The 109,357-nt window shown below is 71.1% G+C and carries 106 protein-coding genes and 5 pseudogenes (2 of these 111 cut by a window edge); 54 read left to right on the forward strand and 57 right to left on the reverse strand.

Annotated elements, in window-relative coordinates; genetic code table 11:
* The 4 genes from G5B31_RS11140 to G5B31_RS11155 form a co-directional block, all read right to left on the reverse strand.
* Positions 1-525, reverse strand: the 5' end (the start) of a protein-coding gene (locus G5B31_RS11140; protein ID WP_346763908.1) for a coniferyl aldehyde dehydrogenase. The gene continues 906 nt to the left of window position 1, outside the view; 525 of the gene's 1,431 nt are visible here — the first part of the coding sequence; its start codon is at positions 523-525; its stop codon lies beyond the left edge, outside the window.
* Between the two features lie 77 nt (positions 526-602).
* A complete protein-coding gene (locus G5B31_RS11145) occupies positions 603-1,154 on the reverse strand; it encodes a DUF924 family protein (protein WP_165017446.1) in 552 nt (183 codons plus the stop codon).
* Positions 1,151-2,932, reverse strand: coding sequence for a monovalent cation:proton antiporter-2 (CPA2) family protein (locus tag G5B31_RS11150; protein ID WP_165017449.1), 1,782 nt, complete (start codon positions 2,930-2,932; stop codon positions 1,151-1,153). Before G5B31_RS11150 ends, G5B31_RS11145 begins: the two co-directional genes overlap by 4 nt.
* Positions 2,933-3,063: 131 nt before the next feature.
* Positions 3,064-3,837 (reverse strand): SDR family oxidoreductase, encoded by a 774-nt coding sequence (locus G5B31_RS11155; RefSeq protein WP_165017452.1) that lies wholly within the window; start codon positions 3,835-3,837, stop codon positions 3,064-3,066.
* Between the two features lie 98 nt (positions 3,838-3,935).
* Here G5B31_RS11155 and G5B31_RS11160 point away from each other — a divergent pair, with 98 nt between their 5' ends.
* The gene (locus G5B31_RS11160; RefSeq protein WP_165017455.1) at positions 3,936-4,859 is read left to right on the forward strand and encodes a LysR family transcriptional regulator; all 924 of its coding nucleotides are present in this window, start codon (positions 3,936-3,938) and stop codon (positions 4,857-4,859) included.
* Positions 4,860-4,988: 129 nt separating this feature from the next.
* On the opposite strand, the pseudogene G5B31_RS21505 reads toward G5B31_RS11160, so the two are convergent.
* A pseudogene (locus tag G5B31_RS21505) lies at positions 4,989-5,216 on the reverse strand (hypothetical protein); the annotation flags it as partial.
* A 118-nt stretch (positions 5,217-5,334) separates the two neighbouring features.
* Here G5B31_RS21505 and G5B31_RS11170 point away from each other — a divergent pair.
* The 4 genes from G5B31_RS11170 (at position 5,335) to G5B31_RS11185 (ending at position 8,922) form a co-directional block, all read left to right on the forward strand.
* Positions 5,335-6,240, forward strand: coding sequence for a metal ABC transporter substrate-binding protein (locus tag G5B31_RS11170; protein WP_165017457.1), 906 nt, complete (start codon positions 5,335-5,337; stop codon positions 6,238-6,240).
* A gap of 98 nt (positions 6,241-6,338) precedes the next feature.
* Positions 6,339-7,235, forward strand: coding sequence for a manganese/iron ABC transporter ATP-binding protein (locus G5B31_RS11175; RefSeq protein WP_165018026.1), 897 nt, complete (start codon positions 6,339-6,341; stop codon positions 7,233-7,235).
* Between the two features lie 29 nt (positions 7,236-7,264).
* The gene (locus G5B31_RS11180; RefSeq protein ID WP_165018029.1) at positions 7,265-8,092 is read left to right on the forward strand and encodes a metal ABC transporter permease; all 828 of its coding nucleotides are present in this window, start codon (positions 7,265-7,267) and stop codon (positions 8,090-8,092) included.
* Positions 8,089-8,922 carry a metal ABC transporter permease gene (locus G5B31_RS11185; protein WP_165017460.1) on the forward strand — a complete coding sequence of 278 codons (834 nt, stop codon included), beginning with the start codon at positions 8,089-8,091 and terminating at the stop codon, positions 8,920-8,922. The genes G5B31_RS11180 and G5B31_RS11185 overlap by 4 nt, the downstream gene beginning before the upstream one ends.
* A gap of 9 nt (positions 8,923-8,931) precedes the next feature.
* Here G5B31_RS11185 and G5B31_RS11190 read toward each other — a convergent pair whose 3' ends face one another.
* Genes G5B31_RS11190 through G5B31_RS11215 form a run of 6 tightly spaced genes read right to left on the reverse strand, consistent with a single transcriptional unit; the run spans position 8,932 to position 18,761 of the window.
* Positions 8,932-9,702, reverse strand: a complete 771-nt coding sequence (locus G5B31_RS11190) for a crotonase/enoyl-CoA hydratase family protein (RefSeq protein WP_165017463.1) — start codon at positions 9,700-9,702, stop codon at positions 8,932-8,934.
* Positions 9,699-10,556 carry a hydroxymethylglutaryl-CoA lyase gene (locus tag G5B31_RS11195; protein ID WP_165017466.1) on the reverse strand — a complete coding sequence of 286 codons (858 nt, stop codon included), beginning with the start codon at positions 10,554-10,556 and terminating at the stop codon, positions 9,699-9,701. The genes G5B31_RS11190 and G5B31_RS11195 overlap by 4 nt, the downstream gene beginning before the upstream one ends.
* Positions 10,549-12,543, reverse strand: coding sequence for an acetyl/propionyl/methylcrotonyl-CoA carboxylase subunit alpha (locus tag G5B31_RS11200; protein WP_165017469.1), 1,995 nt, complete (start codon positions 12,541-12,543; stop codon positions 10,549-10,551). Before G5B31_RS11200 ends, G5B31_RS11195 begins: the two co-directional genes overlap by 8 nt.
* Positions 12,544-12,551: 8 nt before the next feature.
* Complete coding sequence (locus tag G5B31_RS11205) at positions 12,552-14,159, reverse strand: carboxyl transferase domain-containing protein (protein WP_165017471.1); 1,608 nt, start codon at positions 14,157-14,159, stop codon at positions 12,552-12,554.
* Positions 14,156-15,322, reverse strand: a complete 1,167-nt coding sequence (locus tag G5B31_RS11210; RefSeq protein WP_165017472.1) for an isovaleryl-CoA dehydrogenase — start codon at positions 15,320-15,322, stop codon at positions 14,156-14,158. Before G5B31_RS11210 ends, G5B31_RS11205 begins: the two co-directional genes overlap by 4 nt.
* Before the next feature lie 10 nt (positions 15,323-15,332).
* A complete protein-coding gene (locus tag G5B31_RS11215; RefSeq protein WP_165017473.1) occupies positions 15,333-18,761 on the reverse strand; it encodes an indolepyruvate ferredoxin oxidoreductase family protein in 3,429 nt (1,142 codons plus the stop codon).
* A 192-nt stretch (positions 18,762-18,953) separates the two neighbouring features.
* On the opposite strand from G5B31_RS11215, the gene G5B31_RS11220 reads away from it, so the two are divergent.
* Positions 18,954-19,412: an Lrp/AsnC family transcriptional regulator gene (locus G5B31_RS11220; protein WP_165017474.1), complete on the forward strand. Its 459-nt coding sequence runs from the start codon at positions 18,954-18,956 to the stop codon at positions 19,410-19,412.
* A 14-nt stretch (positions 19,413-19,426) separates the two neighbouring features.
* Here the strand turns inward: G5B31_RS11220 and G5B31_RS11225 are convergent, their stop codons facing one another.
* Positions 19,427-20,110, reverse strand: a complete 684-nt coding sequence (locus tag G5B31_RS11225) for a type 1 glutamine amidotransferase domain-containing protein (RefSeq protein ID WP_165017476.1) — start codon at positions 20,108-20,110, stop codon at positions 19,427-19,429.
* A 304-nt stretch (positions 20,111-20,414) separates the two neighbouring features.
* Here G5B31_RS11225 and G5B31_RS11230 point away from each other — a divergent pair, with 304 nt between their 5' ends.
* From G5B31_RS11230 to G5B31_RS11245, 4 genes are read left to right on the forward strand one after another with little or no spacing between them, the layout of a single operon-like run.
* Complete coding sequence (locus G5B31_RS11230) at positions 20,415-21,989, forward strand: peptide ABC transporter substrate-binding protein (RefSeq protein ID WP_165017478.1); 1,575 nt, start codon at positions 20,415-20,417, stop codon at positions 21,987-21,989.
* A gap of 55 nt (positions 21,990-22,044) precedes the next feature.
* On the forward strand, positions 22,045-22,968 hold the full coding sequence (locus G5B31_RS11235) for an ABC transporter permease subunit (RefSeq protein WP_165017480.1): 924 nt from the start codon (positions 22,045-22,047) through the stop codon (positions 22,966-22,968).
* The gene (locus G5B31_RS11240) at positions 22,961-24,073 is read left to right on the forward strand and encodes an ABC transporter permease (protein WP_165017482.1); all 1,113 of its coding nucleotides are present in this window, start codon (positions 22,961-22,963) and stop codon (positions 24,071-24,073) included. Before G5B31_RS11235 ends, G5B31_RS11240 begins: the two co-directional genes overlap by 8 nt.
* Complete coding sequence (locus tag G5B31_RS11245) at positions 24,074-25,708, forward strand: ABC transporter ATP-binding protein (RefSeq protein ID WP_165017485.1); 1,635 nt, start codon at positions 24,074-24,076, stop codon at positions 25,706-25,708.
* Between the two features lie 4 nt (positions 25,709-25,712).
* On the opposite strand, the gene G5B31_RS11250 is transcribed toward G5B31_RS11245, so the two are convergent.
* From G5B31_RS11250 to G5B31_RS11290, 9 genes are all read right to left on the reverse strand, one after another.
* Positions 25,713-26,657 carry a formylglycine-generating enzyme family protein gene (locus G5B31_RS11250; protein ID WP_165017487.1) on the reverse strand — a complete coding sequence of 315 codons (945 nt, stop codon included), beginning with the start codon at positions 26,655-26,657 and terminating at the stop codon, positions 25,713-25,715.
* A complete protein-coding gene (locus G5B31_RS11255; RefSeq protein WP_165017490.1) occupies positions 26,654-28,003 on the reverse strand; it encodes a sulfatase-like hydrolase/transferase in 1,350 nt (449 codons plus the stop codon). The genes G5B31_RS11250 and G5B31_RS11255 overlap by 4 nt, the downstream gene beginning before the upstream one ends.
* A 433-nt stretch (positions 28,004-28,436) precedes the next feature.
* On the reverse strand, positions 28,437-29,609 hold the full coding sequence (locus tag G5B31_RS11260) for a DUF1501 domain-containing protein (RefSeq protein WP_165017493.1): 1,173 nt from the start codon (positions 29,607-29,609) through the stop codon (positions 28,437-28,439).
* Between the two features lies 1 nt (position 29,610).
* Positions 29,611-30,957, reverse strand: coding sequence for a DUF1800 family protein (locus G5B31_RS11265; RefSeq protein WP_165017495.1), 1,347 nt, complete (start codon positions 30,955-30,957; stop codon positions 29,611-29,613).
* A 27-nt stretch (positions 30,958-30,984) separates the two neighbouring features.
* On the reverse strand, positions 30,985-31,860 hold the full coding sequence (locus G5B31_RS11270; protein ID WP_165017498.1) for a hypothetical protein: 876 nt from the start codon (positions 31,858-31,860) through the stop codon (positions 30,985-30,987).
* On the reverse strand, positions 31,845-33,983 hold the full coding sequence (locus G5B31_RS11275; protein WP_165017501.1) for a DUF563 domain-containing protein: 2,139 nt from the start codon (positions 33,981-33,983) through the stop codon (positions 31,845-31,847). The genes G5B31_RS11270 and G5B31_RS11275 overlap by 16 nt, the downstream gene beginning before the upstream one ends.
* Positions 33,964-34,647 carry an FkbM family methyltransferase gene (locus G5B31_RS11280; protein WP_165017504.1) on the reverse strand — a complete coding sequence of 228 codons (684 nt, stop codon included), beginning with the start codon at positions 34,645-34,647 and terminating at the stop codon, positions 33,964-33,966. The genes G5B31_RS11275 and G5B31_RS11280 overlap by 20 nt, the downstream gene beginning before the upstream one ends.
* Before the next feature lie 105 nt (positions 34,648-34,752).
* Positions 34,753-35,454: a class I SAM-dependent methyltransferase gene (locus G5B31_RS11285; RefSeq protein WP_165017507.1), complete on the reverse strand. Its 702-nt coding sequence runs from the start codon at positions 35,452-35,454 to the stop codon at positions 34,753-34,755.
* Between the two features lie 23 nt (positions 35,455-35,477).
* Entirely contained in the window at positions 35,478-36,293 is an 816-nt protein-coding gene (locus G5B31_RS11290) for a hypothetical protein (protein WP_165017510.1), read from the reverse strand.
* A gap of 179 nt (positions 36,294-36,472) precedes the next feature.
* Between G5B31_RS11290 and G5B31_RS11295 the strand changes: the two genes are divergently transcribed.
* The 5 genes and pseudogenes from G5B31_RS11295 to G5B31_RS21515 all read left to right on the forward strand — a co-directional run.
* The gene (locus tag G5B31_RS11295; RefSeq protein WP_346763909.1) at positions 36,473-38,350 is read left to right on the forward strand and encodes a glycosyltransferase family 2 protein; all 1,878 of its coding nucleotides are present in this window, start codon (positions 36,473-36,475) and stop codon (positions 38,348-38,350) included.
* A gap of 153 nt (positions 38,351-38,503) precedes the next feature.
* Positions 38,504-40,051: a trimethylamine methyltransferase family protein gene (locus G5B31_RS11300; protein WP_165017513.1), complete on the forward strand. Its 1,548-nt coding sequence runs from the start codon at positions 38,504-38,506 to the stop codon at positions 40,049-40,051.
* Positions 40,052-40,210: 159 nt separating this feature from the next.
* Positions 40,211-40,285: pseudogene (locus G5B31_RS21510) on the forward strand (twin-arginine translocation signal domain-containing protein); the annotation flags it as partial.
* A gap of 11 nt (positions 40,286-40,296) precedes the next feature.
* A complete protein-coding gene (locus G5B31_RS21180; protein WP_240904374.1) occupies positions 40,297-40,500 on the forward strand; it encodes a hypothetical protein in 204 nt (67 codons plus the stop codon).
* A 42-nt stretch (positions 40,501-40,542) separates the two neighbouring features.
* Positions 40,543-40,740: pseudogene (locus G5B31_RS21515) on the forward strand (hypothetical protein); the annotation flags it as partial.
* 23 nt (positions 40,741-40,763) lie between these two features.
* Here G5B31_RS21515 and G5B31_RS21185 read toward each other — a convergent pair.
* Positions 40,764-40,913 carry a hypothetical protein gene (locus tag G5B31_RS21185; protein ID WP_240904375.1) on the reverse strand — a complete coding sequence of 50 codons (150 nt, stop codon included), beginning with the start codon at positions 40,911-40,913 and terminating at the stop codon, positions 40,764-40,766.
* 58 nt (positions 40,914-40,971) lie between these two features.
* Between G5B31_RS21185 and G5B31_RS21520 the strand changes: the two are divergent.
* The 11 genes and pseudogenes from G5B31_RS21520 to G5B31_RS11345 form a co-directional block, all read left to right on the forward strand.
* Positions 40,972-41,199 (forward strand): annotated as a pseudogene (locus G5B31_RS21520) (ABC transporter permease); the annotation flags it as partial.
* 79 nt (positions 41,200-41,278) lie between these two features.
* Entirely contained in the window at positions 41,279-41,956 is a 678-nt protein-coding gene (locus G5B31_RS21190; protein ID WP_165018034.1) for an ABC transporter ATP-binding protein, read from the forward strand.
* Positions 41,957-42,040: 84 nt separating this feature from the next.
* Positions 42,041-44,449, forward strand: coding sequence for an FAD-dependent oxidoreductase (locus tag G5B31_RS11320; RefSeq protein ID WP_165017520.1), 2,409 nt, complete (start codon positions 42,041-42,043; stop codon positions 44,447-44,449).
* A 7-nt stretch (positions 44,450-44,456) separates the two neighbouring features.
* Positions 44,457-45,707, forward strand: a pseudogene (locus tag G5B31_RS11325) (sarcosine oxidase subunit beta family protein).
* 12 nt (positions 45,708-45,719) lie between these two features.
* Positions 45,720-45,983, forward strand: a complete 264-nt coding sequence (locus G5B31_RS11330; RefSeq protein ID WP_165017523.1) for a sarcosine oxidase subunit delta — start codon at positions 45,720-45,722, stop codon at positions 45,981-45,983.
* Complete coding sequence (locus G5B31_RS21045; protein WP_205911901.1) at positions 45,980-46,234, forward strand: 2Fe-2S iron-sulfur cluster-binding protein; 255 nt, start codon at positions 45,980-45,982, stop codon at positions 46,232-46,234. Before G5B31_RS11330 ends, G5B31_RS21045 begins: the two co-directional genes overlap by 4 nt.
* Positions 46,231-46,857 carry an FAD-dependent oxidoreductase gene (locus G5B31_RS21050; protein WP_205911902.1) on the forward strand — a complete coding sequence of 209 codons (627 nt, stop codon included), beginning with the start codon at positions 46,231-46,233 and terminating at the stop codon, positions 46,855-46,857. Before G5B31_RS21045 ends, G5B31_RS21050 begins: the two co-directional genes overlap by 4 nt.
* An 8-nt stretch (positions 46,858-46,865) precedes the next feature.
* The gene (locus G5B31_RS21055; RefSeq protein WP_205911903.1) at positions 46,866-47,414 is read left to right on the forward strand and encodes a hypothetical protein; all 549 of its coding nucleotides are present in this window, start codon (positions 46,866-46,868) and stop codon (positions 47,412-47,414) included.
* 54 nt (positions 47,415-47,468) lie between these two features.
* Complete coding sequence (locus G5B31_RS21060; protein WP_276616164.1) at positions 47,469-47,738, forward strand: glycine cleavage T C-terminal barrel domain-containing protein; 270 nt, start codon at positions 47,469-47,471, stop codon at positions 47,736-47,738.
* Positions 47,731-48,255, forward strand: a complete 525-nt coding sequence (locus G5B31_RS11340) for a hypothetical protein (RefSeq protein WP_165017526.1) — start codon at positions 47,731-47,733, stop codon at positions 48,253-48,255. Before G5B31_RS21060 ends, G5B31_RS11340 begins: the two co-directional genes overlap by 8 nt.
* A gap of 87 nt (positions 48,256-48,342) precedes the next feature.
* The gene (locus G5B31_RS11345; protein ID WP_240904376.1) at positions 48,343-49,404 is read left to right on the forward strand and encodes a glucose 1-dehydrogenase; all 1,062 of its coding nucleotides are present in this window, start codon (positions 48,343-48,345) and stop codon (positions 49,402-49,404) included.
* 189 nt (positions 49,405-49,593) lie between these two features.
* Here G5B31_RS11345 and G5B31_RS11350 read toward each other — a convergent pair whose 3' ends face one another.
* The 5 genes from G5B31_RS11350 to G5B31_RS11370 all read right to left on the reverse strand — a co-directional run bounded on the left by G5B31_RS11350 (position 49,594) and on the right by G5B31_RS11370 (position 53,448).
* Complete coding sequence (locus G5B31_RS11350; protein WP_165017530.1) at positions 49,594-49,911, reverse strand: hypothetical protein; 318 nt, start codon at positions 49,909-49,911, stop codon at positions 49,594-49,596.
* A gap of 64 nt (positions 49,912-49,975) precedes the next feature.
* Complete coding sequence (locus G5B31_RS11355) at positions 49,976-50,923, reverse strand: hypothetical protein (RefSeq protein ID WP_165017533.1); 948 nt, start codon at positions 50,921-50,923, stop codon at positions 49,976-49,978.
* 358 nt (positions 50,924-51,281) lie between these two features.
* Positions 51,282-51,548, reverse strand: coding sequence for a hypothetical protein (locus G5B31_RS11360; protein ID WP_165017536.1), 267 nt, complete (start codon positions 51,546-51,548; stop codon positions 51,282-51,284).
* A 13-nt stretch (positions 51,549-51,561) separates the two neighbouring features.
* Positions 51,562-52,584 (reverse strand): sugar phosphate nucleotidyltransferase, encoded by a 1,023-nt coding sequence (locus tag G5B31_RS11365; protein ID WP_165017539.1) that lies wholly within the window; start codon positions 52,582-52,584, stop codon positions 51,562-51,564.
* Between the two features lie 243 nt (positions 52,585-52,827).
* Entirely contained in the window at positions 52,828-53,448 is a 621-nt protein-coding gene (locus tag G5B31_RS11370; protein ID WP_165017542.1) for a sigma-70 family RNA polymerase sigma factor, read from the reverse strand.
* Positions 53,449-53,916: 468 nt separating this feature from the next.
* Between G5B31_RS11370 and G5B31_RS11375 the strand changes: the two genes are divergently transcribed.
* Complete coding sequence (locus G5B31_RS11375; protein ID WP_165017545.1) at positions 53,917-54,981, forward strand: NAD(P)-dependent oxidoreductase; 1,065 nt, start codon at positions 53,917-53,919, stop codon at positions 54,979-54,981.
* Here G5B31_RS11375 and G5B31_RS11380 read toward each other — a convergent pair.
* The gene (locus tag G5B31_RS11380; protein ID WP_165017548.1) at positions 54,972-55,187 is read right to left on the reverse strand and encodes a DUF2934 domain-containing protein; all 216 of its coding nucleotides are present in this window, start codon (positions 55,185-55,187) and stop codon (positions 54,972-54,974) included. The two genes, G5B31_RS11375 and G5B31_RS11380, sit on opposite strands and share 10 nt — an antisense overlap.
* A gap of 556 nt (positions 55,188-55,743) precedes the next feature.
* Here G5B31_RS11380 and G5B31_RS11385 point away from each other — a divergent pair.
* On the forward strand, positions 55,744-57,525 hold the full coding sequence (locus tag G5B31_RS11385) for a mechanosensitive ion channel domain-containing protein (RefSeq protein ID WP_165017551.1): 1,782 nt from the start codon (positions 55,744-55,746) through the stop codon (positions 57,523-57,525).
* A gap of 230 nt (positions 57,526-57,755) precedes the next feature.
* On the opposite strand, the gene G5B31_RS11390 is transcribed toward G5B31_RS11385, so the two are convergent.
* The 3 genes from G5B31_RS11390 to G5B31_RS11400 are packed head-to-tail and all read right to left on the reverse strand — an operon-like array spanning position 57,756 to position 60,267.
* Entirely contained in the window at positions 57,756-57,857 is a 102-nt protein-coding gene (locus tag G5B31_RS11390) for a DUF2474 domain-containing protein (protein WP_165017554.1), read from the reverse strand.
* Positions 57,857-58,864, reverse strand: coding sequence for a cytochrome d ubiquinol oxidase subunit II (cydB, locus tag G5B31_RS11395; RefSeq protein ID WP_165017557.1), 1,008 nt, complete (start codon positions 58,862-58,864; stop codon positions 57,857-57,859). Before cydB ends, G5B31_RS11390 begins: the two co-directional genes overlap by 1 nt.
* Positions 58,865-58,866: 2 nt before the next feature.
* Entirely contained in the window at positions 58,867-60,267 is a 1,401-nt protein-coding gene (locus tag G5B31_RS11400; protein WP_165017560.1) for a cytochrome ubiquinol oxidase subunit I, read from the reverse strand.
* A gap of 118 nt (positions 60,268-60,385) precedes the next feature.
* On the opposite strand from G5B31_RS11400, the gene G5B31_RS11405 reads away from it, so the two are divergent.
* The 6 genes from G5B31_RS11405 to treZ all read left to right on the forward strand — a co-directional run bounded on the left by G5B31_RS11405 (position 60,386) and on the right by treZ (position 67,485).
* On the forward strand, positions 60,386-60,892 hold the full coding sequence (locus G5B31_RS11405; protein ID WP_165017562.1) for a ferritin-like domain-containing protein: 507 nt from the start codon (positions 60,386-60,388) through the stop codon (positions 60,890-60,892).
* Positions 60,893-61,206: 314 nt separating this feature from the next.
* The gene (locus G5B31_RS11410; RefSeq protein ID WP_165017565.1) at positions 61,207-61,764 is read left to right on the forward strand and encodes a DNA-3-methyladenine glycosylase; all 558 of its coding nucleotides are present in this window, start codon (positions 61,207-61,209) and stop codon (positions 61,762-61,764) included.
* 87 nt (positions 61,765-61,851) lie between these two features.
* Positions 61,852-62,967, forward strand: a complete 1,116-nt coding sequence (locus G5B31_RS11415; RefSeq protein WP_165017568.1) for a sugar phosphate nucleotidyltransferase — start codon at positions 61,852-61,854, stop codon at positions 62,965-62,967.
* 1 nt (position 62,968) lies between these two features.
* Positions 62,969-65,014: a glycogen debranching protein GlgX gene (glgX, locus tag G5B31_RS11420; RefSeq protein WP_165017571.1), complete on the forward strand. Its 2,046-nt coding sequence runs from the start codon at positions 62,969-62,971 to the stop codon at positions 65,012-65,014.
* A 21-nt stretch (positions 65,015-65,035) separates the two neighbouring features.
* Complete coding sequence (locus G5B31_RS11425) at positions 65,036-65,650, forward strand: cysteine hydrolase family protein (RefSeq protein ID WP_165017573.1); 615 nt, start codon at positions 65,036-65,038, stop codon at positions 65,648-65,650.
* Positions 65,647-67,485, forward strand: a complete 1,839-nt coding sequence (treZ, locus tag G5B31_RS11430) for a malto-oligosyltrehalose trehalohydrolase (protein ID WP_240904377.1) — start codon at positions 65,647-65,649, stop codon at positions 67,483-67,485. Before G5B31_RS11425 ends, treZ begins: the two co-directional genes overlap by 4 nt.
* Here treZ and G5B31_RS11435 read toward each other — a convergent pair whose 3' ends face one another.
* Positions 67,486-68,442, reverse strand: coding sequence for a TIGR03885 family FMN-dependent LLM class oxidoreductase (locus G5B31_RS11435; protein ID WP_165017576.1), 957 nt, complete (start codon positions 68,440-68,442; stop codon positions 67,486-67,488).
* Between the two features lie 107 nt (positions 68,443-68,549).
* Here G5B31_RS11435 and G5B31_RS11440 point away from each other — a divergent pair, with 107 nt between their 5' ends.
* Positions 68,550-69,047, forward strand: a complete 498-nt coding sequence (locus G5B31_RS11440; RefSeq protein WP_165017579.1) for a ferritin-like domain-containing protein — start codon at positions 68,550-68,552, stop codon at positions 69,045-69,047.
* 250 nt (positions 69,048-69,297) lie between these two features.
* Here G5B31_RS11440 and G5B31_RS11445 read toward each other — a convergent pair whose 3' ends face one another.
* The gene (locus G5B31_RS11445) at positions 69,298-69,978 is read right to left on the reverse strand and encodes a DUF421 domain-containing protein (protein ID WP_165017582.1); all 681 of its coding nucleotides are present in this window, start codon (positions 69,976-69,978) and stop codon (positions 69,298-69,300) included.
* Positions 69,979-70,101: 123 nt separating this feature from the next.
* Here G5B31_RS11445 and G5B31_RS11450 point away from each other — a divergent pair, with 123 nt between their 5' ends.
* Both G5B31_RS11450 and G5B31_RS11455 read left to right on the forward strand, forming a co-directional pair.
* Positions 70,102-70,425 carry a hypothetical protein gene (locus G5B31_RS11450; RefSeq protein WP_165017585.1) on the forward strand — a complete coding sequence of 108 codons (324 nt, stop codon included), beginning with the start codon at positions 70,102-70,104 and terminating at the stop codon, positions 70,423-70,425.
* Positions 70,426-70,429: 4 nt separating this feature from the next.
* Positions 70,430-70,915 (forward strand): hypothetical protein, encoded by a 486-nt coding sequence (locus G5B31_RS11455; RefSeq protein ID WP_165017588.1) that lies wholly within the window; start codon positions 70,430-70,432, stop codon positions 70,913-70,915.
* On the opposite strand, the gene G5B31_RS11460 is transcribed toward G5B31_RS11455, so the two are convergent.
* The 10 genes from G5B31_RS11460 to G5B31_RS11505 form a co-directional block, all read right to left on the reverse strand.
* Complete coding sequence (locus G5B31_RS11460; protein WP_165017590.1) at positions 70,916-71,434, reverse strand: sigma-70 family RNA polymerase sigma factor; 519 nt, start codon at positions 71,432-71,434, stop codon at positions 70,916-70,918. It lies immediately after the preceding gene.
* A 98-nt stretch (positions 71,435-71,532) separates the two neighbouring features.
* Positions 71,533-71,760, reverse strand: a complete 228-nt coding sequence (locus G5B31_RS11465) for a hypothetical protein (protein ID WP_165017592.1) — start codon at positions 71,758-71,760, stop codon at positions 71,533-71,535.
* A 139-nt stretch (positions 71,761-71,899) separates the two neighbouring features.
* A complete protein-coding gene (locus tag G5B31_RS11470; RefSeq protein WP_165017594.1) occupies positions 71,900-72,418 on the reverse strand; it encodes a BON domain-containing protein in 519 nt (172 codons plus the stop codon).
* An 85-nt stretch (positions 72,419-72,503) separates the two neighbouring features.
* The gene (locus G5B31_RS11475; RefSeq protein WP_165017597.1) at positions 72,504-73,178 is read right to left on the reverse strand and encodes a histidine kinase; all 675 of its coding nucleotides are present in this window, start codon (positions 73,176-73,178) and stop codon (positions 72,504-72,506) included.
* A 175-nt stretch (positions 73,179-73,353) separates the two neighbouring features.
* Positions 73,354-73,635 (reverse strand): hypothetical protein, encoded by a 282-nt coding sequence (locus G5B31_RS11480; protein ID WP_165017599.1) that lies wholly within the window; start codon positions 73,633-73,635, stop codon positions 73,354-73,356.
* A gap of 15 nt (positions 73,636-73,650) precedes the next feature.
* Positions 73,651-74,097, reverse strand: coding sequence for an NUDIX hydrolase (locus tag G5B31_RS11485; protein WP_165017602.1), 447 nt, complete (start codon positions 74,095-74,097; stop codon positions 73,651-73,653).
* A 26-nt stretch (positions 74,098-74,123) separates the two neighbouring features.
* Positions 74,124-74,630, reverse strand: coding sequence for a ferritin-like domain-containing protein (locus G5B31_RS11490; RefSeq protein ID WP_165017605.1), 507 nt, complete (start codon positions 74,628-74,630; stop codon positions 74,124-74,126).
* A gap of 66 nt (positions 74,631-74,696) precedes the next feature.
* On the reverse strand, positions 74,697-75,428 hold the full coding sequence (locus G5B31_RS11495; protein WP_165017607.1) for a hypothetical protein: 732 nt from the start codon (positions 75,426-75,428) through the stop codon (positions 74,697-74,699).
* A 113-nt stretch (positions 75,429-75,541) separates the two neighbouring features.
* Positions 75,542-75,679, reverse strand: coding sequence for a hypothetical protein (locus tag G5B31_RS11500; protein ID WP_165017611.1), 138 nt, complete (start codon positions 75,677-75,679; stop codon positions 75,542-75,544).
* A 190-nt stretch (positions 75,680-75,869) separates the two neighbouring features.
* Positions 75,870-76,166 (reverse strand): PRC-barrel domain-containing protein, encoded by a 297-nt coding sequence (locus G5B31_RS11505; RefSeq protein ID WP_165017614.1) that lies wholly within the window; start codon positions 76,164-76,166, stop codon positions 75,870-75,872.
* Between the two features lie 329 nt (positions 76,167-76,495).
* On the opposite strand from G5B31_RS11505, the gene G5B31_RS11510 reads away from it, so the two are divergent.
* Together G5B31_RS11510 and G5B31_RS11515 are read left to right on the forward strand one after the other, a co-directional pair.
* Positions 76,496-77,038, forward strand: coding sequence for an MgtC/SapB family protein (locus G5B31_RS11510; protein ID WP_240904378.1), 543 nt, complete (start codon positions 76,496-76,498; stop codon positions 77,036-77,038).
* 23 nt (positions 77,039-77,061) lie between these two features.
* Positions 77,062-77,250, forward strand: a complete 189-nt coding sequence (locus G5B31_RS11515; protein WP_165017617.1) for a DUF3008 family protein — start codon at positions 77,062-77,064, stop codon at positions 77,248-77,250.
* 57 nt (positions 77,251-77,307) lie between these two features.
* Here G5B31_RS11515 and G5B31_RS11520 read toward each other — a convergent pair whose 3' ends face one another.
* Complete coding sequence (locus G5B31_RS11520) at positions 77,308-77,865, reverse strand: hypothetical protein (protein WP_165017620.1); 558 nt, start codon at positions 77,863-77,865, stop codon at positions 77,308-77,310.
* A 31-nt stretch (positions 77,866-77,896) separates the two neighbouring features.
* On the reverse strand, positions 77,897-78,400 hold the full coding sequence (locus tag G5B31_RS11525; protein ID WP_165017623.1) for a hypothetical protein: 504 nt from the start codon (positions 78,398-78,400) through the stop codon (positions 77,897-77,899).
* Between the two features lie 213 nt (positions 78,401-78,613).
* Between G5B31_RS11525 and G5B31_RS11530 the strand changes: the two genes are divergently transcribed.
* From G5B31_RS11530 to G5B31_RS21195, 4 genes are all read left to right on the forward strand, one after another.
* Positions 78,614-78,847 (forward strand): hypothetical protein, encoded by a 234-nt coding sequence (locus G5B31_RS11530; protein WP_165017627.1) that lies wholly within the window; start codon positions 78,614-78,616, stop codon positions 78,845-78,847.
* Positions 78,848-78,881: 34 nt separating this feature from the next.
* Positions 78,882-79,649 (forward strand): peptidoglycan-binding protein, encoded by a 768-nt coding sequence (locus G5B31_RS11535; RefSeq protein ID WP_165017630.1) that lies wholly within the window; start codon positions 78,882-78,884, stop codon positions 79,647-79,649.
* 27 nt (positions 79,650-79,676) lie between these two features.
* On the forward strand, positions 79,677-79,919 hold the full coding sequence (locus tag G5B31_RS11540) for a hypothetical protein (RefSeq protein WP_165017193.1): 243 nt from the start codon (positions 79,677-79,679) through the stop codon (positions 79,917-79,919).
* A gap of 99 nt (positions 79,920-80,018) precedes the next feature.
* The gene (locus G5B31_RS21195) at positions 80,019-80,909 is read left to right on the forward strand and encodes a BON domain-containing protein (RefSeq protein ID WP_240904379.1); all 891 of its coding nucleotides are present in this window, start codon (positions 80,019-80,021) and stop codon (positions 80,907-80,909) included.
* Between the two features lie 55 nt (positions 80,910-80,964).
* On the opposite strand, the gene G5B31_RS11550 is transcribed toward G5B31_RS21195, so the two are convergent.
* From G5B31_RS11550 to G5B31_RS11560, 3 genes are read right to left on the reverse strand one after another with little or no spacing between them, the layout of a single operon-like run.
* The gene (locus tag G5B31_RS11550; protein ID WP_165018049.1) at positions 80,965-81,852 is read right to left on the reverse strand and encodes a U32 family peptidase; all 888 of its coding nucleotides are present in this window, start codon (positions 81,850-81,852) and stop codon (positions 80,965-80,967) included.
* Positions 81,853-81,854: 2 nt separating this feature from the next.
* On the reverse strand, positions 81,855-82,847 hold the full coding sequence (locus tag G5B31_RS11555; protein ID WP_165018052.1) for a peptidase U32 family protein: 993 nt from the start codon (positions 82,845-82,847) through the stop codon (positions 81,855-81,857).
* Complete coding sequence (locus tag G5B31_RS11560) at positions 82,847-83,374, reverse strand: SCP2 domain-containing protein (RefSeq protein ID WP_165017633.1); 528 nt, start codon at positions 83,372-83,374, stop codon at positions 82,847-82,849. The genes G5B31_RS11555 and G5B31_RS11560 overlap by 1 nt, the downstream gene beginning before the upstream one ends.
* Before the next feature lie 129 nt (positions 83,375-83,503).
* Here G5B31_RS11560 and G5B31_RS11565 point away from each other — a divergent pair, with 129 nt between their 5' ends.
* From G5B31_RS11565 to G5B31_RS11575, 3 genes are read left to right on the forward strand one after another with little or no spacing between them, the layout of a single operon-like run.
* Entirely contained in the window at positions 83,504-84,973 is a 1,470-nt protein-coding gene (locus tag G5B31_RS11565) for a UbiD family decarboxylase (RefSeq protein WP_165017636.1), read from the forward strand.
* The gene (locus G5B31_RS11570; protein ID WP_165017639.1) at positions 84,970-85,527 is read left to right on the forward strand and encodes a UbiX family flavin prenyltransferase; all 558 of its coding nucleotides are present in this window, start codon (positions 84,970-84,972) and stop codon (positions 85,525-85,527) included. The genes G5B31_RS11565 and G5B31_RS11570 overlap by 4 nt, the downstream gene beginning before the upstream one ends.
* 54 nt (positions 85,528-85,581) lie before the next feature.
* A complete protein-coding gene (locus tag G5B31_RS11575) occupies positions 85,582-86,580 on the forward strand; it encodes a hypothetical protein (protein WP_165017642.1) in 999 nt (332 codons plus the stop codon).
* Here the strand turns inward: G5B31_RS11575 and G5B31_RS11580 are convergent.
* Positions 86,558-87,526: a radical SAM protein gene (locus G5B31_RS11580; RefSeq protein WP_165017645.1), complete on the reverse strand. Its 969-nt coding sequence runs from the start codon at positions 87,524-87,526 to the stop codon at positions 86,558-86,560. The genes G5B31_RS11575 and G5B31_RS11580 overlap by 23 nt on opposite strands.
* Before the next feature lie 127 nt (positions 87,527-87,653).
* Here G5B31_RS11580 and G5B31_RS11585 point away from each other — a divergent pair, with 127 nt between their 5' ends.
* Together G5B31_RS11585 and G5B31_RS11590 are read left to right on the forward strand one after the other, a co-directional pair.
* On the forward strand, positions 87,654-89,729 hold the full coding sequence (locus tag G5B31_RS11585) for a caspase family protein (protein ID WP_165017648.1): 2,076 nt from the start codon (positions 87,654-87,656) through the stop codon (positions 89,727-89,729).
* Entirely contained in the window at positions 89,716-91,692 is a 1,977-nt protein-coding gene (locus G5B31_RS11590; protein ID WP_165017651.1) for a hypothetical protein, read from the forward strand. Before G5B31_RS11585 ends, G5B31_RS11590 begins: the two co-directional genes overlap by 14 nt.
* On the opposite strand, the gene G5B31_RS11595 is transcribed toward G5B31_RS11590, so the two are convergent.
* From G5B31_RS11595 to G5B31_RS11605, 3 genes are all read right to left on the reverse strand, one after another.
* Positions 91,670-92,251: a hypothetical protein gene (locus G5B31_RS11595; RefSeq protein WP_165017654.1), complete on the reverse strand. Its 582-nt coding sequence runs from the start codon at positions 92,249-92,251 to the stop codon at positions 91,670-91,672. The two genes, G5B31_RS11590 and G5B31_RS11595, sit on opposite strands and share 23 nt — an antisense overlap.
* Complete coding sequence (locus G5B31_RS11600; RefSeq protein WP_165017656.1) at positions 92,251-92,568, reverse strand: hypothetical protein; 318 nt, start codon at positions 92,566-92,568, stop codon at positions 92,251-92,253. Before G5B31_RS11600 ends, G5B31_RS11595 begins: the two co-directional genes overlap by 1 nt.
* Before the next feature lie 69 nt (positions 92,569-92,637).
* On the reverse strand, positions 92,638-93,099 hold the full coding sequence (locus tag G5B31_RS11605; RefSeq protein WP_165017659.1) for a hypothetical protein: 462 nt from the start codon (positions 93,097-93,099) through the stop codon (positions 92,638-92,640).
* A gap of 78 nt (positions 93,100-93,177) precedes the next feature.
* On the opposite strand from G5B31_RS11605, the gene G5B31_RS11610 reads away from it, so the two are divergent.
* Together G5B31_RS11610 and G5B31_RS11615 are read left to right on the forward strand one after the other, a co-directional pair.
* Positions 93,178-95,391 carry a glycosyltransferase gene (locus G5B31_RS11610; protein WP_165017662.1) on the forward strand — a complete coding sequence of 738 codons (2,214 nt, stop codon included), beginning with the start codon at positions 93,178-93,180 and terminating at the stop codon, positions 95,389-95,391.
* Positions 95,388-97,517, forward strand: coding sequence for a glycosyltransferase (locus G5B31_RS11615; protein ID WP_165017665.1), 2,130 nt, complete (start codon positions 95,388-95,390; stop codon positions 97,515-97,517). The genes G5B31_RS11610 and G5B31_RS11615 overlap by 4 nt, the downstream gene beginning before the upstream one ends.
* 42 nt (positions 97,518-97,559) lie before the next feature.
* On the opposite strand, the gene G5B31_RS11620 is transcribed toward G5B31_RS11615, so the two are convergent.
* The 5 genes from G5B31_RS11620 to G5B31_RS11640 form a co-directional block, all read right to left on the reverse strand.
* Positions 97,560-98,522 carry an ABC transporter substrate-binding protein gene (locus tag G5B31_RS11620; RefSeq protein WP_165017668.1) on the reverse strand — a complete coding sequence of 321 codons (963 nt, stop codon included), beginning with the start codon at positions 98,520-98,522 and terminating at the stop codon, positions 97,560-97,562.
* A gap of 82 nt (positions 98,523-98,604) precedes the next feature.
* Positions 98,605-99,576 (reverse strand): ABC transporter permease, encoded by a 972-nt coding sequence (locus G5B31_RS11625; protein ID WP_165017671.1) that lies wholly within the window; start codon positions 99,574-99,576, stop codon positions 98,605-98,607.
* Positions 99,569-101,071: a sugar ABC transporter ATP-binding protein gene (locus G5B31_RS11630; protein ID WP_165017676.1), complete on the reverse strand. Its 1,503-nt coding sequence runs from the start codon at positions 101,069-101,071 to the stop codon at positions 99,569-99,571. The genes G5B31_RS11625 and G5B31_RS11630 overlap by 8 nt, the downstream gene beginning before the upstream one ends.
* Entirely contained in the window at positions 101,068-102,207 is a 1,140-nt protein-coding gene (locus G5B31_RS11635; protein WP_205911905.1) for a Gfo/Idh/MocA family protein, read from the reverse strand. Before G5B31_RS11635 ends, G5B31_RS11630 begins: the two co-directional genes overlap by 4 nt.
* Positions 102,208-103,266 (reverse strand): sugar phosphate isomerase/epimerase, encoded by a 1,059-nt coding sequence (locus G5B31_RS11640; protein ID WP_165017679.1) that lies wholly within the window; start codon positions 103,264-103,266, stop codon positions 102,208-102,210.
* A gap of 127 nt (positions 103,267-103,393) precedes the next feature.
* Here G5B31_RS11640 and G5B31_RS11645 point away from each other — a divergent pair, with 127 nt between their 5' ends.
* The 4 genes from G5B31_RS11645 to G5B31_RS11660 form a co-directional block, all read left to right on the forward strand.
* Positions 103,394-104,407 (forward strand): LacI family DNA-binding transcriptional regulator, encoded by a 1,014-nt coding sequence (locus G5B31_RS11645; RefSeq protein ID WP_165017682.1) that lies wholly within the window; start codon positions 103,394-103,396, stop codon positions 104,405-104,407.
* Positions 104,408-104,615: 208 nt separating this feature from the next.
* Positions 104,616-107,534: a monovalent cation/H+ antiporter subunit A gene (locus tag G5B31_RS11650; protein WP_165017685.1), complete on the forward strand. Its 2,919-nt coding sequence runs from the start codon at positions 104,616-104,618 to the stop codon at positions 107,532-107,534.
* Positions 107,534-107,878: a Na+/H+ antiporter subunit C gene (locus tag G5B31_RS11655; protein ID WP_165017688.1), complete on the forward strand. Its 345-nt coding sequence runs from the start codon at positions 107,534-107,536 to the stop codon at positions 107,876-107,878. The genes G5B31_RS11650 and G5B31_RS11655 overlap by 1 nt, the downstream gene beginning before the upstream one ends.
* Positions 107,875-109,357: the 5' portion of a monovalent cation/H+ antiporter subunit D gene (locus tag G5B31_RS11660; RefSeq protein WP_165017691.1), read on the forward strand. It continues 164 nt past the right edge of the window; only the first 1,483 of its 1,647 coding nucleotides appear in the window; its start codon is at positions 107,875-107,877; its stop codon lies off the right edge, out of view. Before G5B31_RS11655 ends, G5B31_RS11660 begins: the two co-directional genes overlap by 4 nt.

Below are 109,357 nucleotides of genomic sequence, written 5' to 3' on the forward strand. Positions count from 1 at the left end.
GCCGAGGATGGTGGCGACCTCCTCGGGCGGAAAGGCCGCGGCCAGCAGGTCGCGAAGCGCCGCGCCGGTGCGCGGGGTGAATTCCGAGGGCTTCAGCATCGCCCGGTTGCCGGCGGCCAGCGCGGTGGCCAGCGGAATCAGGGTCAGCGCGACGGGATAGTTCCAGGGCGCCATCACGCCGATCACGCCCTTGGGCTGGTATTCCACCCAGGCCCGGCCGCTGCGGTAGGTCAGCGCCACATGCCGGCGGTCCGGCCGCATGAAGCGGCGCAGCCTGCGGGTCAGGTAGTCGATGGCCTGCACCACGACGACCAGTTCCAGGATGTCGGTCTCGTGCCGCGAGCGGTGGCCGAAATCCGCGTCGACCGCCTGCTGCAGGGTGCGCCGATGCGCCAGCACCGCGGCGCGCAGCCGTTTCAGCCGCTGCCGGCGCAGGGCCAGGCCGGGCGGCCCGTCGCGGAGGAAGGCGCTGCGCTGGCGGTCGAGCAGCGCCGCCATGGCGGGGGTCTGGTCTTCGGTGGTCACGTCGCATCTCCGGCAAGCTCCGGCCATCATCTCACCCCTCGGCCCGGCCGGACAGCCCCCGCTTGTCCCGGGGTTTCTTACCCGCGGAACCCGCCCTCCTTCAGGAACCGCGCCTCCTCGGGCGTGGTCTCGCGGCCGAGGATCGGGTTGCGGTGCGGGAAGCGGCCGAAGCGGCGGATGATGTCGCGGTGGCCCTCGGCATGGGACAGCCAGGGCTGGCCGAGGCGGCGGTTCAGGCGGACGGCGGTGTCCTGATCGGCCATGTCCTCGGAATGCGAGAAGGGCAGGGCGAGGAACAGCCGCAAGCCCGGGTCGAGGCGGTCCATGTGGCCGCGCGCCTCGGCCTCGCGGGCCAGCGCCCGGGCCTGCGGGTCGGTGGCATACATCCGCGCCGTGCCGCGGAAGGCGTTGCGGGGGAACTGGTCCAGAAGGATCATCAGCGCCAGCGCCCCCTCCGGCGTGGCGATCCAGCCGTCGCAATCCCCCGCCGCCGCCCGGTCGTGCAGCGGCAGGAAGCGGTCGCGGAAGGCGCGGTCGAAGGCGGGACGCTGGGCGAACCAGTCGCCGGTCCCGCCCGCCGCGCGCCACCAGTCCACCACCTCGGCCGGCTGCGCCAGAAGCGCGGTCAATGCCCGCCCTCCGCCCGCCCGGCATTGCCGATCAAGAGGCCCGCCCCGGCCTCGACAGTGCCGGCCACGGTCTCCAGCGCGAACCGCTCGCGGTCGCGCTCGCGGACCTGGCGCATCAGCCCGGCAGCCTCCTCGGGGCCGTCGCCGAGTCGCTCCAGCGCCTCGCGGCCCATCTCCAGCGCGCTCTCGAAGGTTTCGCGGACCTGCCAGTCGGCCCCGGCAGCGACCAGTTCCAGCGCGTGCTCGCGGTCGAAGGCGCGGGCCAGCACCGGCACCAGCGGGTATTCGTGCTTGATCAGCTCCACCATCCGCGTCACCGCCGCGCGGTCGTCGGCGGCGGCGACGATCAGGCTGGCATTGCCTGCCCCCGCGGCGTGCAGGATGTCCATCCGCGCGCCGTCGCCATACCAGACCTTGAAGCCGAAGTCCTGCGCGTCGCGGATCGCCTGCGGGTCGCTGTCGATGATCGAGACCGAATGCCCGCGCGCCAGCAGCGGCTGGCTGACGATCTGCCCCACCCGGCCGAAGCCGATCAGCAGCACCCGGCCCGACAGGCCCGCGGCGGCCTCCACCCCTTCCATCGAGGCGGCGGGCTTCGGCGCCAGCCGCCCGTGCAGAAGGATCATCAGCGGCGTCAGCACCATCGACAGGATGATGATCGCGGTCAGGTTGGCGTTCCATTCCGGGGTCAGGATGCCGGACTGCGTGGCGGCGGCGTAGAGGACGAAGGCGAATTCGCCGCCCTGCGCCATCAGCACCGCGCGCTCCAGCGCCTCGTCGCCGGGGGCCTTGGCGAGGCGGGCGACGACATAGATCACCAGCATCTTCAGCGCCATGAAGGCAGGGACCGAGATCGCGATCACCGCCCAGTTGGCGGCGATGATGCGCAGGTCCAGCGCCATGCCGACGCCCAGGAAGAACAGGCCGAGGAGAAGGCCCCGGAACGGCTCCACATCCGCCTCCAGCTGGTGGCGGAACGAGGATTCCGACAGCAGCACCCCGGCGAGGAAGGCCCCCATCGCCATCGACAGCCCGCCCGCCTGCATCAGCACAGCGGCGCCGAGCACCACCAGCAGCGCCGCCGCCGTCATCACCTCGCGCGCGCCGAAGCGGGCCAGCAGCCGGAACATCGGGTCCAGCAGCCAGCGCCCGGCGGCGACCAGCGCCGCGATGGCGGCAAGGCCGATGGCCACGCCCTGCAGCCGGTCGGAGAGCGTGGCCTCCGCCCCGCCGGGGGCGAGGAAGGCGACGATGGCCAGCAGGGGCACGATGGCCAGGTCCTCGAACAGCAGGATGGCGATCATCCGCCGGCCCCTGGGCTGTGCCATCTCGCCCCGTTCCTGCAGCATCTGCATGACGATGGCGGTGGAGGTCAGCACGAAGCCGGTGCCGGCGACGAAGCTCGCCTCCACCGGATAGCCGAGCGCGATGCCGACCCAGATCAGGGTGAAGATCGCCAGGCAGACCTGAAGCGCGCCCAGTCCGAAGATCTCTCCCCGCATCGACCACAGACGGGAAGGCTGCATCTCCAGTCCGATGATGAACAGGAACAGCACCACGCCCAGTTCGGCGACATGGATGACCGACTGCGCGTCGTGGAAGAAGCCGAGTCCCCAAGGGCCGATCGCCAGCCCCGCCGCCAGATAGCCCAGGACGGACCCCAGCCCGATGCGCCGGAACAGCGGCACGGCCACGACCGCCGCGGCCAGCAGGACGACGACGGGGCCAAGGTCGAAGGCGTGATGCGCGCTCTCGGCGGCGGCAAGCGGGTCGGACATGGATCGGCCTTTCGGGGACGGTGGCGAAGACAGGAATATCGCGGATCGGCCCCGCCACGAGGGGGAAATCGGGGGCCGCCGCGGAAAGGAAAGCGGCCCGGCCTCTGGGGATGGCCGGGCCAGTCGGGCGGCTACTTGGTGGTGTAGCCGCCGTTGACGAGGATCGTCTGGCCCGTCATCCACCAACCCTCGGTGACGAGGAAGCGGATCCAGGGCGCGATGTCCTCGATGTCGGTGAGGCCGGTCTTCGAGAAGGGCGACAGCGCGGCGGCGGTCTTGTGGTAGGCTTGGGCCTCGGGCGTCTCCTGCCCGTAGAAGAAGGGCGTATCCATCGGGCCGGGGCCGATGGCGGTGACGGAAATCCCGCGCTCGCCGAATTCCTTCGAGGCCGCGCGGGTGAAATGCTCCACCGGCGCCTTGGTGCCGGCATAGCTGGAATAGAACGGCGTGTAGGCCCCCAGCAGCGAGGTGACCAGCGTGCAGATCGCGCCGTTGTCGTTCACCGCCTTGCCGGCCTCCTTCAGGAAGAAGAAGGCGGATTTGGCGTTGACCGCGCTCATCTCGTCGTATTCGGCCTCGGTGATCTCGGCCATCGGCTTCTTCAGCACCTTGCCGACGGTATTGACGGCGATGTCGGGACGGCCGACGGCGACCACGGCATCGGCGAGCAGCTTCTCTACCGCGCCCGCCGTGGTCAGGTCGGCCCGGATCGCCACCGCCTGCGCCCCCGCCGCCCGCACCGCCGCGACGGTCGCCTCGGCCTCGGCGGCGCTGGCCGGGCTGTTGTAATGGATCGCCACCGCCTTCGCGCCCTGCGCCGCGAAATCCCGCGCCAGCAGGCCGCCCAGGTTCTTGGCCCCGCCGGCGATCAGGACGGTCTTGTCCTTGAGGGTTCTGCTCGTCATGGCACTCTCCTTTGTCTTGCGTTGCCGGGGCAATTTATGTTCTGGAGATTCCCAATAAATCCGGCGATCCTGACTTCACCTGTCGGGGATTGCGAACAATGGACCGGATCGAGCTTTACCGCATCTTCACCCGGGTGGTCGAAACCCGCAGCTTCACCCGGGCGGCGGACAGCCTGCAGATGCCGCGCTCCAGCGTCTCCACCGCCATCGCCGGGCTGGAGGCACGGCTGGGGGTGCGGCTCCTGCACCGGACGACGCGGGCGGTCGCCGCCACCGACGAGGGCGAGGAATTCTACGACCGCTGCCTCGGCTTCCTGGCCGAGAGCGAGGAGATGGAAACCATGTTCCGCGCCGCCGCGCGCCGGATCGAGGGGCGCATCCGCGTCGACGTGCCGGGCCGGATCGGCCGGCTGATCCTGGCGCCGGCGCTGCCGGAGTTCCTGGCGCTGTGGCCCGGCCTCCGGGTGGAACTGGGGATGACCGACCGCGCCGTCGATCTGGTGGGCGAGCGGGTGGACATCGCCCTGCGCGTCGGCCCGCTGCCCGATTCCGGCCTGCGCGCCCGCCGCCTGGGCGAGATCGCCCAGATCAACGTGGCCAGCCCGGCCTATCTGGCGCAGCAGGGCACGCCGCTTGCGCCCGCCGACCTGGACCGGCACCGGCAGGTCGCCTATGCCTCGCCCTCGACCGGGCGGGTGGCGGACTGGGAATGGCTGGAGGGCGGCCGGGTGCAGACCCGCCCGGTGCCCTGGCGGGTCAGCGCCAACAGTGCCGAGGGCTATATCGCCTGCGCGCTGGCCGGGATGGGGCTGATCCAGATCCCGGCCTATGACGTGGCCCACCACCTTGCCGCCGGGGACCTGGTGGAGGTCCTGCCCGATCACCGGCCCGGCCCGATGCCGATGCACCTGCTGTTCCCCGGCTCCCCCCGCAGCCCGCGCCGCCTGACGGCCTTCGCGGACTGGATGGAGGAGGTGCTGCGCCGCAGCCTGCACCGGAGCGCGGTGCCGCGGCGGCCGTGAGCCTGCGCCGCCCCCGGGTTCAGCTTCTTGCGCGGTTGCGCCCGGGGTCGTGGACGGGCAGGGCGACCACCGCGCCAGGGGAGCCTGCCGCCGAGACCATGGTTCCGGGGCGGGGCCCTCCCGGATCAGCGCCTGCAACAGCGCCCGCGACTTCGGGCCCTGCACCGAGACCTGCGCGAATTCGGTCCGGCATTCCCGCACCCGCACCCCCGGCCCGGCGGCGGCCGCAAGATCTTCGCCCAGCTGCGGGTTGGCGCCCATCACCATCACCCGTCCGGGGCCGTGGAAGAACACCGTGCAATCGTCGATCATGCAGCCGTCGGCGCCGGCCGGGCCGGGCCGATCATCCGCCACCATTTTGCGAATGATTTGCAGTTGCACTATCCGCCGGACCCGCTATAGATGTTGCAACTCATTCGCAACTGCCGGGTTGAACCCGGTGGCGATCTTGCCGGAAAACAGGAAAGGACTGCCCATGTCTTCCACAATGTCGTGCCTCTTCGGCGCCGTGACGGCCGCGGCCCTGATGGCGGGCGCCGCCCTGGCCGACGAGGACCGCATGAAGGTGGTGACGACCTTCACCGTTCTGGCCGACATGGCCGGCCGGGTGGCGGGGGAGGCCGCGGATGTGGTGTCGATCACCGTGCCGGGCGCCGAGATCCACGGCTACGAACCGACGCCGCAGGATATCGTGCGGGCGCAGGGGGCCGACCTGATCCTGTGGAACGGCATGAACCTGGAATTGTGGTTCGAGCAGTTCCTGCGCAACCTCGGCGACGTGCCCTCGGTGACGCTGACCGACGGGATCGACCCGATCTCGATCTCGGGCGGGGAATACGACGGCAAGCCGAACCCCCATGCCTGGATGGGCCTCGCCAACGCAGAAATCTACATCGACAACATCCTTGCCGCCTTCGTCGCGCAGGACCCGGAGAACGCCGAGACCTACAGGGCCAACGCCACCGCCTACAAGGAGGAGCTGCGCGCCACGCTGGAGCCGCTGCGCCAGCGGATCGCCGAGGTGCCCGAGGCGCAGCGCTGGCTGGTGACCTGCGAGGGCGCCTTCAGCTACCTGGCCCGCGACTTCGGGATGAAGGAGCTTTACCTCTGGCCGATGAACTCGGACGCGATGGGAACGCCGAAACAGGTGCGGGCGGTGATCGACGGGGTGCGGGCCAATGCCATCCCGGTGGTGTTTTGCGAAAGCACCGTCAACACCGCGCCGGCCGAGCAGGTGGCGCGCGAGACCGGGGCGCGCTACGGCGGCGTCCTCTACGTGGACAGCCTGTCGGGGCCGGACGGCCCGGTGCCGAACTACCTCGACCTGATGCGGGTGACCTCGGAGACCATCGCCGAGGGCCTGGCGCCGGCCGCGGAGTGACCGCGGCGGCCGAAGATTCCGGCCCGCCGCGCCCTTTCGCGCGGCGGGTTTCGCGATTAGATCGGTGTGACCGCCCTTCGGCAGAAAGACGACAGATGATGCGTGACGCCTCGATCCGTGCCGAAACCGGAGAAGACGCGGGCATCTCCGCCCGCGACGTGACGGTGACCTACCGCAACGGCCTCACCGCCCTGCGCGGCGCCAGTTTCCGCATCCCGAAGGGCACGGTGACGGCGCTGGTCGGCGTCAACGGTTCCGGCAAGTCCACCCTGTTCAAGGCGATCATGGGCTTCGTCCCGGTGGCGAGGGGCGAGATCAGGCTTCTCGGCCTGACGGTGGCCGAGGCGCTGAAGCGCAACCTCGTCGCCTATGTGCCGCAGAGCGAAGAGGTCGACTGGTCCTTCCCGGTGCTGGTCGAGGACGTGGTGATGATGGGCCGCTACGGCCACATGGGCTTTCTGCGCCGCCCGTCGAAGGCCGACCACGACGCGGTCGGCACCGCGCTGGCGCGGGTGAACATGCAGGACTACCGCCACCGCCAGATCGGCGAGCTGTCGGGCGGCCAGAAGAAGCGCGTCTTCCTGGCCCGCGCGCTGGCGCAGGACGGGCAGGTGATCCTCCTGGACGAGCCCTTCACCGGCGTCGACGTGAAGACCGAGGAGCAGATCATCGCCCTCCTGCGCGAGTTGCGCGACGAGGGGCGGGTGATGCTGGTCTCGACCCACAACCTCGGCTCGGTGCCGGAATTCTGCGACCGGGTGGTGCTGGTGAAGGGCACGGTTCTGGCCTTCGGCCCGACCGAGACCACCTTCACCCGCGAGAACCTGGAGGCGGCCTTCGGCGGCGTGCTGCGCCACTTCACCCTGGGCGGCGAGGCGCTGCACGACGACGACGACAGCCGCCACGTCTCGATCCTGACCGACGACGAGCGGCCGCTGGTGCAATATGCCGGCCGCACCCGCACCCGGGCCGGGGATGCGGAGGGCCGCAAGTGACCCTGCTGGAGCCCTTCTCCTACGGCTACATGACCAATGCCATGTGGGTCTCGGCGCTGGTCGGCGGGGTCTGCGCCTTCCTCTCGGCCTATCTGATGCTGAAGGGCTGGTCGCTGATCGGCGATGCGCTCTCGCATTCGGTGGTGCCCGGGGTGGCAGGGGCCTATATCCTCGGGCTGCCCTTCGCCCTGGGCGCCTTCCTGTCGGGCGGGCTGGCCGCCGCGGCGATGCTGTTCCTCTCCGACCGCTCCGGCCTCAAGGCCGATGTGGTGATCGGGCTGATCTTCACCGGCTTCTTCGGACTGGGGCTGTTCATGGTCTCGGTCAATCCGATGTCGGTGTCGATCCAGACCATCACCATGGGCAACATCCTGGCGATCTCGCCCGAGGACACGCTGCAGCTGGCGATCATCGGCTTCGTCTCGCTGGCGGTGCTGCTCTTGAAATGGAAGGACCTGATGGTGGTCTTCTTCGACGAAAGCCATGCCCGCACCATCGGCCTGCGCCCCGGGCTGCTGAAGGCGGTGTTCTTCATCCTGCTGTCGGCCTGCGTGGTGGCGGCGATGCAGACCGTCGGCGCTTTCCTGGTCATCGCCATGGTGGTGACGCCGGGGGCGACGGCCTATCTGCTCTGCGACCGCTTCCCGCGGCTGATCGCGCTGTCGGTGGCCATCGGCACGGCGACCAGCTTCGCCGGCGCCTATATCAGCTATTTCCTCGACGGGGCGACCGGCGGCGTCATCGTCTGCCTGCAGACCCTGATCTTCCTGGCCGCCTTCGTCTGGGCGCCCAAGCACGGGCTGCGCGCCGCCCGCGCCAAGGCCCGCGCCGCCCTGCGCGAGGAGGCGGCGCGATGATCGACCAGCTGCTGCTGCCGTTCCAGTTCGCCTTCATGCAGAACGCCTTTCTCATCGCCGTCCTGGTTGCGGTGCCGACCGCGCTGCTGTCCTGCTTCCTCGTCCTCAAGGGCTGGGCGCTGATGGGCGATGCGGTCAGCCATGCGGTGCTGCCCGGGATCGTGCTGGCCTATATCCTCGGCTTCCCGCTGATCCTCGGCGCCTTCGCCGCCGGGCTGTTCACCGCCGTCGCCACCGGCTACCTGGCCCAGAACAGCCGGGTGAAGCAGGATACGGTGATGGGCGTGGTCTTCTCCGGCATGTTCGGGCTGGGGATCGTGCTCTACACCTCGATCACCTCGGACGCCCATCTCGACCATATCCTGTTCGGCAACATGCTGGGCGTCGGGCCCGAGGATCTGTGGACCGCAGGGCTGATCGGGCTGGCCGTCTCGGCCCTGCTGCTGGTGAAGTGGAAGGACCTGATGCTGCACGCCTTCGACCCGGCGCAGGCGCGGGTCTCCGGCCTGGCCGTCGGGCTTCTGCACTACGGCCTGCTGACGGTGCTGTCGCTGACCATCGTCGCCACCATGTCGGCGACCGGGCTGATCCTCGCCGTCGCGCTCTTGATCGCGCCGGGGGCCATCGCCTTCCTCCTCACCCGCAGCTTCGGCCGGATGCTGGCGGTCTCGGTCGCCGTCTGCCTCGTGTCGATGCTGGGCGGGGTCTATGCCAGCTTCTTTCTCGACTCCGCGCCGGCGCCGACCGTGGTGCTGGTGCTGACCGGGCTTTTCATCGCCGCCTTCCTGCGCAGGACCTGGCGGCAGCGCCGGATCACGGCGGCGGTCTGAGGCCCAGCCTCACCCCCAGTCCGGCTTCCGTTTCTCCAGGAAGGCGGAAATCCCGTGCCGGGCCTCCTCGCCCTCCCAGATGTCGGCCAGGCGGCGGACGCTGTCCTCGATCACCCCGGCGTCGATCCGGGGGCCGAGCGCGCGGGCGAGCCGCTTGGCCTCGGCCACCGCGCCGGGGGCGGTGGAGAGGTAGGGCGCCACCTCCGCCTCCACCGCCGCATCGAGGGCATCGGCGGGGAGCACCCGGGCGACGAGCCCCAGCCGCTCGGCCTCGGCCGCCTCGAAGACCCGGGCCGACATGAAGACGCGGCGGGCGTTGCCCTCGCCCATCCGGGCCAGCACATAGGGGCCGATGGTGGCGGGGATGATGCCCAGCCGGGTTTCGGAGAAGCAGAACTTGGTGCCTTCCGCGGCGATGGCCACGTCGCAGACGCAGGCCAGTCCGATGCCGCCGCCGAAGGCGCCGCCGTGCAGCCGGCCGATCAGCGGCGCGGGCAGGGTGTTCAGCGCGTGCAGCATGTCGGCCAGCTTGCGCGCCTCGGCCAGCCGCTGCGCCCGACCGGCCTGCATCTGCGCCCGCATCCAGTCGAGGTCGCCGCCGGCGCAGAACACCGGCCCCGCGCCGGACAGCACCACTGCGCGGGCCTGCTGGCCGATGCCCCGCGCCAGATCGGTCAGTTCGGCGATCATCGCGGGCGACAGGACGTTGCGCTTTTCCGGGGTGTTCAGGGCGACGTGGACCACCCCGCGCGGGTCGGTCCTGACATCGAGGGTCTTCATTGCGCGCTCCTCAGCGAAAGGGCGAAGGTGGCGGCCTCGTTCAGGCGGGCGGGGTCGAGGCCGGTGTCGAAGCCCATGCCGTGCAGCATCTCCACCACCGCCTCGGTCGCCACGTTGCCCTTGGCGCCCGGCGCGAAGGGGCAGCCGCCGAGCCCGCCGGCGGAACTGTCGAAGGCGCGCAGGCCGTGGGCGAGGCTGGTGCGGATGTTCTCCAGCGCCTGGCCGCGGGTGTCGTGATAATGCCCGGCGAGGCTGGCGGCGGGCAGGCGGTCCAGCACCGCCTCCAGCATCCGGGCGATGGTCTCCGGCGTGCCCGCGCCGATGGTGTCGCCAAGGCTGACCTGCCGGCAGCCGAGGTCCATCAGCGCCTGCGCCACCTGCGCCACCGAGGCGGGCGCCACCGGCCCGTCATAGGGGCAGTCGGTGACGCAGGAGACATAGCCGCGGACCGGAACCTTGGCCGCGCGGGCGGCGGCGAGGACGGGGCGGAAACGGTCCAGGCTTTCGGCGATGGAACAGTTGATGTTGCGCTGCGAGAACCCCTCCGAGGCCGAGGCGAAGACCGCCACCTCGTCCGCCCCGGCCTCCAGTGCGCTTTGGAAACCTTGCAGGTTGGGGGTGAGGGCGGCGTAGGAGGTGCCCCTGGCGCGGCGGATGCCGGCCAGCACTTCGGCGGCGTCGGCCATCTGCGGCACCCGTTTCGGGCTGACGAAGCTGGTCACCTCGATATGCGAAAAGCCGCAGGCGGAAAGCAGGTCCACCAGCCGGATCTTGTCGGCGGTGGGGATCGCGCGCGGCTCGTTCTGCAACCCGTCGCGGGGGGAGACCTCGTGGAGGGTGACGCGCTCAGCCATCCCCGGCCTCCAGCCGCAGAAGCAGGCTGCCGTCCGCGACCTGATCGCGCTCGGCCACCAGCAGTTCGGCCACGATGCCGTCGCGCGGGGCGGTCAGGATGTGTTCCATCTTCATCGCCTCCAGCACCAGCAGCGGATCGCCCCTGCGGACCGCCGCGCCGACTTCCGTCCGGACGGCGGAGACGAGGCCGGGCATCGGCGCGACGATGCTGTCGCCGCTGGCCGCCTCGCCCGCCGCGCCCGCCAGAGGGTCGGGCAGGGCGAAGTCGTGGCGGAGGCCGTCGTGCCAGACCAGCACCTTTCCGGCCTCGACCAGCGTCTCGGCCCGGAAGCGCCGGTCCTCCGCTGCGACCTGCAAGCCCTCGCCGTCCCGCGTGACGGTCAGCTCACAGGAGCGGTCCCCCTCCACCCGGAAGCCGCCGCCGCCGAGATGCTCCACCCGCAGCGACAGGCGGTCGCCGCCGCTCTCCAGCGTGACGAACTCCTCCGCCGGGCCCCAGGCCCGCCAGCCGGCTAGCCGGTCCCAGGGATCGGCTCCCGGCTCTTTCGGCAGGCCGAGCGCCGCCAGCGCGGCCAGCGCCGGGACATGCGGCGGCATCTCCGGCCGGGCCGTCAGCAGCGCAAGGTCCCGGGCGATCAGCCCGGTGTCCACCTCCCCGGCGCGGAAGCCGGGATGGCGGGCGAGGGCGGAGAGGAACTCCAGGTTGGTGGTGACGCCTGCCACCCGGCACCCGGCCAGCGCCGAGGCCAGCAGGTTCAGCGCCTCGGCCCGGCTGGGCGCATGGGTGACGATCTTGGCGATCATCGGGTCATACCAAGGGGCGATGGCATCGCCTTGCCGCACCCCGCTGTCGATGCGGATGCCGCCGCGGGTAAATTCGGTTATGCCGGGCAGGGCAAGGCGGGTCAGCGTGCCGGTGGCGGGGAGAAACCCCTTCGCCACATCCTCGGCATAGAGCCGGGCCTCGAAGGCGTGGCCGTCGATGCGCAGATCCTGCTGGCGGAAGGGCAGGGGCTCGCCCGCCGCCACCCGCAGTTGCAGTTCCACGAAGTCCAGGCCGGTGATGGCTTCAGAGACCGGATGTTCCACCTGCAGCCGCGTGTTCATCTCCATGAACCAGAAGCCGTCCGCGCGCAGCGGGCCGGAGCCGTCGGCGATGAACTCCACCGTGCCGGCGCCCCGGTAGCCGATGGCTTTCGCCGCCTCCACCGCCGCCCGCCCCATCGCGGCGCGGACATCCTCCGGCATCCCGGGGGCGGGGGCCTCCTCGATCACCTTCTGGTGGCGGCGTTGCAGGGAGCAGTCGCGCTCGAACAGGTGGACCGCATTGCCATGGGCATCGGCGAAGACCTGGATCTCGATGTGGCGGGGCCGGGCGACGTATTTCTCGACCAGGCAGGCCGGGTCGCCGAAGGCGGCTTGCGCCTCGCGCCGGGCACTGTCCAGCGCCTCGCGGAAGTCTTCGGGCCGCTCGACCCGCCGCATCCCCTTGCCGCCGCCGCCGGCGCGGGCCTTGATCAGCACCGGCCAGCCGATGGCTTCGGCCTCGGAGGCCAGCCGCTCCGGGTCCTGATCCGCGCCGTGATAGCCCGGCACCACCGGCACGCCGGCCTGTTCCATCAGCGCCTTGGCCGCGTCCTTCAGCCCCATGGCGCGGATGGCGCCGGCGGGCGGGCCGATGAAGACCAGCCCCGCCGCCTGAACCGCCTCGGCGAAACCGGCGTTCTCGGACAGGAAGCCATAGCCGGGGTGGATGGCTTCCGCTCCGGTGCGCAGGGCGGCCTCGATGATCGCCTCGCCGCGCAAGTAGCTCTCGGCCGCCGGGGCGGGGCCGATCCGCACCGCCTCGTCGGCCAGCGCGACGTGACGGGCCTGCGCATCGGCGTCCGAGAAGACGGCGACGCTGCGGAGGCCCATCCGGCGGGCGGTGGCGATGATCCGGCAGGCGATCTCACCACGGTTGGCGATAAGGATCTTGGTGAACATCCGGGTCCTCACATCCTGAACAGGCCGAAGCTGGTCTCTTCCACCGGCGCGTTCAGCGCGGCGGACAAGGACAGCGCCAGCACCTGCCGGCTGTGGCGCGGGTCGATGGTGCCGTCGTCCCAGAGCCGGGCCGAGGCGTAAAGCGGATGCGACTGCCGCTCGAACATCTCGACCGTGGGGCGCTTGAATGCGGCCTCCTCCTCGGCCGACCACTGGCCGCCCTTGCGCTCGATCGCCTCGCGCCGCACGGTGGCCAGCACCCCGGCCGCCTGTTCGCCGCCCATCACCGAAATCCGCGCATTAGGCCAGGTCCACAGGAACCGCGGCCCGTAGGCGCGGCCGCACATGCCGTAGTTGCCGGCCCCGAAGGAACCGCCGACGATCATGGTGACCTTCGGCACGCGGGTGGTGGCGACGGCGGTCACCAGCTTGGCCCCGTCCTTGGCGATGCCGCGGTTCTCGGCCGTGCGCCCGACCATGAAGCCCGAGATGTTTTGCAGGAACACCAAGGGGATATTCCGCTGCGAACAGAGTTCGACGAAATGCGCGGCCTTCAGGGCGCTTTCCGAAAAGATCACCCCGTTGTTGCCGATGATCCCGACCGGCATCCCCATCACATGGGCGAAGCCGCAGGCGATGGTGGCGCCGTAGCGCGGCTTGAACTCGTCGAAGCGCGAGCCGTCGGTGATGCGGGCGATGACCTCGCGGATGTCGTAGGGCGTCTTCACCTCGGGCGGCACGATCCCCAGGATGTCCTCGGGGTCGTAGAGCGGCTCTTCCGGCGCCTGCAGGGCCAGCTGCGGCCGCTTCTGCCGGTTCAGGTTGGCCACCGCCCGCCGCGCCAGCGCCAGCGCCTGCAGGTCGTCCTCGGCCAGCAGGTCCGCCACGCCGGAGAGCCGCGTATGCACATCGCCGCCGCCCAGGTCCTCGGCGCTGACCACCTCGCCGGTCGCCGCCTTCACCAAGGGCGGGCCGGCCAGGAAGATCGTGCCCTGATCGCGCACGATGATGGTCACGTCCGACATCGCGGGCACATAGGCGCCGCCGGCGGTGCAGGAACCCATGACGACCGCGATCTGCGCGATCCCCGCCGCCGACATGTTGGCCTGGTTGTAGAAGATGCGGCCGAAATGGTCGCGGTCGGGGAAGACTTCGTCCTGGTTGGGCAGGTTGGCGCCGCCGGAATCGACCAGATAGACGCAGGGCAGCCGGTTCTCCGCGGCGATCTCCTGCGCGCGCAGGTGCTTCTTCACCGTCATCGGGAAATAGGTGCCGCCCTTCACGGTGGCGTCGTTGCAGAGGATCATCACCTCCTGCCCCTCGACCCGGCCGATGCCGGCGATCAGGCCCGCGGAAGGGCTGGCGCCGTCATAGAGGCCATGCGCGGCGAAAAGCCCGACCTCCAGGAAAGGGGAGCCGGGGTCCAGGAGCCGCGCGATCCTCTCGCGCGGCAAGAGCTTGCCACGGCTGCGGTGCAAGTCGCGCGCCCTGTCGCCGCCGCCGGCCATGGCGAGGGCGGCGGCTTCGCGCACGGTCTCCAGCGCCGCCAGATTGGCAGCGCGGTTGGCGCGGTAGGTCTCCGAGCGGGGGGAGATGGCGGAAGTCAGGACACTCATGCCCGCATCGCCCCCATCAGTTCCCGCCCGATCAGCATCCGGCGGATTTCGCTGGTGCCGGCGCCGATCTCCATCAGCTTGGCGTCGCGGAAGATGCGGCTGACCGGACTCTCGTTCATGAACCCCGCGCCGCCCATGGCCTGCACCGCCTGATGCGCCACCTGCATCGCGGCCTCCGAGGCATAAAGCACACAGCCCGCCGCATCGGCCCGCGTCACCTGCCCGCGGTCGCAGGCCTTCGCCACTTCGTAGACATAGGCGCGGGCCGAGTTCAGCCTTGTGTAGATGTCGGCGATCTTGCCCTGCATCAGCTGGAAATCCCCGATGGCCTGGCCGAACTGCTTGCGCTCCGCCAGGTAGGGCATGATCTCGTCCAGGCAGGCGGCCATGATGCCGGTGCCGATGCCGGACAGCACCACCCGCTCGTAGTCGAGGCCGGACATCAGGACGCGGACGCCCTTGCCTTCGGCCCCCAGCACGTTCTCCGCCGGCACCTCCACGTTGTCGAACACCAGTTCGGCGGTGTTCGAGCCGCGCATCCCCAGCTTGTCGAAATGCGGGCTGGTGGAGAAGCCCGCCATGGTCTTCTCGACCAGAAAGGCGGTGATGCCCTTCGATCCCGCGGCGGGGTCGGTCTTGGCATAGACCACCAGCACATCGGCGTCGGGGCCGTTGGTGATCCAGAACTTGGTGCCGTTCAGGATGTAGCCATCGCCCCGCTTCTCGGCCCGCAGCCCCATCGACACCACGTCCGACCCCGCTCCGGCTTCGGACATCGCCAGCGCGCCGACATGGGTGCCGGCGATCAGGCCCGGCAGGTATCTGCGCTTTTGCGCCTCGGTGCCGTTCAGGGCGATCTGGTTGACGCAGAGGTTGGAATGGGCGCCGTAGCTGAGCGAGACCGAGGCCGAGGCGCGGGCGATCTCTTCCACCGCGACGACATGGGCGAGGTAGCCCATCCCGGCGCCGCCGTATTCCTCCGGCACGGTGATGCCGAGCAGGCCGAGGCGGCCCATCTCGGGCCAGAGCTCGGCGGGGAATGCGTTCCGCCGGTCGATCTCCGCGGCCATCGGCTTCACCCGCTCCTGCGCCCAGCGGTGCACGGTGTCGCGTAGCGCGTCGATCTCGTCGCCGAGGTCGAACCTCATGGATGCGTTGAACATTTCTTCTCCCTCACTCCGCCGCGATGCGGGGCGCGTCGCCCTGCGCCAGGGCCGCGCGGATTTCGGCCCGCCGTTCCATCTGCTTTTCGTAAGCCGCCTCCTTCACCGGACCGTAGCCGCGAATCTGCTGCGGCAGCATCAGCAATTCGCGGATCAGCGGCAGGTTTTCCGGGGTCAGCGCGGTGCAGGCCAGCGCGAGGTCGTCCTCGTAGAGCCCGATCAACTGCCGCTCCAGCTTGCGGTCGGCGCTGTGGCGGAACGGATCGGCCCAGGTGCCGCGCAGGCCCTTCAGCCGGGCAAGCAGGCGCAGTGCGGGCAGGACCCAAGGCCCGAATTCGCGCTTCCTCGGCCGCCCGTCCGCCGCCTTGCCGGGCAGGAAGGGCGGGGCGAGGTTCAGGGAGAGACGGACATCGCCCTCGAAGGTCTCCTCCAGCGACCGGCGGACCTCGGGCGCGGAGAACAGCCGGGCGACCTCGTATTCGTCCTTGTAGGCCAGCACCCTGGCATAGCCGATCGCCACCTGCCGGGGCAGGTCGGTGTCGCCGGCCACAGCGCCGATCCGCTCCACCCAGCCGCGGTAGCGGTCGGCCAGCCTCTGGCCCTGATACGCCCGCAGATGCGCGGCACGGTGGGCGACGATCTCCTCCGTGGTCATCTCCTCCAGCCCGCGCGGGGGCGCAGCGGCCTGCCACCGCGCGGGGTCGTGCGCCAGCACCCGGCCCCAGTTGAAGGCATCGGTGTTGGCGGCGACCGCCACCCCGTTCAGCGCGATGGCCTGCAGGATCGCCTCGCGGCCGAGCGGCACCAGCCCGCATTGCCAGGCGTAGCCCAGCATCATCAGGTTGGCGCCGATCTCGTCGCCGGTCAGCCGGGCGGCGAGGGTGGAGAAGTCGCGGAAATGCCGGGCGGAGCGGACCGATCCGGCGACCGCCCGCTCCACGGTGCCGGTGCGGAAGTCGAAGTCGCGGTTGCGCACGAAGTCGGAGACCGGGGTCAGGCGGGTGTTCAGCACCGCCTCGGTGCGGTCCGGGTCGCAGAGCACGATGCTGTCCTTCGAGGCCGCCACCACCGCATCCGCCGCGATCAGCAGGTCGGCGCCGCCTGCGGCGATGCGGGGGGCGGCGACGGGGCGGTCGGGGCGCGAGATGCGGACATGGCTCATCACCGCGCCGCCCTTCTGCGCCAGCCCGGCCATGTCCAGCACCATCGGCACCTTGCCCTCGACATGCGCCGCCATGCCGAGGATGGCGCTGATCGTCAGCACGCCCGTCCCCCCGACCCCGGCCAGCGCCAGGTTCCAGGCGCGCTCGATCCGGGGCAGGGCGGGGTCGGGCAGGGCGGCGATGTCGGGGGCCTCGGCCCGGGGCTTGCGCAGGCGGCCGCCGCGGACGGTGACGAAGGAGGGGCAGAAGCCCTTCAGGCAGGAATAATCCTTGTTGCAGGAGGACTGGTTGATCCGCCGCTTGCGGCCCATCGGAGTTTCCTCGGGCTCCACCGCGATGCAGTTCGACTTCTCGGAACAGTCGCCGCAGCCTTCGCAGACTTCCGGGTTGATCCAGAGCCGCAGGTCGGGGTCTTCCAGCGTGCCGCGCTTGCGCCGCCGCCGCCTTTCGGCCGCGCAGGTCTGCTCGTAGACGATGACGGTGACGCCCTGCACCTCGCGCAGCTCCAGCATCACCGCGTCGATGTCGTCGCGGTGGCGGATTTCGGTCCCCGGCGCCAGGTCGGCGGCGCGGTAGAGGTCGGGCCGGTCCGACATCAGCACGATCCGCGCCACCCGCTCGTGATGCATCAGATGGGTGATCTGCTGCGGCGTCAGCACCCCGTCGATGGGCTGGCCGCCGGTCATCGCCACCGCGTCGTTCACCAGGATCTTGTAGGTGATGTTCGCCCCCGCCGCGACCGCCTGGCGGATCGCCAGATGGCCGGAGTGGAAGAAGGTGCCGTCGCCCAGGTTGACGAAACGGTGCTTCTCGTCGGTGAAGCGGGAAATCGCCGTCCAGGGCACGCCTTCGGCGCCCATATGGGTGAAGGTCTCGGTCCGCCGGTCCATCCATTGCGCCATGAAATGGCAGCCGATCCCGGCCATGGCCTTCGATCCCTCCGGCACCCGGGTCGAGGTGTTGTGCGGGCAGCCGGCACAGTAATGCGGCAGGCGGATCACCGGGGCGACATGGGCGGCGCCGCGGGCTTCGGCGGCATGAAGATGCTCGGCGCGGCGGCGCAGGCGGTCGGCCAGCCCTTCCGGCAGGTCCAGCCGCAACAGCCGCTCGGCGATGGCGCCGGCGACGCGGGCAACGGTCAGCCCGGCGGAAAGGCTGAGGAAGGGGCGGTCGCTTTCGTCGAATTTCCCCACGATGCGGGGGCGGACATCGGCGCGCCAGTTGAACAGCTGCTCCTTGATCTGGTTCTCGATGATCTCGCGGCGTTCCTCGACGACCAGCACCTCCTCCAGCCCTTCGGAGAAATGTCGGATGCCTTCCGGCTCCAGCGGCCAGGGCATCCGCACCTTGTAGAAGCGCAGGCCGAGGACGGCCCGTTCCTCGGGGCCGATCCCCAACTCGGCCAGCGCCTGCCGCACGTCCTCGTAAGCCTTGCCCGAGGCGACGATGCCGAAACGGGCGCGGGGGGTGTCGGAGACCACCATGTCCACCCCGTTGGCGCGGGCGAAGGCGATGGCGGCATAGCCCTTGTGTTCCTGCAACCTTTCGTCCTGCACCAGCGGCGGGTCGGGCCAGCGCAGATTCAGCCCGCCGGGCGGCAGGTCGAAATCCTGCGGCAGCACGAACTGCCGCTGTTCCTGTGCGAGGTCCACAACCGTGCTGATCTCGACGGTCTCGGAAATCACCTTGTAGCCGACCCAGCAGCCGGAAAATCGCGACATGGCAATGCCCAGAAGGCCCATCTCCAGGAATTCATGCACCGAGGACGGATACAGCATCGGCATCAGCGCCGAGATGAAGGCGTGGTCGGACTGGTGCGGGATCGAGGAGGACTTGCAGGTGTGGTCGTCGCCGGCGATGGCCAGCACCCCGCCATAGGGCGCGGTCCCGGCGGCATTGGCGTGCTTGAACACGTCGCCGGACCGGTCCACCCCCGGTCCCTTGCCATACCAGATGCCGAGCATGCCCTGCTTGCGCGCGCCCGGCGACAGGTGCAGCTGCTGGCTGCCCCAAACGGCGGTGGCGGCCAGATCCTCGTTCAGCCCGGGCTGGAACACCACGTCATGGCGGTCGAGGAACTTCCTCGCCTTCACCAGTTGCTGGTCGTAGGCCCCGAGCGGCGACCCCCGGTAGCCCGAGATGAAGGCGCCTGTGTCCAGCCCCGCCGCCCGGTCGCGGCGGACCTGCGTCATCGGCAGCCGCACCAGCGCCTGGGTTCCGGTCAGATAGACCGCGCCCTGCTCGGCAGTGTATTTGTCGTCGAGGGTGAGAACCATTGCCGCGTCTCCTCCCCAGGGCCGCGCCTTCCCGCTGTGTGCGATCATAGCCCGGCAAGGCGGAAACAAGGTCTCTATTGCTGACCTGCTTGCAGCCGTGCGGGGCACAGCATACCCTTGCAGATGGAAATTCCCGCGCTTTGTTGCAAGGGCTTTCCCCATGCCGCGCCGCTGTAACCCAAGGAGGCTCCGATGGAGCTGGACGATTCGGACCGCCGCATCCTGCGGGCCATCCAGGCCCGGCCCGAGATCACCATGCGCGAACTGGGCGAGGCCGCGGGCCTCAGCCATTCGCCCTGCTGGCGGCGGCTGCAAAGGCTGCAGGAGGAAGGCGCGGTCAGCCCCCGCCGCTTCGTCATCGACCCCGAGGCGGTGGGGTTCGAGATTCTGGTGCTGTGCTTCGTCAAGATCGCCCATCACCAGCGCGACCGGCTGCGCGCCTTCGAGGAGGCGGTTCAGGACGTGCCCGAGATCATGCAGTGCCATTCGCTGTCCGGCGAATACGACTATGTGCTGCAGGTCATCGCCACCAGCGTCCGCCACTACGAGGCGGTGGTTAAGAACGCCATCGTCGAGCTGCCGAACGTCCAGTCCGTCAACACCAGCTTCACCCTGAAGCGGGTGAAGCACAGCCTCAACGTCCCGGTCTGAGGCGAGCGGCGGCCCTACAGCAGCGCCGCCACCTTCTCCGCCGCCGCCCGGGCCGAGAACGGATTCTGCCCGGTCACCAGCCGGCCGTCGGCCACCATATGGGGGGCGAAGGGCAGCAGGGCCTTGGCGTAAAGCGCGCCGCGGCGTTTCATCTCGGCCTCGGCGTTGTAGGGCATCTTGCGGGCGCCCCCGGCCAGCACTTCCTCGGCCCAGGAAAACCCGGTCAGCCGCTTGCCCTCCACCAGCAGCCGCCCGTCCGACAGCCGCGTGTTCAGCAGCCCGCAGTAGCCGTGGCAGACCGCCGCCACGATGCCGCCGCGGTCCCAGATCGCCCGGGTGATCGCCTGGAGACCCGCGCTGTCGGGGAAGTCCCACATCACCGCATGGCCGCCGGTGAACCAGATCGCATCGTAGTCCGCCGGGTCGATGCCCTCGGGCGGCGCGGTCGAGGACAGCAGCGCCATCCGCGCGGGGTCCTCCAGCCAGGCCCTGGCCGAGCCGTCCAGCAGCGGCCATTTCAGCGCCCGCGGCTCCAGCGGCGCGGGGCCGCCCTTCGGGCTGACGATGCGCTGCCCGAACCCCCTGGCCGCGAACAGGTCCCAGGCATGGGTCAGTTCCGACAGCCACAGACCCGTGGGCGTGGACCCGTCGGCATATTGGCCGACATTGCTGACGACATGAAGGATACGTCTGGCCATCCGCCGAACCTCCAGCCCCGCCTCCGGTCGCAGCGTAACCTTTGCGCGGGGGGCGGAGTCAACCGGGGCATCGGCTGCGCCGGGCGGGGGCTGCTGCAACTTGCCGCACGGCGGGGCCGGCCGCCGCATCCCGGCCGGGCAAATCCGCGGGAATTGCCGTTCCGCCGCCTGCCGCCGTTCAGCCGGAGGTTGCGAAGTGACGCAAGGCGCCATTTGACAGTTGTTCCGCCCGCGCTAGGCTGCCTGTCAGTAACCCGGTCCGGGCGTGCCTGCGCGCCGCCCGGCCAGCCACAGGGAGATCACCATGACCAAGCATCTTCTGCTGTCCACCACGGCGCTGCTGTTCAGCGCGGGGCTCGCCTCGGCCGAGGTGGTGCTGAACCGCGGCAACGACACCGATCCGGCGACGCTGGACCATCACCGCACCTCCACGGTGGCCGAGGGCAATGTCCTGCGCGACCTCTACGAAGGGCTGACGGTGCAGAACGGCAAGGGCGAGGCGGTTCCCGGCGCGGCGGAAAGCTGGACGGTCTCGGACGACGGGCTGGTCTATACCTTCAAGCTGCGCGACGATGCGAAATGGTCGAACGGCGATCCGGTCACCGCCGAGGACTTCGCCTTCGCCTTCACCCGGATCATGGACCCGGCCACGGCCGCGGGCTATGCCTCGATCCTCTATGCGATCAAGAACGCCGAAGAGGTGAACACCGGCAAGCTGCCGCTGGACCAGCTGGGCGTGAAGGCGGTCGATGCGCAGACGCTGGAGATCACGCTGCACACGCCGACGCCCTATTTCCTGGAACTGCTGACGCACCAGACCGGCTATCCGCTGCACAAGGCCAGCGTGGAGGCGAACGGCGACAAGTATACCCAGGCCGGCACCATGGTGACGAACGGCGCCTACAAGCTGGTCTCGTTCCAGCCCAACGACAAGATCGTCATGGCGAAGAACGAGCATTTCCATGACGCCGCGAACGTGAAGATCGACACGGTGAACTGGATCCCCTTCGAGGACCGCGCCGCCTGCCTGCGCCGCTTCGAGGCGGGCGAGGTGCAGATCTGCTCCGACGTGCCGGGCGAGCAGATGGACTATGTGAAGGAGAAGCTGCCCGACGCGCTGCGGATCGCGCCCTACCTCGGCACCTATTATCTGCCGGTCAAGGGCAAGGAGGGCTCGCCCCTGAAGGACCCGAAGGTGCGGCAGGCGATTTCCATGGTGATCGACCGCGAGTTCCTTGCCTCCGAGGTCTGGCAGGACACCATGCTGCCCGGCTGGTCGCTGGTGCCGCCCGGCATCGTGAACTACGTCGATGACGCGCCGATGCTGCCCTACAAGGACCAGGACCCGCTGGACCGCGAGGATGCGGCGAAGAAGCTTCTGGAAGAGGCGGGGGTGGCCGAGGGCAGCCTGTCGGTGGAACTGCTGTTCAACACCTCGGAGAACAACAAGAACACCATGGCGGCGGTGGCCGACGCGGTTTCCGCCATCGGCATCAAGGCCACGCTGAACGAGACCGAGGGCGCGACCTATTTCAACTACCTGCGCGAGGACGGCCCCTACGACATCGCCCGCGCCGGCTGGATCGGCGACTACAACGACCCGCAGAACTTCCTCTTCCTGATGCAGAGCGGGGTCAGCTTCAACTATCCGAAATGGTCGAATGCCGATTACGACGCGCTGATGGACAAGGCCGCCGTCACCGCCGACCTGACGGAACGGGCCAGGATCATGGCCGAGGCCGAGCAGATCTTCCTGAACGAGGTGCCGGCGATCCCGATCCTCTACTATTCCTCGCGCGCGCTGGTCGCGCCGCAGGTGGGGGGCTACGAGGACAACCTGATGGATGCCCACGGCACCCGCTGGCTGTCGCTGAACTGATCCTTCGGGAGAGGCGGGCGGGCTGCGCAGGCCCGCCCGTTCGGGGGATACATCCATGCTGAGCTACACCCTGCGACGGCTGGCCGGGGCGATCCCGACCATCTTCATCATCGTCACGCTGACCTTCTTCATGATCCGGCTGGCGCCGGGCGGGCCCTTCGACCTGGAGCGCCCGATCGACCCCCTGATCATGCTGAACCTGCAGCGCGCCTACGGGCTGGACCAGCCGCTGTGGCAGCAATATCTGACCTATCTGGGCAACCTGCTGCAGGGCGACCTCGGCCCCAGCTTCGCCCGGCGCGACTTCACCGTGAACGATCTCTTCGCCGCCGGCCTGCCGGTCTCGGTGATGCTGGGCGGACTGGCCCTGGGGCTGGCGGCGGTGCTGGGAACCTTCTTCGGCACCATCGCGGCGCTGCGGCAGAATTCCTGGCTGGATTACACCATCGTCGCGCTGGCCACCTTCGGCATCACCACGCCGAATTTCGTGGTGGCGCCGCTCTTGTCGCTGATCTTCGGGGTGATCCTGGGCGTCCTGCCCGCCGGCGGCTGGTCGGATGCCGATCCGCGCTACTGGGTGCTGCCCATCGTCACCCTGGCGCTGCCGCAGGTGGCGGTGATCGCCCGTCTGGTGCGCGGCGCCACGGTCGAGGCGCTGCGGGCGAACCACGTCCGCACCGCCCGCGCCTACGGCCTGCCCGCAAGGGTGGTGGTCGGCGTCCACGCGCTGCGGGCGGCGCTGTTGCCGGCGGTCTCCTACCTCGGCCCCACCGCGGCGGCGCTGATGACCGGCTCGGTGGTGGTGGAGACGATCTTCGGCATCCCCGGCATCGGCCGCTATTTCGTGCAGGGCGCGCTTGGCCGCGACTACACGCTGGTGATGGGCACGGTGGTGGTGATCGCCATCTTCGTGGTGGTGTTCAACCTGCTGGTGGACCTCGCCTATGCCTGGCTGGACCCGAGGGTGCGCTATGACTGATGCAACGCTTCCCGCCGTCAGCCGCTCGCTCTGGCAGGACGCCTGGCTTCGGTTGCGCAAGAACCGCGCCGCGGTCGCCAGCGCGGTGGTGCTGGCGGTGCTGGCGCTGGTCGGCATCTTCGGCCCGATGCTGTCGCCGCACAGCCATGCCACCATCTACCAGCAATATGTCCGCGTCGCCCCCAGCTTCGAGGCCTATCCCAAGGCCGAGGACATCCTGCCCGGCTTCGAGCGCGAGATGAAGCGCGCCCGGCTGACCGGGGCCGAGCCGGTGCTGGAGGGCAGCCGCCTCTCGGTCGCCCTGACCGCGGGGGAAAAGCCCATCGACCCGCGGGTGACCCGCTATTTCGAGCGGTCGGAACTGTTCTCGGCCCCGCAGCTGGACCTCGCCGAGGACGGGATGACCGGCACGCTGACCGTCAGCGTGAACCGGCAGTATTTCATCCTCGGCACCGACAACCTCGGCCGAGACATGCTGACCCGGATCATGATCGGCATCCGCATCTCGCTGGCGATCGGCCTCCTCGCCTCGGTCATGGCGCTGATCATCGGCGTGGCCTGGGGGGCGACGGCGGGTTATCTGGGCGGGCGGATCGACAACGTGATGATGCGGATCGTCGACATCCTCTATTCGCTGCCCTTCATCTTCTTCGTCATCCTGCTGCTGGTGTTCTTCGGCCGAAGTCTGGTGATCATCTTCATCGCCATCGGCGCCACCGAATGGCTGGACATGGCCCGCATCGTCCGCGGCCAGACACTTTCCCTGAAGCGCCGCGAATTCGTGCAGGCGGCCGAGGCCCTGGGCGCCACCCGCCGCGGCATCCTGACCCGCCATATCGTGCCCAACCTCTTGGGCCCGGTGGTGGTCTTCGTCACGCTGCTGGTGCCGAAGGCGATCCTCCTGGAGAGCCTGCTCTCCTTCCTGGGCCTCGGCGTCCAAGACCCGATGACCTCGCTTGGCCTCCTGATCTCGGAAGGCGCGCAGAACATGCGCGGCGCGGCCTGGCAGCTGATCGGCCCGGCGCTGACGCTGACCGCGATCCTGTTCGCGCTGAATTTCCTGGGCGACGGGTTGCGCGACAGCCTCGACCCGAAGGAGCGCTAGATGACCGACCCGGTGCTTTCGGTGCGCGACCTGCGCGTCACCTTCCAGACCAACGACGGCCCGGTTCAGGCGGTGCGCGGCATAGGCTTCGACCTGGGCCGGGGCGAGACGCTGGCCATCGTCGGCGAAAGCGGCTCGGGCAAGAGCCAGGCGATGATGGCGGTGATGGGCCTGCTGGCGGCGAACGGGAAGGCCACCGGCCAGGCGGTCTATCGCGACGCGCAGGCGGGCGGGCGGCCGGTCGATCTGCTGGCGCTGAGCGACCGGCAGTTGAACAAGGTGCGCGGCGCCCGGATCACCATGATCTTCCAGGAGCCGATGACCTCGCTCGACCCGCTCTACCGCATCGGCGACCAGTTGGCGGAACCCCTGCGCTATCACCGCGGCCTGTCCAAGGCAGCGGCGCGGCCCCGCATTCTCGACCTGTTGCGGCTGGTCGGCATCCCCGAGCCGGAGCGGCGGATCGACAGCTATCCGCATGAACTCTCCGGCGGGCAGCGGCAGCGGGTGATGATCGCCATGGCGCTGGCCAACGACCCCGACATCCTGATCGCCGACGAGCCGACCACCGCGCTGGACGTGACCATCCAGGCGCAGATCCTGACCCTGCTGGCCGATCTGCAAAAACGGCTGGGCATGGCCATCGTCTTCATTACCCACGACCTGGGCATCGTGCGCCGCTTCGCCGACCGGGTGGCGGTGATGCGCGCCGGCGAGATGGTGGAGACCGGCCCGGCCGAGCGGCTGTTCACCGCGCCGGAGCATCCCTATACCAGGATGCTGCTGGATGCCGAACCCGAGGGCCGCAAGGAGCCGCCGCCCGCCGGGGCGCCGGAACTGCTGACCGGGCGCGATGTCCGGGTGACCTTCCGCATCGGCGGCGGGCTGCTGAAACGCGGACGGGATTTCCACGCCGTCGACGGCATTTCCATGCGGCTGGTGCAGGGCCAGACCATCGGCGTCGTGGGCGAAAGCGGCTCGGGCAAGTCCACCCTGGGCCGGGCGCTGCTGCGGCTTCTGCCCTCCACCGGCCGCGTCGCCTGGCTGGGGCGCGAGCTGCCGCAGGGCGCGCAGGAGATGCGGCCCCTGCGCCGCGAGTTGCAACTGGTGTTCCAGGACCCGTTCGGCTCGCTCTCGCCCCGGATGACGGTGGGGCGCATCCTGGGCGAAGGGCTCTTGATCCACGAACCCGACCTCTCCCCCGCCGACCGTGCCCGCAGGGCCGAGGCGGCGCTAGTCGAGGTCGGGCTCGACCCGGCGATGCGCAACCGCTATCCGCACGAATTCTCCGGCGGCCAGCGCCAGCGCATCGCCATCGCCCGCACCATGATCCTGCGGCCGAAGCTGATCGTGCTGGACGAGCCGACCTCGGCGCTGGACCGCTCGGTCCAGAAGCAGATCGTCATGCTGCTGCGCGACCTTCAGGGAAAGCACGGCCTGTCCTACATCTTCATCAGCCACGACCTCGCCGTGGTGCGGGCGCTGTCCGACTACATCCTGGTGATGCGCGACGGCCGCGTGGTCGAGGAAGGCCCGACCGAGATGGTCTTCGACGCCCCGCGCGAGGCCTATACCCGCGACCTGATGGCGGCGGCGCTGAGCCGCGACCGCTTCGGCCGCCTCGCTCTCGGCTGAGCGGTCAACCGGGCAGGGCCACCCGGAACCCCATGTGGCCGGTCGAGCTGCCGGGGGTGTTCTGGCTGCGGGAATGGACGAAATACCGCTCGCAATAGGAGGCGCAGCAGAGGTGGGAGCCGCCGCGGATCACCCGGGCCTCGCCCTCGTCCGGCCCGGCGGGGTTCGGCACCGGCGGGATGCGGGCCGGGGGCAGGTCGCCGAACCAGTCCGCCACCCATTCCCAGACATTGCCGGTCATGTTGAAGAGGCCGTAGCCGTTGGGCTGGTAGCTTTCCGCCGGGGCGGTGCCGGCATGGCCGTCCTCGGCGCTGTTCTCCATCGGGAAGCGGCCCTGCCAGGTGTTGTGGCGGTGGACGCCGCCGGGCGTCATCTCGTTGCCCCAGGGAAACTTCATCCGCTTCAGCCCGCCGCGCGCGGCATGTTCCCATTGCGCCTCGGTCGGCAGGGCGGTGCCGGTGAAGCGGGCGAAGGCGGCGGCATCCTCCCAGGACACATGCACCACCGGATGATCGGTGCGGTCCTCGATGCTGCTGCCCGGGCCCTCGGGATGGGCCCAGTCGGCGCCCTGCACCTGCCGCCACCAGGGGGTGCCGGGCGGGTGGACGGGATGCAGCGCCGCATCCTTCAGCCGGAGGTGGAAGACGAAGGACCAGCCCTCCCGCTCTGCGGTGGTGCGATGGCCGCTTTCCTGCACGAAGCGGGCAAAGAGGGCGTTGGTCACCGTGGTTGCGCCGATGCGGAACGGGTCCAGCCGGATGCGCCGCCGCGGGCTGTCGCGGTCGGGCGCATAGCGGGACCGGAGGGCGCCCATCTCGGCGAAGCCGCCGGGGATCGGGCGCAGGGTGGCGAGCACCGCCTGCCGCAGCGCCTTTGAGGCGCCGCCGGCGGGCGGGTCGTCGCCCGGCGCCGGTTGCGGCCCTGCCGCGGGAGAGCAGCGGCAGGTCATTCGGCGCCTGCGTCGGGGACCGGGTCCTCCGACCGGGAAAACGCGTAGCCCTCCGCTGCCGCCCAATCCTCCAGCGCCCGGCGCATCGGCGCGAAGGCGGGATGGTCCGGGCCGAGGTTGCGCAACTGCCAGTAATCGGTCCGCAGGTCGAAAAGCTGCCAGTCCTCCACCCCCGGGGCCGAGGCGTAACGGATGATCCGGTAGTCGCCCTTCCGGATCGTCACGCTGTGGCCGTAGAAGGAGGGGATCGCCCGATCGGGATCGCGCGCGCCCTGCATCATCGGCCGCAGCGAACGGCCCGCTGCCGCCGGCGGCGGCGCGAGGCCGGCGAAATCCAGCAGGGTCGGGCCGAGATCGACCAGCGCCACCGGGTCCTCGACCACCCGGCCGGCGGGTTGCGTCGGGTCGAAGATCACGAAGGGGACGTGCAGCGCCTGTTCCCACAGCGTGGTCTTGCGGTAGAGGTTGCGGTTGCCGAGGTGGAAGCCGTGGTCGGCCACCACCACGATCACCGTGTTTTCGGCATGGCGCGAGGCGCGCAGCGCGGCAAGCACCCGGCCCAGCTGGTGGTCGCCGTGGCTGTAGGCCGAGAAGTAGTTGCGGACGCTTTTCTGCCAGTAGTCCTCGTCCCGGAAATCCGTGTTCTCGGGGATGTGGCTGGTGACATAGGGGCTGTCGGCCAGATAGCCGGTCCAGTCGGCGGGCCGCCGGAAGTTGCCGGGGTCATAGGCTTCCTTGAAGCGGGCGGGGGTGATGTGGGGGCCGTGCGGGCTGAAGAAGCCGACCTCGCGGTAGAACGGTTGGTCGCCCTGATAGCTTTCCAGGAAGTCGATGGTGGAATTCGCCACCTGCTGGTCGAAGAAGAAATCGTCGTCCGCCCCGTCCAGCGTGCCGCGGCCGAGCCGGTGGCCGCCGTAGGCGCGGGAGCGCTTGCGCAAGTCCCGCGGCAGCCGCATGTCGACATCGAAGCTCTTGCGCGCGTCGGAGTAGAGCGCCTTGTGATGCGGCCGCGACAGCGCGGGCTTGTGGTGGATCTTGCCGCCGGACGAGCAGAACCAGCCGTTTTCCCGCAGCGTGTGGATCCAGCAGGCCTGCGGCTCCACCCGGTCGAAGACGAAGGTGGAATTGTCCAGGATGTCCAGGCTGTGCGGCAGCCGCGAGGTCATCATGCTGGCGCGCGAGGGGCCGCAGATCGGCGCCTGCGCATAGGCGGTCTGGAACACCGTGGCCAGGGCGCAGAGTTCTTCCAGATTGGGCAGCTTCAAGGGTTCGTTGAAGGCGGTCCGGTAGGGCCAGGGCGCGACCGCATCGTCGAAGGAGACAAGCAGGATGTTCTTTGCGGTCATGGCGTGCACTCTTACGGCATCGGCCCGCTGCCCCCTGCGGGAGGCGCGCCCGGAGGCTACATCGTCCCATCCCGCCGGCCGTTCAACCCGTCCCGCGTGCGAGCGCGGGGCCGTGTTGCCATATTGCCCGGGGGTGTCCGGGGGAGACCGACACATCCGACCCCGGAAAGCCCGCGGCCCGGCCCGGGCGGGAGAAGGCGAGGCACCGCCTCGCCCCCGCCCGTGCGGATGGGTTCACCCGGAGACGGCGGTGGCTTTAAACCCCGAGAGGCCAGCGCCCGACCCGGCGGGCGAGAAGCGCCCGCCGAGGGCGGGGCGGGCGCTGGCCGGGCCATTGAGGCCCGGCCGGGACAAGGGGAAGCGTTACGCTGTGGCGAAGGCGATGGCCTTCGCCAAGGGGATCGCGGATGAAGGCGCCGGACACCGACCCGGACTACAGGATCAGCCCCGGATCGCGGCCGAGGTCCAGCCCCGGGAAGACCACCTCCTCCAGCTGCCGCGCCTCCAGCCCGAACAGCGCCCGCAGCGCATGGGCGGGGTAGCGGCGCAGGTCGTCCACCGGCATCAGGTCGCGCCGGTCCAGCAGGTCCGCCTCGGCCAGGCCCGGCCAGTCGCCGAAGGCCCGTCCCCCGCGCAACAGGCCGCCGGCCGCCAGCATCACCCCGCCGGTGCCGTGGTCCGTCCCGCCCGAGCCGTTCTCGCGGGCGGTGCGGCCGAATTCGGTCATGGTCAGCACCAGCGTCCTGCCCCAGGCCTCGCCGAGCGCGGCCCGCAAGGACAGGATCACCCGGGCCAGCAGCGGCAGGCGTTCGCCGATCAGGTGGGTCTGGCGCTGGTGGGTGTCCCAGCCGTTCAGCGCGAAGGCGGCGATCCGGGCCGGGCCGAGCAGCTGCCGCGCCAGCTCCTGCCCGAGCAGGTCATACATCTCGGCCTCGCGCAGGATCTTGCCCTTGCCGCCCGCCGTCGCCAGTTCCATCGCGGCGGCGAAGGCGGGGCCGGTCAGCGGGTCCTCCCGGTGCAGCCGGTCCAGCAGGCTGCGGCCCTGCGCCGAAAGCTGGTTCTCCTCGACCGGGAACCAGTGGCCGGTCGGCACGCCGCCTTCCATGATCATCAGCCGCTCCTGCCCGACCGAAAGCCCGGTGCCGCCGTCGGCGCCCGGGATCAGCCCGATCGCCCGGTTCAGCCAGCCGTCGCGGGCCGGCCCCACCGCGCCGTCGGCGCGGCCCGAGCCGTGTTCCAGCGCGTCCTGGCCGATGAAATGGCTGCGCCCCTTGCGGTAGGGCAGGGCCAGCGCATGGGCGAAGGCGAATTCGCCGCTCTGCCACAGCGGATGCAGCGCCTCCAGCGCCGGATGCAGGGCGAAGCGGTCGTCCAGCGGCAGGCCGCCGGGGGCCTGCGACAGCAGCGTCGGCCGCAGCCCGGCATAGTCCGGGTCGCCGAGCGGGCGGATCACGTCCAGCCCGTCCATCGCCCCGCGCAAGAGGATGGTGACCAGGCGGTTCTCGGACCCGGCGGCGGCGAAGACGACCTCGCTGACCATGCTGCCGAGCGCGGCGGCGCCGGCGCAGGTCAGGAAGCTGCGGCGCGTGAGATGCAGCAGGGCCATGTCATCTCCTCATGAATTCGGGCGAGCCGAGCAGCACCGCCACCCCTTCCCACCGCTGTTCGGCGCCCTGCACGGCAAAGCGCAGCGCCGGGCTGGCCAGATCGCCGAGGACGAGGTCGGTCACCGCCAGCGGGTCCTTGGTCTCGGCGGCGGCGCGGGCCGCGTCGACGGCGAAGTCGATGCGGGCGGCCATCATCGGCGGGGTCAGCCAGTCCTCCGCCATCTCGGGCCAGCCGTCCGGCCCGCGCGGGCGGAAGATCGGCTGCCCCATCCGCATCAGCGCCTCCGGCAGGCGGAAGCCCTGCTTGCCGTGCAGGCCGGGCAGCCCGGTCTCGCGGCCGGTCAGGCCGAGCGCCCGCAGGCAGGCCGCCGCATATTCCTGCGGGCTGCGCAGCTTGGCCAGCACCGGGTCCTGCGCCGCGGGATGGTCCAGCAGCACCCGGTAAAGCGCGGGCAGGTCGCCGCCCTCGCGCAGATAGGCCTGCGTCAGCGCCTCCACCAGATCGGCGGGCGGGTCGTCGCTGATGAAATGCCGTGCCAGCAGCCGGGCCACCGACAGCGCCGTCTCGGGCCGGGCGGCGACGACCGAGACCAGCCGGTCGATCTCGGCCACCGGGTCGTCGTCGCCGAAGCGCTGGCCGAGGATGGTCTTCGCCCCCGGCTCCACCGCCGCGGTGTTGAGGCCCGGCCCGTTCGCATCCGGCTGCATCCCGGCCAGCAGCCGCGCCAGTTCGGTCACGTCGGCCTGGGTATAGCCGGTGCCCATCGAATGCAGTTCCAGGAATTCCCGGGCGAGGTTCTCGTTCAGGCCCAGGCCCTTGCGCAGCCCGAGGCTGGAATTCGGGCCGATGGAGCGTTTCTGGTCGAGATAGACCTGCATCGCCGGATGCCAGAGCGAGGCGCGCAGCATGTCCTCGAAGCGCCCGGCCAGATGCGCCCGCGCCACCTCGGTCCGGAAGGGCTCGATCAGCAGCCCGGCGTTGCCGACCACGCCCACGGTCAGCCGGTTGGCCCAGAGGTTGGCCAGCCGCTCGACGAAGCCGTTCCGCGCCGCCACCGGGCGCAGGACGAAGGCCAGCTGATCCTCGGCGAAGATGGTCTTCAGCTGGCGGCCGGGCGCATTCTCGTCCTGATCCGACATGTCGCCGGTCTTGCGGCGGCGCCTGACCTCGGCGCGGTGCCGGTCCATCAGCGCCTGGCGCGTGGCGCCGTCGGGCCGGGCGAAGCGGTCGCTCTCGGGGTCCGGGGCGGTCAGCTGCGCCATCAGCTCCCCGGGCGCGAAGGCCTCCGCCCCGGTGTTCCCGGCGGCGGGGCCGTAGCCGAAGCGGATCTGCGCAAGCGGGGTCATCCCGGATCGCCTCCTCTGCGGACCCGATCAGTGCTGCTTGGAGAACTGGGCCAGCCGCCGCACGCCTGCATGTCGTTCCAGCATGTCCTTGGCCTGCCGCGACAGGCCGGTTTCCTTGACGATATCCCAGATCCGGTAGTGGACGGTGAAGATTTCCCGGTCGGTCGGCAAGGGTTTGCCGCGCTCGCGCCCGCCGAGGATGAAATGCTGCTCGTCGCCGAGCAGGTTCCAGTCCAGCCCCGCCTTGCGGATGGCCAGCGGCATCGACATCTGGTCCAGGTAGGGCCGCTTCTTCGGCAGGTCGGGATCGGCGTCGATCCTTTGCGCGACCTGCATCCAGACCTGCGGGAAGGTCAGCCCCTCGGCGTTGCGGTGCCGTTCGGGAAAGCTGAACAGGCCCGAGGAGAAATAGGGAACCCGCTCCTGCCCCTTGCGCTGCTTCATCAGCTTGAACCGCTCGGAAGGCAGCTCCATCCCGCAGGTGGCGTAGATCCGGTCCCAGATGCTTTGCGGCGCCCAGTTCATCGAGGCGGCCTTGGACAGGGTGACATGCCCCTCGCGGACGATGTTCTCCACCCGGTTGGGGCGCAGGCAGAGGATGTCGGAATCCATGAAGCAGGAGAAGTCGGTGTCGCGCGGCTCCAGCGTGGCGAGAAGCTTGTTGCCGTGCGGGTAGGGCGGGTCGAAGCGGCCCTCGGTCGCAAAGCCGCGCAGGTCCACGTCCATGAGGCGCAGCGCCTGCTTCACATCGGCCTGCACGCTGTCCAGCTTCTGCTCGGGGCAGTAGCCGACCAGCTTCACCGCCTTGCCGAACTGCTCGCGGATCGAGGCGGCAAGGTAGCAGGCCATCAGCTGGTAGTCCGGCGGCTCGACGATGAAATAGATGGTCAGGCTGGGCGGCATCCGTCGTCCTCCTGTGCCTCGGGCTCGTCCTGCCGCAGCGGGCGGAAGGGCTGGCCGCGCTTGTCCTGGATCTGGTCGAGCAGGGCGCGGATCCCGGCCGGGTCCGGCAGGTCGGGACGGAACTCCTCGGGGACATAGCCGGATGCGGCCAGCCGGGCGAAGAGGGCGTCGAAGTCCAGCTCGCCCACCGACTTGTAGTCGGATCGCGTCGCGCCCTCGGCCACCCAGTCGGTGCGCACCACGTCGATCACGTCGATGTCGACGCCGCAGAACGACCGGAACTGCAGCAGGTAGTCGTCCACGTTCGCCCGCGACCGCCGCTTGATCATCGCGACCCGGGCGCCCGGCGGCAGCACATAGGCGGCCAGATGCAGGGCCGAGCCGTCCAGCGCCACGATCCGCCGCGCGGCCTTGTAGCGGGCGACCTGCACCTCCAGCGGGTGGCGTTCGGGGTGGAAAATCTCGTAGCCGAGGCGGGCGAGGTTCTCCTCGATCACCGTCTCGCCCAGTATGCCGCCGCGCTGCGCGTTCAGCCTTGCGCGCGAGATGTAGAGGAGGTCCGAGCCTTCGGCCGCGGCTGCCGCATTCAGCCGGCGCTGCATGAAGGCGCGGTAGGCGGCCGAGCCGGCATAGCGGTCGCCCCAGCCGAAGCCGAGTTCCGGCACGATCAGCCGCTCGACCCGCAGCACGCTGCCATGGGTGCGGACCGGCAGGTCGATGTCCAGCAGGCGGAAGAACGGTGCGAGGTCCTGGATCGCGCGCTCGATGGCGGCGACCTGGCCGCGGTAGGGCAGGTAGAGGATGCTGTCGGGCGGCTGGTCCAGATGGTCCAGCGCCCAGAGCCGCGCGGTGGCCTCCACCAGGAAATGCCCGAAATGGCCGCGGAAATGGCCGGCGTAGAGATGGGTGCCGGGCAGGTCGACGATCTTCTCGCGCGGGCCGAGCGCGGGCTGCGGATAGGATTTCCGCGCCCGGATCCAGCCCTTCGACAGCGGGCACCATGCGCCGGAGGCATCCAGCACGCCGCAGGCCAGCGGCCGGTCGGTCTTGCGCTCGGGGATGACCAGCGCCTGCGACAGGATCGCCATTTCGCCCCGGAACGGCCGCAGGGGCGGCGGCTCGGTGATGAAAAGCGTCTCGTCGTCGGCGGCGGGCATGGGGGGCGGCCCGGCCATGGCGGCCTTCAGCCGCCGGGCGGCGCGGCGGGCGAAGCGGCTGTCGGGGTCGCTGCGGGCCAGCTGCCGGGCGGCGGCCAGCGCCAGCCGCAGGTGGCCGCGCCGCTCGGCCTCGGCCAGCAGCGCCTTCTGCCAGGCCGGCTGCTGCCGCCGCGCCCGCAGGCCGCGCGCCAGCGCCAGGGGGTCCGGCGTTCCGCGCGCCACGCCCTCGATCAGCGCCTGCAGCGCCCCGGTCGACTTGATCTGGCGGATGGCGCGGTGGCCCATGTGGCCGACCCGCAGGTGGCGGACATTGGGGCCGTCGATCCGCCGGGCATGGGCGGCATCCTCGGGCACGAAGGGATCGTAGACCAGATGCACCTCGGCCGCCGATTTCGCACCCGCCGCGGCGTCGAGGAAATCGGGGCTCTGCCAGTCCCATTTGCGCGAGGCATAGCGGTAGCGTTTCTCGAACGGCACCAGCGCCGGGGCGAGGCTGGACTGCGGGCTGAAGGCCAGCACCACCGATCCGGGCACCAGCGCCGAATAGGCCAGCGCCGCGAAACCGCCCATCGAGGCGCCCACGAAGACCACCCGGCGGAAGCCCTGGAACAGCCCGGCATCGCGCAGCGCCGCGATCAGCCGCGGGGTGTCCGCGTTGCGATACCAGTCCTTGCGCGAGGCCATCAGCCCCAGGATCGAGAAGCCGCCCTTCGCCGCCCGTCCCTGCAGCCAGGGCTGCGGCGGGTCGTATTCCCCGATCGAGCCGAGGTTGTCGAAGGTCACCAGCAGCACGTCCGAGCGGCGGATGAACCAGGCATCGACCAGCCCGCCGCGGAAGAGGAAACCGTCGCGCCCGGCCAGATCGGCAAGGTCCGCCAGTTCCGGCGGCGGGGGGAAGATCGCCGGCATCGGCGCGGCCTTCTCCTCCTCCTCGCGGTCCCGGTCCTCAGCTGCGGCGATAGACATGCACGCCCGCCTTGCTGGTGCTTTCGTCGAAGGCCAGCCCGGCCGCCTCCAGCAGGCGGCGGCATTCCCGCATCCCCTCGCGGCCGTAGATGTCGCGATGCATCTCGGCGACGAAGACATCCACTCCGGTCAGGTCGGCATGGCGCAGGAAGTCCAGCTCGCCGCCCTCGATGTCCATCATGATCGCGTCATGCGGGAAGGTCTTCTTCACCTCCTCGTAGCTCAGCACCGGGACCTGCACCTGCCGGGTGTGCTTTTCCGGGCGGTCGTGCAGGCTGGAGCCGAGGAAGTTCCCGGTCACGTTGAAGGTGACGGTTTCCGGCGCGTCCGGCGCGCTGAGCACGACACCGTGGCGCAGGGTGATGCCGTCGCTCAGCCCGTTGTGCGCGTGCAGTTTCTCGATCCAGGGCAGCAGGTCGGGGTTGGCCTCGACCGACAGCGTGGCGGCGCAGCCCAGATTGCGGTGCAGCGCGGCGCCGACGACGCCGGTGCCGGCCCCGAGTTCCAGCAGGCGCGCGCCCCGCGGGATCGCCGCCAGGCCGCAGGCGACCTCGCGCCGCTCGTAGGTGCCCTCGTTCAGGGACTGGATCATCCGCGCGCTCAGCATCGGGGCCTGCAGGACCTCGATGCCGTGGTATGTCGCCACGACCGGCACGTCATTCATGGCTGCGACCCCGGGGTTGCGGGCTGGTGGCGCGGATGGTCGCACAAGGGGTCTGGTCTGTCACTGGCAATGCTCCTCACTGATGATGGTCCGGGGCGCGTTCTGTCAGTCCCGGGCGTAGTGGCCCTGGATGGGCGGCGCATAGGGGGGATTGGCCAGGGGCCGGCGGCAGGCGTAGACCAGCATGTGCGGCCCGCTCAGCGCCATTTCGCCGCCGCGCGGGCGGCCGGTGGGATCGGGGACCGGGATCGTCTCCAGGGGCGACTTGCGCGGCGCCAGCGAGACCTCCAGCATCTCGTAGCCGCGGGCGTGGTGCCAGTAGCGCCAGGGCACGTCCGGCCCGGTCTGGAAGAAGCCGTGGCCGAACCAGCCGTCGCCGGCGACGAAGGACATGAACAGGCCGCCGGGGGCGAGAAGGTGGTGGCAGGTGTCCAGCGCCTGACCGAGGTGGAAGATGTGCTCGGTGGTGCCGCCGTCGATCACCAGATCGAACTTGCCGCGCAGCGCCTCGGGGCAGGGCAGGTTCAGGTCGTGGATGTGCTGCGCGCCCTCGGCGTCGGTAAAATCCATCGCCTCGATGGGCGGATAGCCGAGCCGGGCGAAGAACGCTTCGGAAAAGCCGTCGGCCTGGGTGATGTCGGCCCCGGTCGCCGGGACGCCCATCTTCGCCAGCGCCGCGACGAAGCGCTTCAGCCGGGCGGGCTGCATGTGGATCTTCTGCCGGCCCAGGATGATGCCGCGCTTCGCTTCGGCTGCCGCCGCGCGGTGGCGGGCCAGGAACAGCCCGGGGATTATGCTGATGCCCATCGGGATGCCCCTTTCCGGGCCGCCTATTCCTCGAGGGCCTGCGCCGGGTCGATACCGATCTCGGCGCACATCCGCGCGGCATAGGAATTGGGAAGCGGCACGTTCTTGCGCCACCAGGGCCGGGTGCCGTTGGTGTAGAGATGCACCGACAGCGTGTTGTCGGTGAAATGCCCCTCGACGCTTCCATGCGGATCGTAGAACACGTCGTTCAGCTGGAACGGCACCGGGTAGAGGTAATCGTGGCTCAGCGCCTTGTCGTAGTCGCCGGTCTGCTGCGCGAACCAGGTGAAGGCCTGCGGCCCGAAGGCCGTGCGCTCGGCGTTGTAGATGCGGACGGCCTGCGGCAGGGACGTGTCCTGCTTGTCGATCCGCTTGCGCTGCTGCTTGTTGAACCAGGCCGGCGCGGCGGGCAGGTTGTCGTAATAGTCCAGCAGCTGGTCGATCAGCTCGCCCTTCGGCGGAATGTAGACCACGCCGCAGTTCAGCGCCCCGCGGAAGCCGTGGCCGGCGTAGATATGGGTCATCTCGTCGGGGAAGGGGCGGTAGCAGAAGGCGTCGCAGTCGATCCAGACCGCATCGGTCTGCTGGATCATCCGGTAGCGGAAGACGTTGGACAGGAAGCTTTCCGAGGTCTGGCGCACGATGTCCATGTCGATCGACATGATCTCGGTCGCCGGCCGCACCTCGACCCCCTCGGGGACGTTGGTCACCGTGTCGGTGCAGTAGAGGGTTGTGGGATGGCCGTGCCGCACATGCGACATCAGGCAAAGCTGGTTGAGGTAATGCAACTTCTCGCCGATCCACAGCGATGCGACGGGTCTGCGCTTGGGGGATGCCATGTTCTGCCCTGGTCAACTCGTTATTCTTCTTGCCCCGCTTATGGCCCGGCGGGGGTTGCAAGTCCAGCCATTTGAATGCGCTGCGGCCTGTGTCCGCACAGGGTTTGCCGCTGTTGTGCGAAGCGGCCCGCATGGGATAGAACCCGGGCGGACCGTGGTAAAGTGCAGCAGGGGTGATCGTGAGCAAGGCAGAGCGCAAGGCGGACGCCCCCCCGGAACCTCCCCGCGGCGCATCGGAGATCTTCGGCACCGTCCCCTTCGCCCTGAAGCGCCACGCCAGCCCGCACGGCCAGGTCACGGCGGTGTCGATGATGAAGGACGAGGGGCCCTATGTCATCGAATGGGTGGCGCATCACCTGGCCATCGGCTTCACCGACCTGGTGGTCTACACCAACGACTGTTCCGACGGCACCGACGACATGCTGATCCGGCTGGAGGAACTGGGCCTCTGCCACCACCGCCGCAACGTCATCCCCGAGGGGCTGCGGCCGCAGCCCTCGGCGCTGAAATACGCGCAGGAAGAGCCGGTGGTCTGCCGGTCGGACTGGGTGATGGTCTTCGACGCCGACGAGTTCCTGTCGATCCGCTACGGCGACGGCACGCTGGACGACCTGATCGGCGCGGCCAAGGCGCAGGACATGAACGGCATCGTGGTGACCTGGCGCATCTTCGGCTCGGGCGGAGTGGTGGACTGGTCGCGCGCGCCGGTGACCGAGCAATACCTGATGGCCGCCCCGCAAAGCTGGAACAAGGGCTGGGGGGTGAAGACGCTGTTCACGTTCGACCCCGACTACTGGAAGCTGGGCATCCACCGGCCGAAGATGAAGACCCGCCACATCAAGACCGATTTCCCCGACCGGGTAAGATGGCTGAACGGCTCGGGCCGGCCGATGGAGGACTACTTCAAGTTCCGCGGCTGGCGGTCGATCACCCGGACGGTGGGCTACGACTGGGTGCAGCTGAACCACTATGCGGTGAAGTCGGTGGACAGCTACGCGATCCGCAAGCTGCGCGGCAACGTCAACAACAAGGCCGACAAATACAACAGCGACTACTGGAGCCTGCAGGACCGCAACGAGGAACGCGACGACACCATGCTGCGCTACAGCGCGCGTCGCAACCGCATCATCGCCCAGCTGCTGGAGGACGAGGTGCTGAACCGGCTGCACTTCGCCGCGCTCGACCGGGTGGAGGGGCGGCTGGCCGAGCTGAAGCAGACCGAGGCCTATCGCCGGCTGGTCGCCGATCTGGCGGCGGCCTCGCAGGTGCCGATCTCGCAGATCGTGGCCAAGCCGCCGCAGGCCCGCGACAAGGAGAAGATCGCCGCGCTGATGAGCGAGGTCGAGAAGCAACGGATGCAGAAGGCGCGGGAAGACCGGCTCTCCCAGCCCCGCGCCCCGGCCGAGACGGTTCCGCTGGGGTCCTACGTCCCGGCGGCGGCGGTGCCGGAGGGCGACGGCGGGGTCGCGGTCTTCGCCAACCATACGATGAAGCTGCCGCGCGACCCGCGGATCTTCGCGCCGCATGTGCTGCCGCTGATCGAGGCCGGCAAGTTCGAGCGCGGCCTGGCCCGCAAGATGCCCGCCGTGCTGGCCAAGGGCGCAAGGGTGCTGGAGATCGGCTCGGCGGTGGGCTTCCTCGCCGGGCATTGCGCCAACATCCGGCCGGACCTGACCATCGTCATGCAGGAGGACGACCCGGCCCTGCGCGCGATGATGGAGCGGGTGCTGTCGCTGTCGCAGCGCCCCTTCACCGACAGGTTCCGCCTGTCGCCCACGCGGCTGGAGGCGGTGGAGCCCGACCTCGCCGCGCTGGTCGCGGCCGAGCGGCCGGAGGCGCTGCTGCTGGCGGACGCGCGGCTGTCGCCCGAGGTGCTGGCGGGGCTGGCCGGAACATTGTCCGCCGCGCCTCCCCGGCAGGTGTTCCTCTACGGCCGGCTGATCGAGCGCTGGCATTCCCGGCTCGGCGACCTGACGGACCTGCTCCGCGCCAACGGCTATGCGCCGGACTACGACTTCGACCCGAACATCTGCCGCGGGTTCCTGCTGGCCGGTTGAGCAAGGGCAAGGGTCCTGCCGGGCGGCCGCCGCGCAGCGAAGCGCCCGTGCGGTCCTGCACGGGTGGCGGGTCTCTCGGCGGTAGGTCGTCAAGGATATGGACATTAATGTCCATCTTGCTACGATCCCCCCTGCACAGGGGAGGAGAAGCGCATGGAGAAGCCGGAAACTGGTCGTCAGGGGCGCGTGCGTCCGCGCAGGGCAGGGGGCGGCGAGGGCGGCCGGCCCGAGGCGGCCTATATGCGGATGCAGAATCCCTTCGCTCCGCAGCTGGCCTATTCGCAGGACCGGATCGAGGCGATGCACGACGGCGCCCTGCGGGTTCTGGAGGAACTGGGCATTCGCGTCCTGCTGGACGAGGCGCGGCAGATCCTGCGCGCCGCGGGCGCTCTGGTGGACGAGGACAGCCAGATGGTCCGCATCGGCCGCGACCTGGTGGCCTCGGCCCTTTCGACGGCCCCCCGGTCCATCCGCCTGCGCGCGGCCAATCCGGTGCGGGAGCAGGACTATGCCCTCGGCTCGATGCTGTTCATGGCGGGCGCAGGCTGCCCCAACGCCTGTGACCGCGAGCGCGGGCGGCGGCCCGGCGACCTGACCGACTATCTGGAAACCTTGCGCCTGCAGCAGACATTCGACGTGATCCACATGCACGGCCCCTCGGTCGAGCCGCAGGACGTGCCGATCCACCTGCGCCACTACGCGATGATGAAGGGCCAGCTTGAGAACTGCGACAAGCCGCTCTTCGTCTATGCCCGCGGTCGGCATCAGGTCGAGGAAAGCTTCGAGATGATCCGGCTGGCCTGCGGGCTGGACGAGGCGGGCTTCGCCGACGGGGTCTGGGCGACGACGGTGATCAACTCCAACTCGCCGCGGCAGCTGGACATCCCGATGTCGCGCGGCATCATCGACTTCGCCCGCGCCGGGCAGATGACCATCATCACCCCGTTCTGCCTGGCCGGCGCGATGGCGCCGATCACCGTGGCGGGCGCCCTGATGCTGCAACATGCCGAGGCGCTGGCGGGCATCACGCTAGCGCAGATGGCGAGACCCGGGGCGCCGGTCAGCTACGGCGGCTTCCTGTCCAACGTCGACATGAAGTCGGGCTCGCCGGCCTTCGGCACGCCGGAACATATCCGCGCCTGCATCGCCTCCGGCCAGCTGGCGCGGCACATCGGCCTGCCCTGGCGCTCGGCGACCGGAGCGGCCGCGAACACCGCGGACGCGCAGGGGGCGACGGAAACCGTGATGGCGCTCTGGGGCGCGGTGCTGGGCGGGGCCACCGTCACCGTCCATGCCGCGGGCTGGCTGGAGGGCGGGCTGACGCTGGGCTACGAGAAGTTCATCCTCGACATCGAGGCGTTGCAGACCATCGCCGAACTGGCCCGGCCGGCGCCGGCGGACGAGGCGGCGCTCGGCTTCGACGCCATCGCCGAGGTGCAGCCCGGCGGCCATTTCTTCGCCACGGCGCATACGATGGAACGCTACCAGACCGCCTTCTACCGGCCGCTGGTCGCCGACCTGTCGAACCACGGCAGTTGGACCGAGGCCGGCGCTCTGCGGGCCGACGAACGCGCCACCACGATCTGGCAGCAGAAGCTGGCCGACTTCACCCCGCCCGTCGCCTGCGAGGGCGTGGCGGAGCGGCTGGAGGATTTCGTCCGAAGCCGCAGCGAGGCGGGCGGGGCAAGGCCGGAGGACTGACCCACCCGGCCGGTCCCGCCGCGGGGCGCGGACGGCAGCGCAGCGTCGCTGCCGGCGCAAGGGGCGGGCCGAAAATTCCCGTATACATAACTGACCATATGTTCATTTATGTCCACAACCAGGCGCCAGAGATCGCCCGACCAGCACAGGGAGTGCAGCATGACCAGCATCCATGGATTGTCCCGTCGCGGTTTCCTGCGGAACGCTGGCGCATTGGGGTTGATCGCCGCCACGCCGCTGCCGACATGGCCGACGAATGGCCGGTCATCCCGCTGCACCCGGACTGGTCGGACCGCACCATGGCGGGGGAGTTCCAGCCGGGCATGGTGGTCTGCGTCGAAAGCCTGATGGCCGAAGAAGGCAGCGGGTCGGTCAAGCTGGAGACCCAGGTGCTGGTGACCGAGACCGGGCATCTCCGGCTCGACAGCTTCCCCTTCGAGGAGGTCTAGCCGAATGCCCCTCCGGCCTTTCTCCGGCTCAAGGTCCGCCTGATGCGCAAGATTCGTCTCCGGTCCTCGCCCGTAACGGGTTTCGTGGTGTCCCGTGCGGTATCGGGGGCGGTGTCGCTGCTCCTCGTCACCGGCCTGATCTCCGCCGGCACCGCCATGCTTCCTGGCGACACCGCCAGCGCGCTTCTGGGACAGAACGCGACGCCCGAGGCGCTGGAGGCGCTGCGGCGCGACCTGCGGCTGGACGATCCGCTGCTGCAGCGCTACCTCGGCTGGCTGGCCGATGTGCTGCGGGGCGATTTCGGCACCTCGCTTGCCAGCGGCCGGCCCGTGACCGAGGTGCTGCTGCCGCGGCTGGAGAATTCGATGGTGCTGGCACTGGCGGCGGCGGTCCTGCTGCTGCCGGTCGCCATCGGCGGCGGCATCCTGGCGGCGATCCGGCAGGACGGCTGGCTGGATCGTTTGCTGGGCTTCGGCTCGATGCTGTTCCTGGCGATGCCGGCCTTTCTGGTCGGCTATGTCCTGATTTACGTCTTCGCCGTCCGGCTGGGATGGTTCCCCTCGATGTCGGTGGCGCCGCTGATGGGCGGGGCAGGGGCCTGGGCCTGGGTGCTGGCGCTGCCGGTGCCGGCGCTCGTGATCATCGGCCAGGCCCATACGATGAAGCTGACGCGGACGGCGATCCTTTCGGTGCTGGCCTCGGACTACATCCTGATGGCCGAGGTGAAGGGCATCCCGCGCCGCCGCATCATAACCCGCGCCAGCGCGTTCCGTCGCTCTGGTCGGCGAATCCGGCAGCGGCAAGACCACGCTGGCGCGCACCATCGCCGGGCTGGTGGACTTGCACGCCGGCACGATGGAGATGAAGGGTGCGCCGCTGTCCGGCCGGATCGAGGACCGCAGCTTCGAGGCCCGGCGGCGGCTGCAATACATCCACCAGCTGCCCGACCTGGCGCTGAACCCGCGCCAGAGGGTGCGCGAGATCGTCGGCCGGCCCTTGGCGAAGTTCGGGGGCCTGCGCGGTGCGGCGGCCGAGGCCCGGCTGCGCGAGCTGATGCGCGACGTGGAACTGCCCGAAGCCTTCCTCGACCGGGTGCCCGGCGCGCTGTCCGGCGGGCAGAAGCAGCGGGTCTGCATCGCCCGGGCGCTGGCGGCGGAACCGGGGCTGCTGATCTGCGACGAGGCGACCTCGGCACTGGACCCGCTGGTCGAGGAAAGCGTGATCAAGCTCTTGCTGCGGCTGATGGCCGAACGTCCGCTGACCATGCTGTTCATCACCCACAACCTGCTGCTGACCCGCCGCTTCGCCCATGAGGTGGTGGTGATGCAGGGCGGCAGGATCGTCGAGGAGGGCCCGGCCAGCCGTATCTTCCAGGCCCCGCAGCAGGCCTATACCGGCAAGCTGCTGGACTCCACGCCGCTGATGGAACGCGGCTGGCTGGAGGCGCGGCTGTGAGGGCAGCTTGCAGATTTTTCTGTTCATATATGTCCATGACGCTAATGTCCTCCGGCCGGCCGGGGTGAAACGAAGGGGAGAACCATGAAGGCTCGTTATCGCGTTGTGATCATCGGCGGCGGCGTCGTCGGCGCCTCGGTCGCCTGGCACCTGACCCGGCTGGGCTGGACCGACATCGCCATCCTGGAGCGCAGCGTGCTGACTGCCGGCTCCTCCTGGCACGCCGCGGGCGGCTTCCACACCCTGAACGCCGACCCCAACATCTCGGCGCTGCAGGCCTATACCATCGACCTCCTGCCGAAGATCGAGGCGGAATCCGGCATCAGCATCGGGATGCACATGACCGGCGGCCTGATGCTGGCCCGCGACCCCGACCGCTGGGACTGGCTGAAGGGCAGCTTCCGGGTGATGCAGTCGATGGGGATCGACGACAACCGCCTGGTCTCGCCCGAGGAGATCAAGGCGCTTTGCCCGCTGGTGCATACCGACGACCTGCTGGGCGGCATGGTGTCGGACCGCGAGGGGTATATCGACCCCTCGGGCGTGGTCCATGCCTATGCCCGCGCGGCCAAGAACCGCGGGGCGGACATCATCGAGCACAACCGGGTGCTGGCGCTGACCCAGCTGCCCTCGCTGGAATGGCGGGTGGAGACCGAGCAGGGCACGATCCTGGCCGAGCATGTGGTCAACGCCGGCGGTCTCTGGGCCAAGCAGCTTGGGCGGATGGTCGGGGTGGACCTGCCGGTCACGCCGATGGAGCACCATTACCTGGTCACCGAGACCATCCCCGAAGTCGCCGCCCTGCCTAAGGAGATGCCGACCATCGTCGACCTCGACGGCTTTTCCTACATGCGGCAGGAGCAGCACGGGATGCTGCTCGGCATCTACGAGATCAACCACAAGCACTGGCAGATGGACGGCGCCCCCTGGGACTACGGCATGGAGCTGATCCAGGAGGACACCGACCGCATCTCGGACGAGCTGGCGCTGGCCTTCCACCGCTATCCCGTGCTGGAAACGGCGGGCATCAGGCGCTGGGTGAACGGCGCCTTCACCTTCTCGCCCGACGGCAACCCGCTGGTCGGCCCGGTGCGCGGGTTGCGCAACTACTGGGTGGCCTGCGGGGTGATGGCGGGCTTCCTGCAAGGCGGCGGCGTCGGCAAGTCGCTGGCGGAATGGATGGTGCAGGGCGAGGCCGAGGCCGACATCTTCGGCATGGACATCGCCCGCTACGGCGATTTCGCGGAGAACCGCGAATACATCCGCCAGACGACCGGCCAGTTCTATTCGCGCCGCTTCATCATGACCTACCCGAACGAGCAACTGCTCGCCGGCCGCCCGCTGAAGACGCCGGGGGCCTACGAGGGGATGACGTCGGCGGGTGCAGTCTGGGGCGCCAACTGGGGGCTGGAAGTGCCGCTCTACTTCGCGCCCAAGGGGTTCACGGAAAAACCCAGCCTGCGCCGCTCGGACGCCTTCGGCATCATCGGCGCCGAGGCGCGGGCGGTGCGGGAAAGGGCGGGTCTTCTCGATATCACCGGCTTCTCGCGCTACGAGGTTTCCGGCGAGGGGGCAGAAGCCTGGCTCGACCGCCTCTTCGCCAGCCGGTTGCCGAAGCCCGGCCGGGCGCGGCTGGCGCCGATGCTGGGCGAGGACGGGCGGCTGAAGGGCGACCTGACGCTGCTGAACTGGGGCGACGGGTCCTGGTGGATCATGGGGTCCTACTACCTGCGCGAATGGCACATGCGCTGGTTCCAGGACCACATGGCCGAGGGCGTGGCGCTGCGCGACATCTCGGACATCGTCACCGGCTTCGCCCTGGCCGGACCGCGGTCGCGCGACATCCTGCAGAAGCTGACGCATCGGGATGTGGCCGCAATCCCGCTGCTCGGATGCACCGAGATGGACGTGGGCCTGATCCGCGCCCGGGTCGCCCGGATGTCGATCACCGGCGAACTGGGCTACGAGATCAACTGCGGGGCGCTGGAACACGCCACCCTGCGCCGCATCCTGCTGGAGGCGGGGGCGGAGCACGGGCTGATCGAGTTCGGCTTCGCCTCGGGCAACGCCCTGCGGCTGGAAAAGAGCTTCGGCATCTGGTCGCGCGAATTCACCCAAGGCTATACCCCCGGCCAGACCGGGCTGGACCGATTCATCGACTGGAGCAAGACCGGCTTCATCGGCGAGGCCGCCGCCCGCGCGGAGCGCGACGGCAAGCCCTCGGTGCAGGTGCTGGTGATGCTGGAGATCGACGCCAGGGACGCCGATTGCAGCGGCTACGAGCCGGTCTGGCAGGAGGGCAGGCTGGTCGGCTACGTCACCTCGGGCGGCTATGGCCATACCGTCGGCAAGAGCCTTGCCCTTGCCATGGTGGACCGCGCCGCCGCGGCCGAGGGCACCGTGCTGTCCACCCACATCACCGGCGAGGAACGCCGCGCCGTGGTGATCCCGGCCTCGCCCCGCGATCCCGAGGGCAGGGCGATGCGCGGATGAGGCGGCGATGACCCGCCATTACTCCGCCCTCTCGCTGCTGAAAGAGGGCTGACCGGCCAGAAGGGCTGGCGCCCGCCTGGCGCAGCCCCGAGCCGAAAAAGCGCTACGATGTGGTGATCATCGGCGGCGGCGGGCAGGGGCTGGCCACCGCCTATTACCTGGCGAGACCCACGGCCTCCGCAACGTCGCGGTAATCGAGCGCGGCTGGCTGGGCGGCGGTAACACCGGGCGGAACACCACCGCGATCCGCTCGAACTACTTCTACCCGGAAAGCACCGCGCTCTACGACCTGTCGCTGCGGCTCTACGAAACGCTCGGCCGCGAGTTGAACTACAACATCATGCTGTCGCAGCGCGGCATGATGCAGATCGTCTCCAGCCCCGGCGAGATGGAGATGGCCGCCCGTATGGTCAACGCCATGCAGGTCAACGGAGTGCAGGCGGAACTCCTCGACCGGGCCGAAGTGCAGCGGCGGGTGCCGATCTTCAACTTCGCGCCTGATGCCCGCTATCCGGTTTACGGTGCCATCCTCCAGCAGCGCGCCGGGGTGGCTCGCCACGATGCCGTGGCCTGGGGCTATGCCCGCGCTGCCGACCGTTTCGGCATCGACATCATCCAGCAATGCGAGGTTCAGGCGTTTCTGATCGAGGGCGGGCGCTGCGTCGGCGTCGCCACCTCGCGCGGAGAAATCCGCGCCGACCGGGTCGGCATGGCGGTGGCGGGCAATTCCGGCGCGCTGGCGGCGAAGGCCGGGTTCCGCCTGCCGATCACCTCCTACACGCTGCAAGCCTGCGTTTCCGAGCCGGTGAAGCCGATCTTCGACACCGTGCTGGTCTCGCCGATGACCGGCACCTATGTCAGCCAGTCCGACAAGGGCGAGATGGTGATCGGCGGGGACCTCGACCGCGTGCCCTCCTACGGCCAGCGCGGCAACCTTCCGCAACTGGAGACCGTGCTATCGGGCCTGCTGGAGATGTTCCCGGTCTTCCGCCAGTTGCGGCTGTTGCGGCAATGGGGCGGCACGGTGGACGTGACCCCGGACAGTTCGCCCATCCTCGGCGAAAGCCCGCTGGCGGGGCTATTCGTCAACGGCGGCTGGGGGACGGGCGGCTTCAAGGGCATCCCGGCCGGCGGCACCGTCTTCGCCCATATCCTCGCCACCGGCAGCCATCACCAGATCAGCCGGCCCTTCGACCTGTCCCGCTTCCGCAGCGGCCACATGATCGACGAGGCCGCGGGTGCCGGCATCGCGCATTGAAAGAGGCCTGAGATGCAGCTCTTCACCTGTCCCTTCTGCGGCCCCCGGGCCGAGGGCGAGTTCCATTTCGGCGGCGACGCCGGCAACCTGCGCCCCGAGGGCGAGGTCACGGCCGAAGCCTGGACCGACTACCTTTACTTCCGCCACAACCGTCGCGGCCCGGCGCGCGAGATCTGGATGCACCTGCCCTGCCGCGAGGTCTTCGTGATGGAACGCTACACGCTGACCCATGAGGTCACGGCGACCGAGGCGCTGCTGCCGGAGGCTCGGGCATGACCGGCTGGCGCGTCGATACCCACGGCTGGGCGCTGGACCGCAGTCGGCCGGTTTCCTTCACCTTCGATGGCCGCCGCGTTCAGGGCTTCCACGGTGGCAGCCTCGCCTCGGCGTTGCTGGCCTCGGGCACCACCATCGTCGGGCGCAGCTTCAAATATCACCGCCCGCGCGGCTTCTGGAGCGCCGGGCCGAGGAGCCGAACGGCATCGCCGACATCCACGGTGCGCAGCACCGGCCCAACGTGCAGATGACGGTGGAACCGGCGCGGGACGGCACGGTGCTGCGGTCGATCAACGGAAGCCCCTCGGCCGAGCGCGACCGCAGCGCCTTCCTCGACCGTTTCGCCCGTTTCATCCCGGCGGCCTTCTACTACAAGACCTTCATGTTCCCCGACTGGCACCTGTTCGAGCCGCGCATCCGCGCCATGGCCGGGCTGGGGCGGCTGGATCGCGATGCGCAGGGTTTCGGCCCTGCCGCCCCGGCCAATGCCTTCTGCGATGTGCTGGTGATCGGTGCCGGGCCGGCCGGTCTGACGGCGGCGCTGGCGGCGGCAGGGCAGGGGCGCAGGGTGATCCTCTGCGACGACCAGCCGGTGCCGGGCGGCAGCCTGCTTTACCGCGAACCGCGGATCGAGGGCTTGGAGGGGCGCGACTGGGCGGCGCAGGCCGTCGCGCGGCTGCGTGAGTTCGGCGCCCGGGTGATGCTCCGCACCACCGCCTTCGCCGTTACGAGCACGGGTCGACCGGGCTGGCCGAGGACGATGGAGAAGACAGGGCGCCGCGCCTCTGGCGGGTGCGCGCGGCAGAGACCGTGCTGGCGGCCGGCGCCGTCGAGTGCGGCCTGCCGTTTGCGAACAACGACCGGCCGGGGGTGATGTCGGCCATGGCGGGACTGCACTACCTGACCCGCTATGGCGTGGCGGTGGGGCGGCGGGTGGTGGTCGCCACCAACAACGGCCTCGCTTACGAGGCCGCCACCGCCCTGTCCCGGGCAGGGGTTGAGGGCCGCTTCGACCGCAGCCGGGTGGTCATACACGACGCCACCGCGCGCTATGCCACGCTGACCGTGACCGGCCCGAAGTCGCGGGCCTTGCTGCAGGCGGTGGGGCTGGGGGTCGATCTGGACGATGCCGCGCTGCCGCATATGGCGCTGGCCTGGGGCGGCTTCGGCGGCGTAGCCGTGCGGGTGACGCGGGTCAGCTTCACCGGCGACCGTTCCTATGAACTGTCGATCCGCGCCGACCGGGCGCTGCCCTTGTGGCGGGCGCTGAAGGAGGCGGGGCGGGCGTTCGATGCCGTCCTGCTGGGCGGCGAGGCGCTGATGATCCTGCGGGCCGAGAAGGGCTATATCGTCATCGGCAAGGACACCGACGGACGCACCCGGCCGATGGACCTTGGCGTCAGCGGGCCGTTCGAGAGGAAGAAGGGCTAATACATCGGCCGCCGGTCGCTGTCGCTGCCCGCGGCGGCGGATCAGGCCCGGGCGCTGGTCGGGCTGGAAAGCCCGGACGGCACGGTGCTGCCGCCCGGCGCCCACGCGGTGGAGCGTCGGGGCACGGACAAGCGCAGCATCGGCTTCGTCACCACCAGCCATTTCAGCCCCAACTTGAACCGCCCCATCGCGCTGGCGCTGGTCGAGAACGGCGCGGAGCGGATGGGCGAGACGGTGGAATTGCAGCACCTGGGCCAGCGCCTGACGGCGCGGATCGCGCCCGCCTGCGCCTTCGATCCAGAGGGAGGACGTCTCCATGCTTGACCATGCCGCGAAATGGGACGCCGCGCCCGACTGGGCCACCGCCGTTCTGGAGGCCGCAGGCGTAACCGTCCGCAGCCTGGACCTGCCGGACATGGCGCTGGTCAGCGGCGACCTGAGGGCCTTCGGGCGCGCCTCGGGCCTCGATCCGCAGGGGGCAGGAGCCTTGGGCGCGGTCCAGGGAGACAGCTACACCGTCCGGCTGGCCCGGGACCGGCTCTTGGCCGTCGGCCCGCTGCCCGGGATGGTGCAGGAAAGCTGGAACGACGCGGGCTTTGCAGTCACCGCCTTGGGCGGGGCCGACCATGGCTTCGCCCTCACCGGCGACGGCCTGCCGGACCTGCTGTCCCGCGCCACCACCCTGGACCCGGCGAACCCCGGACCCTGCGCCGCCATCGGCTTCGCCGGTGTTCCGGCGGTGCTCTACCGCCACGACCCCTCCGGCGCCCTGCGGCTGCATGTCGAGCGCGGCCTCGCCGTCTATCTCCGGTCCTGGCTGGACCAGATGCTGGCGGAGTGAGGGCGCCCTCCGCCGGGACGCCGGAACAATTCCCCTCCCGCAGCGGTTTGACGCGGGCCGGACCGGCAGTCCAAGGAGGATATGTCCATGCAAGACCGCAGCTCCCCCGTCACGCCCCCCGTGATGCCCAATGCATCCCTGCGCGAGCCCGATCCGGGCGTGGTGGACCAGCGCCAGGGCCAGATCGACCCCGCCGGGCAGCACCGGGTGGACCCGAACCGGCGCGGCGACGACAACACCAAGCAGCCCGGCGGCAGCAATCCCGACCGGGGCGAGCGCCCGGCGCCGGCCCGCCCGGACTATCCCAAGCCGCCCTTCCCCGAGCAGCGGCAGGAGCTTCCCGGCACCTTCCGCGCCATGGACCCCCGCCCCGACCATGGCGAGGACAGCTGGCGCGGCGCCGGGCGGCTGGAGGGGATGGCGGCGCTGATCACCGGCGGCGACAGCGGCATCGGCCGGGCCGTCGCCATCGCCTATGCCCGCGAGGGGGCGGATGTGGCGATCTCCTACCTGACCGAGACCGGCGATGCGGCGGACACCGCCGAGATCGTCCGCGCGGCCGGGCGGCGCTGCCTGCTCCTGCCCGGCGATGTCGGCGATCCGGCGCATTGCCGCAGCATCGTCGACCGCACGGTGCAGGAATTCGGCCGCATCGACATCCTGGTCAACAACGCCGCCCATCAGGACACTTTCGAGAACATCGAGGACATCACCGACGGCGAATGGCAGCGCACCTTCGCCACCAACATCCATGCGATGTTCTACCTCGCCAAGGCGGCGGTGCCGCATATGGCGGCGGGGGGCGCGATCATCAACACCGCCTCGATCAACGCCGACATGCCCAATCCGACGCTGCTGGCCTATGCCACCACCAAGGGGGCGATCCAGAACTTCACCGGCGGGCTGGCGCAGATGCTGGCGGAGAAGGGAATCCGGGTGAACTGCGTGGCCCCCGGGCCGGTCTGGACGCCGCTGATCCCGGCCAGCATGTCGGCCGAGAAGGTGGCGAAATTCGGCGAGAGCTACCCGATGAAGCGCCCGGCGCAGCCGGTGGAACTGGCTGCGGCCTATGTCATGCTGGCCGAGCCGATGGCCTCCTATGTCTCGGGCGCGACGCTGGCGGTGACCGGGGGCAAGCCGCTGATCTGAGCGGCGGCCCGGCCTGACCGGAAGGGCGGGGCATTGCCCCGCCCTTTTCCGTTCGCCGGGTGCAGCCGGAACCCCGAGCGATCCCAAGACCCTCCGAAAAGGACGCGGCCCGCAGCGGAAACTGCGGGCCGCGCGGGGCCGGGGGAAGGGGAGGGAGCACCCGGTCCGGCCCCGGAACGGCGCCGGTATTCAGCGCCGGCTGCCGCCCGCGAACATGCCGCCCAGCATCAGCCCGGCGGCAAGGCCCAGAAGGGCGACGGTCGACAGAACCGTTGCGGTGGTGACGGGGTTCTCGCGCGCCACGTCGGCGGCGAAGTGGATCTGGTCGCCCACCCCGCGCGCCGTCCGGCGCATCCGGCCCCGGCCCTGCTCGTAAAGGTCGGCCGCCTCTTCGATCGCGTCCTCGGCCCCCTCGGCGATGGAGCGGCTGATCCGGGACATCTCCTTCCTCAGCTCGTCGATCTGCTCTTCCAGGGAGTCGCGCATTTCCTCGACGATATCGGCCATCGGGAATCCTCCGTTGCAGGATTGCAGGATGCCGGGGGCGGAGGGCCGCCCCCGGCGAGGTCGGTCACGGGGTCATCAGCGGAGCGCCCAGGGTCGCCGGGTCGTTCTCGTCATACTCGGGCAGCGCGGTCATCTGATCGCGCGTCCAGGGCAGGTAGACCCGCAGGTCGCTGTCCGAACGGTAGATCCGCAGGTCCGAGACCGGCAGCGCGATGCGGTGCTGGCCCATCCCCAGGAAGCCGCCGATGTCCAGGATGGCATGGGTGATCTGCCCGGCCTGTTCGCCCGAGGAGGCCATCGTGTCGCTGCCGGTGGCCGGGGCGGTGGCGGTGTCGGCCGCGGTGTCGCCGGCGTCCGGCATCGTGGAGGCATCGGGCGCGGTGGTGGCGTCCGGCGCCGTGGTGGACTCGGGCATGGTGCCGGACTCGCCCGTGGTCGCGTCCGGAGCCGTCGTGCTGTCCGGCGCGGTCGCATCCGGGGTCGTGGTCGCGTCCGGGGCTGTCGCATCCGGTGCGGTGGTGCTGTCGGGCGCGGTCGCGTCCGGCGTGGTGGTCGCATCGGGAGCGGTGGTGCTGTCCGGTGCGGTCGCGTCCGGGGCCGTCGCATCCGGGGCGGTGGTGCCGTCGGGCGCGGTGGCATCCGGCGTGGTGGTCGCGTCCGGAGCCGTCGTGCTGTCGGGCGCGGTCGCATCCGGGGCGGTCGTCGCATCCGGCGCAGCGGTGCTGTCGGGCGCGGCGCCCGGCGTGGCGCCGGTGGCTCCGGCCTCGGGCGCGGCGAAGACGAGGTCGTGCACCTCGCCGATGGAATCGCCGCTGCTGTCGTAGATGGTGGCGCCCAGCAGTTCCTCGGCCGTCAGCGGCGTGGTCTGCAGGGTGAAGCCTTCTGGGATCACCATCTCCACCGGCGCGGTGGGAGCGGCCGGATCGGTCGCCGGATCGGTGGTGGTCTGGGCCTGGGCCAGGCCACCGGTCAGGCAGACGGCGAATGCGCCGAGCGCGAGTTTCCTGTGCATCTTGGTTCCTCCTTGGTGTTTTCGGGACATGCGATAACCCCTCAACCGGAGCGGGGCGGATTTGTTTCAGCGCCACGGGAGGATGGGGATTTTCGGGCTTGGGAGCGCCTGGGATTTACCCGTGCTTTGGCGAAGGCGCGTGCCTTCGCCACCGCGCAACGGTTGTAGCCGGGACCGGCCGGGCCTCAATGGCCCGGCCAGCGCCCGCCCCGCCCTCGGCGGGCGCTTCTCGCCCGCCGGGTCGGGCGCTGGCCTCTCGGGGTTGAGAGCTGACAGGTCTCCGGTTGATCCGCCGCGCACGAGCGGGGGCGAGGCAGTGCCTCGCCTGTTCCCGCCCGCGGAAACCGTGGAAAAGGGTTCACCCCGCCGCGCTGCCGCCCTGCACCCCTTCGCACAGCCGGGAAATCCGCCGCAGCTCGTCGGAGAGCGCCAGTTCCACCGCCAGCCCCTCGCCGGGGACGGCGCCCGGGTCCTCCTGGCCGTCGGGCATCACCTCCTGCCCGGCCAGCCAGTCGGCGATGGCGGCGCGGCTGTCCTCCGGGCTGCCCGCCAGCAGCCGCGCCAGCAGCTTGCGATGCGCCAGAAGCCGGCCCTCCAGCGCGGCCACGGTCTGTTCGATGCTCATCCCGCCCTCCCGGTCACAGCGCCGCCAGCATTTCGGCCGTCACCAGCGTGGTGCCGCCGGGCGCGCGGCGGAACAGCCGGGCATCGACCGCGGCGTCCTGGCCGATCACCATCCCGTCCGGCACATGCGCCCCCGGCGCGATGATCGCGCGCGAGACGAAGGCGCGCTCGCCGACGCTGGCGCCGGGCATGATCACGCTGTCGCGGACATTGGTGCGGGGGCCGGCCTCCAGCACCCGCATTCCGACATGGTCGGGCGGCACCGGCAGGCTGCAGGGCAGCCGCGGCCCGCAGATGAAGTCCAGCCAGGTGACGCGAAAGGCGTCCAGCCCGTCGACCCGCCGCCAGTAGCGCCCGGCGTCGGCGGTGCGGTGGACCTGCAGTCCGGCCTCGCGCGCCGCCGCCGTCACCGCCTGCCGCGGCAGGTCGGCCGGCACCTCGGGCAGCTGCGCCAGCCAGCGGCGGAACCAGTGCCAGTCCAGCGCCACCATGCCGATCCCGGCGCTTTCGCCGCCGTTGATCGCGGCGATCCACTGTTTCAGCGGGTCCGTCGCGGCGCCGTCCTCCTCGTCCCCCTCGGGATGGGCGCCCAGCGTCACCAGATTGCGCTCGCCCTGGTGGAAGGCCAGCATCCCGGCCAGGTCGGTCTCGCAGACATGATCGGCCGACAGGAGCAGCAGGTCGTCGGGATCGACGCCCTCGACCAGCGCCAGGAAGCGGTTGATCCCGCCCGGGTCGCTGGCGATGGAGGCGTTCATCCCCAGGCAGGCGATCCGCCGGAACACCGGCCGCCAGACCTGCCGGATATGGTTGCGCAGGCCGGAATGCCCGGCGCCGGGCTGCAGCACGATCACCTCGCCGATGCCCGCCCGCATCAGGTTGGCCAGCTGGAAGTCGATCACCCGCAGCCCCCAGGCGAAGGGCAGGGCGGCGCTGCAGTCGGTCAGCTCGTGGAAGGCGCCCCGCCGTTCCGGCGCGACCAGAAGGGCCAGCGTCCGGCGCGGCGGCGGCAGGGCGGGATCGAGGGAGAGGGGCATCGCAGACCTCCGTGGGGCGGGCAGGGGAAAGGGGGCCGACCCGGCAGGAGGGCGGCCTGCGCGGACAACGCCGCAGCGGGCCGGATTGTTCCCGGCCTTTTTCGCGTTTTCAAAACAAGGAAGGATGGCCCCGCCGGGCGGGACCATCCCGGCCCCGGCCGCGCGTCCCCGAGGGAGAGGCAGGGCGCGCGGCGGGGCCTCCGGGCGGACAGGGCCGCCGCCCGGAAGAACGGCGGAGGCGGATCAGCCCAGGCGGTCGCGCAGGGCGGCCCTGGCCCGGCTGACCCGGCTCTTGACCGTGCCGATGTCGCAGCCCAGGATCTCGGCCGCCTGGATGTAGCTTTCGCCCAGAACCGTCACCAGGATGATGGTCTCGCGGTAGTGGCGGGGCAGGTCCTGCAGCGCCTCCTCCATCTCCTGCATCCTGAGGTGCCAGAACTGCCCGTCGGTGATGGCGACCGGGATCGCGGAGACGCAGTCCGCATCCCCCGTGCGTTCCCGCTTCCGCTTGGCCCAGCTGGAATAGAAGCGGTTGCGCAGGATGGTGAACAGCCAGGCCCGCAGGTTGGTTCCGGGCTCGAAGCGGTCGATGTTCTCGATGGCGCGCAGCAGGGTCTCCTGCACCAGGTCGTCCGCCTCGGTCCGGTCGCGGCAGAGCGAGCGGGCGAAGACCCGCAGCGCCGGGATGTAGCTGATGATCTCCTCGCCGCAGCCGCCGCGGGCGGGGGGCGGCTCGGGCGTCTTCGCGGCGGCGGGGCGGGAGGGCCGGGCCTGCACCTGTGCCGGACCGGCCGGTCGCGGGCCGGAGCGGGGGCCGGACCAGCTGTCGACGGGGGACGGGGGGTCGGGTCTGGCGAGTCTCATGCAGTCGGTCATCCCTCTCTTGGCCGCCACAAGAGAGACCCTTCCGTCCCGTCTCTGGACGGAGGAGACTTCCCTTGGTGGAGCATTGCGCTGGCGTCCTGTCGCCCCTCTACAATGCGCGGCGGCGGGGATTGTTCCCCTTCCACCGCCGCCCGGCCGGCCGGGCGGCGGATTACCGCGAAGGCCCGGCCCGCTTCTTCCCGCGGGAGAGGGACATCGCCTTTTCCGGGGAACAATCCGAAGCGCCCGGCGTTGAGGCGGGATGCAGGACAAGGTTCCCCCGCCCGCACCTTCCCCCGGCAGGCCCCGCAAGCCGCCGCGCGCCGCCTATGGCGTCGGCGAGGGATTCCCGCCGCGCGCGCCGGAGCGCGCCGTCTTCCCCGACATCAGGCCCGATGAGCAGGAAGACCGTGCGGCCGGGGACCGCGGGCCGGAGGGCCGCGGCGGCGCAACAGGGGAGGCGAAGCGATGATCCCGGTTCTGGTGACCCATGCCCATGGCTATCTCGGCCGCCATGTCGTGGCCCACCTGCAGGCGCAGGGGCATGAGGTGATCGCCCGCGATACCCTGCGGCCGGCGGAGGATCTGGAACAGGCGCTGCGCGGGGTGCAGGCGGTGGTCCATCTGACCGATCCGCTGCATCCGCTGGATTGCGACGGCGACCGTCTCGAAGGGGGGCCGGCCGAGGGGCTGGACCCGCTGCACGGCCTGCTCCGCGCGATGTGTGCGGCGGGGGTGGGGCGGCTGGTGCTGCAATCCAGCCTCGGCGTCTACGGCGAGGGCCGCTATGTCGACGAGGACGGACGGCCCCATGCGGTCTGGCGCACGCCATCGGACCTGAAGGTCGGGGTCTGGGAGGCGCGGGGCTTCCACAACCAGCCGCTGGCGCCGATGCCGACGCCCGAGGATGCGGCGCCGGCGCCCCTGTCGCCCGAGGCGCGGCTCTGCCACCTGCGCGAGCGGCTGGCGCGGCGGTGGGCAAGGGTCGCCGGGGCCGAGATCGCCGTCCTGCGCATGGGCCGCCTGTTCGGCCCGCCGATGGGCGGAGAGGGCTTCTGCGGCGGCATCGGCATGATGGTGGCCAGCCTGCTGGCCGGCAAGCCGCCGCTCCTGATGGAGGACGGCGGCCAGACCGAGGACTGGCTGCACGTCCGCGACGCCGCCCGGGCGGTCGGGCTGGCGGTGATGAACTGCGACCGGCGGATGCCGCCCCTGAACATCTCCACCGGCGAGGGCCATACCGCCCGTGAGGCGGCGCGTCTCGCCGGCATGGCCGCCTTCGACTACGGCACCGCGCCGAAGGAGGCGCGGGTGGCCTGCCCGGGCACCAGCCGCCATCTGGTCGGCGCGCCGGGCGCCGCCGCCGAGCGGATCGGCTTCACCGCCGAGACCCGGCTGGCGAACGGCCTGGGCGAGCTGGTCCAGTGGACCAGGGACCGCGGCATCCCGCACCACGACCGCCTGCACCTGCGGAAATTGCAGGCGGCGGGCCGGCTGGTCGGGCCGGGCAGGGCGGAGCTGGTTCAGGCCTGACGGGGCTTCGGCTTGGCCCTGGCGGATTTGCGCATCTTGCGGACGGTGCCGGCATCGAGGCCATAGGCATCCTGCGCCGCGATCTCGGCCACCGCCTGGGTCCAGTGCCGCTCGGCCTGGCCGGAGGGGCGGCCCTCCTGCTCCCACAGCGCATAGGCGCGGTCGCGGATGCGCTGGACATTGGCGTCGTCGATGCGGTCTTCCATCGGTCTCTCCCCCGGGTCTCCTGCGGCCGGAACCGCGGCGGAGGGCGATTGTTCCAGGGCGAGGCCTCCTGCCAAGCTTTCCTTGGCGAAGGCCCGTGCCTTCGCCACGGTGGAACGCTTCCCCTTGTCCGGCCGGGACCATAAGTCCCGGCCAGCGCCCGCCCCGCCTCCGGCGGGCGCTTCTCGCCCGCCGGGTCGGGCGCTGGCCTCCCGGGGTTTATAACTGCCACCGTCTCCGGGTGAGACCGTCCGCACGGGCGGGGGCGAGGCAGTGCCTCGCCTGTTCCCGCCCGGCTCCATCGCGGACATCGACACCACGAATCGGCCAGCAATGGTTCTCGCTGCCACCGTCTCCGCTGGACCGTCCCGCATGGCCCGGTTGCGGATCGTGACGCCGCGGACCCGGCTATCCCTGCCCATCTTCTGGAAATTCCGGGAACATTCCCCTTCCGCAGGCGTTGCCGCAGGGCAACCGCAGAGGGAGGCCGTCCTGCCCATCCGATCCCCGGTCCTGCGCGGCCTCGTCCGGCTGCTGCCCGTCCTTGCGCCCGGCCCGGTGCTGGCGCAGCCCCTGTCGCTGCCCGGGCCGGAGACCCTGCGGCTCTGGCGCGACCTGCTCGATCCCGTCTGGCCGGGAGCGTTGCTGGCCGTCGCCGTCCTGCTGGCCGGCTGGATCGGCCTGACCCGCTGGCGCAGCACGATCGCCGCCCGGTTGCGCGAGACCGGGGGCCTGCGCCGCCGGCTGACCCAGTGGCTGCGCTACCTCGCCGCCGCGCTGCTGCCGCTGCTGGCCGCGCTCCTCGCCCTGCTGGTCTGGGCGGCGCTGGCGCGGCCCGACCGGCCGGAGCTGGAGCGGCTGCTGCGCCTTCTCCTGCCGGTGCTGGCGGCAGCGGCGGTGCTGGCGCTGGTCAACTGCGCCTTCACCCTTCTCTCCGCCTTCGGCCGCCGGGCGACGCGCGAGATCACCCGCCGCCTGCCGCCGCAGCTCGGCCTCGCCGCCGGGCTGATGGTCGCGGCGCTGCTGCTGCGGCAGGGGGTGCCCGGGCTGACCTCCGGGCCGGCCGGGGCCGCCGCGCTGGCGCTGGAGACCGCCGCGGCGCTGATCGGCCTGCGGGCGGCCTGGCAGCAGCGGCAGACGCTGCGGCAGCTGCTGAAGGGCGAAAGCGCCACCCCCGACGAGGACCCGCCGACCCTGCCGGAGCGGGTCACCGGCTGGGTCGCCGACCATTGGCATCTTCTCGCCATCGGGCTGATCCTGGCCGGCATGGCCGGGCGCTACGGCCTGTTCGGCCCCGACCACCGCACCGGCCTTTTCGCCGACCTGCTGCTGGCGCTGGCGCTGCTGGCGATTGCCGGGGTCGGCATCCTGCTGGCCGAAAGGCTGCACGGCCATATCCTCGGCCGGATGCAGGTGGTCGCGGGGACCGGGCTGCGCGACCGGCTGGCGCTGCGGCTCGGCCGGGTGATCCGCACCGGGGTGCAGATCGCGGTGGCGCTGTGGACCGCCAGCGCCATCGCCGCGCTGTGGTGGCCGGGGCTGCGGCAGGACGGCACCGCGGTCACCGCCGGGCTGACCACGCTGGTGGCGCTTTATGCGCTGTGGGTGATCTGGACGCTGGTCGACACGCTGCTGGACTGGTCGGCCTCGCACAGCATGGGCCGCGGCACCCGCATCCGCACCCTGCTGCCCTTCCTGCGCAACTTCGCTTTCATCGTCGTCGCCACGCTGGCGGCGATCTCGGTGCTGTCGAACCTGGGCGTGGACGTGGCGCCGCTGCTGGCGGGGGCGGGGGTGGTCGGCATCGCCATCGGCATCGGCGCGCAGAAGCTGGTGGGCGACGTGATCACCGGCATCTTCATCATCTTCGAGGACAGCATCGCCATCGGCGAGACGGTGGAGGCCGCCGGCAAGACCGGCGTGGTGGAAGGGCTGACCATCCGCACCCTGAAGCTGCGCGACGGCGACGGGGCGCTGCATTCGATCCCCTTCTCCTCGATCACCACGCTGAAGAACAACTCGCGCGGTTACGGCGCCTATACGATCAGCGCCACCATCCTGAACCCCGAGGACACCGACCGCGCCCTGGCCGAGATCGGCCGCATCGGCCGCGAGATCGCGCAGGAGCCGGAGTGGCAATCGCTGGTCACCGGGCCGTTCTCGCTGTGGGGGGTGGACCAGATCACGCCCACGGGGGTGGTGATCAAGGGCAACATCCGCTCGCACCCGAATGCGCAATGGGCCCTGGGGCGCGAGATCAACCGCCGGATCGCGCTGCGCTTCAGCGAGTTGGGGATCGCGCAGGTGCAGACCCAGCCGCTGCCGCCTCCTCCGGTCTGAAGCGGAGTCCGCGGCCCGGGCGGAATAGGCGAGGCATTGCCTCGCCCCGCCCGTGCGTGACATATCACCCGGAAACATTGGTCACGCTAAACCCCGAGAGGCCAGCGCCCGCCCGGGCGGGCGAGAAGCGCCCGCCGAGGGGCGGGCGGGCGCTGGCCGGGTGCTTTGGGCACCCGGCCGGTCCATGCGGAACCGTTGCGCTGTGGCGAAGGCACGCGCCTTCGCCAAGGTTACGGCACCACCGCCCGCAGCAGCAGCGCCAGAGCCCCCGCCGCCGCCAGCCCGGCACACCACAGCAGGGCGAACCAGCCCAGCCGGCGCAGCCAGCGCATCAGTGATAGCCCTCGTCCGGGTCGACCTTGCCGCGGAACACCCAGTAGGCGAAGGCGGTATAGGCCAGGATCACCGGGATCAGCACCGCGGTGCCGTAAAGCGCGAAGCGCAGGCTGGCGTCGGGGGCGGCGGCCTCGGCGATGGTGAGGGCGGGCGGCACGATCATCGGGTAGAAGCTGATGCCGATGCCCACGAAGGCCAGCACGAACAGCCCCTGCGCGCAGAGGAAGGGCGCCAGTTCCTCGCCCCGCTGCAACCCGCGCCAGAGCCGCAGCGCCGTCAGCGCCACCAGCGCCGGCACCGCCAGCGACCAGGCGGCATTCGGCCAGCTGAACCAGCGCTCGGCATAGACCGGGTCCTGCAGCGGCGTCAGCAGGCTGACCAGCCCCAGCATCGCCAGCGTCCCCGCCAGCGCCGGCTGCGCCAGCCGCCGCATCCGGTCCTGCACCGCGCCGGTCAGCTTCAGGTTCAGCCAGGTCGCCCCCAGCAGCGCATAGCCGAGCGGCAGCGCGATCCCGGTGACCAGCGAGAAGGGCGTCAGCCAGTCCCACCAGCCGCCGGCATAGGCGCGGCCCTGCACCTCGATCCCCTGCACCAGCGCGCCGAGGGCAATGCCCTGCGCCAGCGCCGCCGCCAGCGAGCCGCCGAAGAAGCCGAAGTCCCAGACCCGCTTCCAGCCTTGCGTCCGCCAGCGGTATTCGAAGGCGACGCCGCGGAAGATCAGCGCCAGCAGCATCGCGATGATCGGCACGTAAAGCGCCGGCATCACCACCGCATAGGCCAGCGGGAAGACCGCGAACAGCCCGCCGCCGCCGAGGACCAGCCAGGTCTCGTTGCCGTCCCAGACCGGCGCGACCGAGTTCATCATCCGGTCCCGCTCCTCCTCGTCGCGGGCGAAGGGGAAGAGGATGCCGACGCCGAGGTCGAAGCCGTCCATCAGCACATAGACCAGCACCGCGAAGGCGACGATCCCGGCCCAGATGAAGGAGAGTTCCATGCCCCACATGATCACTCCTCCGTCGCCTGGGGGTCTTCGGCCGGACCGGGGGTGATGCCGGCGGTGCGGATCGGGCCCTCGCGCAGCCGGGGGCCGGGCGCGCCGGGCGGGGCGGCCATCATCCGCAGGAGATACCAGATCCCGGCGCCGAAGATGAAGAAATAGACCACCACGAAGGCGGTCAGCGAGGCCGCCACCGCCTCCGCCGCCAAGGGCGAGCGGCTCTCGGCGGTGCGCATCAGCCCGTAGACGGTGAAGGGCTGGCGGCCGACCTCGGTGGTGATCCAGCCCGCCAGCACTGCGACGAATCCCGCGGGCCCCATCAGCACCGCGGCCCGGTGCAGCCCGGGCGAGGCGTAGAGCACCCCTTTCCAGCGCGCCCAAAGGCCCCAGAGCGCCAGCCCCAGCATGGCGAGGCCGAGCGCGACCATGACGCGGAACGACCAGAACACCACCGCCACCGGCGGCTCGTCCGCGTCGGGGATGGTGTCCAGCCCGGCCAGCGGGCCGTTCAGGTCATGGGTCAGGATCAGGCTCGACAGCTTCGGGATCTCCACCGCGTAATGCACGGTCTTCGCCTGCTGGTCGGGCCAGCCGATGAGGATCAGCGGCGCACCCTCTGGGTGGCTGTCGAAATGCCCCTCCATCGCCATGACCTTGGCCGGCTGGTGCTCCAGCGTGTTCAGCCCGTGCAGGTCGCCGGCGACGATCTGCAGCGGCGCCACCGCCGCCAGCATCCCCATCGCCATCGAGAACATCCGCCGCACCGCCGGGTTGTCGTTGCGCTCCTTCAAGAGGTGCCAGCCGCCGGCGGCGCCGACCACCAGCGCGGTGGTCAGGTAGGCGGCCAGCACCATGTGCACCAGCCGGTAGGGGAAGGAGGGGTTGAAGACGATCTCAAGCCAGTCGACCGGCACGAACTGGCCGTTTTCGGCGACGGCAAAGCCCGCCGGCGTGTGCATCCAGCTGTTCGCCGCCAGAATCCAGGTCGCCGAGACCAGGGTGCCGACCGCGACCAGCACCGTGGCCAGCATGTGCAGCCCGTCGCCGACCCGGGCGCGGCCGAACAGCATGATGCCCAGGAAGCCGGCCTCCAGGAAGAAGGCGGTCAGCACCTCGTAGGCCATCAGCGGCCCGATCACCGGCCCGGCCCGGTCGGAGAACACCGACCAGTTGGTGCCGAACTGGTAGGACATCACGATGCCGGAGACGACGCCCATGCCGAAGGCGACGGCGAAGATCTTCTTCCAGTGGTCGAAGAGCACCAGGTAGCTGCGGTCGCCGCTGCGCAGCCAGAGCGCGTTCAGGACGGCCAGATAGCTGGCCAGCCCGATCGAGAAGGCCGGGAAGACGATGTGGAAGGACACCGTGAAGGCGAACTGCAGCCTCGCCAGCATTTCGGCCGAATACATCTTCCGCCCCCCGCGGCCGTATCGGGGGACAACGGGGCGGGGCGGCAAAGGTTCCGCCCTTGGAACAATCCCCGGCCCCGTCCGTTCAGGCCGGGACCCAAGAGGAAAGGACGGAACGATGGAAGAGACCCGCGAGCACTACCTGGCCTGGCTGCGCGATGCCCATGCCATGGAGGAACAGGCCCTGACGATGATGCGCGGGATGCGGTCGCGCCTGGAGAACTATCCCGATCTCAGCGCCCGCATCGACCGCCACATCGCCGAGACCGAGGGCCAGGCCGAGGACCTGCGCCGGCTCTTGGAGGGGCAGGACACCGGCAGCTCGGTGATGAAGGACGCTATGGCGCGGATGACCGCCACCGGCCAGGCGCTGAGCGGGATGTTCGTCGGCGACGAGGTGGTGAAGGGCAGCATGGCCAGCTACACCTTCGAGCATATGGAGATCGCCGCCTACAAGGTGCTGATCGCGGCGGCGAAGCAGCTGGGCGAGACCGGCGCGGTGGCGGTGTTCGAAAGGATCCTGGTGCAGGAGCAGGACATGGCCGACTGGCTGTTCGACCACCTCGACCAGACCACGCAGATCTTCCTGGCGCGGGACGAGGCGAATTTGCAGGCGAAAAGGTAGGGGCAGGGAACTGCTCCGCTGCCTTGGCGAAGGCGCGTGCCTTCGCCACAGCGCAACGGCTCACCTTGTCCCGGCCGGGACCATAAGTCCCGGCCAGCGCCCGCCCCGCCCTCGGCGGGCGCTTCTCGCCCGCCGGGTCGGGCGCTGGCCTCTCGGGGTTATGTGCTGCCACCGTCTCCGGGTGCAACCGCCGCGAGCGGGCGGGGGCGAGGCAGTGCCTCGCCTGTTCCCGCCCGGTAGAGCGCCGTTTCATGCCTGATATGATCGCAAGGCCCCGGGTTGCACCGGGCCGCCATCTTCGTCACTCTACCCCCATGCCACCCTTCCTCCCGCCCTTCGACCCGGAGCTTCCGGCCGCTGACCTTGCCCGCGCCCTGATCGGGGCGGAACTCGTGGTCCGCGGCGCCGGCGGCATCGTGGTCGAGACCGAGGCCTATGCCGCCGACGACCCGGCCTCGCACAGCTTCCGCGGCCCGACGCCGCGCAACGCCGCGATGTTCGGCCCGGCCGGGCACGCCTATGTCTACCGCTCCTACGGGCTGCATCTCTGCCTCAACGTGGTCGGGCGGCCCGGGGAGGCGGTGCTGATCCGGGCGCTTTCCCCCTCGGTCGGGGTTGAGACCATGCGGCAGCGGCGCCCCGTCGGCCCGCTCTGCGCCGGGCCGGGGCGGCTGGGGCAGGCGCTGGACATCCGGCTGACGGACAGCGGCCGCCCCTTCGACGGCAGCGAGCTGGCCCTGCGCCCCGCCCCGATGCCGCCCGGCCGCATCCTGACCGGCCCGCGCATCGGCATCTCGCGGGCCACCGAACTGCCCTGGCGCTTCGGCCTTGCCGGGTCGCCCGACCTCAGCCGCGGCTTTCCCGGCAGCTGACCGGCGAGGCTCTGCCGGTTCCGCCGGGGCCGGGAACAATTCCCCGGCGCGGGAATTGATCCGGGCAGGTGCAACCAGAGGTCTGCCATGCCCGATACCCTTCTCCCTTCCCCGACCACCTTCTGCGTGCTGCTGGCCGGGGGCAAGGGAACACGTCTGCACGAACTGACCCATGCGGAATCGAAGCCCGCGCTGCCCTTCGCCGGCGGCCGGCTGGTCGATTTCGCGCTGGAGAACGCCGCCCGCTCCGGCCTGCCGCAGGTGATGGCCGCGACGCAATACCAAGGCGAGGGGCTGGCCAGCTACCTGCAGCGCCATTGGGCGGGCCGGTTCCGGCAGGGGGTGCAGATCCGCGACGGCCGGCGGCTGACCCCGCGCGGCTATCTCGGCACCGCCGACGCGCTGCGGGCGAACCTGGCCGAGATTGGGGCCAGCGGGGCGGAGCTGGTGCTGGTGCTCTCGGCCGACCACGTCTACCGGATGGACTACCGCGCGATGATCGCCGACCACCTGGCCTCGGGGCGCAGCGTGACGGTGGCCGCCGATACCGTGTCGGTCGACCGCGCCTCGGCCTTCGGGGTGTTGTCGGTGGACCGGCAGGGCGGCATCACCGCCTTCGCCGAGAAGCCGGCGTGGCCGGTGCCGATGCCGGGCGATCCCGGCCGCGCCCTGATCAGCATGGGCGTCTATGTTTTCGACCGGCGCTGGCTGGAGCAGGCGCTGGCCGACCCGGATTGCAACGACTTCGGCCACGACATCCTGCCGATGGCGGTGACCGAAGGCGCGGCGCAGGTCCACCGCCCGGCGGAAGCGGATTTCTACTGGCGCGACGTGGGCACGCTGGACGGCTACCGGCTGGCGCATCTGGACTTCCTGCGCGACGAGGCGCTGAGACCCTTCCCGCTGGACTGGCGCACTCCGCCGCAGGCGCGGCTGGCCGCCGCCCGCGGCACCGTGCTGCTGCCGGGCGCCACCCTCGGCGCGGGGGTGCGGCTCAGCCGCTGCATCGTCGCCCCCGGCGCGCATGTGCCGGACGGCCTGACCGCCGGCCGCGACCCGGAGGAGGATGCCCGCTGGTTCCGCATCACCCCCGGCGGCACCGTGCTGATCACCGCCGCCATGGCCGACCGCTGGCGTGCGGCCCATGCCCGGCGGCGGGCGGTGGTGGTCTGGCGGCCCTGTCCCGGCCTGCAGGAGGCCTGAGATGCAGATGCCCGTCCCCGTGCCGGCGCTGGCCTTCGACCGCGCCGCCGCCAGCCCTGCGCGCCTCGGCGCCGACGTGCGCGACGGCGGCACCAACTTCGCCCTCTTCTCCGACCATGCCGAGCGGGTGGAACTGGTGTTCTTCGATCCAGAGGGCGGCCGTGAGACCTGGCGCGCCGACCTGCCCGAGATGGAGGGCGGCATCTGGCACGGCTTCCTGCCCGGGGTGGGGCCGGGCCAGTGCTACGGCTACCGCGTCCATGGCCCCTGGGCGCCGGAAGAGGGCCATCGCTTCAACCCGGCCAAGCTGCTGCTCGACCCCTATGCGATGGAACTGGCGGGCGAGCTGACCTGGGCGGACGAGCTGTTCGGCCACGACCCGGCGCAGGACGACCTTGTGCGAGACGACCGCGACAGCGCCCCCTTCATGCCGAAAGCGGTAGTTGCCGATCCGGTCTTCGACTGGCAGGCCGAGCGGACGCTGAACCATCCCTGGCGCGACGTGATGATCTACGAGGCGCATCTGCGCGGGCTGACCATGCAGCATCCCGATGTGGAGGAGGCCGCCCGCGGCACCTTCGCCGGCCTCGCCTCGGATGCGGTGATCGGCCATCTGCGCGACCTTGGCGTGACCACGCTGGAGCTGCTGCCGGTGCAGGGCTTCGTCCACGACCGGGTGCTGGTGGAGCGGGGCCTGCGCAACTACTGGGGCTACAACACGCTGTCCTTCTTCGCCCCGCACCGCCCCTATCTGCGCAGCGGCGCCGCGCGCGAGGTGAAGGCGGCGGTGAAGCGGCTGCACGAGGCGGGGATCGAGGTGATCCTCGACGTGGTCTACAACCACACCGCCGAGGGCAGCGAGAAGGGGCCGACGCTGTCCTTCCGCGGCATCGACAACGCCAGCTACTACATGCTGGCCGAGGATCGGCGGCATTGCTACGATACCACCGGCACCGGCAACGCGCTGAACCTCGCCCATCCGATGGTGCTGCGGATGGTGATGGACAGCTTGCGCTACTGGGTCGAGTCGATGCATGTCGACGGCTTCCGCTTCGACCTTGCCTCCACGCTGGGCCGCGGGCCGCAGGGCTTCGACCAGCGCGGCGCCTTCCTGGCGGCGATCCGGCAGGACCCGGTGCTGAGCCGGGTCAAGCTGATCGCCGAGCCCTGGGACGTGGGCGAGGGCGGCTATCAGCTGGGCGGCTTCCCCTGGCCGTTCCGGGAATGGAACGACAAGTTCCGCGACGACACCCGCCGGTTCTGGAAGGGCGAGGCGGTGCTGCCGCGGCTGTCGCAGCGGCTGCTCGGCTCTCCGGTGCAGTTCGACCATGCCCACCGGCCGGCGACCAGTTCGATCAACCTGATCACCGCGCATGACGGCTTCACCCTGCGCGACCTGCTGTCCTACGACCACCCCCGCAACGAGGCCAACGGCGAGGGCGGCGAGGACGGCCACGACGCCAACCATTCCGACAGCTTCGGCAGCGAAGGCCCCTCCGACGATCCGGCCGTCGAGGCGGCGCGGCGGCGGCGGGCGCGGGGGCTGCTGGCGGTGCTGATGCTGTCGCAGGGGGTGCCGATGGTGCTGGCGGGGGACGAGTTGGGCAATTCGCAGGGCGGCAACAACAACGCCTATTGCCAGGACAACCCTACCGGCTGGCTGGACTGGTCCGGCGCCGAAGGGGGACTGGCGCAGGTGCTGCGCGACCTGGCGGTCTTCCGCCGCGACAGCGGGCTGGCGCAGGACGGCTTCCTGAAGGGCGAGGGCGAAGCCGCCGTCTCCTGGCTGCACCCCCGCGGCGGTGCGATGGAGGAGGGCGACTGGCAGGACGAGGGCCTGCGCGTCTTCGGTCTGCGGCTCGACCTGGCCGGGGGGCCGCTGCTGATGCTGTTCAACGCCGGCGGTGATGCCGACTTCGCCCTGCCCGAGGGGGAATGGTGCTGCGTGCTGGACACTGCGGCCGAGCCGGTGCTGCGCGACGAGGCGGCGGAAGGGGTCCGCAAGGTCGAGGCGCAGTCGGTCGCCGTGCTGCGCGCCGCGTCCTGACCGCCGCGAAGGGGGAAGACCATGGCCAAGCCCGGATTGATCCACGGCCCGCTGAGGCCGGATGCCGTGCATCTCTGCGTCGACATGCAGCGCCTCTTCGCCGAGGGCTCGCCCTGGGAGGTGCCCTGGCTGGCCCGCATCCTGCCCGCGGTCGAGGCGGTCTGCGCCCATCGGCCGGACCGCACCGTCTTCACCCGCTTCATCCCTCCGGCCACGCCCGGGGAAGCCGGCGGCAGCTGGCGGCTCTACTGGCGCAAGTGGGAGGAGATGACGCTGAAGGCCAAGGGCGGCGGGATGGTCGGGCTGGTGCCAGCGCTGGACCGCTTCGCGCCGCCGGCGCGGGTGGTGGACAAGAAGGTCTATTCCCCCTGGCTGGACCCGGCGCTGGATGCCGCGCTGCGCGAGATGGGCACCGACACCCTGATCGTCACCGGCGGCGAGACCGATGTCTGCGTGCTGGCCACCGCGCTTGGCGCCATCGACCGGGGGTTCCGGCTGGTCATGGTGACCGATGCGCTGTGCAGTTCCTCCGACCGCACCCACGACGACCTGATGGAGGTCTACCTGCACCGCTTCTCGGTCCAGATCGAGACCGCCGAGACCGAAGAGGTGCTGGCGGCCTGGGGGCGGGCATGATTCCGGCTCCGCCCTCGCCGCAGGCCCGCCGCCACCGGATGCGCTTCGGCGCCGAGGTCCACGACGGCGGCACCCGCTTCCGCCTCTGGGCGCCGAAATGCCGCCGGGTCCGGCTGCAGGTCGAGGCGCAGGTGCCGCTGACGATGGAGCGCGACGACGAGGGCTGGCATTGGACCGATGTCGAAGGCGTGGGGGCCGGTGCGCGCTATGCCTTCCTGTTGCCGCGCGGCAAGAAGCCCTTCGCCGATCCCGCCTCGCGCTTCCAGCCCGAGGGGCTGGAGGGGCCGAGCGAGGTGATCGACCCCGCCGCCTACCGCTGGCGCCACCGTGACTGGCGCGGCCGGCCCTGGGAAGAGGCGGTGATCTACGAAATCCACCCCGGCGCCTTCACGCAGGAGGGCAGCTGGTCGGCGGCGGCGAAGCGGCTGGACCACCTTGCCGCGCTCGGCGTCACCGCGGTGCAGCTGATGCCGCTGGCGCAATGCTACGGCGACTTCAACTGGGGCTACGACGGCGCGCTGTGGTTCGCGCCCTTTGCCGCCTACGGCCGGCCCGAGGCGCTGAAGGCTTTCGTCGACGCCGCCCATGGCCGCGGGATCATGGTCTTCCTCGATGTGGTCTACAACCATTTCGGCCCGGTCGGGAACATCCTGCCGCAGCTGGCGCCGATCTTCACCGCGCGCCACCGCAGCCCCTGGGGCCAGGCGATCAACTTCGACGGCCGCGGCTCGGCGGTGGTGCGGGAATTCGTGGTGGAGAACGCGCTTTACTGGCTGACCGAGTTCAATCTGGACGGGCTGCGCTTCGATGCCACCCATGTCTATGCCGACGACAGCAACACCCATATCCTGGAACTGCTGGCGGCGCGGCTGCGCGCGGCCGATCCGCTGCGGCATGTCCACCTGATCGCCGAGAATTCCGAGAACCGCGAGCGGTGGATCCGCCGCGACGCGCTGCTGCGCCCGGTGCATTGCACCGCGCAATGGAACGACGACCTGCACCATGTCCTCCACGCCGCGGCGACCGGCGAGACCGGCGGCTACTACGCCGATTACGACAAGGGGACCCCGGCCTTCGAGAAGCTGGGCCGCGCGCTGGCCGAGGGCTTCGCCTATCAGGGCGAGGTCAAGCCGCACGAGGGCGGGCGGCGGGGCGAGCCGTCCGAGGGGCTGCCGCCGACGGCCTTCGTGGCCTATGTGCAGAACCACGACCAGATCGGCAACCGGGTGCGCGGCGACCGCATCCACACCCTCGCCCCGCCCGCGGCGGTGGAGGCCTTCGCAGCGGTCTGCCTGCTGTCGCCGCAGATTCCGCTGATCTTCATGGGCGAGGACTTCCGAGCCTCCACCCCGTTCCCCTTCTTCTCGGCCATGCCCGAGGAGATGCGGGAGCAGACCCTGAAGGGCCGGCGGGAGGAGTTGCGCAAGACCCCCGAACCGCACGAAGCCGGCAAGCCCGACGAGGAGGAAACCCCCGATCCCACCCGGCGCGAGACCTTCCTGTCGGCGAAACTGGACTGGCGCGAAGTGGTGCGGGCCGAGGGGCAGGCGGCGCTGCGGCTCTACCGCGCGCTCCTCGACCTGCGGCGGCACGAGATCGTGCCGCGGCTGGCGGGGATGGGGGGGTTCGCCGGCTCCTACCGGCGGCTGGGAAAGGATGCGGTCGCTGTCAGCTGGCGGATGGGCGACGGCGCGCTTTTGCACCTGCGGCTGAACATGAACGACCGGCCGCAGGACGGCGCGGGGGATTGCCCCGGCCGCCGGCTGTGGCTGAGCGGTGCGGTGGAGGGCGGCCGGATGGCGCCCTGGACCGTGCTCTGGATGCTGGAGAGCTGATCAGCCCAAGGCCGGCAGCACCTTTTCCCCGAAGGTCTCGATGAAGGCCCGCTGGTTGCGGCCGACGCAATGCAGGTGCACCACGTCGCCAAGCGCGCAGAGCGCGGCGATGCGGTCGCGGTGCCAGCCGGGATCGGCCGAGATCGCGACGCAGGCCCGCATCGCCGGTTCGGAGACCAGCCCGCCGATGCGGTCGAAATCGGCCGGGCGGCGCAGGTCCCAGTTCGCCTCGCCCCCCGCCACCACCGGCGCCCACTGGTCCATCGCCAGCGCCAGCGCCTCGGATTCCTCCGCGGCCCAGGACAGCGAGTGCTGGATATGGACCGGCTTGCCTTCGCCGCCGCCATCGCGGAACGCCTCCACCACCCGGGAGACATCCTCGGGCCGGCCGCCGGTGGTCAGCAGCCCGTCGGCCCATCCGGCCACCTCCCGCGCCGTCTCGGGGCTGACGGCGGCGCCGTAAAGCGGCACCGGATCGGCGGGAAGGGTGTAGAGCCGCGCCTCCACCACCGTCACCCGGCCGCGGTGGGTGACGGTCTCGCCATCGAACAGCGCGCGGATGACGGCGGCGCATTCGCGCAGGCGGGCGTTGCGTTCGGGCTTGTCGGGCCAGTATTCCCCCAGGATCGCCTCGTTGATCGCCTCGCCGCTGCCGAGCGCCAGCCAGAACCGGCCGGGGAACATCTCGGCCAGCGTCGCTGCGCCCTGCGCCACCAGGGCGGGGTGATAGCGCCAGCCGGGGGCGGTGATCAGGCCGAAGGGCAGGGCGGTCGCCTGCATCGCGGCGCCGAGCCAGCTCCAGGCGAAGCCGGACTGGCCCTGCCGCGCGCTCCAGGGGTGGAAATGGTCGGAGGACTTCGCCTCCGCGAACCCGGCTTCCTCGGCCAGGCGGACGAGACCCAGCAGGTCCCCGGGCGAAAACTGTTCGTGCGAGGCGTGATAGCCGATCCGTGGCAAGGCATTCTCCCTGGCGTTCCGGTCCCAACCCGCGGCGGCAGGGGTTGTTCCGGGGAACAATCGGCCCGCGGCGCGGTTGCGGGAAGGCCAAGTCAAAGGAGGACGTCATGGCCGAGAAAACCCTGGACACCCTGTTCCACGACACGCTGCGCGACATCTACTATGCCGAGCGCAAGATCCTCTCCGCCCTGCCCAAGATGGCGCGGGGGGCGCAGGACCCGAAGCTGAAGGAAGCCTTCCAGCTGCACCGCGAGCAGACCGAAGGCCATGTCGAGCGCCTGAACCGGGTGTTCGAGATCATCGGCAAGACCCCCCGCGGCAAGACCTGCCCGGCGATCGACGGCATCATCGAGGAAGGCTCGGAAATCCTTGAGGAATACAAGGGCGCCCCGGCGCTGGATGCGGGCCTTCTGGCGGCGGCGCAGGCGGTGGAGCATTACGAGATCACCCGCTACGGCACGCTGCGGACCTGGGCGAACCAGCTGGGGCTGAAGGAGGCCGTCAGCCTGCTGGAGCAGACGCTGGAGGAGGAAAGCCAGACCGACGAGCAGCTGACCCAGCTGGCGCAGACCGCGGTGAACGCGGCGGCCGAGATGGCGGGGTAGGGCGGAACCCGCCCCTGACTGGCGAAGGCCATCGCCTTCGCCACAGTGCAACGCTTCCCCTTATCCCGGCCGGGACCATAAGTCCCGGCCAGCGCCCGCCCCGCCCTCGGCGGGCGCTTCTCGCCCGCCGGGTCGGGCGCTGGCCTCCCGGGTTATGTGCTGCCACCGTCTCCGGGTGCAACCGCCGCGCACGGGCGGGGCGAGGCAATGCCTCGCCTTGTCCCGCCCGACCAAGCGTCGCCTGCTCCCCTCACCTCCACCGCGGTGCCGGTTCCGCCGGCAGCCGCTGGTGGAAGCCGCAGTTGCCGCAGGGGCCGGTCAGTTCTCCGGTATGGCCGCAGTTGCTGCAGCAGCCGGTCTCGCCCTCCTCGCCCCGCTGAGCGCGGAACTCCACCGGCGGCACGATCGGCAGGCCCGGCTGCGGCGGGTCGGCGCAGAAGACCGAGACCTGGCCCGAGGGCTCCAGATAGGCCCGCCGGATCGAGCCGAGGTTTTCCACCCCCCGCAGCCGCAGCAGCTCCATCAGCTCCAGGCTGCCCATCTTCAGCTGGCTCAGCCCGCCGGTCTGGATGGTGCCGTCGCGCACCACCTCGACCGGGTGGCCGTCGATCAGCCGCTTGGCCAGCCGATAGCGGCGGATCGCCATGTCGACGATCTTGTCGAGGAAGACCACCACCAGGATCGCCAGCATGGCGTGCAGGAGCGGCACCTCGGGGATGAAGAGCGAATCCCCGACGGCCGAGCCGAGCGCGATCACCAGCAGGAACTCCACCAGCGACAGCTGCGAGATGCTGCGCCCGCCGATCCAGCGCAGAAGCAGCATGGTCCAGGGCCAGATCACCAGAATGCGGAAGACGATCTCCAGCAGGAACAGCGGCGGCTCCTCGCCGATCAACATGCGCTGCCAGTCGAAGGCGGTGATCTGGTCCATGGCGGTCCTGCGGTGTCGGGGCATGGCTCAACGCCGCAGGGCGCCGGACGTTCCGCGGGGCCGGTGGGAACAACAGCGGCCTCCCGTGCGTTCCCTTGGGAACCACAAGGAAGGGAGGCCGGCATGTCTGCGCCACAAACCAATCTGGAGAAGCAGCGGCGGCGGCATTGGGCGCCGCTTCTGGGCATCGCGGCCGTCACGCTGTTCGCGCTGGCGGTGATCGTCTACTGGCTGATGGAGGAGGCGGCGAATTCCGATCCGCCGCCGCCCGCCGGCACCGATGCGGGCACCGTCGAGGAACCGGCGCAATCCACCATCCCCGCCGAGACCATCGAGCCCGAGATGCAGGTCGGCGAGCCCGGCGACACCGGCGCCGCCCCGCCGCGCGACCCGGTGCAGCAGGAAACCGTCCCGGCGCCGGACACGCCCGAAGCGCCGGCGGAATAGGCCGATGCTGCCGGAGATCAGGACCCACCTGCGCACCGTCGCCCTGTCCGGCCTGGCCGCTGCGGTCCTGGCCGGGGCGGGGCTGGGGCTGATGTCGGCGGCGGAGAACGGATCGTTCCTCGCGCCTCTGAACGCCACCAGCCACTGGCTGTTCGGCGCCGAGGATGCGGCGCGGCCCGGCCTGCGGGCGGGGCCGACCACGGTCGGGCTGGCCACCCATGTCGCGGCCAGCCTGTTCTGGGCCGCGGTGATGGCGCTGGCGCTGTGGCGCTGGCGGATGACCCGCCCCCTGCCGCTGATGGCGGCGGGGCTGGCCACCGCGGCGCTGGCGGGGCTGATCGACTACGGCATCCTGCCGCGGGCGCTGTCGCCCGGCTGGCATCTGGTGCTGCCGCCGGCGGCGGTGGCGGCGGGCTTCGCCTGTCTGGGGCTGGGAGCCGGGGCCTGGATGGCGCGCGAGGCTCCGGCCGAGCAGTCGCCGCCGCTGTGATCAGCCGGCCAGCGGGATCATCTCGGCCACCGAGGTTGCGCCGAGATCGGCCATGATCATCGCGCGCGCCCGGCTGACCCGGCTCTTGATCGTGCCGACCGGGCAGCCGCACAGCCGCGCCGCCTCGTCATGGCTCTTCTCCATCAGGAACACCACCACCAGCGCCTCGCGGTAGGGGTCCGGCAGGCGGCGGATGGCGGCGAGCAGCTGGGCGCGGCAGATGCCGAGGTCGTGGGCCGGCTGGCAGACCGTCTCCGCATCCGGCTCCCCGGCCTGTGCCCGGCGGATGCGGCGCAGGTCGGACCGCAGGCTGTTGCGCATGATGGTGAAAAGCCAGGCCCGCAGGTCGGTGCCGGGGGTGAAGCCGGAAATCCCGGCCAGGGCCTTGACCAGGGTGTCCTGCACCAAGTCGTCGGCGGCGTCGGACTCGTGCATGAAGCTCCGCGCCAGAAGGCGCAGGGAGGGGATCAGTTCGAGGATTTCATCCGTGGTGTTCCCGCCCACCCCCTGCCGGGACATCCGCCGCTCCCCCTTTTTGCCGATAGCATCCAAGGCGAAACCCGCAACCCGGCGATCGGTTCCCGCCAGGGTTGAAATTTTCTTGGATGGGCCGGGGCTCAGTCGGCCTCGCCCGTCTCCGGGGTCCGGCCGGCGGAGGCCGCGATGCGCTGGCGCTCCAGCGCCTGTTCCAGGGCAAGGGCGAGGCTGCGCAACCGTTCGGGAACCGGCTCGGCCGCCACGGCATCGAGCAGCTGGCGGGCGCAGGCCCGCAGGGCCTGGGTTTCGGCATCGTCTGCCGTGTCGTCCTCCCCGATTGCGGCAGGGGACTTTTCGTTGCTGAACATTGCGCCCTTCCAAATCGGCAAAGGTCCGTCGGGACAGTATAGATCGGTCCGGGCGGGATAGACCAGCCCGCCCGGACCACATTGCGGAAACAGTCTTTGCGTCCCCCGCCGCGCCGGCTGCGGGCGGCGGGTGCGGGTCTCAGCTGCCGCGGACATGCAGGTGGTTCTGCACATCGGCGACGCCCGCCGAGTCCCGGGCGCAACGCTCGGCCGCCTGCTTCATCCGCTGCGACCCGACATGGCCGTGCAGGGTGACCAGACCCTCCGAGACGGTGACGAGGATGCCGCGGGCGTCGATGGTGTCGGCATCGGTCAGCCGGTCGCAGACATCCTCGCGGATGCGGTCGTCGCTGCGCCGGTAGCCGCGGGGGCCGAGCCCGCGGAAGCCGCCGTCGGCGGGACCCCGCGGCGGCAGGCCGGGATCGGCGCCGCCGCCGCGGCGGCCATACCAGTCCTGATCGTCGTAATGGCGCTGGTGCCGCACGAAACCGTAGGCATGGCCCTCGTCCTGCCGGGGGGTGTAGTCGTCATGCGCCCGGCCCGGCGCCCTGTCCTGCCCGCTGTCCAGCCCCCGCATCCGCTGGGCGGGCAACCGGAGATCGAGATCCTCGGGGTAACCGAACCTTTCGCGCCGCGGCCCGAAACGTGACTGCGCCATGTCCTGCTCCTGCTGTCTGTCATGGTCCAAGGCAGGAGGAACCGGGCAGGGGAAGGAATGTTCCGGCGCAGGAGGCGGCCGTGGGTCAGATCATGTAGCCGCGGCCGTTGCGGCAGAATTCGTATTCCAGCCGGGCCAGCAGCCAGTCGGACAGGCCATGGGGCGGGCAATCCTCGACCTCGCGGATCGCCTCGACCAGCACCGCCTCAATCAGCCGGTCGGCGGCGGCGCTGTCGTGGACCAGCTGGCACGCCAGCACCCGCAGCTGCGGGATCAGATCGCAGGGGCCGGGCAGGGGAACGGCCGGCCGGGCCTGGCCGTGCAGGTCGGCCAGCAGATCGGCGGTGGGGCTGGGCTTGCGGTGCAGGCTGGCGTGCTTCAGCCGGACCGGCAGCGCGCTGGCCGGCAGGCCGGTGTGGAACAGGAACGGCCGCTGCCGGGCCTGGAACCTGTCGGCCAGCGGGAAGGACAGTTCCTGACCGACCTCGATGTCCAGGATCGCCGCATCCGCCCGGTCCTCGATCCGCAGCGCCGCCCCGACCGAGGAGAACGGGCCGATCACCATGTCGCCCGAGCGGCGGATCTCCCGCGCCAGCTGGCCGGCCAGCAGGAGGTCGCCCTCCAGCACCAGGATGCGCAGCCCCTCGCCGGGGCGGGGAGCGGCATCGCCGGACTGGCTTTCGCCCGGCGGAGCGGGCAGGCCCTTGGACGAGGGTTCGATCGCAAGGCGGTTCAGCGGATCAGGTGCCGGCCGGTTCATCGGTCCTCCATGGCCGCGGTCCGCGGCATGTCAGGGCGCCGGAGCGCGGGCGGGGACAGTGAGGTGACCGGCCATGCGGAAGGGCGCGGTCGGGAAAGCATGGCGGATATGGCCCCGGCGGGGGCTCTTCGCAACAGCGGAAGGCGGAAGCCCCGCAGTCATGGGCGGAGTCTTGCTAGCCCGAGACCGCGAAGCCCAGGAAGATCGCCGCCACCAGCAGGACCAGCACCACGACGCCCAGCAGGACGGGCGATACCGGCGGCGACACCGGAGGCAGCACGGGGGGCTCTCCGGGCTGCGGCATCGCTTCGCCGGCCGGCGGAGGCGGCGGTCCGGGGGCGATCTTGTCCTCGGTGCCGCGGACGGGCGCCGCCGGATCGGGCGGGATTTCCGTTGCGGCGGTCCGCGGCCGGGCGGCGATGTCTTCCTCGCGCGGGGTGGTCGGGGGTTGGGCCATGTCTTGGGTCCTCCTTCACAGTCGGGCGACCAAGGCGGCAAGGCCGGGGTCGCCGATGACGGAGCGGGCCTCGCCCGCGCCGATCCACAGTCGCTCGCGTTCCGCCGCCTCCTTCCACTGGGGAAGCAGAAGCCCCACCCGCAGCGGAAAGACGGTGACCTGCACCGGCACGGCGACCGGCGGGCCGGCGGAGCCGGGCGGAGTTTCCAGCAGCTTGTCGTAGCGGTAGCTGCCCAGGGGAACCGGCCCGGTGGTGCCGTAGACGCCGGCTTCCTCCATCGCCTCGATCTCGGCGGCGCGGTCCGGGGCGCAGCCCGCCATCGGCCAGCCCTTGGGGATGATCAGGCGGCGGGTGCGGCGGCTGGTCACCAGCAGCACCTCGGTCCGTCCGCGCTGCTGCCGCCAGGGCAGGGCGGCGACCTGGAGTGCGGGCTGCCCGCTGTGCAGCGCCCTGCGGATCATCCTCGCCTTCGCGCCCATCGGTCCGGTCAGCCCCCCATCGGGGCGGCTTCCTGCGCGCGGGCGAGGAACTGCCGGGTGGTCTCGTCGAGATGCTCGCGCAGCCATTCTGCCATCGAAAGCTCTTCGGCGAGGTTGCGCTCGAAGGCCGCGATGGCGCGTCGGTCGCCCAGAAGCGTGGCGGCAGAGATCAGCACCCGGTAGGCGGCGATCTCCATCTGCTCGAAGGTGTAGCCGGCCATCGCGCCCTTCACCACCTCGTCGGCGGCGAAGAGCCCGCTCATCGCCTGGCTGGCGCCGGTGACCTTGCCGAGCGTGTCCTTCAGCAGCGAGGGGCCGCCGTCCGTCGCCTCCAGCAGGTGGCGCAACTCGCGGGCCTGCCGCTCGGTTTCGAGGATGTGTTCGCCTATGCGGGCGCGCAGGGCGGGATAGTCCTCCAGCCGGCCTTCCATGGCGCGCATCATGCTGAGCGCCTGTTCCTCCATCGCATGGGCGTCGCGGAGCCAGTCGAGATAATGCTTGCGGATGATGTCCATCATGCTGTCCTTTCCCCTGCGCCGGGGAAGGAAAGAGGGGCCGCAGCCCCTCTTTCCGGTTCCGCCTCAGCGCCGGCCGCGCCCGTAGGAGCGGTCGTCGTCATCGTCGCGGCGGCTGTCCCAGCCGCGGCGCGCCGCTTCGGCATGGCCTTCACGGTCGCCGAACCAGCCCTGCCCGCGCGAGGAACCGCCGCTGCGGTCGTCGTCGTAACGGCTGCTGCTGCTGCCGCGCCGGCCGCGGTCGTCGTCGTAGCCGCGGGAGGAGTGGCGGTCGTCGTCGTCGTAACGGCGATGCTCCCATCCCAGCCGGGCCGCTTCGGCATGGCCGCGCGAGTCGCCGAACCAGCCGCCCTGGCCGCGGTCGCGATCGTCGTCGTCCCGGCGCGAGGAATAGCGGCGGTCGTCGTCGTCATAGCGCGACGAAGCCCGGCTGCCGCCGCGGCGGTCGTCGTCGCTGGTAAAACGCCCGCGGTCGTCGCGCTCGCGCCCGCTGCGGTCGTCGTAACCGCCCCGCCCGCCGCCGGAGCGTCCGCCGCGGTCGTCGTCGCTCATGAAGCGGCCGCGGTCGTCACGCTCGCGCCCGCTGCGGTCGTCCGAGCCGCCGCGCCCGCCGCCATAGGAACGGCTGCCGCCGCGGTCATCGTCGCTCATGAAACGGCCGCGGTCGTCGCGCTCGCGTCCGCTGCGGTCGTCATAGCCGCCGCGTCCGCCGCCGTAGGACCGTCCGCCGCCGCGGTCGTCATCGCTGACGAAGCGGCCGCGCTCGTCGCGCTCGGGCATGTCGGAATATCTCGGCATCACGTCCTCCTTGATTGCCGTGTCTTCGGATGGCGGCGGGATCAGCCGCGCTGCGGATCGCGGTTGCGGTCCTGCTGGCCCGGCTGCTGCCGGTTGCGGTCGTTTTCCTGCTGCTACTGCTTGTTGCGGTCGTTCTCCTGCTGGGGCTGGCGGTTGCGGTCCTGCCCCTGACCGCCCTGCTGCGCGGGATTGTCCCGGCCGCCCTGGGTCTGGTTGCGGTCCTTCGGGTTGTTGTTTTGCTGGTTGGCCATGGGTCTTTCCTCCTTGGGAGAGCAGGCAGCCGCTCCATTGCGGCGTGCCCGGAATGAACCGCCGGCCCGGGGGGATGTTCCGGCGAAAAATGCCCGGATGCGGCGGGCGGGGCAAAGCGGCGGAACCCCGCCGGATGCGAAAGGGCGGCCCCCGAGGGGACCGCCCGCCCGTCCTGAAGCTGCGCCCGCATCAGTGGTGATGCGCCGGCATCTCCTTCAGCTGCTCCTTGGTCCAGGCGGTGACGCCGTGGACATTGCCGTTCTCGTCGCGCATCAGGTTCAACTGGTCGACGCTCAGCAGCACCGGCTTCGAGCCGATGCCGAGGAAACCGCCGACATCCACCACGACATCGGTCGTCGCGCCCGAGCCGTGGACATGTGAGATGGTGCCGATCTTGCGGTCGTCGGCGCCGTAGACCGGCGCGTTGGCAAGCACGGCTTCGTTCAGCTCCTGCCGGGTCAGCGGGGTGTGTTTGCTGTGATCCATGATGTTCTCCTCTGGGGGACCGGGATAGGCGGGTGAAAATGCCGCCGCGCAAACGGGACAGAAGCTCGTCTGCCGATGCGTCGGCCAGGGCGGGAAACCGGGAAAACCGCCGTGTTCTCCATACCGTTGCGCCCGGTTGACATGCCGGCGGCATCTTCACGCTGGAAACCCCCGGGCGCGCCGGGGGTTCCGCGCAGCGGCGGAGGATCGGCGGGTGCCCGCCGGGCCGCGCCTCCGCCGCCACCCCGGGAACCTTGCCGTGCGCCCGCGCATTGTGCCGCTGGCGGGGATCGTCCCGTCCCCCAGCCCGTCCCTCAGCCGGAGTCCGCATGTTCGACACCATGTTTTCCCTTCTCGCCGCCGAATTCCGCGATCCCTTCTCCGCCGTCAGCGCCGAGGTGGCGCTCTTGCGGCTGGGGGGCGCGGCGCTGCTCGGCGCCGCCATCGGCTTCGAGCGCGAGCTGCACGCCAGCTCCGCCGGGCTGCGCACCCATATCATCGTCGCGCTGGCCGCCTGCCTCTTCACCCTGATCGCGGCCGAGATCATGGCCCATGGCATCGGCGCCGGCGATCCGCCCACCACCGACCCGCTGCGCCTGATCGAGGCGGTGACCGCCGGGGTGGCCTTCCTGGCCGCCGGGTCGATCATCACCTCGGGCGGCCGGATCACCGGGCTGACCACCGGGGCGGGGATGTGGATGGCCGGGGCGATCGGGCTGGCCTGCGGCAGCGGCCTCCTGCCGCTGGCGATCATGGCGACGGTGCTGACGGTGACCGTGCTCTGGCTGCTGCGCCGGGTGTCGCGGCGGATCGCGGCAGAGGTCGCGGCAGAGGAGGACCGGCCCGGCGAGGCCCCCCGAAACGACCGTTGAACCCCGAGGAAAGGAGACCTGCCATGCCTGCGAAATCGAAAGCCCAGCAAAAGGCCGCCGGCGCGGCCCTGTCCGCCAAGCGCGGCGAGACGCCGAAGAAGGAGTTGAAGGGCGCCTCACGCGGAATGCTCGACAGCATGTCGGAGAAGGAGCTGGAGGATCTGGCCTCGACCCCGCGCAAGAAGCTGCCGGAGAAGAAGGGCGACACATGAAGAAAGACGGCCGGCCCCGCGGGGCCGGCCGCCTGTTTCGCGATCCTGGCGCAGCGCTCAGCCGCGCCAGCCCTCGGCCTCGTAGCGGCGGCGCAGGTCGGGCAGGACATAGGCGGAGGTCGCAGCCAAGGCATTCTCGACCGTGGCGCGCTGCTCTTCGGGGAAGCGCACGCTGACCGCGATGCCGCCGCGGCGGAAGGTTTCCGAATAGAGCGGCGCTTCCTCCTCCGGGATGCCGAGGTCCACCAGCGCGCCGATGGTGCCGCCGGCCAGCGCCCCGCCGGTCACCCCGGCCAGCGCGGGCACCAGCCAGCCCGCCGCCACCAGCGGGCCGAGGCCCGGGATGGCGATCAGGCCGAGGCCCGCCAGCAGGCCGGCGCCGCCGCCCAGGGCGGCCCCCATCGCGGTGCCGGTGGCGGTGGCGGGCGCCGGTTCGGCGACCTGCACCGGCTCGCCGGTCACCGGGTCGGTCTCGACCCGCATGTCGCGGTAGTCGCGCAGCGATTCGCCGCCGATGATCGAGGCCTCGACGCGCGGAATGGCCAAGGCGTCGATCCGGTCGACGGCGGCGGCGGCATCTTCGTAATTGGCGTAAAGTCGGGTGACGACGGGCATGTCGGTCTCCTTGTTCAGGGGGTTGAGGGCGTCAGGGCGTGATGACCACGTTGCCCCGGTAGTCGATGGCGAAGTCCACCGCGGTGCCGTCCAGCGTGCCGGTGCCGCGCCAGATGCCTTTGTCGTCCAGCGCCAGGCTGCCGATGCCGGTGATCTGCCAGGCCGCGGCACGGTCGCGCGCCTGCTCTTCGGTGAAGCTGTTGGCGCCCTCGAACGGCGCGCCCTCCTCGGGCTGGTTCGACTGCCAGTGCGGAGAACTGCACAGCGTCAGCCAGTTGTCGCGGGCGATGCCCTGTTCGGCGACCGTGATGTTGTCGATGGCGGCCCTCGCATGGTCGCGCGGGGCCTCGGTCAGGGTCAGGAAACCGTCGCCGTCGGCGTCCAGCCGGCCGAACTCGGCCTCGCAATCGGCGGTCGCGGCGGGTGCCGCGGGCTGGGCGGGGACCGGCGTCGGATCGGCTTCCTGCGCCGGGGCGGCGGCCGGGACGGCGGCAAGCAGCACAGCCAGAAGCGGCAGCGGGCGGAGGGTGGGCATGATGTCTCTCCTCGAATTTGGCCTCGAATTCGGCTCGGTCCTGCGAACCGGCGCGCGGCGGGATTGTTCCCGGCGCCGCGGAGGGACAGCGCCGGGGCAGGGCGGCTTGCCCCGGCGGAAATCTGCCGGGCGCGGGCCCCGGGGGGAACGCGCCCGGCGGCGGGGGGTTGGCCTGCCATTGCCCCTGAACGGCAGCCCTATGGAGGAAATGCCATGCAGAATGGCGACGATCCCAAACCCGACCTGCCGGTGACGCCGGAGCCGCCCGCGGCGCCCGACGTGCCGCAGGACCCGCCGGACTCCCCCCCGCAGGACCCGATGCCGGGCCGCCCGGGGCCGGATGTTCCGCATATTCCCGATGTCGGCGACCCGATGCCCGACCCCGACAAGCCCCGCGGGGCCGGGGATGAGACGGCGCGGACGGTCATTCCCGCGAAGCGGCCCTGATCCGGCTGCCGACAGCTTCCGAAAGGAGAAAGCCATGAGGAAGACATCTCTTGCATTGATGATCGGCTCGGGCCTCGCCCTCGGGGCGCCGGTGCCGGCCCAGGACCTGGGCGACATCATCTCGGGCGTGGCCCAGGGGTTGTTCACCCAGGAACTGGACCGCGCCGCCTATGAAGAGGCCCGCCGGGCCAACACCCTGCGGTCCTGGAGGGCCTATCTGCAGAAATTCCCCGACGGCGCCTACCGGGTGCAGGCCGAGCGCGCCATCGCCCGGCTGGGCGGCACGGTGACGGTGCCCGACGACCCGGAGCCCGGCACCAGCAGCGCCGCGGCGGTGGAGGCGCGGCTGGGGCTCAGCCGCGACCAGCGTCGGCTGATCCAGCGCCAGCTGACCGCGCTCGGTTACAACACCGGCGGCGCGGACGGGCTCTGGGGCCGCAACACCCGCGACGCGATCCGCCGCTGGCAGGCCGCCAACCGGGCCGAGGCCACCGGCTACGTGACCGCCCGGCAGGTGCGGCTGATCGGCGAACAGGCCGGCACCCGCCCCGACATCGGCGACGATGCGGGGGCGGACGACCGGCTGGAGGAGCGCCTGCTGGGCCTGACCAGCGCCGAGCGGCGCGAGATCCAGCGGCGTTTGACCCTGCTGGGCTACAACACCCGCGGCGCCGACGGCGTCTTCGGCAGCAACACCCGCCGCGCCATCGCCGCCTGGCAGCGCGACGAGGGGCTGCGGGCCAGCGGCTACATCACCGCCGACCAGCTGCGCGAGTTGCGCCGCCAGACCGGCGCGAGTTGAGACATCACCTGAGGAAAGGAGTGCATCATGTTGCCCTGGCTTCGGATTTTTCTGGTTCACCTCTGGGTCGCCTGCGTGGCGGGCGCCGCGCTGACCGCCGGATTGGCGATGGGCTACGTCGGGCTTGCCACCTTCGTCTGGGCGGGGGTGGTGGGCTTGGTCCTCGGCATCCCGGCCGGCCTGCTGAACTGGGTCTGGCTGCGGCCCAACCGCTCGCGCCAGATCGGCTGGACCTGGCCGATCGCCGAACGCATCCGGCAGGCGGCCTGACGGGCCGCCTTTCGGAGCGGAACAAACCGGCGGCTCTCCGGTTCACTGCCCGATCCGGCCGGCCTTCCGCCCGGATGTGTCAGCAGAGGAGACCATGAGATGGCAAACGGACGCTACGACCAGACCCCTGACGACCGTCAACGCTACGACTGGCGCGACGATCGCGACGACCGGCAGCGCAACGAAGGCAGCCGGTTCCGCGACGAGGACCAGGGCTATGGCCGCCGCGAAGACTACGGCCGCGAAGCCGAAGGCCGCGACTGGGGCCGGGACCGCGCGGCCGGCGAGGGCCGGCGCGAATGGGACCCGGGCAATTACGGCGACCTGGAACGCAGCTACGAGCGCGGCGGCTACGGCGGCGACTATCGCGGCCGGGAACGCGGCGGCCAGGGCGGCGGCCAGGGCGACTGGGGCCGCGGGCAGGGCCAGTTCGGCAGCCAGTCCGGCCGGTCCGAATGGGGCCGCAACGAGCGGCAGGGCGGCGGCTATGGCGGCGGCTACGAGGGCGGCTATTCCGGCTATCCCTCCGGCCAGGGCCCCTATCAGCGCGGCGGCGGCCAGCGCTGGTCGTCGGGCGACATGGGGCAGGGCTTCGGCGGCACCGCCGGCTATTCCGGCGCCTACGGCCAGTCGGGCGCCTATGGTCAGTCGGGCGAGTCCCACCGCGGCAAGGGGCCGAAGGGCTATACCCGGTCCGATGACCGCATCCGCGAGGATGTGAACGACCGGCTCAGCGATGACGACATGCTGGACGCCTCGGACATCTCCGTCACGGTCTCGGACGGCGAGGTTACGCTGGAGGGCCAGGTCGACTCGCGCCAGGCCAAGCGCGCCGCCGAGGATTGCGTCGAGAATTGCTCGGGCGTGAAGCACGTGCAGAACAACCTGCGGGTGCGCGACAAGTCCGGCTCGTCCGGTTCGGGCAACGATCAGTCCGGCACCTCGGCCAGCGGGCAGGGCATGGGCAAGGCCCGGTCGAAGGACATCTGACCCTTTTCCGTGCGCGGGAAGGAAGCGGGCCGTTCGCGGCCCGCTTCTTTCATGTTCAGGCGCCGGCCACGCCGGCGCGGCCGTCGAGGAAGCCCTGCGCCAGCTCCGCCTCCGGCAGCAGCCGGCGCAGCGCCGCATGGGCCTCGGCCGCCGGGCGGGGATGGGTGAGAAACTCGTCATAAAGCCCCACCAATTCGGCGAAATCCCCGGTCTGCGGCGACAGCCGCAGCGCCGAGACCCCCGCCGCCGCCAGTACCGCGACCTGGCCCGAAGCGGTGGTATGGGCATGGCCGAGCGTCTGCACCCCGTTCACCACCAGGAAGCTGCGGCCGTCCAGCGTCTCCACCGGGCGGCCGTCCGGGTCCTCGCCGCAGACGAACTGGCAGCTGTCCTTGGCGCGGTCGTGCAGCCGGGCATGGTAGCACCGGCCCGAGATCGCCAGCGGCGCGCGGCCATGGCCCCAGACCTCCACCGCCACGCCCGCGGCCTTCCCGGCCTCGGCCAGCCGGGCGACCGAGGCCAGCGGCAGTTCCGGCGGCAGGCAGATGCGGGTGGCGCCGCGGGCGGCCAGCCAGTCCAGCGTGCCCTCGTTGTAGACGTTGACGGTGGGGCCGACCCAGAACGGCGCGCCTTCCGGCAGGTGGCGCAGCGCGGACAGGTCGGCGATCTCCACCGGCAGGCCGGCGGCGAACAGGTCCTCGGTCTGGCGGCGTTCGCGCTTCAGGGTGATCAGGGCCAGGGTGGACAGCGCCACCTCCTTGCCCGCCGCCTTCAGGCAATCCACCGCGCCGGGGATTTCCGGCTGCCAGAACGGCAGCCGCTTGGAGCAGACCCATTCGCCGATCACCACCCTTGCCACGGGGGTCTTCGCCAGCGAACGGTAGAACTCCGCCACCTGCGCGGCGGTCCAGAAGAAGGCGATCGGGCCGATGGTCAGGTCCATGCTCATCTCCAGGTCTTGGCATAGGCGCCGGTGGTGGCGGCCTGGCCTTCGGTCAGCTTCGCCAGCAGCCCCTCGGGCATCGGCTCGCCGCGGTCGGCGGCCTCCACCGCGGCGCGGAAGGCCCGCACCACCTGCGCGACATAGGCGCGGCTGCGCTGCCGCCCCTCGATCTTCAGCGCCCGCACCCCGGCCTTCTGCAAGGCCGGGATCAGTTGCGTGGCGTCCAGCGAGGCCGGGTCCTCGAAGATGTGGCCGGTCTGGCGGTTGCCCCTGCCGTCGTCCGAGGTGAAGCAGCCCTTGCACAAAGTCGGATAGGGCGCGGGCGCGCCTTTCGGCGTGCGGTGGATCAGGAAGCCGCCGAGCCGCGCCTCCTGCTGGCCCGCCACCTCGGCATAGGCGACATGGCTGGCGGGCGAGCAGACGCCGTTCATGTTGGGCGACAGGCCGGTGGCATAGGAGGACAGCGAACACCGCCCCTCGGCCATGACGCAGAGGCCGCCGAAGACGAAGACCTCGGTCTCGATGTCGATCTCGCGGGTGATGGCGGCGATCTCCTCGACCGACAGCACCCGGGGCAGCACCACGCGGCGGATGCCGAAGGTCTGAGCATAGAAGTTGATCGCATCGGGGTTGGCGGCGGCGGCCTGGACCGAGAGATGCAGCCGCAGGCCGGGATGCGCCTGCGCTGCATGGGCGATCAGGCCGAGGTCGGCCAGGATCACCGCATCCGCCCCCGCCGCATGGGCATCGGCCACCGCGCGGTGCCACAGCGCCTGCTCCCCGGCGCGCGGGAAGGTGTTGATGGCGACCAGCACCTTGGCGCCACGGGCATGGGCGTAGGCCACGCCCTCGGCCAGTTCCGGACGGCTGAAGTTCAGGCCGGGGAAGTTGCGGGCGTTGGTCTCGTCGGCGAAGCCGCAATAGACCGCATGCGCGCCTGCATCAACCGCCGCTCGCAAGGAGGCGGGGGTTCCCGCCGGGCAGACCAGTTCCATCATGGCAGGGCCTCCTCCCGGGACAGGGCATAGCCGCTCTGCCGCGCCGCCAGCGCCGAGGCGCTGCGCAGCCAGGCGCCGAACCGCCCGGCAAGGGCCGCCAGTTCCGCGGTCAGGTCCAGTTCCGCATCGTCCAGCGCATTGCGCAGCGCCAGCACGGCCGAGGTATCCCCGGCGATCTCCAGCGCGCCCGAGAAGAACAGTGCGTCGCCGTCCTCCACCCCGTGCAGCATGGCGAGGAAGGCCGAAAGCCGGCCGGTGATCGCGGCGTCGTGGGCGGGGGCCTTGCCGCGGCGGTGCGCGGTGATCCGCCGCGCCTGCGGCTCCATCAGCAACAGCACCGGGCCGTCGGTCACGTCGATCAGGAAGCGGGCGGCCTGGTAGGGGCCGAGCCGCGACAGGATCGCGGGCTTCTGCGCCGCGATCCGGCGCAAGAGCGCGGTCAGCGCAAGGCCCAGCATCCGGGGCGCGAAGGGCGGGGGCGGCAGCCGCGACAGCAGCGGCGGCAGGGGGCGTGGGTCGGTCATGGCCCCGGTTCTAGGCCGCGAATTCCGCCCGCCGTTTGACCGATGTCAATCCATGCTGCGAAAGCGGTGCCTATGGTCTGCGGCAATCCGACCCATCCCTGCCCCCATCCATCCTCCCCGGAGCCGCCGATGCGCAGCCTGCCCCCGTTCCCCGACCTGCGCGCCTTTCTCGGCTGGCTGGAGGGGCAGGGGGACATCGCCACCATCGCCGCGCCCGTCAGCCTGCGCCACGAGATGACGGCGGTGCAGCTGGCCGCCCTGCGCCGCGGCGGTCCGGCGCTGCGCTTCACCGGCCACGACGGGCCGGCGATGCCGGTGGTGGCCAACCTCTTCGGCACGCCGGCAAGGGTGGCGGCGGGCCTGGGCCTGCTGCCCGAGCAGGTGCCGGAGTTCGGCGCCTTCCTCGCCGCCCTGCGCAGCCCGGCCCCGGTGGAGGGGATGCGCGACGCGCTGGCGCGCTGGCCGATGCTGCGCGCGGCGCTGTCGGCGCGGCCGAAGGTGCTGCGGCACGGCCCGGTGCAGGAAAGCGAATTGCCGGGGCTCGACGCGCTGCCGGTGCAGACGCCCTGGCCCGAGGATGCCGGGCCGCTGATCACCTGGCCGGTGGTGATCACCCGGCCGCAGGGCTCCGCCCCCGGCGATCTGGCGCATTACAACCTCGGCGTCTACCGGGCGCAGGTGCTGGCGCCCGACCGGCTGATCCTGCGCTGGCTGGCGCATCGCGGCGGCGCGGCGCATCACCGGACCTGGGCGCGGGCGGGCGAGCCGATGCCGGTCGCCATCGCCCTCGGCGCCGATCCCGCGACGCTGCTGGCCGCCGCGCTGCCCTTGCCGGAAACCGTGTCGGAACTGGGGTTCTCCGGGGTGCTGCGCGGCGCGCGGACGGAACTGGTGCCGGCCCGAACCGTGCCGCTGATGGTCCCCGCCCGGGCCGAGGCGGTGATCGAGGGCTGGGTCCACCCCGGCGAGACCGCGCCGGAAGGCCCCTTCGGCGACCATACCGGCTATTACAACGCGATGGAGCCCTTCCCGGTGCTGCGCGTCTCCGTCCTCACCTGCCGCCGCGACCCGCTTTACCTGACCACCGTCACCGGCCGCCCGCCGGACGAACCTTCCGTCATCGGCGAGGTGTTCAACGACCTCGCCCTGCCGGTGATCCGGGCGCAGATCCCCGAGGTGCGGGACCTCTGGCTGCCGCCCGCCGCCTGTTCCTACCGCATGGCGGTGGTGAAGATCGACAAGCGCTACCCCGGGCAGGCGCGGCGGGTGATGATGGCGCTCTGGGGGATGCTGCCGCAGTTCTCCTATACCAAGCTGGTCATCGTGGTGGACGGCGAGATCGACATCCGCAACTGGGACGACATCGCCTGGGCGCTGGCGACGCGGATGGACCCCGCCCGCGACGTGATGCTGCTGGACCGCACGCCGATGGATTACCTCGACTTCGCCTCGCCGCTGGAGGGGCTGGCGGGCAAGCTGGGGATCGACGCCACCACCAAGATCGGGACCGAGACCGCCCGCGACTGGGGCCGCGAGATGCACCTGGACCCGACGCATCAGGCCCGGGCCGAGGCGCTGCTGGCGGGGATCGGGCGATGAGGGTGGTGCTGGGGGTCTCCGGCGCCTCGGGCGCGGCGCTGGCGCTGGATTGTGCGCGGGCGCTGGCCCGGGCGGGGGCCGAGATCGATCTGGTGCTGTCGGCCATGGCCGAGCGGACGCTGGCCGAGGAGGTCGGGCCGGGGGCGCAAGGAGAGCTGGAGGCGATGGCCGCGCGCGTCCATCCGCGCGGCGACATGGGGGCGGCGATCGCCTCCGGCTCCTGCCCGGTGGCGGGGATGATCGTCGCGCCCTGCTCGATGCGCAGCCTGGCCGCCATCGCCCACGGGCTGGACGACAATCTGCTGACCCGCGCCGCCTCGGTCCAGCTGAAGGAGCGGCGACCGCTGGTGCTGCTGGCGCGCGAGGCGCCGCTGACGCTGGCGCATCTGGACAACATGCGCGCCGCGACCCTGATGGGCGCTGTGGTGCTGCCGCCGGTGCCGGCCTTCTACCTGCGCCCGGCCTCGCTGGCCGAGGCCACCGCCCAGATCGCCGCCCGGGCGGTGGACCTGCTGCGGCTCGGCCCGCCGCAGGCGCGGGCCTGGGGGGCGTAGCCGCCGCCCGGGTCCCGGGCTAGGATGGCCGGCATCGCAGCAGGGGAAGCGCCGATGCGCCAGACGCCCGACCGCCGCGGCCCGGCCACGCTGGTCTTGCATGCCGGCCCGCACAAGACCGGGACCACGGCCTTGCAGCAGGCGCTGGCGGGGAACGCCGGGCGGCTGGCCCGGCTGGGCATCCTTTACCCGCAGGCGGGACGGCTGGGCGCCAGCCATGCCGGGCTGGCCGAGGCCTGCCGCACCGGCGATGCCGCGGCGCTGCGCGCGCTGGCGGAAGAGGCGGCAGGCTGGCGGGCGGTGGTGCTGTCCAGCGAGAACTTCTCGATGCTGGACGGCCGGGCGCTGGCCGCGCTGCGGGCGGTCTTCCCGCGGGCCGAGGTCCGGGTCGCCTATGCGCTGCGCCCGCTGGCGATGCTCTGGCCGGCGCATTGGGCGGAACTGGTGAAACATGGCGAGGCGGCCGGCTTCGACGGCTATCTGGCCCGGGTCGCGGCGCGGGACGACATGCCCTTCCGGGCGCCGGTGCTGCCGCTGCGGCAGCTGGAGCGGCTGGCGGAAGTCTTCGGCCGCGAGGCGCTGCGGCTGACGCTGCACGGGGGACAGGACATCGGCCCCGCCTTCATCGACGACCTGCTGGGGCTGGGGCAGGAGGCGCCGCATTTCGCCACCCGCCGGGTGAACATCAGGCCCGACGACCGGCAGATCGCGCTGGTGCGGCTGATGAACCTGCAACTGGCCGGCCGCGGCGGCTATGCCCGCCAGCAGGCGCTGCGGCAGGCGCTGCTGGAGGCGCTGCGGCTGAGCCCGCCGGACTGGCTGGAGGATTTCGACGCCGCCCTCGGCCGGGCGCGGCGGCTGGTGCTGACCTCCGCCCATCCGCTGGTCGCGGCGGAGGAGGCCGCGGTGGCCGGCCGCTACGGCGACCTGCTGGACGACCCCGCCCCCTGTCCGGCGCCGGCAGAGACCGCCGTCCCGTTGCTCGACCCCGGCGACCTGCCGCCGCCGCTGCGGTCGGCCATCGCCGCCTTCATCGACGGGCTGCGGGCCTGACCTTGGTGATCAGGATGTCGGCGACGCAGGCGCAGGTTCCGGCGGTGCAGGTCACCGGCGCGGCGGGCAGGGCGATCTCGCCGCCCAGCCGGCCGATCTCGCCCCCGACCGAGCAGACGGCGCGGGTGATGCTGCCGTCGCCCTTCACCCGCAGCGATTCCAGCCCGGCGTTGCAGAGATAGCCCTGCCAGCGGTTCTCTCCGCGGATGACGAATTCGTTCGCCCGCACCCGCTGCGGCGGCGCGCCCGCAGCTTCCGCCGTCATCGTGCCGCGCGGCATCGCCCCCTGCGCCGGGCCGGTGGCGGGCAGGCCGGCCTCCATCGCCGCCAGCTGGCCGGGGCTGTAGTCGAACAGCACGTCGTCGAAATCCACCCGCAGCGGCTTCAGCGTGATCGAGGCCGAGGGCATCGCCTCGCGCAGCGCCCGCGCCTCGGCCAGGGTGCGGTCGAAATGGTCGGGGCGCATGGTGACGTTGATATGGACCGGCATTCGTTCGGCCAGCAGCCGCCCGACCGCGCGGAAATGGTCCAGCTCGGCGAATTCGTTGTGGTAGGTCAGGATCACGCTGTCCAGATGCGGCGCGATCCGCTGCCAGAAGCGCAGGGTGCGCGAGGCGTTGGAGATCAGGCTGACCGAGAAGCCCCGTTCGGTCGCCGCCTCCAGCAGGGGGATGATCCGCGGATGCATCGTCGGCTCGCCGCCGGTGAACTGCAGCCAGACCCGGCGGCCGCGGTGATGCACGTAATGCCGGTGCAGCCGGTCGTAGAAGGCCAGCACCGCCTCGGCCGGCTGCCAGCGCAGCGAGCCGTCGTGCAGCGCGGCGGGGCAGTAGCTGCAGGCATAGCTGCAGCCGTTGCCCAGCATCCAGTCCACCAGCACCGTGCGGGCGTGATCGGCATTGCTATGCTCGATCAGGTCGAAGGTCCGGGGGGCAGGGGCATCCATCGGGCGAACCGCAAGGCAAGGTCGGGGGAAGCTGATTGGTCCGGCCCCCAGAATATGCTAGCCTCGCCGGTATTGAAACATGCCTTCCTTGTCGCCTTGGCGAAGGTTTGCCCCCCGGGATCGGATCATGCGCTGTGCCAGCCTTGTCCCGTCTGCGCTGCGCGCCGCCTTGCCGCTGATCCTGCTGCTGTGGCTGGCCGGGGCGGCGGCGGCGCAGGACCGCTGGGCGCTGGTCCTGGGCGTGTCGCGCTACGACAGCCCGCAGATCGCGCCCTTGCAGAACACGCTGAACGACGCGCGCACCATCGCCGCGGCGCTGAACGACATGGGCTTCAAGGTCTATTACCTCGAGAACGCCGCCCGCGCCGAGGTCGAGGGCGCGATGGACCGCATCGCGCGCGAACAGGCGGGGGCCGAGGTCGGGGTGTTCTACTTCGCCGGCCATGCGGTGCAGCTGGAGGGGCAGAACCTGGTGCTGCCCTCCGACATCCGCCCGGTCAGCGGCGAGGCGCTGCGCGGCAGCGCGGTCTCGGTCAACGACCTGGTGGCAAGGATGAGCGCGATCGGCACCCAGAGCCTGGTCGTCATCCTCGACGCCTGCCGCAACTCGCCGCTGCCGGGCGAAAGCGCCAGCGGCACCGGGCTGGCGCTGGTGGATGCCCCGGCCAATACCATCATCGCCTATGCCACCGCGCCGGGCGCGGTTGCCTTCGACGGCGCGGGGGCGAACAGCCCCTATACCGCGGCGCTGGCCTCGGCGCTGCAGGGGGCGGAACAGGACTTCCGCGACGTGCTGCGGCTGGTGCGGGCGCGGGTGCGGCTGGCCACCGGCGGGGCGCAGACGCCGTGGTATATCGACAACACCCGGGCGCCGGTGATGATCCGGCCGAAGCGCGACATCGCGCCCGAGGTGCTGGTCGAGATGGTGTCGGGCCGCGAGATCAGCCTCTCCACCACCGCCTGGCTGACCATCGCCGAAAGCGCCGACCCGCGCGACTTCGAGCAATATGTCGAGCTTTTCCCCGAGGACCAGCTGGCCGACATCGCCAAGCGCCAGATCTCCGAGATCGAGGAGGGCGAGGCCCCCGCCTTCCCGCTGATGGAGATCGAGGTGGAAGGCCCGGTGCGCGAGATTTCCGGCGGGCTGATGGCCCAGGTCACCGCCTGCGACATCCTGGCCACCGGCACCGGCGACAGCTGGGCGCTGGTCGAGCCGGTGCCGCACGACCTGGTGAACACCCGCGCCGCGCTGCGCGCCTGCATCGAGGCGGTGAAGGCCGAGCCGGGCAACGGCCGCCTGACCAACCACCTGGCCCGGGTGCTGCGGCTGGCCGGCCGCTACGAGGAGGCGCTGCACTACTACGAAATGGCCGCGGGGCAGGGCAATCCCACCGCCTACATGGGCATCTCGGCCTTCTACCGTCAGGGCATCGGCGTCGCGGTCGATCATGCGCGGGCCTTCGAGGCGGCGCGGAAGGCGGCGCTGCTGGGATCGCCCGACGCGCAGCTGACGACCGGGATCTTCTTCCGCGAGGGCTGGGGCGTGCAGCAATCCTACCCCGAGGCGATGCGCTGGATCGCGCTGGCGGTGCAGAACGCCGACCGCAACGCCTTCGTCGCCTATGGCGATTTCTACCGCAAGGGGCTGGGGGTCGAGGTCGACGATGCGCTGGCGGTGGACTACTACCACAAGGCGGCGGTGCTCGGCAGTTCGGATGCCGAGAACCTGATCGGCATGGCCTACATGCGCGGCAAGGGCGCCCCCCGCGACACCGACACCGGCATCGCCTGGCTGGTCCGCTCCAGCGACGCGGGCAATCCCTATGCCGCCTTCCAGCTGGGCCGCGCTTTCCAGGACGGCTGGGGGGTGGAGAAGAACCTCCGCACCGCGCTGGCCTATTTCCGGCTGTCGGCGCAGCGCAACTATCTGGGCGCCCATGTCCTGATCGGCGACATCCTGCGCGACGGCCTGCCGGGCGCGGCGCCGGACCTGCCCGAGGCCTATGCCAATTACATCATCGCCCGCGAGGCGGCGCTGCTGCGCGACACCCGCGACGCGAAGGACGAACTGGCCGATGCGCAGGAAAGGATCGCCGGGATGCTGCTGGCGATGACGCCGGAGCAGAAGGCCGCGGGCGAGCGGATCGCCGCGGACTGGATCGGCCAATACGGCCTGCTGGACTTCAACCTTGTCAACGAATGACCCCGGCCCCGCCGGCGGACGCCTGCGCGACTTCCCGGCGGTGTTCCTGTCCTACGACGAACCCTGGGCCGATGCGCATTGGCGCGACCTGCGCGCCCTGCTGCCCCATGCGGTGCGGGTCCATGGCGTCAAGGGGCTGGACGCCTGCCACAAGGCGGCGGCCGATGCCGTCGCCGGGGACTGGGTGGTCACGGTCGACGCCGATACCCGCCTGGGCCCTGCGCTGGCCGATGCGCCGGTGCCGCGGGCGCTTTTGACCGGCGACTTCCGGCTGGACTGGCTGAGCCGGAATGCCGTCAACGGGCTGTGGAGCGGCAACGGCTGCGTCAAGCTCTGGCCCAAGGCGCTGCTGCGCGAGATGCGGACGCATGAGGCGGCGGAGGGCGGGGCACCCTCGCTGGACCACGACATCGGCGGCATCCGGCCCGGCCGGTCGGCGCAGGTGACGATGCCGGAGCGCGATGCGATGACCGAGCCGGCGCAGACCGCCTTCCTCGCCTTCCGTGCCGGCCTGCGCGAGACGGTGTTCCTGCGCCGGATGGCCGAGGAGGTCGCCGCGCGGCGGGGCCTGCCCGGCTGGACCGCAGAGACCTCGGTCCTGCGGCTGATCTCGGTCTGGTGCAGCATCGGCCGCCATGCGCCGAACGGGCTCTGGCTGCTCTACGGCGCGCGGCTGGGGCTGGCGCTGCCCGGGCTGCGGCCGGGCTGGGACCCTGCCGGCGTCAACGACTACGACCGGATCGCCGACCTCTGGGCGGGGCAGGTGATGCCGCGCTACCTGCGCGGCGGCCGCGCCGATCCGGGCTGGAACTGGGAGCGGCTGGAGACCGACCTGCGGTCGATCGGGGCGGGGCTCGGGATCCCGCTGGCCGAATTCGACAGCGCCTCCTCGCGGCTGGCGGCGCGGCTGGAGCAGCTGTCGCCCGCGATCACCCCCTCCCGGGGCGACAGCGCGGGCTTCCGCCTGCAACGCGGCTCGCGCTCGGCCGAAGGGGATGCGGCGGCCCGCGGCCTGCTGGAGATCGCCGCGGCGCTGGACCATCCCGCCGCCTTCGACAACCTCGGGCGGCTGCACGCGGCGGGACGGATGGCCGGGGCGGATCCGGCGCGGGCGGCCTGGCTGTTCCGGGCGGCTGCGGCGATGGGCAACCCGCAGGCGGCGGGGCATCTGGCGGAGCTTCCGGCCGGGGTGGCCGCGGCTGCCCCTCCGGCGCGGCTGGCGCAGGACCTGCCGGTGATCCGCGCCGGTCCCGGCGGGGCAGGGGCCCTGCGCCGGGCGCTGCGGGCCTGCGCCGGCCCGCTCTGCCTGCTGCTCGACCGCGGCGTCCAGCCGGGCCCGGCCTTCGCTACCCATGTGCCCGATCCGGCGCTGGCGGCGGGCGGCCGCGTGCTCGGCTACATGGGTCTTTGCGCGGTGACCGGCCTGCCGCGGCCCGAGGGCATCCGGCTGGCCGCCCCCGAAGTTCTGGCCGAAGCGCCCGGCCGGCCGGCGGAGGCGGTGCTGCCGGTCGTCCTCGGCCTGCTGCCGGCGCCGGCCTCGGCCATGGAGGCGCTGCGCGGCGGGCTGCGGGCCGGGACCCCGCCGCTGCTGGCCGGCCTCGGCCGCGACGTCCGCTTCGGCGGCCACTGGGTGCTCGGCGCCCTGCTGGCGCTGGCCGGAGGCCCGCCCGATGCGGCCGGGATGCGGCGGCTGGCCGCCTTGCAGGGCGCGGGGCTGGAAACGCGGGTCGCCGCCGCGGCGCGGGCGGCGGCAGGACGGACCGGGCAGGAGGTGCCGGTCTGGACGGCGGAGGAAAGCCGGGCCCTGAAGGCGATGATCCCCGCCGTTCCCGCCCGGCCGCACTGGACCGCGGCGGCCGGGGGCCTTGCCGGGCTTGGGGCCTATGGTGCGGAGCGGGCCAGGGTGATGGCCGCCGCCGCGCTGGCGATCTGGGGCGCCGTCAGTCCAGCAGCCTGCCGATGAGGCCCGAGGACCGGCAGGTGGTGTTGTCGGCCAGCCGGGCGCTGTCGGTGGCGCCGAAGGCGGCCGAACTCACCGATTTGCGCCCGGTCTTCACCGACTGGTAGCTCAGCGTCACCCGGTGCCGCTCCTCGACCGCATAGCCGTCGCCCGAGGCCAGCGGCCGCAGCCGGATTTCCGAACGGGTGTCGACCAGGCGGACCAAGGGATCGTCCGGCGGCCGCTTGGCGATCAGCACCGCCTTGCCGGTCACGCCGGGAAACTCGGCCCGGTTGCCCAGGGCCACCTGCACGATGGTGCCGCAATCGACCAGCGCCGGGCTGGAGGAGCGCAGCCGCACCGATCCGTCGCGCAGCAGCGCCACATCCCCGAAACCGCCGGCCCGCAGCGCCCCGGCGATCTCGGCCGGGGTGGCGCGGGTGGCAAGGGTGGCGGACCCGACGGCGGCCGGCGGCCGGGTGGCGAGGCGATCCTCGCCGGCCATCGTGGTGCAGGCCGCCATCAGCAGCGCCGCGGCAAGGGCGGCAAGGGGGCGGCGCGGGATCGGCGAGGACATGTCCATCAATACATCCCCGCCCCGTTGCCCGCCCGGTCGCCCGACCCGGTTTGTGCCGGCGGATCGACCGCGGGCGGCACCGGCGCGACCTGACGCGGCGCCCCGGCCGAGCCGAGCAGGCCGAGCGCGCCGATGGCTTGGTCGACATATTCGCCGGCGGGATAGAGGCTGAGGTAGAGGTAATAGCCCTCGGGCGTGTTGGCGGCGACGGCGGCGTTCCAGGCGTTCGTCTCTTCCGGGCCGGCTGCGCCCGCGGCCGTGCCGCCGATCAGCGCGGCGAAGAAGACCCTCCAGAAAACCGCCAATCGGGAGACTGTGGCCATGGGATGCATCCCGTGCAAGGACTTCGACTATCGGGCCAGTCTAGCACGGGGGCGGGCTTCGGTAAATCATCACCGGCCCGTGAACGCCGCAGGTCGGGCAATCCTGACCAGCGGATGCGCGTCGCGCGGGGCCAGTTCCAGCAGTTCGGCGCTGCCCGGCCCGCTCCAGCTGCAGCCGGCCACGCGCCAGAAGGCGAAGATCAGGCCGAGGCGGCGGAAGCTGTAGTCCAGCGCCGCGGCAAAGTCGCCCGGCCGCGCCTCGGCCATCTGCAGGGGCCAGGGCGCGAATTCGAACACCGGGCCGCCGATGCCGATGCACTCCGCCGGGATGCGGTCCGAGACGACGAGGCAGCGGAAGCCGCGGTCCCGGCAGAAGGCGCGGTGCGCCGCCAGCCGGTCGTCCAGCCCGCCGCGGTCGCCGAAATGCACCAGCGCCCAGGCCGCCCCGGCCTTCGCCGCGGGGGCGTCCCGGCCGAGGGCGGCGGCGGCCGTCCTTCCGGCCCTGATCGCGCGGGCGACGCGGCGCAGCATCGCGGGCCTCCGGTGCAAGGACATGGACAGAATTCCCGTCCCCCCTATAGTGACCGTCTATTCCACGACGTGGCAATCATGGATTTCGACATTCTGATCGCCGGCGATTTCCGCTTTCCCGGCGGCACCTCGACCTCGGTCGCCTCCGAGGTGCGGGCGCTGGCCGGGGCGGGCTACCGCACCGGGCTGCTGGCGCTGGCGACGGCGCCGCTGGCCGGCAACCGGCCGATCCATCCCGAGATCCGGGCGCTGCACGACAGCGGCGCCGCGCCGCTGGTGCCGCCGGGCAGGCCGGTGGCGGCGCGGCTGTGCTGCCTGCACCATCCCGCCGCCTTCGCCGCGCTGCCCGCCGTGCCGCCGCTGGTCACCAGCCGCCAGCGGATCATCGTCGCCCATCACCCCTGCACCGATGCCGCGGGGGTCGGGCAATACGACGTGCGCCGGGTCTCGGCCCTGGTGGCCGAGCTTTTCGGCCCGGCGGTCTGGGCGCCGGTCGGGCCCAAGGTGCGCGAGACGCTGCTGCGCCTGCCGGTGCCGCCGCCGCTGACCGAGGAGGACTGGCACAACATCCTCGACCCCGGGGATTTCGCCGCGGCGCGCCAGCGGCTGCCGCGCGGGCGGCCGGTGATCGGGCGGCACAGCCGGCCGCAGCCCGACAAATGGCCGGACGACCGGCAGACCTTCCTCGCCGCCTATCCCGACGATCCCGGCGTGACCGTGCGGCTGATGGGCTGGTCCGAGGCGCTGCAGCCTGTGGTCGGCCCGCGCCCGGAGAACTGGGAGGTGCTGCCCTTCGGCGCGCTGCCGGTGCCGGCCTTCCTGGGCTCGCTGGATTATTTCTCCTATTTCCACGGCTCCGCCTGGATCGAGGCCTTCGGCCGCGCGGTGCTGGAAGCCATGGCTTCGGGCCTGATCTGCCTGCTGCCGCCGGATTTCCGCCCGCTGTTCGGCGAGGCCGCGGTCTATTGCCGGCCCGAGGAGGTGCTGTCCCATGTCCGCCGGCTGGAGGCCGATCCGGCGGCCCGGCAGGCGCTGGCGGAGCGGGCGGTGGAGACGGTGCGGGACCGCTTCGGCCCCGCCCGCGCCGTTGACCGGGCCGAGGCGCTGATCGGCCCGCCCGCCGCCCGCCCTGCGCCCGCGGTCGCCGCCGCGGCTCCGCGCGGCGGGGGTATCCTCTACTTCACCTCCAACGGGGTGGGCATGGGCCACCTGACCCGCTGCATGGCCACCGCGCGGCGGCTGCCCGCCGGAACGCCCGCCGCCATCGTGACGATGAGCAAGGCCTTCGAGGTGGCCCGCGACGAGGGGATCGCGGTGGAATACCTGCCCTATTTCCGCGCCGCCAGGCTGGACGACAAGGTCTGGGCGGACAAGCTCTGCGCCGAGCTGACCGAGATCCTGCGCTATCGCGCGCCCGATGTCTTCGTCTTCGACGGCAACGTGCCCTACAAGGGGATGCGCGCGGCGCTGGAGCGGTTCCCGGCGGTCTGGAAGGTCTGGCAGCGCCGGGCGCTGTGGCGGCCGGAGGTCGGCCGGGCCCATCTGGAGCACGCGCCCTTCTTCGACGTGGTGCTGGAGCCGGGCGAACTGGCCGCGCCGGTGGACCGCGGCCTGACCACGGCGCAGGAGGCGGCGGCCTTCCGGGTGCCGCCGGTCTGCTTCCTCGATCCCGGCGAGGCGCTGCCGCGCCGCGCGGCCCGGCAGGTGCTCGGGCTGGACCCGGACCGGCCGGCGGTGCTGCTGCAACTCGGCTCGGGCAACAACTTCGACCTGGGCGGGCCGGCGGCGACGGTCTTCGACATCGCCGATCCGGCGGCGGGCGGGCAGGGGGTGCAGGTGGTCTGGGCCCGCTGGCGGATTTCCGAGACCAGCGCGCCCCTGCCGCCGCATGTCCGGGTGCTGGAGACCTTTCCGATCTCGCGCCATCTCGCCGCCTTCGACTGCGCGGTGGCGACGGCGGGCTACAACACCTTCCACGAGAACATCGCGGCGCATCTACCGACGCTGTTCGTGCCGAACGACCACCCCGAGCAGGACGAGCAATGGCTGCGGGCGGAATATGCCGCGCTGCGCGGGCTGGCGCTTTGCGCCCGGGCCGAGGACCCCTACGGCTTCCGCCGCGCGTTCGAGCAGTTGCGCCGGCCGCAGACCCGCGCCCGCCTGGCCGCGGCCTGCGCGGCGGCGGCGCCCCGCAACGGCGCGGCGCAGGCGGCCGCGTTCCTGCACGGCCTTGCCCTGACGCGCAAGCGCAGCCCGCTGGCGTTCCGGCTGCCGGGGGAGGGCGGGCGATGACGGCGGCGCGGGTGACGGTGGGGATGCCGGTCCTGAACAACGCCCGCACGCTGGAGCGCGCCATCGCCTCGGTGCGGGGGCAGGGGCTGGCCGACTGGCGGCTGGTCATCAGCGACGACGGCTCCACCGACGGCAGCGACCGGATCGCCGAGGCGGCGGCGGAGGCGGACCCGCGCATCCGCCTCTTGCGCCAGCCGCGGCGCCTGGGCTTCATGAACTTCCGCGCCCCGCTGGACCTGGCCGACACGCCCTTCTTCGCCTGGCTGGCCGGCGACGACCACTGGCATCCCGATTTCCTGTCGCTGACCCTTGCCGCGCTGGAGGCCGCCCCGGCGGCGTTCTCCGCCCTGCCGCAGGCGGCCTTCATCGGCCCGCCGGAACAGCCGGTGCCCAACCTCGATTTCCTGCGGGGCGGGGCGGCCGAGAGGGTCCGGCGCTTCCTGGCCCATCCCGGCGGCACCCGCATCTACGGGCTGATGCGCACCGCGGCGGTGAAGGCGGCCTTCCCGCCCCGGCCGTTCAACGCCTGGGACTGGTATCTGATGGTGGCGCTGCTGGCGCAGGCGCCGCAGCTGTCGCTGCCGCAAAGGCTGCTCTACCGGGAGGAGACGCCTTGGGTCCGCTATGCCGAGATGGTGGACGACCTGACCGGCCGCTGGCTCTACCGCCGTTTCCCGATCCTGGAGATGAGCCTGCACCTCCTCCGCGACCGGCGGATCCCGGCCGGGGCGCTGCGGGCGCTTTGGGCGCTGAACCTGCGCAAGCACGAGGAATATGTCGCGGTGAACCAGCCCGAGACCTTCGAGCGGCGGCGCTGGCTCTACCGCAGCCTCGGGCTGCCGAAGGCGGCGCGGGCACGCAAAGCGGCGCCGCCGCCGCCGCGGCTGACCGCGATCCTGACTTTCCGCAACGCCGCCCGCACCCTGCCGGCGGCGCTGGACCATCTGGAATCGCTCGGCTGCGCCGTCGTGGCCATCGACCATGGCTCGACCGACGGCAGCCGCGCCATCGCCGCGCAGCGGCTCGGCCCCGGCGGCAGGATCGTCGATGCGCCCTGGACCGGCACCTTCGACCTGCGCGCGCAGCTTGGGCTGAAGCGCGGGATCATCGCCGGGCTGGCGGGCGGCTGGGTGCTGCACGCCGATGCCGACGAATTCCTCGATCCGCCCGTGGGGCGCAGCCTGGCGGACAGCCTGGCCCGGGCGGAGCGCGAGGGCTGGATCGCCTTTCCGGTCGAGGAGCGGCTGTTCGTGCCGCGGCTGGAGGACGAGGAGCACGATCCCGACAGCTTCCCCGCCACGATGACCGCCCATGTCCCGATGCGCGAGCGCAACCCCAAGCAGCGGCTGTTTCGAGCCGATGCCGACCTGGGCCTGTGGATGCGGACGGGCGGCCATACCGTCACGCTGGACCCGGCCCGGCTGGCGCGGCCGGCGCTGGTGCTGCGGCATTACCCCGGCCTGTCGCTGGACGACCTGCGGGCGCAATACCTGTCCCGGGTGTTTTCGCCCGCTGACCGGGCGCGGCTTTGGCACGCAGGGCGGATCGCGTCCCGCGGCTTCGACATCGGCGCGCCCGATCCGGCGCTGTTCGACGGGGCGCCCGTTCCCGTCGCCAGGCTGCCCTTCTTCGTCCCGCGCCCCGACGCCGAGGAGTCTGTGTTGCCGCCGGCTGACCTTTACCTGCTGGGCGACGGCGACGAGACGCTTCCCGCGCGGGTCGCGGCGGCCCTGCCGGGGCTGCGCGGGGCGGCGGTGCAGGTCGAGGCGCTGTGGTCGATGACACGCGCCGTGCCGGTGCTGCATGTCCTGCGCCATCCGGCGGCGATCCACGGCCACGGCGTCCGGCGCAGCATGGAGCGGGCCCGCGCGGCGGACTGGGTGCGGCGGATCGCGCAGGCGCGGCAATGGGCAGTGGACCGCGAGGCGGTCTATGCCGAGGTCCGGTCCGAGGAGGCGCTGCGGCCCGAGGTCCTGCGGCAGGTGGTGCTGCGGCTGTTCCGGCCGCCGCGGGCGCGGGGGGCCGCCGGCTTCGTCGCGGGCCCGCAGGCGATTTCCCGCACGCCCTATGCGCCGCCGGTGCGCACGATCACCGGGCCGCTGGCGGCCGATCTGGGATATGGATAGCGCCCCGCCGTTTCCGGCAGGGCGCCCGGGTCGGGTCCGCGATCAGAACGGGCTGTCGGGGAAGTAGAACTGTTCCGCGTTCTCCGGCGTGATCAGGGTCGAGCCGATGATGAAGCGGCCGTAGACCGGGGTCGACGACACGAAGTGCAGCGCCGTCATCTCGATGGCCGAGGAGATCAGCGCCGGCGGATAGGTCACGTTGACCGGCAGCTGCGGGTCCTTGTCCATGATCCGCTTGACGATCTCCTTCATCCCGGCGCCGCCGATGATCCACATCTCGTCGGTGCGGCCGGCCTGTTCGATGGCCGCCATGGCGCCGATCGCCATGTCGTCGTCCGCCGCCCAGACCGCGTCGATCTGCGGATACTTGGACAGGTAGTCCTGCATCACCGTGAAGGCCTTGTCGCGGTTCCAGTCGCCGTGCTGCTTGTCCAGCACCTCGATGCCCGAGCCCTCGATGGCCTTCTCGAAGGCGTCCACCCGCTCGTTGTCCAGCGTGGTGGCGATGCCGCGCAGGATGACGATCTTGGCGCCCGAGGGCAGGTTGGCCTTGAAGTATTCGCCCGCCACGCGGCCGAAGGCCTCGTTGTCGCCGGCGACGTAGAGATCCTCGATCCCCTCGACCGAGAGGCCGCGGTCGACCACGGTGACGAACTTGCCGGCATCCTTCACTGCCTTGACCGGGCCGGTCAGCGGCTCGGATTCGAAGGGCAGCACCACCAGCGCGTCGATGTTGCGGGTGGCCAGCATGTCCTCGATGTCCGAGACCTGCTTGCCGGCCTCGCCCGCGGTGGCGAGCACGAAGTCGAGCTGGGGATAGACCTCTTCCAGCCGGGCGATGGTTTCCTGCGCGTGCCAGTTCAGCCCGCCCATGAAGCCGTGGGTGGCCGAGGGGATCGACACCCCGATGACATAGGTCTTGTCGTCCTGCGCCACGGCCGTGGTCGCCAGCCCGGCCGCCAGCGCCAGCGCTGCGGTGGCCCCGAAGAACTCTCTGCGTTTCATGGTCTCACTCCTCCCGATGTGCCGCAGGGGATGCGGCGGGTTGATCGCCCCCGCGCCCTCAAGGCGCGCGGGGGCCTTCCGTTCACCGCCCCTCGGCGGATGTCTTCTTGCGTTGCAGCACCACCGCCAGCACGATGATGACGCCCTGGATCGCGCCGTTCAGATAGGGCGAGACCAGGTTGGCGAGGTTCAGGATGTTGCCGATCAGGGAAAGGATCAGCACGCCGACCACGGTGCCCCAGACCCGGCCGAAGCCGCCCTTCAGCGCGGTGCCGCCGATGATGACCGCGGCGATGGCCTCCAGCTCCCACAACAGCCCGGTGGAACCGGAGGCGGAGCCGAGGCGCGGCACGTAGAGGATGGTCGCCAGCCCGACCAGCAGGCCGAGGAAGACGTAGGTCAGCAGCTGGATACGCTCCACCTTCACCGCGGAATAGCGCGCCACCTTGTCGTTCGACCCGATCGCCTCGGAGTAGCGGCCGAAGCGGGTGTGGCGCATGGCGATCTCGCCGATCACCACCACCAGCGCGAAGACGATGATCGGCCAGGAGATGCCGAGGATGCCGCCGTAATAGATCGGCCCGATGTATTCGCGCATGGCGAAGTCCAGCGACAGCGTGCCGCCGTCGGCCAGCCAGGTCACCAGCGAGCGGAAGATGCCCATGGTGCCGAGGGTGACGATGAAGGGCTCGATGCCCACCCGGGTGACGAGAAGGCCGTTGGCCAGCCCGGCCAGCAGCCCGACGGCCAGGGCGACCCCTATCCCGATCAGCGCCAGCGGCAGGCCGACGCCGAGGCTGGGTTGCAGCGCGTTCATCGCCAGGATCACCATCCCGGCCACGAAGGCCGCCATCGAGCCGACCGAGAGGTCGAGGCCCCCGGAGGTGATGACGAAGGTCATCCCCACCGCGATCATGCCGATGAAGGCCGACCGTGCCAGCACGTTGGTGATGTTGCCCGCCGACAGGAAATTGTCGTTCAGCGAGGCCCCCAGCACGATCAGCAGGATCAGCGCCGCCAGCGGCCCGAGGGTGGAGAGGGAGAGGTTACGCATTCTCGGTGGCCTTCTCGCTTTCGCTGGTGCCCATGACCAACCGCACCACGGCGGTCTCGGTGATCGCCGCGCCCTCCAGCACGCCCGCCACCCGGCCTTGCCGCATCACCATCACGCGGTCGGACAGGCCGAGGATTTCCGGCATGTCGGAGGAGATGACGATCACGCTGCGCCCCTCGCGGGCGAGGCGGTCGATGAAATGGTAGATCTGGCTCTTGGTGCCGATGTCGATGCCGCGGGTGGGCTCGTCGATGATCACCACCTCCGGCTCCGGCAGCATGGTCTTGGCCAGCAGCAGCTTCTGCTGGTTGCCGCCCGACAGGTTCCCCACCGCCATGTCCCGCTTCGGCGCGCGGATGTCGAAATCGGCGATGGCCTTGCCGAGCGCGGCCTCCTCGGCCGCGCGCGACAGGAAGGGGGTGCCGAAGCGCTTCAGGGTGGACAGCGTCAGGTTCTCGCGCAGGGTCTTGTCGAGCAGGAGCCCGCGTTCCTTGCGGTCCTCGGTCAGGTAGGCGAGGCCGTGGTCCTCGGCATCCGACAGCGAGCGCAGGCTGACCTCGGCGCCGTTGCGGCGGAGGGTGCCGGTATGCGGGCGCAGCCCCACCAGCCCCTCGGCCAGTTCGGTGCGGCCCGAGCCGACGAGGCCGGAGATGCCGAGCACCTCGCCCCGCCGCAGCGAGAAGCCGATGCCTTCCACCAGCGGCGGCACGGCGAAATCCTGAACCTCCAGCACCACCGGGCCGAAGTCGGTCCGCCGCGGCGGGTAGATGTCCTTCAGGTCGCGGCCGACCATGGCGGTGGCCATGCCGTCCTCGGTCAGTTCGCCCCTGACCGCCCGGCGCACCACCGCGCCGTCGCGCAGCACGGTGATGCGGTCGGCCAGATGGTCCACCTCCTCCAGCCGGTGCGAGGTGTAGAGCAGTGCCACCCCCGCCGCCCGCAGCCGGTCGATCTGGCGGAACAGCACCTGCACCTCGTGCGAGGTCAGCACCGCCGAAGGCTCGTCCATGATCAGCACGCGGGCGTTGCGCGACAGCGCCTTGGCGATCTCCACCATCTGGCGGTCCGAGACCGGCAGATCGCTGACCCGCGCATCCGGGCCGACCCGGCATTCCAGTTGCTCCAGCAGCGCCTGCGTTGCCTGCCGCATCGCCTTGTGGTCGAGGAAGAATCCGCCCATCTCGCGCCCCAGCCAGATATTCTGGCTGACGGTCAGGTCCTGCGCCAGGTTGAATTCCTGGTGGATGACGACGACGCCCCGGGCTTCGGCCTCCGGCCCGCTGTGGAAACGGGCGGGGGCGCCGTCCAGCAGCACCTCGCCCGCGGTCGGTTGCAGGAAGCCGCCGAGGACCTTCATCATCGTCGACTTGCCGGCGCCGTTCTCGCCGATCAGGGCATGGACCTCGCCCGGATGCAGATCGAAGTCGATGCCGTGCAACACCTCGATCGGGCCGAAGCTTTTCGTCACATCCTTCAGGGCGAGGGCAGGGGTCATGGCTTCACCCAGGCCGCGTTGCGCCGGGCCGACTGCACGCAGGCGGCGACGAAGCGTATCCCGGAAAGGCCGTCGGTCAGGGTGGGGTAGGTCACCTCCGCCGGCGGGGCCTCGCCCGCCTCATGGGCGCGGATGGCGCGGGCGGCTTCCGCGTAGATGGTGGCGAAGGCTTCCAGATAGCCCTCGGGATGGCCGCCGGGGACGCGGGAGACCCGCTGCGCCTCCGGATCGGCCCCGGCGCCGTTGCGGGTCAGCAGCCGCTTCTCGCCGCCGAAGGGGGTGAACCACATCCGGTTCGGGTCCTCCTGCGCCCATTCCAGCCCGCCCTTCGTCCCATAGACCCGCAGCCGCAGCCCGTTCTCGTTGCCGGGCGCGACCTGGCTGGCCAGCAGCGTGCCCCGCGCGCCGTTCGCGTAGCGCAGCATCACATGGGCGTTGTCGTCCAGCACCCGCCCGGGCCCGAAGGAGGAAAGGTCGGCGGCCACCGCCTCCGGCTCCATCCCGGTGACGAAAGCGGCAAGGTTCCAGGCATGGGTGCCGATGTCGCCGAGCGCACCGCCGAGGCCCGCCCGCGCCGGGTCCACCCGCCATTCGGCCTGTTTCGACCCGGCGGCCTCGGCCGGCTCGGTCAGCCAGTCCTGCAGGTATTCCACCTGCACCAGCCGCAAGGTCCCCAGGTCGCCGCGCGCCACCATGGCGCGAGCCTGCCGCACCAGCGGATAGCCGGTGTAGTTGTGGGTCAGCACGAAGAGGGCCTTCGACTTCTCCGCCGCCTGCGCCAGCTTCTTCGCCTCGGCCAGGGTCGCGGTCAGCGGCTTGTCGCAGATCACATGGATTCCGCGCTTGAGGAACTCGATGGCGGGGCCGGTGTGCATGTGGTTGGGCGTGACGATGGCGACGGCGCGGATGCCGTCCTTCCGCCGCGCCTCGCGGATCGCCATCTGGCGGTAGTCGTCGTAGATGCGGGCCGGGTCCAGCCCCAACTCCGCCCCCGAGGCGCGGGATTTCTCCGGCGTCGAGGACAGCGCCCCGGCCACCAGCCGGAACCGGCCGTCCAACCGCGCCGCGATGCGGTGGACGCCGCCGATCAGCGCGCCCTGGCCGCCGCCGACCATGCCGAGCGGGATTTCCTGCATCTAACCCTCCAGTCCCAGCATCCGGCGGTTCGCGGCGCGGTCGGTGCCGGCGCTGGCGAAATCGTCGAAGGCCTTGTCGGTCACCCGGATGATGTGCCGCTTCACGAATTCCGCCCCCTCGCGGGCGCCGTCCTCGGGGTGCTTCAGGCAGCATTCCCATTCCACCACCGCCCAGCCGTCGAAGCCGTATTGCGCCAGTTTCGAGAACACCGCGCCGAAATCCACCTGCCCGTCGCCGGGGCTGCGGAAGCGGCCGGCGCGGTCCACCCAGGGCTGGAAGCCGCCGTAGACCCCTTGCCGCCCGGTCGGGTTCAACTCGGCATCCTTCACATGGAACATGCGGATGCGGGAATGGTAGATGTCGATGTTCTGAAGGTAATCAAGGTGTTGCAGCACGTAATGCGACGGGTCGTAGAGCATGCAGGCCCGCGGGTGGTTCCCCACCCGGTCGAGGAACATCTCGTAGCTGGCACCGTCGTGCAGGTCCTCGCCGGGGTGGATCTCGTAGCAGATGTCCACGCCCTCCGCCTCGGCATGGTCGAGGATCGGGCGCCAGCGCCGCGCCAGCTCGTCGAAGGCTTCCTCGACCAGCCCGGGCGGGCGCTGCGGCCAGGGGTAGAGATAGGGCCAGGCCAGCGCGCCGGAGAAGGCCGCCATCGCCTTGAGGCCGAGGCGGCGCGAGACGGTCAGCGCCTTCTTCACCTGATCCGTCGCCCAGTCCTGCCGCGCCTTCGGATTGCCGCGGACATGGGGGGCGGCGAAGCCGTCGAAGGCGGCGTCATAGGCGGGGTGGACGGCGACCAGCTGGCCCTGAAGATGCGCGGAAAGCTCGGTGATCGCCACGCCGGCCTCGGCGGCCTGTCCGGCGATCTCGTCGCAATAGTCCTGCGACCCGGCGGCGCGGTCGAGGTCGAGGAAGCGGGCGTCGCCGGAGGGGACCTGCACACCAAGGTAGCCGAGGTCCGCGGCCCATTTCGCGATTGCAGGCAGGGTGTCGAACGGCGCGGCGTCGCCCGAGAACTGCGCCAGAAACAGGCCCGGGCCCTTCAACGTTCGCATCCTGCCCCCTCCCAAGCGCGATGTAATCGGTTGCAGACACGATAATCCCGCGATGTAATCGGTTGCAAATGATTCCTTCCGCGGAATCGCAATTGTGCGGCGCGGGGCCTCGTCATAGGGGTTGGCGATGAAGAACGACCGGCCACGGATCAGGGATGTCGCACGGCTCGCTGGGGTCTCCACCGCCACCGTCAGCCGGGTGCTGTCCAACCCCGAGGTGGTGGCGCAGGAGACCCGAGCCTCGGTCCAAAGCGCCATCGCCGCCACCGGCTATCGGCTGAACCAGGCGGCGCGCAACCTGCGCCACCGGCGGACCGGGGGGATCGTCGCGCTGGTGCCGAACCTCGCCAACCCGTTCTTCGCGCAGATATTATCGGGGATCGCCTCGGTCCTCGGTCCCGCCGGCTACAACCTGCTGGTCGCCGATACCTCGGCCGATGGCGCGGGGCGGCTCTTGGATTATGCCGAGCCGTCGCGGGCCGACGGGCTGATCGTGCTGGACGGCGCGCTGCCCGCCGCGGCGCTGACCGGGCGCGTCCCGCTGGTCGAGGCCTGCGAATGGGTGCCGGGCCTGTCCGCGCCGCGGGTCAAGATCGACAACCGCGCGGCGGCGGGGCTGGCGGTGGACCACCTGGCCGACCTCGGCCACCGCCGCATCGGCCATGTCGCCGGTCCGCCCGGCAACGTGCTGAGCATCGCCCGCCTCGGCGGCTTCCGCGACCGGCTGCTTGCCCGCGGCCTGCCGCTGGACGGGGCGGCGGTCTACCAAGGCGACTTCTCGCTGGATTCCGGGCAGGCGGCGGCGGCGGAATGGCTGGCGCAGCCGCCGGGGGAACGGCCGACCGCGGTCTTCCTCGCCTCGGACGCCATGGCCTGCGGCTTCATCGCCGAGGTGCAGCGCCACGGCCTTGCGGTGCCGCGCGACCTGTCGGTGATCGGCTTCGACGACATCGAGCTGGTCAGCCACGTCTGGCCGCCGCTGACCACCATCCGCCAGCCGCGCCGGCTGATCGGCCGGGCCGCGGCCGAGCGGCTGCTGCGGCGGCTGGAGACCCGCGACACCGAGGACGACGACACCATCCTGCCGGTGGAGCTGGTCGTCCGCGGCAGCACCGCCGCCCCGGGACCGGCCCTCGGATAACGAATTCGTCACTTCCAGCCGCGGAAGGCCCAAAAAATCACGGCAACTTCTTGAAACCGTGGCGCAAAGCGGGTCATAAGCCGGAAGGAACAGCCGACCAGACAACCCAGATCGAAAACCGCCATCTTGCGGTGCCGTCCTTCCTGCATCCGTCGGGCGGGGCGCCGCACGGAAACCGGAGCCCGGAGAAAGGTGCCATGACGCGCCAATGATCGAAGAGAACCTGATCCTCATCCTCGCCCTGCTGCCGTTCCTGGCGGCGGTCATCGCCAGCACGCTGTCCACCACGGCGCATGGCGCGGCGGCATGGGTATCGGGCCTGCTTCTGGTCTGCGGTCTGGTCATCCTTGCCGTGCTGCACGGCCCGATCGCGGCGGGCGAGGTGGTGCGGGGCACGATCCGCTGGATCCCCTCGCTGGGGCTGAACCTGTCGTTCCGCATGGACGGCTTCGTCTGGCTGTTCGTGACGCTCGTGTTCGGCATCGGCATCCTGGTGCTGATCTACGCCCGCTACTACCTGTCGAAGACCGACCCTGTGCCGCGGTTCTATGCCTTCCTGATGGCCTTCACCGGGGCGATGGTGGGGATGCTGATGTCCGGCAACATCGTCATGCTGGTGGTGTTCTGGGAACTGACCTCGCTGCTGTCGTTCCTGCTGGTCGGCTACTGGCACCAGGGCCAGGCGGCGCGCGACGGGGCGCGGATGGCGCTGATCGTCACCGGGGCGGGGGGGCTGTGCCTGCTCCTGGCGATGCTGATCCTCGGCCAGATCGCCGGCAGCTACGATCTCGACCGGGTGCTGGCCTCGGGCGAGGCGGTGCGGGCCGATCCGCTTTATGCGCTGGTGCTGGGGCTGTTCCTGCTGGGCTGCTTCACCAAGTCGGCGCAGATGCCGTTCCATTTCTGGCTGCCCGGCGCGATGGCGGCGCCGACGCCGGTCTCGGCCTTCCTGCATTCGGCGACGATGGTGAAGGCCGGGGTGTTCCTGCTGATCCGCTTCTCGCCGGTGCTGGGGCAGACCGAGCTGTGGTTCTTCGCCGTCACCGGCACCGGGATGCTGACGCTGCTGCTGGGGTCGTTCTTCGCCCTGTTCCGGCACGACCTGAAGGGCCTTCTGGCCTATTCCACCATCAGCCACCTGGGCCTGATCACCGCGCTGGCCGGGATCGGCAGCACCGGGGCGATCCTCGCCGCGATCTTCCACATCGTGAACCATGCGGTGTTCAAGGCCAGCCTGTTCATGGCGGCAGGGATCATCGACCACGAGACCGGCACCCGCGACATGCGCCGGCTGAGCGGGCTGATGCGCTACATGCCCTTCACCGGCACCCTGGCCATCGTCGCCGCCGCCGCCATGGCGGGGGTGCCGCTCCTGAACGGCTTCCTGTCGAAGGAGATGTTCTTCGCCGAGGCGGCGGACTGGCACAACGGCACCTGGCTGGACAATTCGCTGGCCTCGCTGGCCACCGCCGCCGGGGTCTTCGCGGTGGCCTATTCGCTGCGCTTCATCGCCACGGTGTTCTTCGGCCCGCCGCCCGAGGACCTGCCGCGCACCCCGCACGAGCCCGCCGCCTGGATGCGCCGCCCGGTCGAGGCGCTGGTGCTGGCCTGCCTGGTGGTCGGCATCCTGCCGGGGCTGACGCTGGGGCCGACGCTGAACCTGGCCGCCCGCTCGGTGCTGGGGGCCGACCTGCCTTACCGCGACATCGCCATCTGGCACGGCATCAACCAGCCGCTGGTGATGAGCTTCGTCGCCCTGGCCGGCGGCATCATGCTCTACCTCGTCTTCGGCAACCGGATCGCCGCCGGGCCGGAGGGGCCGCCGCTCTTGCACCGCCTGCGGGCGCAGCGCCTTTACGAACGCGCGCTGCTGGTCTTCACCTGGAAACTGCCGCGCAGCCTGCACCGCATCCTGGGGACCGAGCATCTGCAGCCGCAGCTGCGGCTGGTGGTGCTGCTGGCCTTCTCGGCCGGCTTCGTCACGCTCTGGGGCGTGCTGCGGTTGGCGCCGAACCCGGTCGGCAATGCGCTGAACCCGGCCTTCGCACTGATGTGGCTGGCCGGCGCCGCCTGCGCCATGGGCGCGGCCTGGCTGGCCAAGTATCACCGCTTCGCCGCGCTGGTCCTTCTGGGCGGGGCGGGGGCGGTGACCTGCCTGACCTTCGCCTGGCTCTCTGCCCCCGACCTGGCGGTGACGCAGCTTCTGGTCGAGATCGTCACCACCGTGCTGCTGCTCCTTGGCCTGCGCTGGATGCCGAAGCGGCTGGAGGAGATCGCCGAGGACAAGCTTCTGCCCGCCCGCCTGCGCCGGCTGCGCGACCTGGTGATCGCGCTGGTCTCCGGCACCGGGCTGGCGGCGGTGGCCTATGTGATGATGACCCGCCCGCCGGTGCCGAACAGCGTCGGCGACTGGTTCCTGCGCAACGCCTATACCGAGGGCGGCGGCACCAATGTGGTCAACGTGATCCTGGTGGACTTCCGCGCCTTCGACACCTTCGGCGAGATCACCGTGCTGGCCATCGTCGGCATCACCGTCTACGCCCTTCTGCGCCGCTTCCGTCCCGCGCCGGAAAGCGTGGACCACCAGAACCAGCGCGACGAGACCGAGACCGAGGAACTGGCCGAGGCGCTGCTGGTCCCGTCGGTGATCATGCGCTGGATGTTCCCGGCGCTGATCGTGATGGCGGGCTACCTGTTCTTCCGCGGCCACGACCTGCCGGGCGGCGGCTTCTCGGCCGGGGTGACGCTGTCGATCGCCTTCCTGCTGCAATACCTGGCCCATGACGTGCGCTGGATCGAGGCGCGGCTGACCGTGCTGCCGATCCGCTGGATGGGGGTGGGCCTCCTGATCGCGGGGCTGGCCGGGATGGGGTCCTTCCTCTTCGGCTATCCCTTCCTGACCGCCCATGCGCAATACGTGGACCTGCCGCTGGTCGGCAAGGTGCCGGCGGCGACGGCGATGATCTTCGACCTCGGCGTCTTCGCGCTGGTGGTGGGGGCCATCGTGCTGATGCTGGTCGCGCTGGCGCACCAGGCGCTGCGGATCGCCCGCCTGCAGGAACGCGAGACCGCCCGCCCGCCCGAGAAGGTGGCCGCGAAGCTGGCCGGCAAGATGGGGGCGCGCTGATGGAGGCCGTCCTCTCCGCCGCCATCGGCATCCTGGCCGCCTCGGGCATCTGGCTCTTGCTGCGGCCGCGCAGCTTCCAGGTGATCGTCGGGCTGTGCCTCTTGTCCTATGCCGTCAACCTGTTCATCTTCGCCATGGGCCGGCTGGCCATCGGCGCGCCGCCGATCATGCCGCGCGGCGGCTTCGTCAATCCGGCCGCCTATGCCGACCCGGTGCCGCAGGCGCTGGTGCTGACCGCCATCGTGATCAGCTTCGCCACCACGGCGCTGTTCCTCGTCGTGCTGATCGCCGCCCGCGGGCTGACCGGCAACGACCATGTCGACGGCGAGGAGCGCGCGCCATGATCTTCGCGCCCGAACACCTGATCATCGCGCCGGTGCTGATCCCCTTCTTCGCCGGGGCGCTGCTCTTGATCTACGCCGACCGGCAGCGGCAGGCGAAGATGCTGATCAGCCTGGTCTCGGTCGGCGCCATGCTGGTCGCGGCGGTGGAGCTCTTGATCCGGTCCAAGGGCAACGGGCTGACCGGGGGCAACGACATCGGCTTCTACCTGCTGGGGGACTGGGCCTCGCCCTACGGCATCATCCTGGTGGTGGACCGGCTGGCGGCGATGATGCTGGTGCTGACCGCGCTGCTGGCGCTGCCGGCGCTGGTCTATTCGGCGGCCGGCTGGCACCGGCAGGGCCAGCATTTCCACGCCATGTTCCAGTTCCTGCTGATGGGGTTGAACGGCGCCTTCCTGACCGGCGACCTGTTCAACCTGTTCGTGTTCTTCGAGGTGCTGCTGGCGGCCTCCTACGGCCTGCTGTTGCACGGCGGCGGCCAGCTGCGGGTGCGGGCGGGGATGCATTACATCGCCATCAATCTGGCCGCCTCGCTGCTGTTCCTGATCGGCGTCAGCCTGGTCTATGGCGCCACCGGCACGCTGAACATGGCGCATCTGTCCAACCTGGTGGCCGGGCTGCAGGACCAGCAGCGCGCGCTGTTCCATGCCGGCGCCGCGATCATGGGCATCGCCTTCCTGGTCAAGGCCGGGATCTGGCCGCTGTCGTTCTGGCTGCCCACGGCCTATATGGCCGGGGCCGCGCCGGTGGCCGCGGTCTTCGCCATCATGACCAAGGTCGGCGTCTACGTCATCCTGCGGCTGTCGATGCTGATGTTCGGCGCGGGGGCAGGGGCCTCGGCCCAGTTCGGCGCCGGGGTGCTGATCGCCGGCGGCATGGCCACCGTCGCCTTCGGCCTTCTCGGCGTGCTGGCCTCGCAGGGGCTGGGGCGGATGGCGGCGCATCTGGTGCTGGTCTCCTCCGGCACGGTGCTGGCCGCCACCGGCTTCACCGTCGCCGGGGCCAGCCCGCAGATCCTGGCCGGGGCGCTGTTCTACCTGCTCGGCTCCACCCTCGCCACCAGCGCCCTCTTCCTGCTGATCGAGCCGATGAGCCGCGAGGAGGGCGGCATCGCCGCCATGCTGGCGCTGACCGCCGACGCCTATGGCCTGGACGAGCGGGAAGAGGACCGCCAGCCCGAGATCGGCATCGCCATCCCCGGCACGCTGACGGTGCTGGGCCTGTGCTTCGGCGTCTTCGCCATGGTGCTGGCCGGGCTGCCGCCGCTGCCGGGCTTCATCGGCAAGTTCGGCATCCTGCGCGGGCTGCTCGGCTCCACCGCCGTCAGCCCGGTGATGAGCTGGGCCTTCACCGCGCTCTTGCTGCTGGCCGGCTTCGCCACGCTGATCGGGCTGGTCCGCATCGGCATCCAGACCTTCTGGGCCAGCGACGGCGAGCCGCCGCGCGTCTTCGCGCAGGAATTCGCCCCGATCCTGCTGC

Source organism: Rhodobacter sp. SGA-6-6 (genome assembly GCF_011043545.1).
Taxonomy (GTDB): domain Bacteria; phylum Pseudomonadota; class Alphaproteobacteria; order Rhodobacterales; family Rhodobacteraceae; genus Pseudogemmobacter.

Coding starts and splice junctions, on each gene's coding strand:
- G5B31_RS11375 (WP_165017545.1), top strand. CDS start 53,917: ATGATCCCGGTTCTGGTGACCCATGCCCATGGCTATCTCGGCCGCCAT.
- G5B31_RS11540 (WP_165017193.1), top strand. CDS start 79,677: ATGTTGCCCTGGCTTCGGATTTTTCTGGTTCACCTCTGGGTCGCCTGC.
- G5B31_RS11530 (WP_165017627.1), top strand. CDS start 78,614: ATGCAGAATGGCGACGATCCCAAACCCGACCTGCCGGTGACGCCGGAG.
- G5B31_RS11405 (WP_165017562.1), top strand. CDS start 60,386: ATGGAAGAGACCCGCGAGCACTACCTGGCCTGGCTGCGCGATGCCCAT.
- G5B31_RS11550 (WP_165018049.1), bottom strand. CDS start 81,852: ATGGACCTGACCATCGGCCCGATCGCCTTCTTCTGGACCGCCGCGCAG.
- G5B31_RS11495 (WP_165017607.1), bottom strand. CDS start 75,428: ATGCCGAGATATTCCGACATGCCCGAGCGCGACGAGCGCGGCCGCTTC.
- G5B31_RS11355 (WP_165017533.1), bottom strand. CDS start 50,923: ATGCACAGGAAACTCGCGCTCGGCGCATTCGCCGTCTGCCTGACCGGT.
- G5B31_RS11625 (WP_165017671.1), bottom strand. CDS start 99,576: ATGCGTAACCTCTCCCTCTCCACCCTCGGGCCGCTGGCGGCGCTGATC.
- G5B31_RS11645 (WP_165017682.1), top strand. CDS start 103,394: ATGAAGAACGACCGGCCACGGATCAGGGATGTCGCACGGCTCGCTGGG.
- G5B31_RS11155 (WP_165017452.1), bottom strand. CDS start 3,837: ATGACGAGCAGAACCCTCAAGGACAAGACCGTCCTGATCGCCGGCGGG.
- G5B31_RS11425 (WP_165017573.1), top strand. CDS start 65,036: ATGGCCAAGCCCGGATTGATCCACGGCCCGCTGAGGCCGGATGCCGTG.
- G5B31_RS11230 (WP_165017478.1), top strand. CDS start 20,415: ATGACCAAGCATCTTCTGCTGTCCACCACGGCGCTGCTGTTCAGCGCG.
- G5B31_RS11505 (WP_165017614.1), bottom strand. CDS start 76,166: ATGGATCACAGCAAACACACCCCGCTGACCCGGCAGGAGCTGAACGAA.
- G5B31_RS11360 (WP_165017536.1), bottom strand. CDS start 51,548: ATGAGCATCGAACAGACCGTGGCCGCGCTGGAGGGCCGGCTTCTGGCG.
- G5B31_RS11390 (WP_165017554.1), bottom strand. CDS start 57,857: ATGCGCTGGCTGCGCCGGCTGGGCTGGTTCGCCCTGCTGTGGTGTGCC.
- G5B31_RS11565 (WP_165017636.1), top strand. CDS start 83,504: ATGCGCAGCCTGCCCCCGTTCCCCGACCTGCGCGCCTTTCTCGGCTGG.
- G5B31_RS11320 (WP_165017520.1), top strand. CDS start 42,041: ATGAAGGCTCGTTATCGCGTTGTGATCATCGGCGGCGGCGTCGTCGGC.
- G5B31_RS21050 (WP_205911902.1), top strand. CDS start 46,231: ATGACGGTGGAACCGGCGCGGGACGGCACGGTGCTGCGGTCGATCAAC.
- G5B31_RS11265 (WP_165017495.1), bottom strand. CDS start 30,957: ATGACCCCGCTTGCGCAGATCCGCTTCGGCTACGGCCCCGCCGCCGGG.
- G5B31_RS11585 (WP_165017648.1), top strand. CDS start 87,654: ATGCGCTGTGCCAGCCTTGTCCCGTCTGCGCTGCGCGCCGCCTTGCCG.
- G5B31_RS11330 (WP_165017523.1), top strand. CDS start 45,720: ATGCAGCTCTTCACCTGTCCCTTCTGCGGCCCCCGGGCCGAGGGCGAG.
- G5B31_RS11415 (WP_165017568.1), top strand. CDS start 61,852: ATGCCCGATACCCTTCTCCCTTCCCCGACCACCTTCTGCGTGCTGCTG.
- G5B31_RS11210 (WP_165017472.1), bottom strand. CDS start 15,322: ATGTTCAACGCATCCATGAGGTTCGACCTCGGCGACGAGATCGACGCG.
- G5B31_RS11255 (WP_165017490.1), bottom strand. CDS start 28,003: ATGACCGCAAAGAACATCCTGCTTGTCTCCTTCGACGATGCGGTCGCG.
- G5B31_RS11570 (WP_165017639.1), top strand. CDS start 84,970: ATGAGGGTGGTGCTGGGGGTCTCCGGCGCCTCGGGCGCGGCGCTGGCG.
- G5B31_RS11600 (WP_165017656.1), bottom strand. CDS start 92,568: ATGGCCACAGTCTCCCGATTGGCGGTTTTCTGGAGGGTCTTCTTCGCC.
- G5B31_RS11160 (WP_165017455.1), top strand. CDS start 3,936: ATGGACCGGATCGAGCTTTACCGCATCTTCACCCGGGTGGTCGAAACC.
- G5B31_RS11200 (WP_165017469.1), bottom strand. CDS start 12,543: ATGTTCACCAAGATCCTTATCGCCAACCGTGGTGAGATCGCCTGCCGG.
- G5B31_RS11410 (WP_165017565.1), top strand. CDS start 61,207: ATGCCACCCTTCCTCCCGCCCTTCGACCCGGAGCTTCCGGCCGCTGAC.
- G5B31_RS11610 (WP_165017662.1), top strand. CDS start 93,178: ATGGATTTCGACATTCTGATCGCCGGCGATTTCCGCTTTCCCGGCGGC.
- G5B31_RS11270 (WP_165017498.1), bottom strand. CDS start 31,860: ATGCCGCCCAGCCTGACCATCTATTTCATCGTCGAGCCGCCGGACTAC.
- treZ (WP_240904377.1), top strand. CDS start 65,647: ATGATTCCGGCTCCGCCCTCGCCGCAGGCCCGCCGCCACCGGATGCGC.
- cydB (WP_165017557.1), bottom strand. CDS start 58,864: ATGTGGGGCATGGAACTCTCCTTCATCTGGGCCGGGATCGTCGCCTTC.
- G5B31_RS11275 (WP_165017501.1), bottom strand. CDS start 33,983: ATGTCTATCGCCGCAGCTGAGGACCGGGACCGCGAGGAGGAGGAGAAG.
- G5B31_RS11340 (WP_165017526.1), top strand. CDS start 47,731: ATGCTTGACCATGCCGCGAAATGGGACGCCGCGCCCGACTGGGCCACC.
- G5B31_RS11445 (WP_165017582.1), bottom strand. CDS start 69,978: ATGGACCAGATCACCGCCTTCGACTGGCAGCGCATGTTGATCGGCGAG.
- G5B31_RS11205 (WP_165017471.1), bottom strand. CDS start 14,159: ATGAGTGTCCTGACTTCCGCCATCTCCCCCCGCTCGGAGACCTACCGC.
- G5B31_RS11250 (WP_165017487.1), bottom strand. CDS start 26,657: ATGACCTGCCGCTGCTCTCCCGCGGCAGGGCCGCAACCGGCGCCGGGC.
- G5B31_RS11220 (WP_165017474.1), top strand. CDS start 18,954: ATGGAGCTGGACGATTCGGACCGCCGCATCCTGCGGGCCATCCAGGCC.
- G5B31_RS11225 (WP_165017476.1), bottom strand. CDS start 20,110: ATGGCCAGACGTATCCTTCATGTCGTCAGCAATGTCGGCCAATATGCC.
- G5B31_RS11365 (WP_165017539.1), bottom strand. CDS start 52,584: ATGCCCCTCTCCCTCGATCCCGCCCTGCCGCCGCCGCGCCGGACGCTG.
- G5B31_RS11640 (WP_165017679.1), bottom strand. CDS start 103,266: ATGCGAACGTTGAAGGGCCCGGGCCTGTTTCTGGCGCAGTTCTCGGGC.
- G5B31_RS11235 (WP_165017480.1), top strand. CDS start 22,045: ATGCTGAGCTACACCCTGCGACGGCTGGCCGGGGCGATCCCGACCATC.
- G5B31_RS11595 (WP_165017654.1), bottom strand. CDS start 92,251: ATGGACATGTCCTCGCCGATCCCGCGCCGCCCCCTTGCCGCCCTTGCC.
- G5B31_RS11400 (WP_165017560.1), bottom strand. CDS start 60,267: ATGTATTCGGCCGAAATGCTGGCGAGGCTGCAGTTCGCCTTCACGGTG.
- G5B31_RS21185 (WP_240904375.1), bottom strand. CDS start 40,913: ATGGCGACCGGCAGCAGCAGGACCGCCGCCGCCAGTGCCAGCACCATC.
- G5B31_RS11215 (WP_165017473.1), bottom strand. CDS start 18,761: ATGGTTCTCACCCTCGACGACAAATACACTGCCGAGCAGGGCGCGGTC.
- G5B31_RS11510 (WP_240904378.1), top strand. CDS start 76,496: ATGTTCGACACCATGTTTTCCCTTCTCGCCGCCGAATTCCGCGATCCC.
- G5B31_RS11605 (WP_165017659.1), bottom strand. CDS start 93,099: ATGCTGCGCCGCGTCGCCCGCGCGATCAGGGCCGGAAGGACGGCCGCC.
- G5B31_RS21045 (WP_205911901.1), top strand. CDS start 45,980: ATGACCGGCTGGCGCGTCGATACCCACGGCTGGGCGCTGGACCGCAGT.
- G5B31_RS11490 (WP_165017605.1), bottom strand. CDS start 74,630: ATGGACATCATCCGCAAGCATTATCTCGACTGGCTCCGCGACGCCCAT.
- G5B31_RS11180 (WP_165018029.1), top strand. CDS start 7,265: ATGACCAATGCCATGTGGGTCTCGGCGCTGGTCGGCGGGGTCTGCGCC.
- glgX (WP_165017571.1), top strand. CDS start 62,969: ATGCAGATGCCCGTCCCCGTGCCGGCGCTGGCCTTCGACCGCGCCGCC.
- G5B31_RS11285 (WP_165017507.1), bottom strand. CDS start 35,454: ATGGGCATCAGCATAATCCCCGGGCTGTTCCTGGCCCGCCACCGCGCG.
- G5B31_RS11290 (WP_165017510.1), bottom strand. CDS start 36,293: ATGGCATCCCCCAAGCGCAGACCCGTCGCATCGCTGTGGATCGGCGAG.
- G5B31_RS11190 (WP_165017463.1), bottom strand. CDS start 9,702: ATGAAGACCCTCGATGTCAGGACCGACCCGCGCGGGGTGGTCCACGTC.
- G5B31_RS21195 (WP_240904379.1), top strand. CDS start 80,019: ATGGCAAACGGACGCTACGACCAGACCCCTGACGACCGTCAACGCTAC.
- G5B31_RS11260 (WP_165017493.1), bottom strand. CDS start 29,609: ATGGCCCTGCTGCATCTCACGCGCCGCAGCTTCCTGACCTGCGCCGGC.
- G5B31_RS11300 (WP_165017513.1), top strand. CDS start 38,504: ATGGAGAAGCCGGAAACTGGTCGTCAGGGGCGCGTGCGTCCGCGCAGG.
- G5B31_RS11615 (WP_165017665.1), top strand. CDS start 95,388: ATGACGGCGGCGCGGGTGACGGTGGGGATGCCGGTCCTGAACAACGCC.
- G5B31_RS11175 (WP_165018026.1), top strand. CDS start 6,339: ATGCGTGACGCCTCGATCCGTGCCGAAACCGGAGAAGACGCGGGCATC.
- G5B31_RS11525 (WP_165017623.1), bottom strand. CDS start 78,400: ATGCCCACCCTCCGCCCGCTGCCGCTTCTGGCTGTGCTGCTTGCCGCC.
- G5B31_RS11485 (WP_165017602.1), bottom strand. CDS start 74,097: ATGATCCGCAGGGCGCTGCACAGCGGGCAGCCCGCACTCCAGGTCGCC.
- G5B31_RS11450 (WP_165017585.1), top strand. CDS start 70,102: ATGTCTGCGCCACAAACCAATCTGGAGAAGCAGCGGCGGCGGCATTGG.
- G5B31_RS11245 (WP_165017485.1), top strand. CDS start 24,074: ATGACCGACCCGGTGCTTTCGGTGCGCGACCTGCGCGTCACCTTCCAG.
- G5B31_RS11480 (WP_165017599.1), bottom strand. CDS start 73,635: ATGGCCCAACCCCCGACCACCCCGCGCGAGGAAGACATCGCCGCCCGG.
- G5B31_RS21055 (WP_205911903.1), top strand. CDS start 46,866: ATGGCGGGACTGCACTACCTGACCCGCTATGGCGTGGCGGTGGGGCGG.
- G5B31_RS11465 (WP_165017592.1), bottom strand. CDS start 71,760: ATGTTCAGCAACGAAAAGTCCCCTGCCGCAATCGGGGAGGACGACACG.
- G5B31_RS11185 (WP_165017460.1), top strand. CDS start 8,089: ATGATCGACCAGCTGCTGCTGCCGTTCCAGTTCGCCTTCATGCAGAAC.
- G5B31_RS11150 (WP_165017449.1), bottom strand. CDS start 2,932: ATGTCCGACCCGCTTGCCGCCGCCGAGAGCGCGCATCACGCCTTCGAC.
- G5B31_RS11380 (WP_165017548.1), bottom strand. CDS start 55,187: ATGGAAGACCGCATCGACGACGCCAATGTCCAGCGCATCCGCGACCGC.
- G5B31_RS11515 (WP_165017617.1), top strand. CDS start 77,062: ATGCCTGCGAAATCGAAAGCCCAGCAAAAGGCCGCCGGCGCGGCCCTG.
- G5B31_RS21180 (WP_240904374.1), top strand. CDS start 40,297: ATGGCCGACGAATGGCCGGTCATCCCGCTGCACCCGGACTGGTCGGAC.
- G5B31_RS11535 (WP_165017630.1), top strand. CDS start 78,882: ATGAGGAAGACATCTCTTGCATTGATGATCGGCTCGGGCCTCGCCCTC.
- G5B31_RS11555 (WP_165018052.1), bottom strand. CDS start 82,847: ATGGAACTGGTCTGCCCGGCGGGAACCCCCGCCTCCTTGCGAGCGGCG.
- G5B31_RS11630 (WP_165017676.1), bottom strand. CDS start 101,071: ATGACCCCTGCCCTCGCCCTGAAGGATGTGACGAAAAGCTTCGGCCCG.
- G5B31_RS11370 (WP_165017542.1), bottom strand. CDS start 53,448: ATGAGACTCGCCAGACCCGACCCCCCGTCCCCCGTCGACAGCTGGTCC.
- G5B31_RS11650 (WP_165017685.1), top strand. CDS start 104,616: ATGATCGAAGAGAACCTGATCCTCATCCTCGCCCTGCTGCCGTTCCTG.
- G5B31_RS11575 (WP_165017642.1), top strand. CDS start 85,582: ATGCGCCAGACGCCCGACCGCCGCGGCCCGGCCACGCTGGTCTTGCAT.
- G5B31_RS11240 (WP_165017482.1), top strand. CDS start 22,961: ATGACTGATGCAACGCTTCCCGCCGTCAGCCGCTCGCTCTGGCAGGAC.
- G5B31_RS11440 (WP_165017579.1), top strand. CDS start 68,550: ATGGCCGAGAAAACCCTGGACACCCTGTTCCACGACACGCTGCGCGAC.
- G5B31_RS11500 (WP_165017611.1), bottom strand. CDS start 75,679: ATGGCCAACCAGCAAAACAACAACCCGAAGGACCGCAACCAGACCCAG.
- G5B31_RS11580 (WP_165017645.1), bottom strand. CDS start 87,526: ATGGATGCCCCTGCCCCCCGGACCTTCGACCTGATCGAGCATAGCAAT.
- G5B31_RS11635 (WP_205911905.1), bottom strand. CDS start 102,207: ATGCAGGAAATCCCGCTCGGCATGGTCGGCGGCGGCCAGGGCGCGCTG.
- G5B31_RS11195 (WP_165017466.1), bottom strand. CDS start 10,556: ATGGCTGAGCGCGTCACCCTCCACGAGGTCTCCCCCCGCGACGGGTTG.
- G5B31_RS11520 (WP_165017620.1), bottom strand. CDS start 77,865: ATGCCCGTCGTCACCCGACTTTACGCCAATTACGAAGATGCCGCCGCC.
- G5B31_RS11475 (WP_165017597.1), bottom strand. CDS start 73,178: ATGAACCGGCCGGCACCTGATCCGCTGAACCGCCTTGCGATCGAACCC.
- G5B31_RS11620 (WP_165017668.1), bottom strand. CDS start 98,522: ATGAAACGCAGAGAGTTCTTCGGGGCCACCGCAGCGCTGGCGCTGGCG.
- G5B31_RS11460 (WP_165017590.1), bottom strand. CDS start 71,434: ATGTCCCGGCAGGGGGTGGGCGGGAACACCACGGATGAAATCCTCGAA.
- G5B31_RS11350 (WP_165017530.1), bottom strand. CDS start 49,911: ATGGCCGATATCGTCGAGGAAATGCGCGACTCCCTGGAAGAGCAGATC.
- G5B31_RS11655 (WP_165017688.1), top strand. CDS start 107,534: ATGGAGGCCGTCCTCTCCGCCGCCATCGGCATCCTGGCCGCCTCGGGC.
- G5B31_RS11170 (WP_165017457.1), top strand. CDS start 5,335: ATGTCTTCCACAATGTCGTGCCTCTTCGGCGCCGTGACGGCCGCGGCC.
- G5B31_RS11470 (WP_165017594.1), bottom strand. CDS start 72,418: ATGGCGCAGTCACGTTTCGGGCCGCGGCGCGAAAGGTTCGGTTACCCC.
- G5B31_RS11560 (WP_165017633.1), bottom strand. CDS start 83,374: ATGACCGACCCACGCCCCCTGCCGCCGCTGCTGTCGCGGCTGCCGCCC.
- G5B31_RS11455 (WP_165017588.1), top strand. CDS start 70,430: ATGCTGCCGGAGATCAGGACCCACCTGCGCACCGTCGCCCTGTCCGGC.
- G5B31_RS11280 (WP_165017504.1), bottom strand. CDS start 34,647: ATGAATGACGTGCCGGTCGTGGCGACATACCACGGCATCGAGGTCCTG.
- G5B31_RS11345 (WP_240904376.1), top strand. CDS start 48,343: ATGCAAGACCGCAGCTCCCCCGTCACGCCCCCCGTGATGCCCAATGCA.